110 protein-coding genes, 2 tRNA genes and 2 pseudogenes (1 of these 114 only partly in view) are annotated in these 110,370 nt (G+C 67.2%); 52 read left to right on the top strand and 62 right to left on the bottom strand.

The features are described from left to right. From ILP92_RS00565 to tldD, 5 genes are all read right to left on the bottom strand, one after another. A protein-coding gene (locus ILP92_RS00565) for a 3-oxoacid CoA-transferase subunit B (RefSeq protein WP_198914424.1) crosses the window boundary here: on the bottom strand, positions 1-191 show its 5' end (the start). 433 nt of this gene lie to the left of the window's left edge; the window shows 191 of its 624 coding nt (coding positions 1-191); its start codon is at positions 189-191; the stop codon falls past the left edge of the window. Continuing rightward, positions 191-889, bottom strand: a complete 699-nt coding sequence (locus ILP92_RS00560) for a CoA transferase subunit A (RefSeq protein ID WP_198914423.1) — start codon at positions 887-889, stop codon at positions 191-193. Before ILP92_RS00560 ends, ILP92_RS00565 begins: the two co-directional genes overlap by 1 nt. Positions 890-1,080: 191 nt before the next feature. After that, positions 1,081-3,801: a type I DNA topoisomerase gene (topA, locus tag ILP92_RS00555; RefSeq protein ID WP_198914422.1), complete on the bottom strand. Its 2,721-nt coding sequence runs from the start codon at positions 3,799-3,801 to the stop codon at positions 1,081-1,083. A gap of 201 nt (positions 3,802-4,002) precedes the next feature. Then, positions 4,003-5,157, bottom strand: coding sequence for a DNA-processing protein DprA (dprA, locus tag ILP92_RS00550; protein ID WP_198914421.1), 1,155 nt, complete (start codon positions 5,155-5,157; stop codon positions 4,003-4,005). Between the two features lie 163 nt (positions 5,158-5,320). Then, positions 5,321-6,742: a metalloprotease TldD gene (gene tldD, locus ILP92_RS00545; RefSeq protein WP_198914420.1), complete on the bottom strand. Its 1,422-nt coding sequence runs from the start codon at positions 6,740-6,742 to the stop codon at positions 5,321-5,323. Between the two features lie 190 nt (positions 6,743-6,932). On the opposite strand from tldD, the pseudogene coxB reads away from it, so the two are divergent. The 11 genes and pseudogenes from coxB to ILP92_RS00490 form a co-directional block, all read left to right on the top strand. Further along, a pseudogene (coxB, locus tag ILP92_RS00540) lies at positions 6,933-7,793 on the top strand (cytochrome c oxidase subunit II); the annotation flags it as partial. A 387-nt stretch (positions 7,794-8,180) separates the two neighbouring features. After that, entirely contained in the window at positions 8,181-9,107 is a 927-nt protein-coding gene (cyoE, locus tag ILP92_RS00535) for a heme o synthase (protein ID WP_198914418.1), read from the top strand. Beyond that, positions 9,107-9,301 (top strand): cytochrome c oxidase system small membrane protein, encoded by a 195-nt coding sequence (locus ILP92_RS00530; RefSeq protein ID WP_198914417.1) that lies wholly within the window; start codon positions 9,107-9,109, stop codon positions 9,299-9,301. The genes cyoE and ILP92_RS00530 overlap by 1 nt, the downstream gene beginning before the upstream one ends. After that, entirely contained in the window at positions 9,298-9,861 is a 564-nt protein-coding gene (locus ILP92_RS00525; protein WP_198914416.1) for a cytochrome c oxidase assembly protein, read from the top strand. The genes ILP92_RS00530 and ILP92_RS00525 overlap by 4 nt, the downstream gene beginning before the upstream one ends. A 22-nt stretch (positions 9,862-9,883) precedes the next feature. Next, the gene (locus ILP92_RS00520; protein WP_198914415.1) at positions 9,884-10,675 is read left to right on the top strand and encodes a cytochrome c oxidase subunit 3; all 792 of its coding nucleotides are present in this window, start codon (positions 9,884-9,886) and stop codon (positions 10,673-10,675) included. Between the two features lie 81 nt (positions 10,676-10,756). Continuing rightward, positions 10,757-11,422 (top strand): SURF1 family protein, encoded by a 666-nt coding sequence (locus tag ILP92_RS00515; protein ID WP_198914414.1) that lies wholly within the window; start codon positions 10,757-10,759, stop codon positions 11,420-11,422. Between the two features lie 8 nt (positions 11,423-11,430). Next, complete coding sequence (thrC, locus tag ILP92_RS00510) at positions 11,431-12,810, top strand: threonine synthase (protein WP_198914413.1); 1,380 nt, start codon at positions 11,431-11,433, stop codon at positions 12,808-12,810. Next, positions 12,807-14,069: a M16 family metallopeptidase gene (locus tag ILP92_RS00505; protein WP_198914412.1), complete on the top strand. Its 1,263-nt coding sequence runs from the start codon at positions 12,807-12,809 to the stop codon at positions 14,067-14,069. The genes thrC and ILP92_RS00505 overlap by 4 nt, the downstream gene beginning before the upstream one ends. Then, positions 14,069-14,653, top strand: coding sequence for a GNAT family N-acetyltransferase (locus ILP92_RS00500; RefSeq protein WP_198914411.1), 585 nt, complete (start codon positions 14,069-14,071; stop codon positions 14,651-14,653). The genes ILP92_RS00505 and ILP92_RS00500 overlap by 1 nt, the downstream gene beginning before the upstream one ends. 75 nt (positions 14,654-14,728) lie before the next feature. Then, a complete protein-coding gene (locus ILP92_RS00495) occupies positions 14,729-15,547 on the top strand; it encodes an MBL fold metallo-hydrolase (protein ID WP_198914410.1) in 819 nt (272 codons plus the stop codon). Further along, entirely contained in the window at positions 15,544-16,947 is a 1,404-nt protein-coding gene (locus ILP92_RS00490) for an FAD-binding oxidoreductase (protein WP_198914409.1), read from the top strand. Before ILP92_RS00495 ends, ILP92_RS00490 begins: the two co-directional genes overlap by 4 nt. Before the next feature lie 64 nt (positions 16,948-17,011). Here ILP92_RS00490 and ILP92_RS00485 read toward each other — a convergent pair whose 3' ends face one another. From ILP92_RS00485 to ILP92_RS00465, 5 genes are all read right to left on the bottom strand, one after another. Beyond that, complete coding sequence (locus tag ILP92_RS00485; protein ID WP_198914408.1) at positions 17,012-17,818, bottom strand: ABC transporter permease; 807 nt, start codon at positions 17,816-17,818, stop codon at positions 17,012-17,014. After that, a complete protein-coding gene (locus tag ILP92_RS00480) occupies positions 17,815-18,678 on the bottom strand; it encodes an ABC transporter permease (protein WP_198914407.1) in 864 nt (287 codons plus the stop codon). The genes ILP92_RS00485 and ILP92_RS00480 overlap by 4 nt, the downstream gene beginning before the upstream one ends. Before the next feature lie 154 nt (positions 18,679-18,832). After that, positions 18,833-19,564: a transporter substrate-binding domain-containing protein gene (locus ILP92_RS00475; RefSeq protein WP_198914406.1), complete on the bottom strand. Its 732-nt coding sequence runs from the start codon at positions 19,562-19,564 to the stop codon at positions 18,833-18,835. A gap of 407 nt (positions 19,565-19,971) precedes the next feature. Continuing rightward, positions 19,972-20,742 carry an ABC transporter ATP-binding protein gene (locus ILP92_RS00470; RefSeq protein ID WP_198914405.1) on the bottom strand — a complete coding sequence of 257 codons (771 nt, stop codon included), beginning with the start codon at positions 20,740-20,742 and terminating at the stop codon, positions 19,972-19,974. A gap of 77 nt (positions 20,743-20,819) precedes the next feature. After that, entirely contained in the window at positions 20,820-21,260 is a 441-nt protein-coding gene (locus ILP92_RS00465; RefSeq protein WP_198914404.1) for a tellurite resistance TerB family protein, read from the bottom strand. A gap of 130 nt (positions 21,261-21,390) precedes the next feature. On the opposite strand from ILP92_RS00465, the gene ILP92_RS00460 reads away from it, so the two are divergent. Beyond that, positions 21,391-22,203, top strand: a complete 813-nt coding sequence (locus ILP92_RS00460) for a MipA/OmpV family protein (protein ID WP_198914403.1) — start codon at positions 21,391-21,393, stop codon at positions 22,201-22,203. 289 nt (positions 22,204-22,492) lie between these two features. Here the strand turns inward: ILP92_RS00460 and ILP92_RS00455 are convergent, their stop codons facing one another. The 3 genes from ILP92_RS00455 to secG form a co-directional block, all read right to left on the bottom strand. Next, positions 22,493-22,666, bottom strand: coding sequence for a CsbD family protein (locus ILP92_RS00455; RefSeq protein WP_198914402.1), 174 nt, complete (start codon positions 22,664-22,666; stop codon positions 22,493-22,495). Positions 22,667-22,741: 75 nt separating this feature from the next. Beyond that, entirely contained in the window at positions 22,742-24,385 is a 1,644-nt protein-coding gene (pyrG, locus tag ILP92_RS00450; RefSeq protein ID WP_198914401.1) for a CTP synthase, read from the bottom strand. A gap of 142 nt (positions 24,386-24,527) precedes the next feature. Continuing rightward, on the bottom strand, positions 24,528-24,893 hold the full coding sequence (gene secG / locus ILP92_RS00445) for a preprotein translocase subunit SecG (protein WP_198914400.1): 366 nt from the start codon (positions 24,891-24,893) through the stop codon (positions 24,528-24,530). Positions 24,894-25,051: 158 nt separating this feature from the next. Here secG and ILP92_RS00440 point away from each other — a divergent pair, with 158 nt between their 5' ends. Beyond that, entirely contained in the window at positions 25,052-26,344 is a 1,293-nt protein-coding gene (locus ILP92_RS00440) for an adenylosuccinate synthase (protein ID WP_198914399.1), read from the top strand. Then, positions 26,344-26,568 carry a DUF2842 domain-containing protein gene (locus tag ILP92_RS00435; RefSeq protein WP_198914398.1) on the top strand — a complete coding sequence of 75 codons (225 nt, stop codon included), beginning with the start codon at positions 26,344-26,346 and terminating at the stop codon, positions 26,566-26,568. Before ILP92_RS00440 ends, ILP92_RS00435 begins: the two co-directional genes overlap by 1 nt. Before the next feature lie 62 nt (positions 26,569-26,630). Here ILP92_RS00435 and ILP92_RS00430 read toward each other — a convergent pair whose 3' ends face one another. Continuing rightward, complete coding sequence (locus ILP92_RS00430) at positions 26,631-29,018, bottom strand: hypothetical protein (protein ID WP_198914397.1); 2,388 nt, start codon at positions 29,016-29,018, stop codon at positions 26,631-26,633. Between the two features lie 142 nt (positions 29,019-29,160). Here ILP92_RS00430 and ILP92_RS00425 point away from each other — a divergent pair, with 142 nt between their 5' ends. The 8 genes from ILP92_RS00425 to ILP92_RS00390 all read left to right on the top strand — a co-directional run bounded on the left by ILP92_RS00425 (position 29,161) and on the right by ILP92_RS00390 (position 36,952). Next, positions 29,161-29,811 (top strand): thiamine diphosphokinase, encoded by a 651-nt coding sequence (locus tag ILP92_RS00425; RefSeq protein ID WP_198914396.1) that lies wholly within the window; start codon positions 29,161-29,163, stop codon positions 29,809-29,811. A gap of 110 nt (positions 29,812-29,921) precedes the next feature. Further along, positions 29,922-30,710 (top strand): ribose-5-phosphate isomerase RpiA, encoded by a 789-nt coding sequence (rpiA, locus tag ILP92_RS00420; RefSeq protein ID WP_198914395.1) that lies wholly within the window; start codon positions 29,922-29,924, stop codon positions 30,708-30,710. A 12-nt stretch (positions 30,711-30,722) separates the two neighbouring features. Further along, a complete protein-coding gene (locus ILP92_RS00415) occupies positions 30,723-32,207 on the top strand; it encodes an FAD-dependent oxidoreductase (protein WP_198914394.1) in 1,485 nt (494 codons plus the stop codon). 76 nt (positions 32,208-32,283) lie between these two features. After that, the gene (gene hflK, locus ILP92_RS00410) at positions 32,284-33,447 is read left to right on the top strand and encodes an FtsH protease activity modulator HflK (RefSeq protein WP_198914393.1); all 1,164 of its coding nucleotides are present in this window, start codon (positions 32,284-32,286) and stop codon (positions 33,445-33,447) included. Beyond that, positions 33,447-34,484: a protease modulator HflC gene (gene hflC, locus ILP92_RS00405; RefSeq protein ID WP_198914392.1), complete on the top strand. Its 1,038-nt coding sequence runs from the start codon at positions 33,447-33,449 to the stop codon at positions 34,482-34,484. The genes hflK and hflC overlap by 1 nt, the downstream gene beginning before the upstream one ends. Next, on the top strand, positions 34,484-34,678 hold the full coding sequence (locus ILP92_RS00400; protein ID WP_198914391.1) for a DUF2065 family protein: 195 nt from the start codon (positions 34,484-34,486) through the stop codon (positions 34,676-34,678). Before hflC ends, ILP92_RS00400 begins: the two co-directional genes overlap by 1 nt. A gap of 187 nt (positions 34,679-34,865) precedes the next feature. Continuing rightward, the gene (locus ILP92_RS00395; RefSeq protein WP_198914390.1) at positions 34,866-36,338 is read left to right on the top strand and encodes a DegQ family serine endoprotease; all 1,473 of its coding nucleotides are present in this window, start codon (positions 34,866-34,868) and stop codon (positions 36,336-36,338) included. Between the two features lie 197 nt (positions 36,339-36,535). Further along, positions 36,536-36,952: a universal stress protein gene (locus ILP92_RS00390; protein WP_198914389.1), complete on the top strand. Its 417-nt coding sequence runs from the start codon at positions 36,536-36,538 to the stop codon at positions 36,950-36,952. 199 nt (positions 36,953-37,151) lie between these two features. Here ILP92_RS00390 and ILP92_RS00385 read toward each other — a convergent pair whose 3' ends face one another. Together ILP92_RS00385 and ILP92_RS00380 are read right to left on the bottom strand one after the other, a co-directional pair. Continuing rightward, complete coding sequence (locus tag ILP92_RS00385) at positions 37,152-37,685, bottom strand: peptidoglycan-binding domain-containing protein (protein WP_198914388.1); 534 nt, start codon at positions 37,683-37,685, stop codon at positions 37,152-37,154. A 92-nt stretch (positions 37,686-37,777) separates the two neighbouring features. Further along, complete coding sequence (locus ILP92_RS00380; protein WP_198914387.1) at positions 37,778-38,140, bottom strand: OB-fold nucleic acid binding domain-containing protein; 363 nt, start codon at positions 38,138-38,140, stop codon at positions 37,778-37,780. Between the two features lie 114 nt (positions 38,141-38,254). Between ILP92_RS00380 and ILP92_RS00375 the strand changes: the two genes are divergently transcribed. Together ILP92_RS00375 and ILP92_RS00370 are read left to right on the top strand one after the other, a co-directional pair. Then, on the top strand, positions 38,255-38,578 hold the full coding sequence (locus tag ILP92_RS00375; protein ID WP_198914386.1) for a 2Fe-2S iron-sulfur cluster-binding protein: 324 nt from the start codon (positions 38,255-38,257) through the stop codon (positions 38,576-38,578). Continuing rightward, on the top strand, positions 38,578-39,258 hold the full coding sequence (locus ILP92_RS00370; RefSeq protein ID WP_198914385.1) for a VCBS repeat-containing protein: 681 nt from the start codon (positions 38,578-38,580) through the stop codon (positions 39,256-39,258). The genes ILP92_RS00375 and ILP92_RS00370 overlap by 1 nt, the downstream gene beginning before the upstream one ends. Positions 39,259-39,343: 85 nt before the next feature. Here ILP92_RS00370 and ILP92_RS00365 read toward each other — a convergent pair whose 3' ends face one another. The 3 genes from ILP92_RS00365 to ILP92_RS00355 are packed head-to-tail and all read right to left on the bottom strand — an operon-like array spanning position 39,344 to position 41,084. Next, the gene (locus ILP92_RS00365) at positions 39,344-40,450 is read right to left on the bottom strand and encodes a class II histone deacetylase (RefSeq protein WP_198914384.1); all 1,107 of its coding nucleotides are present in this window, start codon (positions 40,448-40,450) and stop codon (positions 39,344-39,346) included. Further along, positions 40,447-40,686, bottom strand: a complete 240-nt coding sequence (locus ILP92_RS00360) for a DUF8831 family protein (protein WP_198914383.1) — start codon at positions 40,684-40,686, stop codon at positions 40,447-40,449. Before ILP92_RS00360 ends, ILP92_RS00365 begins: the two co-directional genes overlap by 4 nt. 32 nt (positions 40,687-40,718) lie before the next feature. Further along, positions 40,719-41,084: a thiol-disulfide oxidoreductase DCC family protein gene (locus tag ILP92_RS00355; RefSeq protein WP_198914382.1), complete on the bottom strand. Its 366-nt coding sequence runs from the start codon at positions 41,082-41,084 to the stop codon at positions 40,719-40,721. A 93-nt stretch (positions 41,085-41,177) separates the two neighbouring features. Between ILP92_RS00355 and ILP92_RS00350 the strand changes: the two genes are divergently transcribed. Together ILP92_RS00350 and ILP92_RS00345 are read left to right on the top strand one after the other, a co-directional pair. Next, positions 41,178-41,894 (top strand): M48 family metallopeptidase, encoded by a 717-nt coding sequence (locus tag ILP92_RS00350; RefSeq protein WP_198914381.1) that lies wholly within the window; start codon positions 41,178-41,180, stop codon positions 41,892-41,894. Positions 41,895-41,965: 71 nt separating this feature from the next. Then, entirely contained in the window at positions 41,966-42,250 is a 285-nt protein-coding gene (locus ILP92_RS00345; protein ID WP_198914380.1) for a hypothetical protein, read from the top strand. Here the strand turns inward: ILP92_RS00345 and ILP92_RS00340 are convergent. The 6 genes from ILP92_RS00340 to ILP92_RS00315 form a co-directional block, all read right to left on the bottom strand. Continuing rightward, entirely contained in the window at positions 42,229-43,875 is a 1,647-nt protein-coding gene (locus ILP92_RS00340; protein ID WP_198914379.1) for a thiamine pyrophosphate-binding protein, read from the bottom strand. The two genes, ILP92_RS00345 and ILP92_RS00340, sit on opposite strands and share 22 nt — an antisense overlap. Further along, the gene (ade, locus tag ILP92_RS00335) at positions 43,872-45,581 is read right to left on the bottom strand and encodes an adenine deaminase (protein WP_235970944.1); all 1,710 of its coding nucleotides are present in this window, start codon (positions 45,579-45,581) and stop codon (positions 43,872-43,874) included. Before ade ends, ILP92_RS00340 begins: the two co-directional genes overlap by 4 nt. Positions 45,582-45,687: 106 nt before the next feature. Further along, positions 45,688-46,929 (bottom strand): aminopeptidase, encoded by a 1,242-nt coding sequence (locus ILP92_RS00330; RefSeq protein WP_198914378.1) that lies wholly within the window; start codon positions 46,927-46,929, stop codon positions 45,688-45,690. A gap of 38 nt (positions 46,930-46,967) precedes the next feature. Next, the gene (locus tag ILP92_RS00325; RefSeq protein WP_198914377.1) at positions 46,968-47,804 is read right to left on the bottom strand and encodes an HpcH/HpaI aldolase/citrate lyase family protein; all 837 of its coding nucleotides are present in this window, start codon (positions 47,802-47,804) and stop codon (positions 46,968-46,970) included. A gap of 63 nt (positions 47,805-47,867) precedes the next feature. After that, a complete protein-coding gene (locus tag ILP92_RS00320) occupies positions 47,868-49,046 on the bottom strand; it encodes an acyl-CoA dehydrogenase family protein (protein ID WP_198914376.1) in 1,179 nt (392 codons plus the stop codon). Beyond that, entirely contained in the window at positions 49,033-49,506 is a 474-nt protein-coding gene (locus ILP92_RS00315; RefSeq protein WP_198914375.1) for a MaoC family dehydratase, read from the bottom strand. The genes ILP92_RS00320 and ILP92_RS00315 overlap by 14 nt, the downstream gene beginning before the upstream one ends. 69 nt (positions 49,507-49,575) lie before the next feature. On the opposite strand from ILP92_RS00315, the gene ILP92_RS00310 reads away from it, so the two are divergent. Beyond that, positions 49,576-50,751, top strand: a complete 1,176-nt coding sequence (locus ILP92_RS00310) for a CaiB/BaiF CoA transferase family protein (RefSeq protein ID WP_198914374.1) — start codon at positions 49,576-49,578, stop codon at positions 50,749-50,751. Here ILP92_RS00310 and ILP92_RS00305 read toward each other — a convergent pair. The 4 genes from ILP92_RS00305 to cobU are packed head-to-tail and all read right to left on the bottom strand — an operon-like array spanning position 50,748 to position 54,205. Then, a complete protein-coding gene (locus ILP92_RS00305) occupies positions 50,748-52,256 on the bottom strand; it encodes a YifB family Mg chelatase-like AAA ATPase (protein WP_198914373.1) in 1,509 nt (502 codons plus the stop codon). The two genes, ILP92_RS00310 and ILP92_RS00305, sit on opposite strands and share 4 nt — an antisense overlap. A gap of 58 nt (positions 52,257-52,314) precedes the next feature. Beyond that, the gene (locus tag ILP92_RS00300) at positions 52,315-53,007 is read right to left on the bottom strand and encodes a glutathione S-transferase (RefSeq protein WP_198914372.1); all 693 of its coding nucleotides are present in this window, start codon (positions 53,005-53,007) and stop codon (positions 52,315-52,317) included. A 59-nt stretch (positions 53,008-53,066) separates the two neighbouring features. Continuing rightward, the gene (locus ILP92_RS00295) at positions 53,067-53,687 is read right to left on the bottom strand and encodes a histidine phosphatase family protein (RefSeq protein ID WP_198914371.1); all 621 of its coding nucleotides are present in this window, start codon (positions 53,685-53,687) and stop codon (positions 53,067-53,069) included. Beyond that, on the bottom strand, positions 53,684-54,205 hold the full coding sequence (gene cobU, locus ILP92_RS00290) for a bifunctional adenosylcobinamide kinase/adenosylcobinamide-phosphate guanylyltransferase (protein WP_368667814.1): 522 nt from the start codon (positions 54,203-54,205) through the stop codon (positions 53,684-53,686). The genes ILP92_RS00295 and cobU overlap by 4 nt, the downstream gene beginning before the upstream one ends. A 105-nt stretch (positions 54,206-54,310) precedes the next feature. Between cobU and ILP92_RS00285 the strand changes: the two genes are divergently transcribed. The 7 genes from ILP92_RS00285 (at position 54,311) to ILP92_RS00255 (ending at position 61,574) form a co-directional block, all read left to right on the top strand. After that, entirely contained in the window at positions 54,311-55,189 is an 879-nt protein-coding gene (locus ILP92_RS00285; protein WP_198914369.1) for an RNA polymerase factor sigma-32, read from the top strand. 65 nt (positions 55,190-55,254) lie between these two features. Further along, the gene (locus ILP92_RS00280) at positions 55,255-55,995 is read left to right on the top strand and encodes a ChaN family lipoprotein (RefSeq protein WP_198914368.1); all 741 of its coding nucleotides are present in this window, start codon (positions 55,255-55,257) and stop codon (positions 55,993-55,995) included. Between the two features lie 44 nt (positions 55,996-56,039). Continuing rightward, complete coding sequence (gene coaBC, locus ILP92_RS00275) at positions 56,040-57,245, top strand: bifunctional phosphopantothenoylcysteine decarboxylase/phosphopantothenate--cysteine ligase CoaBC (RefSeq protein ID WP_198914367.1); 1,206 nt, start codon at positions 56,040-56,042, stop codon at positions 57,243-57,245. Beyond that, a complete protein-coding gene (dut, locus tag ILP92_RS00270) occupies positions 57,238-57,711 on the top strand; it encodes a dUTP diphosphatase (RefSeq protein WP_198914366.1) in 474 nt (157 codons plus the stop codon). Before coaBC ends, dut begins: the two co-directional genes overlap by 8 nt. Beyond that, complete coding sequence (locus ILP92_RS00265; protein ID WP_198914365.1) at positions 57,711-58,754, top strand: HesA/MoeB/ThiF family protein; 1,044 nt, start codon at positions 57,711-57,713, stop codon at positions 58,752-58,754. Before dut ends, ILP92_RS00265 begins: the two co-directional genes overlap by 1 nt. Before the next feature lie 108 nt (positions 58,755-58,862). Next, on the top strand, positions 58,863-60,890 hold the full coding sequence (locus ILP92_RS00260; protein ID WP_198914364.1) for a M3 family metallopeptidase: 2,028 nt from the start codon (positions 58,863-58,865) through the stop codon (positions 60,888-60,890). A gap of 126 nt (positions 60,891-61,016) precedes the next feature. Then, positions 61,017-61,574, top strand: a complete 558-nt coding sequence (locus ILP92_RS00255) for a cytochrome P460 family protein (RefSeq protein WP_198914363.1) — start codon at positions 61,017-61,019, stop codon at positions 61,572-61,574. Positions 61,575-61,719: 145 nt separating this feature from the next. Here ILP92_RS00255 and ILP92_RS00250 read toward each other — a convergent pair whose 3' ends face one another. Continuing rightward, entirely contained in the window at positions 61,720-63,774 is a 2,055-nt protein-coding gene (locus tag ILP92_RS00250) for a bifunctional sulfate adenylyltransferase/adenylylsulfate kinase (protein WP_198914362.1), read from the bottom strand. Between the two features lie 198 nt (positions 63,775-63,972). Beyond that, the gene (gene trxB / locus ILP92_RS00245) at positions 63,973-64,974 is read right to left on the bottom strand and encodes a thioredoxin-disulfide reductase (protein WP_198914361.1); all 1,002 of its coding nucleotides are present in this window, start codon (positions 64,972-64,974) and stop codon (positions 63,973-63,975) included. Positions 64,975-65,133: 159 nt separating this feature from the next. On the opposite strand from trxB, the gene ILP92_RS00240 reads away from it, so the two are divergent. Further along, positions 65,134-65,634, top strand: coding sequence for an Lrp/AsnC family transcriptional regulator (locus ILP92_RS00240; RefSeq protein WP_198914360.1), 501 nt, complete (start codon positions 65,134-65,136; stop codon positions 65,632-65,634). On the opposite strand, the gene ILP92_RS00235 is transcribed toward ILP92_RS00240, so the two are convergent. From ILP92_RS00235 to lgt, 5 genes are all read right to left on the bottom strand, one after another. Beyond that, positions 65,631-66,401 carry a Hint domain-containing protein gene (locus ILP92_RS00235; RefSeq protein WP_198914359.1) on the bottom strand — a complete coding sequence of 257 codons (771 nt, stop codon included), beginning with the start codon at positions 66,399-66,401 and terminating at the stop codon, positions 65,631-65,633. The two genes, ILP92_RS00240 and ILP92_RS00235, sit on opposite strands and share 4 nt — an antisense overlap. A 58-nt stretch (positions 66,402-66,459) precedes the next feature. Further along, complete coding sequence (locus ILP92_RS18665; protein WP_268968465.1) at positions 66,460-66,594, bottom strand: hypothetical protein; 135 nt, start codon at positions 66,592-66,594, stop codon at positions 66,460-66,462. A 109-nt stretch (positions 66,595-66,703) separates the two neighbouring features. After that, positions 66,704-67,459, bottom strand: coding sequence for a peptidoglycan editing factor PgeF (gene pgeF / locus ILP92_RS00230; RefSeq protein WP_198914358.1), 756 nt, complete (start codon positions 67,457-67,459; stop codon positions 66,704-66,706). Further along, positions 67,456-68,526 (bottom strand): class I SAM-dependent methyltransferase, encoded by a 1,071-nt coding sequence (locus tag ILP92_RS00225; protein WP_198914357.1) that lies wholly within the window; start codon positions 68,524-68,526, stop codon positions 67,456-67,458. Before ILP92_RS00225 ends, pgeF begins: the two co-directional genes overlap by 4 nt. After that, positions 68,523-69,407 (bottom strand): prolipoprotein diacylglyceryl transferase, encoded by an 885-nt coding sequence (gene lgt, locus ILP92_RS00220; RefSeq protein ID WP_198914356.1) that lies wholly within the window; start codon positions 69,405-69,407, stop codon positions 68,523-68,525. Before lgt ends, ILP92_RS00225 begins: the two co-directional genes overlap by 4 nt. Positions 69,408-69,503: 96 nt before the next feature. On the opposite strand from lgt, the gene ILP92_RS00215 reads away from it, so the two are divergent. Continuing rightward, positions 69,504-69,746, top strand: a complete 243-nt coding sequence (locus ILP92_RS00215; protein WP_198914355.1) for an accessory factor UbiK family protein — start codon at positions 69,504-69,506, stop codon at positions 69,744-69,746. 247 nt (positions 69,747-69,993) lie between these two features. Here ILP92_RS00215 and ILP92_RS00210 read toward each other — a convergent pair whose 3' ends face one another. Beyond that, positions 69,994-71,196, bottom strand: a complete 1,203-nt coding sequence (locus ILP92_RS00210) for a pyridoxal phosphate-dependent aminotransferase (protein ID WP_235970943.1) — start codon at positions 71,194-71,196, stop codon at positions 69,994-69,996. After that, positions 71,193-71,936 (bottom strand): SDR family NAD(P)-dependent oxidoreductase, encoded by a 744-nt coding sequence (locus tag ILP92_RS00205; RefSeq protein ID WP_198914354.1) that lies wholly within the window; start codon positions 71,934-71,936, stop codon positions 71,193-71,195. The genes ILP92_RS00210 and ILP92_RS00205 overlap by 4 nt, the downstream gene beginning before the upstream one ends. 152 nt (positions 71,937-72,088) lie before the next feature. Between ILP92_RS00205 and ILP92_RS00200 the strand changes: the two genes are divergently transcribed. Then, positions 72,089-72,325 carry an Lrp/AsnC ligand binding domain-containing protein gene (locus tag ILP92_RS00200; RefSeq protein WP_198914353.1) on the top strand — a complete coding sequence of 79 codons (237 nt, stop codon included), beginning with the start codon at positions 72,089-72,091 and terminating at the stop codon, positions 72,323-72,325. A 226-nt stretch (positions 72,326-72,551) separates the two neighbouring features. Here ILP92_RS00200 and ILP92_RS00195 read toward each other — a convergent pair whose 3' ends face one another. The 5 genes from ILP92_RS00195 to ILP92_RS00175 all read right to left on the bottom strand — a co-directional run bounded on the left by ILP92_RS00195 (position 72,552) and on the right by ILP92_RS00175 (position 78,635). After that, positions 72,552-73,892, bottom strand: a complete 1,341-nt coding sequence (locus ILP92_RS00195) for an aspartate aminotransferase family protein (RefSeq protein WP_198914352.1) — start codon at positions 73,890-73,892, stop codon at positions 72,552-72,554. Further along, positions 73,876-74,298: a universal stress protein gene (locus tag ILP92_RS00190; protein WP_198914351.1), complete on the bottom strand. Its 423-nt coding sequence runs from the start codon at positions 74,296-74,298 to the stop codon at positions 73,876-73,878. The genes ILP92_RS00195 and ILP92_RS00190 overlap by 17 nt, the downstream gene beginning before the upstream one ends. Positions 74,299-74,309: 11 nt before the next feature. Beyond that, complete coding sequence (locus ILP92_RS00185) at positions 74,310-76,952, bottom strand: TRAP transporter permease (RefSeq protein WP_198914350.1); 2,643 nt, start codon at positions 76,950-76,952, stop codon at positions 74,310-74,312. A gap of 194 nt (positions 76,953-77,146) precedes the next feature. Then, the gene (locus ILP92_RS00180) at positions 77,147-77,572 is read right to left on the bottom strand and encodes a lipocalin-like domain-containing protein (protein ID WP_198914349.1); all 426 of its coding nucleotides are present in this window, start codon (positions 77,570-77,572) and stop codon (positions 77,147-77,149) included. A 97-nt stretch (positions 77,573-77,669) separates the two neighbouring features. After that, positions 77,670-78,635, bottom strand: a complete 966-nt coding sequence (locus ILP92_RS00175) for a TAXI family TRAP transporter solute-binding subunit (protein ID WP_198914348.1) — start codon at positions 78,633-78,635, stop codon at positions 77,670-77,672. 380 nt (positions 78,636-79,015) lie between these two features. Here ILP92_RS00175 and ILP92_RS00170 point away from each other — a divergent pair, with 380 nt between their 5' ends. The 5 genes from ILP92_RS00170 to ILP92_RS00150 all read left to right on the top strand — a co-directional run bounded on the left by ILP92_RS00170 (position 79,016) and on the right by ILP92_RS00150 (position 84,795). Next, the gene (locus ILP92_RS00170; RefSeq protein ID WP_198914347.1) at positions 79,016-80,005 is read left to right on the top strand and encodes a calcium-binding protein; all 990 of its coding nucleotides are present in this window, start codon (positions 79,016-79,018) and stop codon (positions 80,003-80,005) included. A gap of 117 nt (positions 80,006-80,122) precedes the next feature. Continuing rightward, positions 80,123-80,785: a paraquat-inducible protein A gene (locus ILP92_RS00165; protein ID WP_198914346.1), complete on the top strand. Its 663-nt coding sequence runs from the start codon at positions 80,123-80,125 to the stop codon at positions 80,783-80,785. Then, a complete protein-coding gene (locus ILP92_RS00160) occupies positions 80,743-81,390 on the top strand; it encodes a paraquat-inducible protein A (protein ID WP_438361536.1) in 648 nt (215 codons plus the stop codon). Before ILP92_RS00165 ends, ILP92_RS00160 begins: the two co-directional genes overlap by 43 nt. Continuing rightward, complete coding sequence (locus ILP92_RS00155; RefSeq protein ID WP_198914345.1) at positions 81,387-84,239, top strand: MlaD family protein; 2,853 nt, start codon at positions 81,387-81,389, stop codon at positions 84,237-84,239. The genes ILP92_RS00160 and ILP92_RS00155 overlap by 4 nt, the downstream gene beginning before the upstream one ends. 1 nt (position 84,240) lies before the next feature. Continuing rightward, a complete protein-coding gene (locus ILP92_RS00150; RefSeq protein WP_198914344.1) occupies positions 84,241-84,795 on the top strand; it encodes a PqiC family protein in 555 nt (184 codons plus the stop codon). A 70-nt stretch (positions 84,796-84,865) separates the two neighbouring features. Here ILP92_RS00150 and ILP92_RS00145 read toward each other — a convergent pair whose 3' ends face one another. From ILP92_RS00145 to ILP92_RS00130, 4 genes are read right to left on the bottom strand one after another with little or no spacing between them, the layout of a single operon-like run. After that, the gene (locus ILP92_RS00145) at positions 84,866-85,789 is read right to left on the bottom strand and encodes a carbohydrate kinase family protein (protein WP_198914343.1); all 924 of its coding nucleotides are present in this window, start codon (positions 85,787-85,789) and stop codon (positions 84,866-84,868) included. Between the two features lie 16 nt (positions 85,790-85,805). Beyond that, positions 85,806-86,894, bottom strand: a complete 1,089-nt coding sequence (locus ILP92_RS00140; RefSeq protein ID WP_198914342.1) for a TFIIB-type zinc finger domain-containing protein — start codon at positions 86,892-86,894, stop codon at positions 85,806-85,808. Then, on the bottom strand, positions 86,894-87,424 hold the full coding sequence (locus ILP92_RS00135) for a cytochrome b/b6 domain-containing protein (RefSeq protein WP_198914341.1): 531 nt from the start codon (positions 87,422-87,424) through the stop codon (positions 86,894-86,896). The genes ILP92_RS00140 and ILP92_RS00135 overlap by 1 nt, the downstream gene beginning before the upstream one ends. Next, positions 87,425-88,525, bottom strand: coding sequence for an SPFH domain-containing protein (locus ILP92_RS00130; protein ID WP_198914340.1), 1,101 nt, complete (start codon positions 88,523-88,525; stop codon positions 87,425-87,427). It lies immediately after the preceding gene. 86 nt (positions 88,526-88,611) lie between these two features. Between ILP92_RS00130 and ILP92_RS00125 the strand changes: the two genes are divergently transcribed. After that, positions 88,612-88,983: a cupin domain-containing protein gene (locus tag ILP92_RS00125; protein ID WP_198914339.1), complete on the top strand. Its 372-nt coding sequence runs from the start codon at positions 88,612-88,614 to the stop codon at positions 88,981-88,983. A gap of 4 nt (positions 88,984-88,987) precedes the next feature. Here ILP92_RS00125 and ILP92_RS00120 read toward each other — a convergent pair whose 3' ends face one another. The 5 genes from ILP92_RS00120 to ILP92_RS00100 all read right to left on the bottom strand — a co-directional run bounded on the left by ILP92_RS00120 (position 88,988) and on the right by ILP92_RS00100 (position 93,096). Next, a complete protein-coding gene (locus ILP92_RS00120) occupies positions 88,988-89,941 on the bottom strand; it encodes a DUF2927 domain-containing protein (RefSeq protein ID WP_198914338.1) in 954 nt (317 codons plus the stop codon). A gap of 2 nt (positions 89,942-89,943) precedes the next feature. Then, the gene (locus ILP92_RS00115; protein WP_198914337.1) at positions 89,944-91,074 is read right to left on the bottom strand and encodes a toxic anion resistance protein; all 1,131 of its coding nucleotides are present in this window, start codon (positions 91,072-91,074) and stop codon (positions 89,944-89,946) included. Between the two features lie 26 nt (positions 91,075-91,100). After that, positions 91,101-91,955, bottom strand: coding sequence for a 5-bromo-4-chloroindolyl phosphate hydrolysis family protein (locus tag ILP92_RS00110; protein WP_198914336.1), 855 nt, complete (start codon positions 91,953-91,955; stop codon positions 91,101-91,103). Beyond that, complete coding sequence (locus ILP92_RS00105) at positions 91,955-92,104, bottom strand: hypothetical protein (protein WP_198914335.1); 150 nt, start codon at positions 92,102-92,104, stop codon at positions 91,955-91,957. The genes ILP92_RS00110 and ILP92_RS00105 overlap by 1 nt, the downstream gene beginning before the upstream one ends. 167 nt (positions 92,105-92,271) lie before the next feature. Continuing rightward, a complete protein-coding gene (locus tag ILP92_RS00100; RefSeq protein ID WP_198914334.1) occupies positions 92,272-93,096 on the bottom strand; it encodes a pseudouridine synthase in 825 nt (274 codons plus the stop codon). A gap of 28 nt (positions 93,097-93,124) precedes the next feature. Between ILP92_RS00100 and ILP92_RS00095 the strand changes: the two genes are divergently transcribed. Then, the gene (locus ILP92_RS00095; RefSeq protein WP_235970933.1) at positions 93,125-93,586 is read left to right on the top strand and encodes a nucleoside deaminase; all 462 of its coding nucleotides are present in this window, start codon (positions 93,125-93,127) and stop codon (positions 93,584-93,586) included. Positions 93,587-93,634: 48 nt separating this feature from the next. Here the strand turns inward: ILP92_RS00095 and lipB are convergent, their stop codons facing one another. Then, positions 93,635-94,303, bottom strand: a complete 669-nt coding sequence (lipB, locus tag ILP92_RS00090) for a lipoyl(octanoyl) transferase LipB (protein ID WP_198914333.1) — start codon at positions 94,301-94,303, stop codon at positions 93,635-93,637. Positions 94,304-94,422: 119 nt separating this feature from the next. Between lipB and ILP92_RS00085 the strand changes: the two genes are divergently transcribed. The 7 genes and pseudogenes from ILP92_RS00085 to ILP92_RS00055 form a co-directional block, all read left to right on the top strand. Further along, a complete protein-coding gene (locus tag ILP92_RS00085) occupies positions 94,423-95,808 on the top strand; it encodes a peptidoglycan-binding domain-containing protein (protein WP_198914332.1) in 1,386 nt (461 codons plus the stop codon). Between the two features lie 125 nt (positions 95,809-95,933). Continuing rightward, positions 95,934-96,019, top strand: a tRNA-Leu gene (locus ILP92_RS00080). A gap of 343 nt (positions 96,020-96,362) precedes the next feature. Then, entirely contained in the window at positions 96,363-97,463 is a 1,101-nt protein-coding gene (locus tag ILP92_RS00075; RefSeq protein WP_198914331.1) for an ABC transporter ATP-binding protein, read from the top strand. 87 nt (positions 97,464-97,550) lie between these two features. Beyond that, entirely contained in the window at positions 97,551-98,666 is a 1,116-nt protein-coding gene (locus ILP92_RS00070; protein ID WP_198914330.1) for an extracellular solute-binding protein, read from the top strand. Between the two features lie 140 nt (positions 98,667-98,806). Beyond that, positions 98,807-99,094 carry a DUF1330 domain-containing protein gene (locus ILP92_RS00065; protein WP_198914841.1) on the top strand — a complete coding sequence of 96 codons (288 nt, stop codon included), beginning with the start codon at positions 98,807-98,809 and terminating at the stop codon, positions 99,092-99,094. A 3-nt stretch (positions 99,095-99,097) separates the two neighbouring features. After that, a complete protein-coding gene (locus tag ILP92_RS00060) occupies positions 99,098-100,852 on the top strand; it encodes an ABC transporter permease (RefSeq protein ID WP_198914329.1) in 1,755 nt (584 codons plus the stop codon). A gap of 87 nt (positions 100,853-100,939) precedes the next feature. Next, a pseudogene (locus ILP92_RS00055) lies at positions 100,940-101,791 on the top strand (ABC transporter permease); the annotation flags it as partial. A 7-nt stretch (positions 101,792-101,798) separates the two neighbouring features. On the opposite strand, the gene ILP92_RS00050 reads toward ILP92_RS00055, so the two are convergent. The 8 genes from ILP92_RS00050 to ILP92_RS00015 form a co-directional block, all read right to left on the bottom strand. After that, positions 101,799-102,509 carry a DUF8692 domain-containing protein gene (locus ILP92_RS00050; RefSeq protein ID WP_198914327.1) on the bottom strand — a complete coding sequence of 237 codons (711 nt, stop codon included), beginning with the start codon at positions 102,507-102,509 and terminating at the stop codon, positions 101,799-101,801. A gap of 70 nt (positions 102,510-102,579) precedes the next feature. Next, positions 102,580-103,506: an AEC family transporter gene (locus tag ILP92_RS00045; RefSeq protein ID WP_198914326.1), complete on the bottom strand. Its 927-nt coding sequence runs from the start codon at positions 103,504-103,506 to the stop codon at positions 102,580-102,582. Next, the gene (locus ILP92_RS00040) at positions 103,503-104,300 is read right to left on the bottom strand and encodes an MBL fold metallo-hydrolase (protein ID WP_198914325.1); all 798 of its coding nucleotides are present in this window, start codon (positions 104,298-104,300) and stop codon (positions 103,503-103,505) included. The genes ILP92_RS00045 and ILP92_RS00040 overlap by 4 nt, the downstream gene beginning before the upstream one ends. Beyond that, positions 104,297-105,094: a TatD family hydrolase gene (locus tag ILP92_RS00035; RefSeq protein WP_198914324.1), complete on the bottom strand. Its 798-nt coding sequence runs from the start codon at positions 105,092-105,094 to the stop codon at positions 104,297-104,299. Before ILP92_RS00035 ends, ILP92_RS00040 begins: the two co-directional genes overlap by 4 nt. Positions 105,095-105,115: 21 nt before the next feature. Continuing rightward, entirely contained in the window at positions 105,116-106,243 is a 1,128-nt protein-coding gene (locus tag ILP92_RS00030; RefSeq protein ID WP_198914323.1) for a DNA polymerase III subunit delta', read from the bottom strand. Next, entirely contained in the window at positions 106,240-106,848 is a 609-nt protein-coding gene (gene tmk, locus ILP92_RS00025; protein WP_198914322.1) for a dTMP kinase, read from the bottom strand. The genes ILP92_RS00030 and tmk overlap by 4 nt, the downstream gene beginning before the upstream one ends. After that, entirely contained in the window at positions 106,845-108,023 is a 1,179-nt protein-coding gene (locus tag ILP92_RS00020; RefSeq protein WP_198914321.1) for a D-alanyl-D-alanine carboxypeptidase family protein, read from the bottom strand. Before ILP92_RS00020 ends, tmk begins: the two co-directional genes overlap by 4 nt. 51 nt (positions 108,024-108,074) lie before the next feature. Further along, positions 108,075-108,956, bottom strand: a complete 882-nt coding sequence (locus tag ILP92_RS00015; protein WP_198914320.1) for an SPOR domain-containing protein — start codon at positions 108,954-108,956, stop codon at positions 108,075-108,077. 207 nt (positions 108,957-109,163) lie between these two features. Here ILP92_RS00015 and ILP92_RS00010 point away from each other — a divergent pair. Beyond that, positions 109,164-109,253 (top strand) — tRNA-Ser (locus ILP92_RS00010). Between the two features lie 274 nt (positions 109,254-109,527). On the opposite strand, the gene ILP92_RS00005 is transcribed toward ILP92_RS00010, so the two are convergent. Continuing rightward, positions 109,528-110,370: GIY-YIG nuclease family protein (locus tag ILP92_RS00005; RefSeq protein ID WP_198914319.1), on the bottom strand; the 843-nt coding region annotated here is incomplete at its 5' end.

Below are 110,370 nucleotides of genomic sequence, written 5' to 3'. Positions count from 1 at the left end.
TCCGCGTCCTCTTCGCCCTCGAAGGGGAAGGGTCCCATGCCGAGCATCCCGTTTTCGGATTGCAGGGTGATTTCCTTGTCACCGATATAGTTCGCCACCAGCGTCGGGATCCCGATGCCGAGGTTCACGTACATGCCGTCCTTCAGTTCCTGCGCGGCCCGTTCGGCCATCTGATTGCGATCCCAGGGCATCAGGCTTTCTCCCTCACGGTGCGTTGCTCAATCCGCTTTTCGTGCTCGCCCTGCACGATGCGGTGTACATAGATGCCCGGCAGGTGGATCTGGTCGGGGTCCAGCGACCCGCGGGGCACGATTTCCTCGACCTCGGCCACGCAGACCTTGCCGCACATGGCGGCGGGCGGATTGAAGTTGCGGGCGGTCTTTCGGAAGATCAGGTTGCCCGTGTCGTCGGCCTTCCACGCCTTCACGATGGAAAGGTCGGCGATGATGCCGCGCTCCATGATGTAGGTTTCGCCGTCGAAATCCTTGTGTTCCTTGCCCTCGGCGATCTGGGTGCCGACGCCGGTCTTGGTATAGAAGCCGGGAATGCCGCTGCCGCCCGCGCGCATCCGTTCGGCCAGTGTGCCTTGCGGGTTGAACTCGAGCTCGAGCTCGCCCGACAAGTACTGGCGCATGAATTCCTTGTTCTCGCCCACGTAGGACGAGATCATCTTCTTCACCTGCTTGGTCTGCAGCAAGATCCCGATCCCGAAATCGTCCACGCCCGCGTTGTTGGACGCGAAGGTCAGGTTCTTCGTGCCCGCGTCCTTGATCGCCTGCAGCAACAGCTCGGGGATGCCGCACAGCCCGAAGCCGCCCGCCGCGATGAACATGCCGTCATGCAGCAGGCCGTCCAGCGCCTCGGACGCCGTTCCATACACTTTTTTCATGGGATACCTCACGCCTGGCGGGCACCATGGCCCTGTCGAGCGCAGGTATGCCGCGACGCAGAAGGCAAGTCAAACCGCCGACGGCGCCGCTCCGCCGGGCAAGGCCGCCAATTCGTAATCGGCCAGCCGCCACGGAGTAATCACCGCGCCGTTTACGGCATGATCGCGCGACGCCAGCTGCGCGCGCGCGCTCACTCGGCCTTCTTTTTCGCCGCCGGGCCCTTCTTGGCCGCCGCTTTCTTCGGCGCGGCCTTTTTCGGGGCGGCCTTCTTGCGTGCAGGCTTCTTGCCGGACTTCGCCGCGCGCTCGTCGATCAGCACGACCGCCTGGTCGATGGTGATGTTCTCGGGCTCCATCGTGTCGGGGATCGTCGCGTTGATCTTTTCCCACTTCACGTAAGGCCCATACTTGCCCTTCATGACGTTCACCGGCCCGCCCGCGGTCGGGTGTTCGCCCAGCTCGCGCAAGGGTGCGGCGGCCTGTCCGCGGCCGCCGCGGCTGGCCTTCTTCTCGGCCAGCAGCTGCACCGCGCGGTTCATGCCCACGGTCCATACCTCGTCGATGCCTTCCAGGTTGGCGTTGGTGCCGCCCCGGTCCGACGTAGTTTCGGCGTGCTTCAGATACGGGCCGTAGCGGCCGATATTGGCCCAGACGGTCACGCCGTCCTCGGGGTGCTTGCCCACTTCGCGTGGCAGCGACAGCAGCATCACGGCGCGCTCCAGGTCCAGGTCCTCGGGCGGCCAGTCCTTCGGCACCGACTGGCGCGGCGGCTTCTTGTTGTCCTCGGTCACGTCGCCGCGCTGCACATAGGGGCCGAAGCGGCCCTTGAAGACGCGGATCTCGTCGCCCTGATCCTCGCCCAGCAGCTTGCCCTCGGGGGGGATCGCGCTGGCCTCGGCTTCCGGGTCGGGCGGCCCGAAAGGCCGGGTATAGCGGCATTCGGGATAGTTCGAGCAACCGATGAACGCGCCGCCCGACCGCGCGGTGCGCATCGACAGCCGCCCGGCCCCGCAATTGGGGCAAAGCCGCGGATCGGTGCCGTCGGGGTTGGGCGGGAACAGGTGCGGCTCGAGCACCTCGTTGATCTTTTCGAGCACGTCCGTGATGCGCAGTTCGGAGGTTTCGGCAATGGCGGCCGAGAAGTCGCGCCAGAACCGCGCCAGCAGATCCTTCCAGTCCTGCTCGCCCGCGCTCACGTGATCCAGCTGGTCTTCCAGGTCGGCGGTGAAATCGTATTCCAGGTAGCGTCGGAAGTAGTTTTCGAGAAACGCGATCACCAGACGCCCCTTGTCCTCGGGGATCAGGCGGTTGCCGTCCTTGCGGACGTATTCGCGGTCCTGGATCGTGGTCACGATAGACGCGTAGGTCGACGGCCGCCCGATGCCGAGCTCTTCCATCCGCTTGACCAGCGTCGCCTCGGTATAGCGCGGCGGCGGCTGGGTGAAGCTTTGCGTGGCCAGCACCGCGCCGTTGTCGCCCAGCACGGCGCTGCCGTTCTTGCGCATGCCCGCGGCGCCGTCGTCGATCACGTCGTCACGCTTGTCGGCCTTGGCGAAATCGTCCCGAAGCCCGGATTTCGAGAACGCCGCCGCCTCGCCCTGCATGATCTGCGGCAGGCGGTTGTCGTCCTCGTCCTGGACGTCGTCGCGCCCTTCCTCGTAGACCTTCAGGAAGCCGTCGAAGGTGACGACCTGGCCGGTGGCGCGCAGGCCGACGGCGCGGTCGCGGTCGGCGATCTCGACCGTGGTGCGCTCCAGACGGGCGGCTTCCATCTGGCTGGCCAGCGTGCGCTTCCAGATCAGATCGTAAAGCTTGCGCTGGTCGGCGTCGCGGATGTCGAGCTCTTGGGCCGATTTCCCCATGTCGGTGGGGCGGATGCATTCATGCGCTTCTTGGGCGTTCTTGGCCTTGTTCTTGTAGATCCGCGGGCTGCCCGGCACGTAATCCCTGCCGTAGCGCGCGGTGATCGCATCGCGCGCGCCGGTCACGGCCTCGGGCGCCATGTCGATTCCGTCGGTCCGCATGTAGGTGATGTGGCCCGCTTCATACAGGCGCTGGGCCGTCGACATGCAGGCCCGCGCGCCCATGCCGAACTTTCGGCTGGCTTCCTGCTGCAGAGTCGAAGTCATGAAGGGCGGCGACGGGTTGCGCGTGGTGGGCTTCGCCTCGACGCTGGCGATTTCCAGCTTGCGCGACGTGACGGCTTGCACCGCCATTTCGGCCTGGGTCTCGTTTTCCAAGCTGAAACGGTCCAGCTTCTTGCCCGCCAGCGTGGTCAGGCGCGCCTCGAAATCCTGGCCGCGCGGCGTCGTCAGAAGCGCCTTGACCTGCCAGTATTCGCGGGGCTTGAACGCCTCGATCTCCATCTCGCGCTCGACGATCAGGCGTAGGCAGACCGATTGCACGCGGCCCGCAGACTTGGCGCCGGGCAGCTTGCGCCACAAAACCGGCGACAGGTTGAAGCCCACAAGGTAGTCCAGCGCGCGGCGGGCCAGGTAAGCCTCGACCAGCGGCGCGTCGACCTGGCGGGGGTTCTTCATGGCCTCGGTCACGGCGGACTTGGTGATGGCGTTGAAGACGACGCGGCTGACGGGCGTGTTCTTGTTGATGGCCTTGCGGTTGCGCAGGGCCTCTTCCAGGTGCCAGCTGATCGCCTCGCCCTCGCGGTCGGGGTCGGTGGCCAGGATCAGGTTGTTGTCGTCCTTCAGCGCGTCGGCGATGGCCTTGACGTGTTTCTTGCTGTCGGACGCGATTTCCCACTTCATGTCGAAACTGTTGTCCGGATCGACCGATCCATCCTTCGGCGGCAGGTCACGGACGTGTCCGTAGGACGCCAGGACGGTGTAGTCCGAGCCAAGATACTTGTTGATTGTCTTGGCTTTGGCAGGCGACTCGACGACGACGACCGGCATGAAGGATCCTTCGATCTGCGGAACTGGTAAGCGTGGTAGATGTGGGGGTGGCCCCGATCTTGTCAATCGCGCTTAGGCGGAAAGGGGCAGAACAGGCAAGTCGGACTGTCGGTCACCCATGGCCGGACGCGTCGCGCAGGTCCGGCGCGAACCGTGTCGCACGGGATGGCGGATCGGCCGCCTGTTCGGCGGGTGGACCCGTCAGATCAGGCTGAGTTTGCCCCCGGGCTGCCGAACCACCTTGCCCTCCAGCTCGAGCGTCACGATCTCGGCGGTGACACGCTGGACGGGCTGCTTCAGGTCGCGGATCAGCTGGTCTTCCGAGGTCGGTGACGGGCCGAGGCGATCCAGGATCTGCTGGTGCAAGGCGTTGGTTTCCCGCAGCGTGCGCTCGGGGCTGGCGGATCCGGCATCCTGAGGTGCCGCTTGCTGCACGGGGGCGGGTGCCGCCTGTTCGGGCTCGGCCAGTCCCAGGGCCTCGATCACGTCCTTCGGGCCGCGGACCAATGTCGCACCGTCGCGCAACAGCATGTTGCAGCCGGCCGCGCGCGCGTCGAAGGGGTGGCCGGGCACGGCCAGGACGTCCCGGCCCTGGTCCAGCGAATCGCGCGCGGTGATCAGGCTGCCCGATTTCGACGCCGCTTCGACCACGACGACGCCGCGCGCAAGGCCCGAGATGATCCGGTTGCGCCGCGGGAAATGCCGCGCCTGCGGGCGCAATCCGACGGGCTGCTCGGACACGATCAGGCCGCGCTCTTCGATTTCACGGGCCAGCACGGCGTTCTCGGACGGGTAGACGACGTCGATGCCGCCCGCCATCACGGCGATCGTGCCGGTCTCCAAGGTGGTCTCGTGGCAGGCGGTGTCGATGCCGCGCGCCAGTCCCGACACGGTGACCACGCCCGCGCGACCCAAGCCGCTCGCCAGCGAGCGCGCCATGCGCAGGCCCAGCGACGACGCGTTGCGCGCTCCGACCATCGCGACCGTCGGCCGCTTGAGCAGCGACAGGTCGCCCAGCGCCCAGAGCAGGGGGGGCGGATCGGAAATGTCCGACAGTTGCGCGGGGTAGTCGTCGGTGCCGTAGGCGATGAGCCGTGCGCCCGCCAGCCGACCGCGCCGCAGCTCGTCCCGGGCCACTTCGACGGGGCAGGCGGCGTAATCGCCGACCCCCGCGGCCTTCGCGATCTCGGGAAGTTTCTGAAGCGCGTCGCGGGCATTGCCCGCTTCTGTCATCAGCCGGAAGAAGGTGCTGACGCCGACGCGGCGAGAGCGCAAGAGACGAAGCCAGTCCAGCCAATCTTCCTCGGAGTGGGGTGGGGTGAGGGGGGGTGGGGAAGGGAAAAAATCCAGGACCATCCTGACCTCGTCTCGTTGCAAAGCCACATTGCGCCAGAGATGGTTAAAGAGGTCTTAAGACTTGCCCGCGATCTGCATCTTTCTGGTTAGGCTTTGATAAATCGTTCTTTTTTATCCATTCGCCTCGACGCCCCCAAGCGCGGCCAGCTGCCGATCCTTCGAATCAGGCCGCCGATCCGCCCACCGTCAGCCCGCCGATCATCAGTGTCGGCTGGCCCACGCCCACCGGCACCCATTGTCCCGCCTTGCCGCAATTGCCGATGCCCGGGTCCATGGCCATGTCGTTGCCCACCGCGCGGATCTTCTGCAATGCCGTCGCGCCGTCGCCGATCAGAGTGGCGCCCTTCACCGGGGCGCCGACCTTGCCGTCCTTCACGCGATACGCCTCGGTACAGGAGAAGACGAACTTGCCGTTGGTGATGTCCACCTGCCCGCCGCCGAAGCCCACGGCGTAGATCCCGTCCTTCAGGTCCGCCAGGATCGCCGCGGGATCGGCATCGCCGCCCAGCATGTAGGTGTTGGTCATCCGCGGCATGGGCGCGTGGGCGTAGCTTTCGCGCCGCCCGTTGCCGGTGGGCGCCACGCCCATCAGCCGCGCGTTCTGGCGATCCTGCATGAAGCCCACCAGCACGCCGTCGTCGATCAGCACGTTGCGCCCCGACTGGGTGCCTTCGTCGTCGATGCTGATCGATCCGCGCCGGTCGGGGATCGTGCCGTCGTCCAGCACCGTCACGCCCGGGGCCGCGATCCGCTGACCCATGAGCCCCGCGAAGGCCGAGGATTGCTTGCGGTTGAAATCGCCCTCGAGCCCGTGGCCGATGGCCTCGTGCAGCAGGATGCCGGGCCAGCCGGGTCCAAGCACCACGTCCATCACGCCCGCGGGCGCGGGCTCGGCCTCCAGGTTGACCAGCGCGATGCGCAAGGCTTCGCGGGTGACCCCTTCCCAGTGGCTGCGCACCATCAGGCCTCCCAGCCCGGTCCTGCCGCCGCCGCCCATCGAGCCGCTTTCGCGCCGCCCGTCCTGTTCCACGATCACCGACACGTTCAGCCGCGTCATGGGGCGCACGTCGCGCAGCACCTGGCCATCGGCGCGCAGGATCTCGACCTCCTGGATCGATGCGGCCAGCGTCGCCGTCACCTGCACCACACGGCTGTCCAGATCGCGCGCGAAGGCGTCGATCTCGCGCAGGGTCTCGATCTTCACGGGGAAGGTCGCATCGGCCATGGGGTCGGCATCGGTATAGAGCTTGCGATTGGTGGGCAGGGGCGCGTCGGCGGCCACGCCGCCGCCATCGCCCACCGCCAGCCGCGCGGTGTCGACGGCGCGCAGCAGCGCGTGCTCGCTCAGCTCGGTGGAATGGGCATAGCCCGACGTCTCGCCCCGCACCGCGCGCAGCCCGAACCCTTCCGAGGCGTCGTAGCTGGCGTTGCGCACCCGGCCGTCGTCGAACATGATCGCTTCGGAGCGCTTGCGTTCGAAGAACAGCTCGCCGTCGTCGGCCCCGGCAAGGGCGGTGCGCAGATGGCGCAGGGCGGCGGCGTCGTCGATTCGGGTGCCGAGCGGGCGGAACGGGGCTTCACTCACGTAAAATGTCCTCTTCGGATCGGAACTTCGGGTCGATTAGGCCGCTTTTGCTGGTCATTCGGGGCGCGGGCGGCTGAATGCCGCAAGGCGGTGACTTGCCCCCTACACCCCAATATGGTTTTAAGCGCCAACTTTCCAACGGGTCGTGCCGTTCGCGCGTCCCGCCGTCGTAGCCTGACAGGATATATAGATGCGCACAGCCTTTTCCCTTACCGCCGCCGCAGCGTTCCTCGTCTCCCATGCCGCCATGGCGCAGGACGTGGGCCAGGATCTCGAGATCGTGGGCAAGCCCGCGCCCGGCGGGATGGGGTTCCAGCCCGCCGTGACCTCGATCGCCGAGGACGTGCATTGGCTGGACGGAATGCTGCTGATCATCATCACCGCGATCACGCTGTTCGTGGTGGCGCTGCTGGGCATCGTGCTGGTCAAGTACAACCACAAGACCAACAAGGATCCCAAGAGCTTCACCCACAACACGCCCGTCGAAATCGCGTGGACCGTCGTGCCGATCGTGATCCTGATCTTCATCGGCGCGTTCTCGTTGCCGATCCTGTTCAACCAGCAGGAAATTCCCGAAGCGGACGTGACCATCAAGGCGACCGGCTACCAATGGTACTGGGGCTACACCTATCCCGACCACGAATTCAGCTTCGACAGCTACATGATCGGCTCGCCCGCGACCGGTGGTGACAACCGCCTGACCGCCGACGTGGTCGCCCAGCTGGAAGAGGCGGGCTACACCCAGGACGAATTCAAGCTGGCCACCGACACCGCCGTCGTCGTGCCCGTAGGCAAGACGGTCGTGGTGCAGGTCACCGGAGCGGACGTGATCCACTCGTGGACCATCCCCGCCTTCGGCGTGAAGCAGGATGGCATCCCGGGCCGCCTGGCCGAGCTGTGGTTCCAGGCCGACCGCGAAGGCGTCTATTTCGGCCAGTGCTCCGAGCTTTGCGGCATCGCCCACGCCTATATGCCGATCACCGTGAAAGTCGTCAGCGAAGAGGCCTACGAGGAATGGCTCGACAGCGCGATCGAAGAATATGGCGGCACCCCGCGCGAGGCGTCGATGGCCCAGCAGGGCGACGGAACCGAAGCGGGCCAGGTCAACGAGATGACCGTGTCGCCCGTGGACGGTGAAGGCGAAGCCACCCCCGGCGAGCCGTCCGAGGAAGAGCCCCTGGCCGACGAAGAGATCGAGCCGGTGGTCGAGACCGAAGGCGAAGGGTCAGCCGACGGCGCAGCGGAACCGCAAGCGGATGGCGGCACCGAAGCTGACGCCGAAGCCGGTGGCGAAGCGGAAGCTAATGCCGAAGCCGATGCCGAAGCGGACGCTGAAGCTGAAGCCGACGCTGAAGCCGAAGCCGAGACGAACAGCGCGAACTGATTTCTGGCCGGTGTCGTGGCGCGACCGCGACACCGGCGGTGAAAGGCGGCGACGATGACTGACATGACTGTCCAGGCCCCCGAGCACGAGGCCCAGTTCGGCGATTACTTCGCCCTGCTGAAGCCGCGCGTGATGACGCTGGTGGTCTTCACGGCCTTCGCCGGCATGCTGGTCGCGCCCGTTTCGCTGCATCCCTTCGTGGGCTTCTGCGCCATCCTGTTCATCGCCGTGGGCGGCGGCGCGTCGGGCGCGCTGAACATGTGGTGGGACGCCGATATCGACGCGGTGATGAAACGCACGCGCAAGCGCCCCGTGCCGTCGGGCCGCGTCACCGGATCCGAAGCGCTGGCCATCGGCCTGGCGCTGTCGGGCTTCTCGGTCGTGATGCTGGGGCTGGCCACCAACTGGTTGGCCGCGGGCCTGCTGGCCTTCACCATCTTCTTCTACGTCGTCGTCTATTCCATGTGGCTGAAGCGCACGACGCCCCAGAACATCGTGATCGGCGGCGCCGCCGGTGCCTTTCCCCCGATGATCGGCTGGGTGGCCGCCACCGGGTCGATCAGCCTGGAATCGGTGCTGATGTTCTCGCTCATCTTCCTGTGGACCCCGCCGCATTTCTGGGCGCTCGCCTTGTTCATGCGGTCCGACTACGACGATGCGGGCGTGCCGATGCTGACCGTGACCCACGGCCGCCCCGCCACCCGCCGTCACATCCTGGCCTACACGATCATCCTCGCGGCCTTCGCCGTCTGGCTGGGCTTCACCAGCGCGGGCGGGCCGGTCTATCTGGTGGCCGCCATCGCGCTGAACGCCTGGTTCCTGAAGGGCGCGTGGGACATCTTCCGCCGTGACGAGGTCATGGCCGAGGCCGACAATTACACCACCGAAAAGGCGTTCTTCAAATTCTCGCTGCTGTATCTCTTCATTCATTTCGGCGCGCTGCTGGCCGACGCGGCCCTGCGCGCAGGGGGGCTTATCTGATGGCCATCAACGCAGAGCACGAACTGCACGGACGTCGCCGATCGCGCAATGTCGGACTGGGACTGGTGCTGGTGGGCTTCATCGCCATCGTCTTCGGTCTGACGGTCGTGAAGGTGAAGCAGCTGGGCGCGGTGCAGGGCTTCGACCATGTCGTGCGCCCCGAAATGCTGCCCGGCGAAGAGGCCCCGAAATGAGCATGGATCCCAAGAAGAAGACCGTCCTGCAGGCCGTGTCGCTGGTCGTGTTCATGGGCGCGATGGCCTGGGCGTCCGTGCCGCTTTACGACTGGTTCTGCCGCGTCACGGGCTACGGTGGCGCGACCGGCGTGGCCGAGGCCGGATCGGACACCGTGCTGGACCAGACCATCACGATCCGCTTCGACGCGTCGCTGGAACGAGGCATGCCCTGGGAGTTCAAGCCGCTCGAGCGCGAGGTCGAACTCAAGATCGGCGAGACCGGGCTGGCCTTCTACGAGGCCTACAACCCCACCGACCGACCCATCGCGGGCAGCGCGTCCTATAACGTCGCGCCCTACGATGCGGGCAGCTTCTTCACCAAGATCGACTGCTTCTGTTTCGAAGAACAGGTCTTGCAACCCGGCGAACGTGTCGAAATGCCCGTGACCTTCTACGTCGACCCCGCCATCGTCGAAGATCGCGACGCGAAGTTTGTCAATCACATCACGCTGTCCTACACCTTCTATGAGATTGATCTGCCGGACAACGCGAGCCAAGCCGCGCTGAACACCAATTAAGCCCAAACGAGGGGTCCCGCCCATGGCGCACGAAAAGAACCACGATTATCACATCCTTCCCCCGTCGCTGTACCCGTTCCTGGGATCGGTCGGCGGCTTCGTCATGCTGTTCGGCGCCGTGCTGTGGATGAAGGGGATGACGCCGTTCATGTTCTTCATCGGCCTGGCCGTGGTGCTCTACGTGATGTTCGGCTGGTGGTCGGACGTTGTGGCCGAATCGAACGAAGGCGACCACACGCCCGTCGTGCGTATCGGCCTGCGTTACGGCTTCATCATGTTCATCATGTCCGAGGTCATGTTCTTCGCCGCCTGGTTCTGGTCGTTCTTCAAGCATGCAATGTACCCGATGGAGACGTTTTCCGAAGGGCAATGGCCGCCCCCCTCGATCGAGACCTTCGATCCCTGGCACCTGCCGCTCATCAACACGCTGATCCTGCTGTGCTCGGGCGCGGCGGCGACTTGGGCGCACCACGCGCTGGTGCACGAGGACAACCGCAAGGATCTGCGCAACGGCATCCTGATCGCGGTGATCCTGGGCGTGATCTTCACGTTCTTCCAGGCCTACGAATACAGCCACGCGGCCTTCGGCTTCTCGGGCAACATCTACGGCGCCAACTTCTTCATGGCGACGGGCTTTCACGGCGCGCACGTGATCATCGGCACGATCTTCCTGTTCGTGTGCTACCTGCGGGTCCGCGCGGGCCACTTCACGCCCGAAAAGCATATCGGGTTCGAAGCCGCCGCCTGGTACTGGCACTTCGTGGACGTGGTCTGGCTGTTCCTGTTCGCGTCGATCTATATCTGGGGATCGTGATCGGTCCGTTCCGACCCCACTGACACCAACGAAAAAGGGCGCGGCATCGGCGCCCTTTTTGCTGCGACGAAAGGCACGCGCTTGCGCATTATCGGTTTCGCGATCTTCGCCACGGGCGGGCTGGCCCTGCTGCTGGGCTTGGGCATCTGGCAGGTGCAGCGGCTGGCGTGGAAGACCGCCATCCTAGACCGGATCGAGACGCGCATCGCGGACACGCCCGTGGCCCTTCCCGACGCACCGACCGAAGAGCGCGACGAATACCTGCCCGTAACGGTCTCGGGGCGGACCACGGGCGACGAGATCCACGTCCTGACCACGTCCGAGGCGTTCGGCCCGTCCTATCGCGTCGTCTCGGCCTTCGAGACGGACGCCTCCCGCCGCATCCTCGTGGATCTGGGGGCCATACCCACCGCGCAGAAGGACGCGCCGCGCCCGCCCACTGACCTGGACGTCACCGGCAACCTGCTCTGGCCCGACGAGGTGGACGGCTTCACCCCCGCGCCGGACATGGCCGCGAATATCTGGTTCGCCCGCGACCTGCCCGCCATGGCCCAAGCCCTGGACTCAGAACCGCTGCTGGTCGTCGCCCGGGCGCAAGCGCTGCCGGGCGTCCTGCCGCTGCCGGTCGGCACCACCGCGATCCCCAACGATCACCTGCAATACGCCATCACCTGGTTTTCGCTGGCCGCGATCTGGGCGGGGATGACAGTGCTTCTGCTGTCGCGTATGGCAAGACGTCAAACGTAAGGACCGACATGCTCTATGTCTCGACTCGCGGGCAGGCGCCCGAGCTGGATTTCGAAGGCGCCATGCTGGCGGGGCTTGCGCGCGATGGCGGCCTTTACGTCCCGGCCGAGATCCCGACCCTGACGCAAGCCCAGATCGCCGCCATGGCGGGCCAGCCTTACGAAGACATCGCGCTGCGCGTCATGCAGCCCTTCACCGGCATGGAGCCCGCGCATCTGAAGGACCTGATCGATCGCGCCTATGCCGGCTTCGGCCACGACGCCCGCGCGCCGCTGGTCCAGCTGGGGCCCAATCATTTCCTGCTCGAGCTCTTCCACGGCCCCACGCTGGCGTTCAAGGATTTCGCCATGCAGCTGATCGGCCAGCTGTTCCAGGACGCCATGCGCCGCAAGGGCGACCGCATCACCATCGTCGGCGCCACGTCGGGCGACACCGGTTCGGCCGCGATGGAAGCGTTCCGGGGGCTCGAAAACGTGGAATGCTTCATCCTGTATCCGCATGGCCGGGTCAGCGAGGTGCAGCGCCGCCAGATGACCACCCCGACCGAGGCGAATGTCCACGCGATCGCCGTTGACGGCGATTTCGACGATTGCCAGGCGGCGGTGAAGGCCATGTTCAACGATCACGCCTTCCGCGACCGGGTGGGGTTGACGGCTGTCAACTCGATCAACTGGGCGCGGGTGCTGGCGCAGGTGGTCTATTTCTTCGCCTCGGCCGTGGCCTTGGGCGCGCCCCAGCGCCGCGTCAGCTTCACCGTGCCCACCGGCAATTTCGGCGACGTCTTCGCGGGCTGGATCGCCAAGCGGATGGGTCTGCCCATCGACCGGCTGGTGATCGCCACCAACCGCAACGACATCCTGCACCGCACGCTTGCCACGGGCGAGCATCGCAAGGACGGCGTGCAGCCCACGATCAGCCCGTCGATGGACATCCAGGTCAGCTCGAACTTCGAGCGCGCGCTCTTCATGGCCTACGGGCGCGACGGCAAGGCGGTCAGCCAGCTGATGGACGAGCTGCGCGACGCGGGCGGCTTCCCGGTCAGCCAGGGCGCATTGCAGGCGCTGCGCGAGGATTACGATTCGGGGCGCTGCAGCGAAGACGACACCGCCGCGACCATCCGCGCCATGCACGCCCGCACGGGCGAGGTGCTGTGCCCCCACACCGCCGTCGGCGTGAAGGTCGCCGAAGAGCACCTGGCCCAAACGCCCATGATAACGCTCGCCACCGCGCATCCCGCGAAATTCCCCGACGCGGTCGAAGCCGCCACCGGCGCGCGGCCCGCGCTGCCGCCCCGCATGGCGGACCTCTTCGAGCGCGACGAACGCCTGACCCGCATCGCCAACGACGTTGACGCGATGAAAACCCTCATTGAAAAGCGCCTTGCATGACGCCCGAGCTTCACACCCTGTCCAACGGTCTGCGCATCGTGACCGAGGCCATGCCCGGCCTGAAATCCGCCAGTGTCGGCATCTGGATCACCGCCGGTGGCCGCCACGAGCGGGCCGAACAGAACGGCATCGCGCATTTCCTGGAACACATGGCCTTCAAGGGCACCGAGCGGCGCAATGCCCTGCAGATCGCCGAGGCGATCGAGGACGTGGGCGGCTACATCAACGCCTATACCAGCCGCGAAATGACGGCCTTCTACGCCCGCGTGCTGGAAACCGATGTGCCGCTGGCGCTGGACGTGATCAGCGATATCGTGCTGAACCCCACCTTCGATCCGCGCGAGATCGAGATCGAGCGCGGCGTGATCCTGCAGGAAATCGGCCAGGTCTTCGACACGCCCGACGACATCGTCTTCGACTGGCTGCAGGAAGCCGCGTTCCCTGACCAGCCCATCGGCCGGTCGATCCTGGGGCCGAGCGAGCGTGTGTTGTCCTTCGGCCGCGACGACCTGGCGGGCTTCGTGCGCGAACGCTACGGGCCCGGCGACATGATCATTGCGGCGGCCGGTGCGGTGGATCACGACGCGGTCGTGCGCTTCGCCGAAGCGGCCTTCGGCCACCTGGAAGCCCGCCCAAGCGCCCCCGCCAAGCCCGCCCGCTTCATCGGCGGCGAGCGTCGCGAAGCGCGCGAGTTGGAGCAGGTGCATTTCACCCTGGGCTTCAACGCGCCCAGCTACCGCGACGACGACTTCTACACGGCCCAGATCCACGCCAACGCGCTGGGCGGCGGCATGTCATCGCGCCTGTTCCAGGAGCTGCGCGAAAAGCGGGGCCTGTGCTATTCGATCTTCGCGCAATCGGGCGCCTTCGACGATGCCGGGCTGATGACGATCTATGCGGGCACCTCGGCCGAGCAGGCGAGCGAACTGGCGTTGCTGACCATCGACGAGATCAAGCGCGCGGCCGATGACGTGAACCCCGCCGAAGTGGCGCGCGCACGGGCCCAGATGAAGGCCGGCCTGCTGATGGGGCTGGAAAGCCCGTCGTCGCGCGCCGAACGGCTGGCCCGGCTGATCGCCATCTGGGGCCGGGTGCTCGACCTGAACGAGACGATCGCCCGCATCGACGCTGTGACCACGGGCGATGTGCGCGATTTCGGCGGGCGGCTGGCGCTGGACACGAATGCGGCGATGGCGCTTTACGGGCCCGTCGATGGCGCGCCCGAGCTTGGCACTCTGATGGGTCGACTGGCGGCCTGATGGCGCTGGGGCGTCGCAAGTTGACGGTCGAAACCGACCGGCTGACCCTGCGCCCGCCCCAGCATGGCGATTACGGCGCCTGGAGCGACCTGCGCCGCCGCAGCGCCGACTTCCTGAAACGGTGGGAGCCGACCTGGGCCGACGACCACCTGACCCGCAAGAGCTTCACCAACCGTGTCTACTGGGCGAATCGCTCGATCCGTAACGAGACCGCGATCCCGCTGTTCATGATCCGGCGCAGCGACAAGTCCCTGGTGGGCGCGATCACGCTGGACAACGTGCGCCGCGGCCCGGCCCAATCGGGCACGCTGGGCTACTGGATCGGCGAAGCCCACGCGCGGCAGGGCTACATGACCGAAGCCATCGCTGGCATCGTGCATTACGCCTTCTTCAAGATGGATCTCAGCCGGGTCGAAGCCGCCTGCCTGCCCGAAAACGCCGCGTCGCGCGGGGTGCTGGAGCGCGCTGGCTTCAAGTACGAAGGCGTCGCGCAAAGCTATCTGCAGATCGCGGGTCGCTGGCGCAACCACGTGCTTTACGCCAATTTGCGCGCCGACCGCCGCGGCAAGACCGACGCCGCCTGACGCGCGACGAATTTCCGCGTTGGCGCGCTGGGACGTGGCGGCTAGGCTGCCATCACCCCCAGCCGGAGACCCGCCATGCGCCTGTGCCTCGCCGCTTTCCTGACCCTTCTTCCCACCTTGAGCCATGCCCAGGACCGGATGGGCAGCCATTGCATCGCCATCGCCGACGCGGCACCCGGCATCGAATACGTCCACAAGGCAAGCTGGCAAGCGCCGCTGGCCGACGATTTCACGGCGCGGATCAGTTACCTCGACCACTCGATGTTCCTGATCCAGGCGCCCGACGGCACCACGGCGGTCACCGATTACAACGGCTTTCTGGGCCCCACCGACCTGGTGCCCGACATCGCCACCATGAACCACGCCCATTCCAGCCACTGGACGCTGCGCCCCGATCCGCGCATCCCGAACCTGCTGGAAGGGTGGGGCGACAGCCTTGAGCCGAACCTGCACAACCGAATGGTGGGCGAGATGCGCGTGCGCAACGTGCCCACCGATATTCGCAGGGGCACGGGGGTCGAGAAATACGGCAACTCGATCTTCGTGTTCGAGGTGGCGGGCCTGTGCATCGGGCATCTGGGCCACCTGCACCACAAGCCCGACGACGCGCAATTCGCGGCCCTGGGGCGGCTGGACGTGGTGATGGCGGCGGTGGATGGCGGGATGACCGTCGATCTGCCGACCATGATCGAGACGTTGCAGCGGCTGAAAAGCTCGGTCGTGATCCCGATGCACTGGTTCGGGCTGGCCACGCTGTCGCGCTTCCTGGACGGGATCGGCGGCGATTTCGACATCGATGTGCGCGATGCCTCCAGCATGGAGGTCAGCCTGCGCAGCCTGCCGGACCGGCCCACCGTGGTCGTGCTGAAGCCGGAATTCCTGCGCGACGAATGACCCATCCGCTGACGCCTGATTTGCGGGACGCGCTGGCGCGCGAGCTGTCCGATGGCGCGCTGCGCGATCCGTCCGACAGCTACCTGAGCGAGCCGCGCGGTACCTGGGCAGGCGTCGCGGGTGCCGTGGTCGCCCCACGCGACACGGACGAGGTCGCGCGCGTGGTGCGCTTCGCGGGCGCGCATGGCATCGCCGTCGTGCCCTGGGGCGGGGGCACTGGGCTGGTCGGCGGGCAACTGATGGAGCAGGGCGATCCGATCCTGCTGAGCCTCGAGCGGATGCGCAAGGTCCGGGGTATCTGGCCCGACGAAAACGTGGCCGTGGTCGAAGCGGGCGCGATCCTGGCCGATGTGCAGGCCGCGGCCCGCGACGCGGACCGGCTGTTCCCGCTATCGCTGGCGTCCGAGGGCACGGCGCGGATCGGCGGGCTGCTGGCCACCAACGCGGGCGGCGTGAACGTGCTGCGCTACGGCAATGCGCGCGATCTGTGCCTTGGGATCGAGGCCGTGCTGCCCACGGGCGAGGTCTTTCACGGGCTGAAGCGGCTGCGGAAGGACAATACCGGCTACGATCTGCGCAACCTGCTGATCGGGGCCGAGGGCACGCTGGGCATCATCACCGCCGCGGCTCTGCGCCTGTTCCCGATCCCCGCGCGGCAGGGCACGGCGATGATGGTGGTCGAAAGCCCCCGCGCGGCGCTGTCGCTGTTGGGCCAAGCACAGGCCCTGGGCGGCGTTTCGGCGTTCGAGCTGATCTCGGGGCAGGGGCTGCGGTTCCTGGCCGAGACCGGCCTGCCGGTGAAGCAGCCCTTCGCGGACGTGCCGGACTGGTGCGTGCTGATCGACCTGGGACTCGGCGCGCGCGACGACCCGGCAGAGGTGTTGGAGACGCTGTTCACCCAAGCGTTCGAGGCTGGGCTGGTCAGCGACGGCGTCATCGCGTCCAGCGAGGCGCAGCGCCAGGAGTTGTGGGCGGTGCGCGAGACCATCCCCGAGGCGAACAAGCGCATCGGCGCCATCGTGTCCAACGACATCTCGCTGCCGCTGTCCGAGATCCCCGGTTTCCTGGACGCCTGCGCCCCGCGCCTGCGCGCCGTCACCGACCTGCGGATCAACGCCTTCGGCCACCTGGGCGACGGCAACCTGCATTACAACCTGTTCCCGCCCGAGGGTCACGCCAAGGCCGATTACAAGGCTATGGCTGGCGATCTGCGCCGTATCGTTGACGACGCGGTGGCCGAGCGGGGCGGGTCCTTCTCGGCCGAGCACGGGGTAGGGCGGCTGAAGGTGGCCGAGCTGGAGCGCTACGGCGATCCGGCCAAGCTGCAGGCGATGCGCGCGATCAAGGCGGCGCTGGACCCGAAAGGGATCCTGAACCCCGGCGCGGTGCTGAAGGCTTAGGGCGGAGCGGGGCGCTGCCCCGCACCCCGAGGTATTTCTGGAAAGATGAAGGGACGGGCGCGCCCTATCGCATGAAGCTGGGGCGCAGCGTCATGCGTTTGCGCGCCTCTTGCGGCAGGTGGCGGTTCAGCCGCCTCGACGCCCACGCGAACAGCGTCACGACGCAGAGCGTCAGCACGATGAAATAGCCCGCCAGGATCGGGTAGGGCACGAACGGGTTGAAGGTCTTGTCGGCGAAGTAGCTGGCGTAGTAGAGCGCGTCCCCGCGCTGCTGCCAGGCCGGGAATCCGGAGAAATAGACCAGCGTGGTGGCATGAAACAGGAAGATCGCCTCGTTCGTGTAGGCGGGCCAGGCCAGGCGCAGCATGGTCGGGAAGGTGATGCGGCGGAACTTGGTGAAGCCGGTCAGCCCGTAGGCCTCGGCCGCTTCCATGTCGCCCTTGGGGATCGAGCGCAGCGCGCCGTAGAAGATCTCGCCCGAATAGGCGGCGGTGTTCAGGAACAGCACGATCAGCGCGCCCGCCCAGGCGGCGGTCAGCGGATCGAAGATCGGGTGCGTGGATTTCAGCGACAGGAACAGGAAATAGGCGAAGAAGAACTGGATGAAGAGCGGCGAGCCGCGGAAGATGAAGATGGTCCATTCCGACGGGATCCGGGCCAGGGGAGTCCTGCACGCCTTGCCGACCGCCAGCGCCACGGCCAGGAAGAATCCCGTCGAGAGGGCCACGACGCCGAAATAGATGTTCCAGATCATGCCCGAGCCGATCAGCACGAATTGCTCGCACAGGGTGAAGTCGCTGCGCGGCAACAGCCGCTCGCCGATGCCGATCGAGCGCAGGGCGTAGTCCTGGATGGTTTCGGCGCAGCTCATGCGGTCATGCCCCCGGTCGTCGCCTGGCCGTAGGTGAGGCGCTTCATCAGCCGCTCGAGCACGCTTTCGCTGACCTTGGTCAGCAGCAGGTAGAAGACCAGAAGCGCCAGGAAGTACCACATCCGCCAGTCGCCATGGGGATAGTCGGTGAAGTTCGGCGTCTTGGTGCCGCCCAGTTCGCGCGCCCAGTAGACGATGTCCTCGACCCCCAGCAGGAACAGCAACGGCGTCGCCTTGATCAGCACCATCCACAGATTCGACAGCCCCGGCAGCGCGTAGACCCACATCTGCGGCATCAGGATGCGGCGGAAGGTCTGGGCACGGGTCAGCCCGTAGGCCTCGGCGGTCTCGAGCTGGGCGCGCGGCACCGCCATCATCGCGCCGAAGAGCACGTTGGCCGCGAAGGCGCCGAACACGATGGCGAAGGTGAACATGGCCAGCAGGAAGCCGTAAACCTCGTGCTGCCATTGCGGCGCGGTGCCCAGTGGCAGTTTCGCGGCCTGGCAGACGACGAAATCGCTGCCCTGGCGGATCGGCTGGTCCCAACCGGGGCAGAGCACCTGGTGGCGCAGGTATTCCAGCCCCTGGTCCAGCGCGATGACGAAGAACAGGAAGAAGGCGATGTCGGGCACGCCGCGCACGATGGCGATATAGGTCTTGCCGAAGGCGCGCAGCGGCAGGATGCGCGAGCGCGCGGCAATGGCGCCGCCCAGGCCGAACAACAGTGCCGTCGGCGCGGTGATCGCGAGCAGCAGCAGGACCGTTCCGAACGAGCCGTAGAACGCCATGTGCTTGCCGGTGGTCAGGTAGCAGGCGAGCCAGGCCAGACCGTCCAGCGTGGCGGGATCGGCGCAGTTCATCGCACGCGACCGGCCGGGCCTGGGGCGGGCGGCTGGCGTGGCGGGAGTATTTTCGGAAAGATCAACTGCATGGGCAGCGGCAGCGTCGGCGGATGCGGCCCCCCTGTCAAGCGGGGTCGGAACGGCGCGCGGGGGCGCCGTTCCGTGTGTTGCTTCAGAACGTGGCCGACTCTGGCAGCCACTTTTCGATCAGCGCGTTCAGCGAGCCGTCTTCCTTCATCGACTCGATGGCGGCGGTGAACTTTTCGCGCAGCTCGGCGTCGCTTTCGCGGAAGCCCATGCCGATGCCGCCGCCCAGCAGGACGTCTTCGCCGACCATCATCAGCTCGGGGTCGGCGTCGACCACGGGCACCAGGAACGCCTTGTCGGCCAGGACCGCGTCGGCTTCGCCATTCTTCACGGCGGCGACGGTTTCCTCGGGGGTGGCGAATTCGACCAGCACCGCGCCTTCCATCGAGGCGACTTCGCTGGCCTGGATCGTGCCCGCCTGCGCCGCGATCACGGCCGAGGACAGGTCGATATCTTCGGACGCGGCCACGTAGACCGACGGGTCGGGCTGGGTGTAGGGCGCCGAGAAATCGATGACCTCGTCGCGTTCCTCGGTGATCGACATGCCCGCGATGATGGCGTCGTAGTTGCCCGACACCAGGTTGGGGATGATCGAGTCCCATTCGTTGGTGACCCATTCGCAGGTCAGCTCGGCGCGCGCGCAGAGCTCGTCGCCCAGCTCGCGCTCGAAGCCGTCGACCTCGCCCGCGTCATTCAGGAAGTTGTAGGGGGCATAGGCGCCTTCGGTGCCCAGGCGTACGGTCTGCTCGTGCGCGGCGGCGAATACGGCGCCCGCCGACAGCGCGATGGCGGCGGTGGTAAGGATAAGTCTTCTCATCGGGGTCTCCCTTGGTTCCGTCCTGCGGTGCTCCGCAGTGATCTTGACGGACGCGACGTTGAGAAATCGCGCCGACCTTGGCAAGGGTTTCAGCCGGACGACGCTACGGAAAGCGACGCCCGGCGCATGTTTTCAGCACGTGTCGCCCGTTTTCAGGACGCCCTGGCAATTGGCGTATTCCGGCGGCGTGGTGCGGTTGAGGCTTGCGGATGCGTTCTGACTCTAGTCGTTGCCCCAGACGAGGAAGATCTTCTCATGGTGTCTGCAGCAGCAGCTTGGGGGCCCAGGCTCACCGATTGTCACAGGCAGAAGATGACGCCTGCGGCGCGCGCGATGGCGGCGCTTGTCAATCCGGACGCCCTGCCCGGCATGCAGGGGCGCATCCCGCAAGGCTTCGCGGGAGTCGATCAGGCGGTGACCGAGGACAGGAAGCCGCGCAGGCGTTCGCTTTCGGGGGATCCGAACAGCTTGTCGGGCGCGCCCTCTTCTTCGACCAGGCCCTTGTGCAGGAAGATCACGTGGTCCGAGCAATCGCGCGCCATGGCCATGTCGTGGGTCACGATGACCATGGTGCGGCCTTCTTCGGCCAGGCCCTGGATGACGCGCACGACTTCCTGTTCCAGCTCGGGGTCCAGCGCGGATGTGGGCTCGTCGAACAGGATGGCGCGGGGCTCCATGCAGAGCGCGCGCGCGATGGCGGCGCGTTGCTGCTGGCCGCCCGACAGTTGCGCCGGATAGGCGTCGCACTTGTCGCCGATGCCCACCTTCGCCAGGTAGCCGCGCGCGGCTTGCTCGACATCGCCGCGGTCGCGGCCCAGCACGGTCACGGGCGCTTCCATCACGTTCTGCAGGATCGTCATGTGCGACCACAGGTTGAACTGCTGGAAGACCATCGACAGGTTCGTCCGGATGCGTGTCACCTGCTTGGGGTCGGCGGGCTTGCGGTCGGGCCCGCTGCCCTTCCACTTCACGCTTTCGCCTTCGAAGGCGATATCGCCCTGCTGGCTGTCTTCCAGCAGGTTGGCGCAGCGCAGAAGGGTGGACTTGCCCGACCCGGACGATCCGATCAGCGACACGACGTGGCCCTTGGGGGCGGTCAGGTCGACGCCCTTGAGAACTTCGAGCGCGCCGAAGGACTTGTGCAGGTCACGGATGGACAGAACGGGCGTATCGGACACGGAAAAGCGGACCCCTCAGGCTTGGCTGCGCCGGAGTAGGGCGGAAAACCCGCGCGATTGCAACGCCGGTGACGCGGTCAGCCGCGCGCCTCGACCCGGCGCCGGGCCATGTTGCTGTCGCGGTCGTTCACGCCCAGCATCGGCGCGATCATCCGCATGAGAGAATTTTCCTCGTCGTCGCGCACGCCATCGGCGGCAACCACCGCCCAGAGCGCTTCGATGACGCCAAGACGGTCGTCATAGGCGACGCTGTCCTTGATGGCGCGGGTAAAGCGCACGGTATCGGGCGCTTCGGCTTCAAGCGCCTCGGCTTCGCGGCGCAGACCGGCGGCGTCTTGGGTGTCCAAGCCGTAGCGTTCGCACAGCATGCGGTCGATGCGGTCGATTTCGGCGGTGGCATAATCGCCGTCGGCTTTGGCGATGCGCACGAGCAGGGCCGCCAGGGACAGGCGGGCATCCGCCTCGGGCAGTTGTTCGGGCGCGGGCGCGATCAGTCGTTTCAGAAGATCATCAAACATGGACTGCATTTAGGTCGAGTGTGGCGCCGGGCCAAGGCCTGCCGGGAAAACAACGAATTGTGCACTTGCCCCTGTTCGGAAGCCGTTGCAGTGGCTATCTATTCTCCAAGTTGTCTGCAGTGGATATCCCATGGTCCGATTCGTCCCCGTTGCCCTGATCGCCTTTCTGCCCGGCATGGCCGTGGCGGGCGACCTGTCGCTGCCCGTGGAAGAGCCGCAGCCGCTTTACGTGGCGCCCGCATCCAGCCCGGACCTGATCTTCACCCTGCGCGGTGGCGTGGCGACCGCGCCCGACTATTTCGGATCGGATGACTACACGATCGGACCCGACTTCGGCTTCAGCCTGCAATACGCGCGCCTGTTCGGCCGCGAATTCGGCAGCGCGGACCCCAATGATCCGCGTTACGGCATCGGTCTGCGCGGATCGTTCCGCTTCGTCGACGAGCGGACCGCCGACGACAACGCGGAGCTGGCGGGGCTCGAGGACGTGGACACGTCGCTGGAGCTGGGCCTGGGCCTTGGCTACACATCCTATCGCGTCGATGCCTTTGCCGACATGCGCTACGGCGTTGTCGGACACGAGGCGCTGGTGGGCGAGCTTGGCGCCGACTTCAAGGTCTATCCCACCGATCGACTGACCCTGTCGCTGGGCCCGCGCGTCTTCGTGGGATCGGGCAAATATGCCGACACCTATTTCAGCGTGTCCCCGGGCGAAGCCGCGGCCAGCGCATTCGACGCCTATGACGCCGATGGCGGCGTCCTGAGCGCCGGTCTGGAACTGGGCGCGACCTATGAGCTGAACGAGAAATGGGGCGTCGAGGGGGCCGTGACCTGGGACCGCTTCACCGGCGACGCCGAAGACAGCCCCATCGTGCAGAACGGCGACCGCGATCAGTACGGGCTGCGGGTGGGCATCACCCGGCAGATCACGCTGGATTTCTGATCTATTTCATGCGGGCGTAATCAGGCGGATTGTGCCCTGTCATCGTTCGTGGAGATACGACGGCAGCGGAACTGCCGTTTTCGATACACAAGATGATTTCCGGGGATTGCGCCTAGGCGCGTGACATTTGGCTTGGCTGTCCGCGTGGGCCGAAAAGTAGTCGCGACTCGCTCCGCCATGCCGCAGCGCGCCATACCAAGCCCGGAAACCAACGCCATTCGGGTCGCTCCCCGACGCGTCGGCCCGGGTTCAGTGAAACAGGCGGCAGGTTTCCCTGCCGCCCATGTTCTTACTTGCCCTTCAGGGCGCTTTCGGCTTCGCCGACGGTTTTTTGGGCCTTGCCCTCGACCTGCTCGGCCTTGCCTTCAGCTTCCATTTCCTTGTTGCCGGTGGCTTTGCCCGCGGCTTCCTTGACGGTGCCCTTCAGGTCTTTTGCGGTGCCTTTGGCTTCGTTCTTGTTCATCTGGTCACTCCATGCGTGATGGTTACAACTGCCGGGCCAATGCGCCGACAGGCAGATCGTTCCATCACGAAGTAGCTACACCAGGCGGCTGATTTCCTTGGCCGCGCGCACGAAATCGGCGAAGAGCGGATGCGGTGCGAAGGGCTTGGACTTCAACTCTGGGTGGAACTGCACACCGATGAACCACGGGTGATCCGCGATCTCGACGATCTCGGGCAGGCGGCCGTCCGGCGACATGCCGGAAAAGCACACGCCGTGCTCTTCCAGCCTTTCGCGGTACTTCACGTCCACCTCGTAGCGGTGGCGGTGCCTCTCTTCGATCCGGTGCGTACCGTAGATCTCGGCCACTTTCGAATTTTCCTTCAGCGTCGCGGTGAACGCCCCGAGCCGCATGGTGCCGCCCTTGTCGTCGAGCACGTCGCGGGCGATGGTCTGGTTGTCCTTGATCCATTCCTTCAGGTGGAAGATCACCGGCTCGAACCGCGCGGCGCCGGATTCGTGGTCGAATTCCTGGCTACCGGCCGTCTTCAGACCGGCCAGGTTGCGCGCCGCTTCCACGACCGCCATCTGCATCCCCAGGCAGATACCGAGGTAAGGCACCTTGTGTTCGCGCGCGAATTGCGCGGCCTTGATCTTGCCCTCGGTGCCCCGCTCGCCAAAGCCGCCGGGCACCAGGATCGCATCGAAGCCTTCCAGGTGCGGCGCCGCGTCCTCGCGTTCGAACAGCTCGGCATCCACCCACTCGATCTTGACCTTCACCCGGTTGGCCATGCCGCCATGGGTCAGGGCCTCGGCGATGGATTTATAGGCGTCTTCCAGCTGCGTGTACTTGCCGACGATGGCAACGGTGACCTCGCCTTCGGGATTGAACACGCGGTCGGCCACGTCTTCCCAGCGGCTGAGATTGGGCTTGGGCGCGGGCGAGATGCCGAACGCGTCCAGCACCGCCTGGTCCATGCCTTCGCGGTGATAGGCCAGCGGTGCTTCGTAGATCGATTTCAGATCGTAGGCGGCGATCACGCTGTCGGGGCGCACGTTGCAGAACAGCGCCAGCTTCTCGCGCTCTTTCTCGGGGATGAAGCGCTCGGACCGGCAGACGAGCACGTCGGGCGCGATGCCGATCGAGCGCAGTTCCTTGACCGAGTGCTGCGTCGGCTTCGTCTTCAGCTCGCCCGATGCGGCGATCCAGGGCAGCAGCGTCAGGTGCATGAAGATGCATTGCCCGCGCGGGCGTTCCTGGCCGAACTGGCGGATCGCCTCGAAGAAGGGCAGGCCCTCGATGTCGCCCACGGTGCCGCCGATTTCGCACAGCATGAAATCGACCTCGTCGGCGCCGATGGTCAGGAAGTCCTTGATTTCATTGGTGACGTGCGGGATGACCTGGATCGTCTTGCCCAGGTAGTCGCCGCGGCGTTCCTTTTCCAATACGTTCGAATAGATCCGGCCCGACGACACGCTGTCGGTCTTGCGCGCGGCCACGCCGGTGAAACGCTCGTAATGGCCCAGGTCCAGGTCCGTCTCGGCCCCGTCATCGGTGACGAAGACCTCGCCGTGCTCGAACGGGCTCATCGTGCCGGGATCGACGTTCAGGTAGGGATCGAGCTTGCGCAGCCGCACCGAAAACCCGCGCGCCTGGAGAAGCGCACCCAGCGCGGCCGAGGCAAGCCCCTTGCCAAGGCTGGAAACCACACCGCCGGTGATGAAAACATATCGCGCCATATTGGTGACGTCCCCCGTGATTGGCGGCCTGCTCGGGGCCAAGATCCTGCACTCGGGGCGACGTCGACTCGCCCCATCACGGGATTTGAGAATTACAAGAAAAGGCGCGCTTGCGCAACCGCACCGCTAGATATTGCGGTGATTATTCGGCGCGGGGCGGGACCAAGGGGGCATCGCCGGGGCTCGGCGGCAGCAGGCCGTCGCCTTCGGGCAGGGTCGGCGTCGGCGCCGCGTCCTCGGTCGTGTCCGATCCGCCCAGCCGGTCGATGACCGATGTGCCCGCGGCATTCTGCGCCGCCAGCACGGTCAGCGTGATCGACGTGGCGATGAAGCAGATCGCCAGCGCCCAGGTGATCTTGCCCAAGGCCGTGGCCGCCGCGCGGCTGGACATGGCGCCGCCCCCGCCGCCGCCCATGCCAAGGCCGCCGCCCTCCGAGCGCTGCAGCAGCACCACGCCAATCAGGCACAAAGCCAGGATCAGGTGGACGACAAGGACGATATTTTCCATCGGGGGCTCACTTCGGACGCGCGGACAGGCGGTATCTAGAGGCCGCGCGCCCGCGCCGCAACCCCCTTGGCGCGGCGCCCGGCGCGCGCATTTGGTGGTTTCGCACGGGCCATCGCCCGGATAAGAGTGGCACGCATTTTGCGATGGAAGGACACGCGATGGCGAATGTGGTGGTCGTTGGCGCCCAGTGGGGCGACGAGGGCAAGGGCAAGATCGTCGATTGGCTGAGCGAACGGGCCGACGTGATCGCCCGGTTCCAGGGCGGCCACAACGCGGGCCATACCCTGGTCATCGACGGCGAGGTCTACAAGCTGCACGCGCTGCCCTCGGGCGTGGTGCGGCGCGGCAAGCTCAGCGTCATCGGCAACGGTGTCGTGCTGGACCCCTGGCACCTGGTGAAAGAGATCGCGGGCATCCGCGCGCAGGGGGTCGAGATCACGCCCGAGACGCTGATGATCGCCGAGAACACCCCGCTGATCCTGCCCTTCCACGGCGAGCTGGACCGCGCCCGCGAGAACCAGAACGCGGTCGCCAAGATCGGCACGACCGGGCGAGGAATCGGCCCCGCCTACGAGGACAAGGTGGGCCGCCGCGTGATCCGCGTCGCCGACCTGGCCGACGATGCCACGCTGGTCACTCGGGTCGAGCGCGCCCTGGTCCACCACAACGCCCTGCGCAACGGTCTGGGGCTGGAGCCCATCGACCGCGACGCCCTGCTGGACAGCCTGCGCGACATCGCTCCGCAGATCCTGCCCTACGCCGCGCCCGTCTGGAAGGTCCTGGCCGAGAAGCGGGCGCAGGGCAAACGCATCCTGTTCGAAGGGGCGCAGGGGGCGCTGCTGGACATCGATTTCGGTACCTATCCTTTCGTCACGTCGTCCAACGTCATCGCCGGGCAGGCGGCCACGGGCACCGGCATGGGTCCGAGCGCCGTGGGCTACACGCTGGGCATCGTGAAAGCCTATACCACCCGCGTGGGCGAAGGCCCGTTCCCGACCGAGCTGCACGACGAAGACGGCCAGCGCCTGGGCGAGCGCGGGCATGAATTCGGCACCACCACCGGGCGCAAGCGCCGTTGCGGCTGGTTCGATGCCTGCCTGGTGCGCCAGACCTGCGCCATTTCTGGGATCGCCGGCATCGCGCTGACCAAGCTGGACGTGCTGGACGGGTTCGAGACGCTGAAGATCTGCACGGGCTACGAGCTGGACGGCGCGCGGCTGGATTACCTTCCCACCGCGTCCGACAAGCAGGCGCGCTGCACGCCCGTCTACGAAGAATTGCCCGGCTGGTCTGAAACGACGGCGGGCGCGCGCAGTTGGGCCGAGTTGCCCGCCAACGCCATCAAGTACGTGCGCCGCGTCGAAGAGCTGATCGGCTGCCCGGTGGCGATGCTGTCCACTTCACCCGAGCGGGATGACACCATCCTGGTCCGCGACCCGTTTGCCGACTGATGGCGCTGTCGCACAAAGCAAAGCGGCGCTGGTCGCTGGTGATCCTGCTGATCGGGCTGCCGGTCTATATCGTCGTGGCGTCCAGCATCGTGACCTGGCTGGGCCGCCCGCCGATCCTGGTCGAGCTGCTGATCTACGTCGTGCTGGGGATCCTGTGGGCCCTGCCGTTCAAATCGGTGTTCATGGGCGTGGGCCAGGCCCCTCCGGACGATGAAGACCGGTAGGATCCCCTAGAAATGAAAAAAGGCGCCGCATCGGGCGCCTTTTCTGTCTGTCATGTCGCGGCTCAGTGCATCGCGGCGCGGGCCTTTTCGATCACCTCGGCGTTGTCGTCGATGGCGAACTGGCCCTGGCCCAGTTTGTGGATGCGGCCGGTGCGCAGCAGCTGTCCGAAGCTTTGCAGACCTTCCTCGCGGCTGATCTCGCCCTCGGCGGCGCTGGCGGCGCGGCGCAGCATGGCGGGACGGGTGACGCCTTCCTGGCCCTCGACGATCTTGGCATAGGCCGCGGCGGCTTCCAGGATGTCGGGAAGCTCTTGCGCGCCGACGCGCTGGGCGAAGTCGCTGAAGCTTTCGTCGCTGCGCGCCCGGGTCTCGGTCGGCTTCTCGGACGCGGTCGCCACGCGGCTGGGGCGGGCGGGCGTCACCTTGACCGTGACGTTGCCATTGGGCTGATCCACGCGCTGCTCGGACACCAGCACCAGCGGGGCGGGACGGTCGGCCAGCGGATCGCGCGGGCGCTCGGTGCCCCTGGCGCCGTCGCGGCCTGCCGCGGGGCGGCTGGGACGCACGACCTGGGCCAGATCGTCACGGAACTGGCTGATCGCCTCGTCGTCCTGCTCCTTGCGCTTGTCGCGCAGACCGTCATCGGCCTTGGTCGCGGCGACAGCGGCCTTCAGATGCGCGATGGCCGAGCGGCGGCGGTTGCCTTCGGCATCCCCCAGCTGCGCGTTGGTCTTGTCGAGCAGGCGCTCGAGCGCGGCCTCGCCTTCCACTTGCGATCCGGACGCGGCGGCATCATCGTCCGCATCGCGGTCGTCGTCCTCGTCTTCGTCACCGGACGCGTCGGTGTCCGTGCCCAGCTCCATCGCGAATTCGCTGTCGATCACTTCGTCCAGCGTGCGGGCGTGGGGCTTGCGCTCGGCGGCTTCGAGCATCCGTGCGTCGCGCTCGACCTCGGCCAATTCGGCGACAAGGTCTTCTTCCTCGTCCGCGTCGAGACCGGCGTCGCTGACCAGGTCGCGGATACCCGCGGTCAGTTCGTCTTCTTCCTCGGCATCGTCGCGGCCGAAGGCTTCGGCGGCGGGCAGGTCTTCTTCGTCCACGTCGATTTCGGCGATCACGTCGCTATCGGTCTCGGCGGCCTCGTCGTCTTCGACCTCTTCGATGTCACCGGCGGCCAGCGCGGCCTCGAAATCGCGGCGCTTGAGCTTGATGACCCGCGCGACCGGAGCCTGGGGGGCGACCGGCTGCGCCGTCGGCTGCTCGGCAGTCTCGGGGGTCTCGTCTTCTTCGGCAGCTTCCACGAGCTGCTGCGGCTCTTCCGTCTCGGCTTCCTCGGCGGCTTCGGCTTCTTCGGCAGCGCGGGCTTCCTCGGCAGCGCGCTCGGCAGCTTCGGCTTCCTGGGCGGCGCGGGCATCCTCGGCGGCACGCTCGGCGGCTTCGGCGTCTTCGGCAGCGCGGGCGTCCTCGGCAGCGCGCTCGGCAGCTTCGGCTTCCTGGGCGGCGCGGGCTTCCTCGGCGGCACGCTCGGCGGCTTCGGCCTCTTGGGCGGCGCGAGCTTCCTCGGCGGCACGCTCGGCAGCTTCGGCTTCTTGGGCGGCGCGAGCTTCCTCGGCGGCACGCTCGGCGGCTTCCGCTTCCTGGGCGGCGCGAGCTTCCTCTGCGGCGCGTTCTGCGGCTTCCGCTTCCTGAGCGGCACGGGCTTCCTCGGCAGCGCGCTCGGCAGCTTCGGCTTCCTGGGCGGCTCGGGCTTCCTCGGCAGCGCGCTCGGCAGCTTCGGCTTCCTGGGCGGCGCGGGCCTCCTCGGCAGCACGCTCTGCGGCTTCGGCCTCTTCGGCCTTCGGCGAATCAGGAACCGAAAGATCGGTCAGGATGGTCGACCCGACCAGGTCGACGGTTTCGTCCGCGTCGTCCTGGGCCGGGATGTCTTCGTCCGTCGCGCTGAATTCGACGTCGATCCCTTCGAACGCCTTCTCGAGCGAATCCGACAGGACCGCGTCTTCGACCGGCTCGTCCTCGGCATAGGTCGCCTTTTCGGCGCGCGCTTTCGCGACCACCGCGCGGATGCGGCTGAGCTTGTCGGCCACGCTGTCGCCATCGCCCGAGGCGAAGGGCGAGCGGTCCACGTCCTCGGCTTCGACCGATGCGGGCGCGGTGTCGACCAGCGGCTTCGGCGCGGGCTTCCTGGGGCTGCCCGATTCGACCTGGCGCAAGGCCACACCGTTGTCGAGCACGCGCGCTTCGACCCGCTTCTGCACTTCGCGCTCGGCGATCTGATGCAGCATCTGCGCGTCAGGCTGCGGCGGCTCGGCCCCGAAATACCTGTCTTCGGCAGCCAGGTCGCGGAAATATTCCGCGATCGACTGCATCGTGTTGAAGGGCTGGTCAAAGCCTTCCAACGTGCATGAGAACGTGCCGTAGGACACGGTCAATATCTTGTTCGATCCAGTCATCGCTACTCGCTTTCTCCCCCGATCCAGCAAGGCTATGTTTACCACGCATTGGTTCCGGAAAATGAACAGAACCAAGAAAAGTCGGGTATCTTTTCGAGGCCATAATGTGACTTTTCCAATAAATGCTGGGTCCGACGCGAGAATGGATAAAAAGATCTGCTCCGGTGGCGGCGTGACGCTCGTGGGCGGGGGCCCGTGCGAATCAGCGGATATCGACGCCGCGCTGGTCCGCGCGCCCTATCTGGTGGCCGCGGATGGCGGTGCGGATTGGGTGCGGGCGGCCGGGCGTCAGCCCGAGCTGGTGCTGGGCGACATGGACTCGATCTCGGACCTGGCGCGGGCCGAGCTGCCGCCCGAAGCACTGGTGCATATCCCCGACCAGGACACGACCGACTTCGAAAAATGCCTGCAGCGGATCAGCGCGCCGCTGATCCTGGCCGTCGGCTTCCTGGGCGGGCGGTTCGACCACTCCCTTGCCGCCTGCACCACGCTGTCCCGTTTCGACGGGCGGTGCATCCTTCTGGGCCGCGAAGATATCGTCTTCGCCGTCCCCGCCAGCCTGGAGCTGGACCTCGCGCCCGGCACCCGGGTGTCGCTCTATCCCATGGCGCGGGTGGGCGGGCGGTCCGAGGGGTTGGAGTGGCCCATCGACGGGCTGACGCTCGAGCCCGCGGGCCGGATCGGGACGTCCAACCGCGCGACGGGTCCGGTGCGGCTGGATTTCCATGCGCCGGGGATGCTGGTGATCGTGCCGCGCGGCGCGCTGGACCGGGTGATCGCCGCCACCGCCTAGCGCGAACGGGCCGCCGGGCGGGCGATGCCGCGACCGGGATGGCGGCTTTGGCATGGCCCCTCGCCGCCGACTTGCTTATAAGGCGGCAGCGCATCGCGAGGGAGCCGCCCATGTCCGCCGATCTATCGCCTATCGACACCGCCAAATTCGTCGCGGCCAAGCGCGCCTCGGCCTTCATCGAAAGCGGCATGAAGGTGGGCCTTGGCACCGGCAGCACGGCTGCGTGGCTGGTGCAATGCCTGGGCGAGCGGGTGCGCAACGAAGGTCTGAGCATCAAGGGCGTGCCCACGTCGTCGCGCACCGCCGAGCTGGCGCGCAACGTCGGCATCGACGTGATCTCGCTGGACGAGGCGCGCTGGCTCGACATCACCATCGACGGCGCGGACGAGTTCGACGGCGAGCTGAACCTGATCAAGGGCGGCGGCGGCGCGCTGCTGCAGGAAAAGATCGTGGCCACGGCATCCGACCGCATGGTGGTAATCGCCGATCCGTCGAAGCACGTCCAGACCCTGGGGGCCTTCCCGCTGCCGGTCGAAGTCATCCCGTTCGGCTGGCAAACGACCAAGGCCCTGCTGGAGGAAACCATCACCGCGCTGGACGTTCTGGGCGACCAGATCACCCTGCGGATGAACGGCGACCGGGCCTATGTCACGGATGAGGGCAATCACATCCTGGACCTGCATCTGAAGCATATCGGGAACGCAAGGCAGCTTGCATTGGTTCTGAACCAGATCCCCGGTGTCGTCGAGAATGGCCTGTTCATCGATATCTGCGACATCGTGGTGGTGGGCCATGGCGACGGACGTGTCGAAATCCAGGACATCAACGAGGGGACGACCGAGGAAGACCGGATCGAGTTCGCGGAGACGATCAACCTGTTCTCCGATCTGGGCGAATGACAAGGAAGACCCATGGCGGATTTTGACTATGACCTGTTCGTAATCGGTGGCGGCTCTGGCGGGGTGCGCGCCGCGCGCACCTCGGCTGCAACCGGCGCCCGCGTGGCGCTGGCCGAGGAAAGCCGCCTGGGCGGCACCTGCGTGATCCGCGGCTGCGTGCCCAAGAAGCTGATGGTGTTCGCATCGAGCTATCCCCAGCTGGTGGACGAGGCGTCCCATTACGGCTGGGACGCGCAGATCGGTGCCTTCGACTGGCCCAAATTCCGCAAGAAGCTGCATTCCGAACTGGACCGCCTGGAAGAGGTCTATCGCTCGATGCTGCAAAAGTCGGATGTCGAGATCTTCGATTGCCGCGCCCGGCTGAAGGACGCGCACACGATCGAACTGGCCGACGGTAAGACCGTGACCGCCAAGCACATCCTGATCGCCAGTGGCGGCCATCCGGTCCGACCCGACATGCCCAACGCGGATCTGGGCCTGGTGTCGAACGACATGTTCCTGCTGGAAAAGCTGCCCAAGTCGGTGCTGATCATCGGCGGCGGCTATATCGCCTGCGAATTCGCCTGCATCCTGAACGGGCTGGGCGTGGACGTGACCATCTACCTGCGCGGCGGCCAGATCCTGCGCGGCTTCGACAGCGAGGCGCGGGGCCTGGTGGCCGAAATGATCCGCGACAGCGGCGTCGAGATCCACACCGGCACCAACATCATCGAGATGGACCTGGAAGAAAACGTGGACGACCTGCCGCGCGGCACCAACTCGGACGCGGCCATGGGCGCCCCGGTGAGCGAGGTCAGCCATTCCTCGTCGCGGCTGGGCGACAATCCGAAATCGCAGACCCGCGACGCGGCGGGCAAGCGGATCTGGGTCAAGGCGTCGAACGGACGGACCGGCACCTTCGATCACGTCTTCTTCGCCACGGGGCGCAAGCCGTCGACCTCGGACATGGGGCTTGAGGATGTGGGCGTGAAACTCGGGCGCGGCGGGAATATCGAGGTGGACGAATATTCGCAGTCCTCGGTGCCGTCGATCTACGCCATCGGCGACGTGACCGGCCGGGTCGAGCTGACGCCGGTCGCGATCCGCGAGGGCATGGCCTTCACCGAAACCGTGTTCAAGGGCAACAAGACCCCCGTCGATCACGAGCTGATCCCGTCCGCCGTCTTCACCCAGCCGGAGCTCGGCACGATCGGCATGACCGAGGAAGAAGCGATGGAAGATCGCGAGATCGAGGTCTACTGCACCTCGTTCCGCCCCATGCAGAGCGCCTTCATCGACAAGCCCGCGCGCACGCTGCTGAAGCTGATCGTCGACAAGGAATCCCGCGTCATACTGGGATGTCATATCGTCGCGGATCACGCGGGCGAGATGATCCAGCTGGTCGGCATCGCGATCAAGGCGGGCTTGACGAAAGAGCAATTCGACAGCACCTGCGCCGTGCATCCCACGATCTCCGAAGAAATCGTGACCATGCGCGATCCGGTTCGCACTGGTTGAAACAGCACAGTTCCATCACAATCTGTGAGTAGACACGAAAACAGACGAAAACGCGTGAAGAGAGGCGACACCAAGCATGGCCAGCAATAATGGCGGACCCTGGGGCGGCGGCGGTGGAAACCGCGGCGATGACGACGATCGGCGCCCCGGCGACAGACGACCCGGCATGAATCGTCCGGGCGGTGACGGGCCGCAGGTGCCCGATATCGACCAGATCATGAAGAAGGGCCAGGAACAGCTGCGTGTCCTGATGGGCGGCCGCACCGGCGGCAATCGTCCCAACGGATCGGGTGGCGGCGACGGGCCCAGCATCGGGCGCAACGGCTATATCCTGGGCGGGTTGGTGCTTGTGGGCCTCTGGCTGTTCGCCAGCTTCTACACGGTCAGACCCGAAGAGCAGTCGGTCGAGCTGTTTCTGGGCGAATATTCCTCCACCGGCAATCCCGGCCTGAACTTCGCGCCATGGCCCGTGGTGACCGCCGAGGTCATCCCGGTGACGCGCGAACAGACCGAAGAATTGGGGATCGGGCGCGGATCGAACGCCGATGACGGCCTGATGCTGACCACCGACGAGAATATTGTCGACATCGACTTCGAAGTGGTCTGGAACATCCGCGATCCGGCCATGTTCCTGTTCAACCTGGCCGAGCCGCAGCAGACCATCCGCGCCGTGTCCGAATCGGCCATGCGCGAAGTGGTGGCCCAGTCGGAACTGGCCCCGATCCTGAACCGCGACCGTGACCTGATCGCCGACACGGTGCAGCAGCTGATCCAGACGACCCTCGACACCTACGATTCGGGCGTCAACATCGTGCGTCTGAACCTCGACAAGGCCGACCCCCCGAACGAAGTGATCGACGCCTTCCGCGACGTGCAGGCCGCCGAGCAGGAACGCGACCGGCTTGAACGCCAGGCCGACGCCTACGCCAACCAGGTGCTCGCCGACGCGCGCGGTGCCTCGGCGCAGATCCTCGAGGAAGCCGAAGCTTACCGCGCGCAGGTGGTGAACGAGGCCCAAGGTGAAGCCAGCCGCTTCACCGCCGTGCTGGGCGAGTACGAAAAGGCCCCCGAAGTGACCCGCAAGCGGCTTTACCTGGAAACGATGGAACAGGTGCTGGGCCGCGTCGACAAGGTGATCCTTGACGAGCAGGGCCAGGGGCAGGGCGTCGTGCCCTATCTGCCGATCAATGAACTCAACCGTCGGTCGCGCACCAGCGACCAGACGACCGGAGGCAACTGATGCGAAAATCCTATATCTTCGGCGGCGTCGCAGCCGTCGCACTGGTCGCCCTGCTCAGCTCGGTCTTCATCGTGGACGAGCGTGAAAAGGCGCTGGTCCTGCAATTCGGCCAGATCAAGGCCGTGAAGGAAACCCCGGGCCTGGCGTTCAAACTCCCCTTCATCCAGGACGTCGTGCGCTACGACGACCGGATCCTGTCGCTGGACACGGACCCGATCGAAGTAACGCCCAGCGATGACCGCCGCTTGGTGGTCGACGCCTTCGCGCGCTATCGCATCGCCGAGGTCGAGCAGTTCCGACGCGCCGTCGGCGTGGGCGGTGTCCGGTCGGCCGAAAGCCGTCTGGCGTCGATCCTGACCACCCAGACCCGGGCGGTCCTGGGTTCGGACGGCGTGACGTCGAACACGATCCTGTCGTCGGATCGTGCGGCCCTGATGACGCGGATCCGCGACCAGGCCCGCCTGCGCGCCGCGGCGCTGGGGCTGGAAGTGATCGACGTGCGGCTGAAGCAGACCGCGCTGCCCGACCAGAACCTGGCCGCCACTTTCGACCGGATGCGCGCCGAGCGGGAACGCGAAGCCACCGACGAGCGCGCCCGCGGTGAAGAGGCCGCGCAGCGCGTCCGCGCCCAGGCCGACCGGACACGGGTCGAGCTGGTATCGGAAGCCGAGCGCGAGGCCGAGATCGCCCGCGGTGAGGCCGACGCCGAGCGGAACGCGATCTTCGCGGCCTCCTTCGGGGCGGACCCGGAATTCTTCGAATTCTACCGCTCGCTCACCGCCTACGAGCGGTCGCTGCAGGGCGACAACTCGACCATGATCCTGTCGCCGGATAGCGAGTTCTTCGACTACCTGAAGTCCGACCAGCCGCGCGGCCGCACTGCACGCGAAGGTCAGCGCGCGGCCGAAGAACTGCGCAGCACCGCCGAGCCGCGCGACGACGCGCCGCGGATCTCGGGCAACGCCGTGAACGAAGCCGAAGGTCTGACGGTGACGGACGAGAACGCGCCGACCGAAGAAGGCGCGGCCACCAACTGATGGCCACAATCGTCCTGGCCCTGGGCCTTGTTCTGATCCTCGAGGGGCTGGTGTTCGCACTGGCCCCTTCGCGTCTGGAGGATCTGCTCGACGCCATGCGCCAGATGCCGCTGGAAGCGCGCCGCCTGATCGGGCTACTGGCCCTGGTGGCGGGCGCGCTGCTGATCGCACTCGCCCGCTTCATGGGAGCATGATCGCGCCCGTGCCTTGCCCGCCCGTGTTACGCCCTTTCACGTCGGTTTGAGCCCGCGTCATTGCCCGTTGTGTTGCGCGCGCCGCACCCTATCTAATAACTCAATCATCACGCCGCGATCCGTCTTGCCATTTCCGTTGGTCCGCTGATCGCGCATCCACATTCTGTAGCCTTCGAAGGAGAGACGCGTGACGTCCCAAGCTCTTACCCTCAGCCCCGCGCGGACGAGCCCGCGCCAATGGCTGACCGCCCTGTTCCTGGGCGCGGCACTGGTCCTGACCCAGGCGGCCGCGGCCCGTGCAACACCTGAAACATTCGCGCCGCTGGCCGAGCAGATCAGCGACTCGGTGGTCAACATCACGACCTCGACCACCGTTGCCGCCCGGTCCGGCCCGGCGCCCCAGATCCCCGACGGATCGCCGTTCGAGGATTTCTTCCGCGACTTCATGGACCGCGCACCCGGCAGCGAGGAAGGTCCGCGCCAACGCTCACGCCGCAGCCAGGCGCTGGGCTCGGGCTTCGTGATCTCGGAGGACGGCTTCATCGTCACGAACAACCACGTCATCGAAGGCGCGGACGAGATCAACATCGAGTTCTTCAACGGTGAAGAGCTTCCCGCCGAAGTTATCGGCACGGACCCCAAGACCGACATCGCCCTGCTGAAGGTCGACAGCGACGCGCCGCTCAAGCCGGTGCCGTTCGGCGACAGCGACAGCGCGCAGGTGGGTGACTGGGTCATGGCCATGGGCAACCCGCTGGGCCAGGGCTTCTCGGTCTCGGCCGGGATCGTGTCGGCGCGCAACCGCGCGCTGTCGGGCACCTATGACGACTACATCCAGACCGACGCCGCCATCAACCGCGGCAACTCGGGCGGCCCGCTGTTCAACATGGACGGCGAAGTCGTCGGCGTGAACACCGCCATCCTGTCGCCCAACGGCGGCTCGATCGGCATCGGCTTCGCCATGTCGTCCAACGTGGTGACCAAGGTCATCGACCAGCTGAAGGAATTCGGCGAAACGCGCCGCGGCTGGCTGGGCGTGCGCATCCAGGATGTCACCGACGACATCGCCGAAAGCATCGGGCTGGAAGACGCCGTCGGTGCGCTGGTGACGGACGTCCCGGACGGACCCGCCAAGGACGCGGGCATGGAAGCGGGCGATGTCATCGTGTCGTTCGCCGGCTCCGACGTGGCCGACACCCGCGAACTGGTGCGCCGCGTGGGCAACGCCCAAGTGGGCGCCACGGTGCCGGTGACGGTCTATCGTGACGGCGAAGAGGTCGAGCTGTCCATCGAGCTGGGCCGCCGCGAGGAAGCCGAAGCCGTGCCCGCATCGATCAGTGGCAACGACGTGCCCGAAACCGCCGAAAGCGATCTTCTGGGGATCACCGTTTCGCCGCTGAACGACGAGATGCGCGAGCAGCTTGGCCTGTCGGCGGGCATCGATGGCCTGGCGGTCACGGATGTGAACGAAGACAGCGAAGCCTTCGAAAAAGGCATCCGCGCCGGTGACGTCATCACCGAAGCGGGCCAGGAAAAGATCGCCACGGCGGCTGACCTGGAAGCCCGCATCGAGGAAGCGAAGGAAGCCGGGCGCAAGTCCATCCTTCTGCTGATCCGCCGCGACGGCGATCCGCGTTTCGTGGCCCTGCCCGTCAGCTGACCGAAGCGACATCGCGGAATGAGACAAGGGCGGCCCGCCGGGGCCGCCTTTTTTCGTTTGCCCGTTCGCGCGCTCCGGCCGCACCCCGCATGGGCTTGATGCAGGTCAAGGCGCGTCATCCCCATGCCCGGTCTACTGCCAGGCACGTCGATGGGTCTGCAGGATCCGGAAAATCACGCGGGCGAAGGAGACCCTTCATGTATTCCAAGATCATGTTTCCCGTCGATCTGGCCCATGTCGAGCAGCTTCAGAAGGCGCTCGGCACGGCGGCCGATCTGGCGAAGCTCTACGGTGCCAAGATTTACTTCGTCGGCGTCACGTCCTACGTGCCGACGAAACTTGGCCGCAATCCCGACGAATACGCGGCGAAGCTTTCCAAGTTTTCCGACGAGCAGGCCCGCGCGCACGACATCACCACCGAGGCCCACACGGTGGTCAGTCATGACCCCACCACGGATGTGGATGACGCGCTTCTCAAGACCGTGGGCGATATCGGCGCCGACCTGGTGGTCATGGCGTCGCACGTGCCCGGCGTGATCGACTATGTCTGGCCGTCGAACGGCGGCAAGATGGCGGTCCACTCGAAGGCGTCGGTGATGATCGTGCGGAACTAGGCGCGGCGCGCGAATCTCGTTGAAGGCGACAATGGCGATCTGCCATCGGGTGGCGAATTCGTCCGGGCCGGTTGATGGCCTGAGAGAACCATCTCGACCCGCTCCGTGACACGCAGGGCTGCAGGGATCGCTCCCAAACGAGTCCTGAGGAAGACGGCGTCAGGCTCCGGATCGCACGTTGCGCCAAGCGTCGGGTAGTCTACCGCGCCAGCGCCTCGGCCCGGTCATAGACGATCAGCCCCAGCCGTTTGCCCGCCGCCACGCTGAGCACGTCACTGTTGATCCCCAGGTCGGACTGGAAGGCGCGGATCGCGGCGCGTGTGGCGGTGTCGATCTCGCCCGAAGGCGGTCCCTGTAGCAGCCCGCGCGCGATCAGGGCGCGCTGCACCGATCCGATGAACTCGGGCGTCCACTCGTCGCGGCAGGGCGTCTCGAACCAGATTTCCTGCCGGTCCGACACGATCCTTTGCCGTGTTTCGGTCTGGTAGCGCGCAGCGGCGATCACGCGGCCCTCGGCATCGCGTTCTTCGGGCACCGCCACCTGCTCGGTCACGGTCTCGATCACGGCGGGCGTGTCGTCGCGACCGTGACAGGCGGTGGGACGGTCCAGGTCGACCTGCTGGTTGCGCGTCGCCTCGAGTTGCGGCTCGACAAAGCGGGACAGGTTGTCCCCGCAGGACGCGACGTAAAGGCCCATGGCAAGGACCGGGATGATCTTGAACAAACTGCTCACGGACAACCTCTGACGGGTTTGTTGCCGCGAAACCTAGGGCAATGCGTCGCCGTTCCAAAGGCTCATGCGCCCGTCCGGGCGAAATCCCCCGGTCATGTGGCTTCCATGCGCAGCAGGTCGTCCAGCATCCAGCTGATGTCTTCGATCCGTTCGGCGATGACGTGGGTCACGCCGCCCTCGCGCTGCAGCCGCCCCGTCACCCGCAGGCACCGCCCCGAGATGATGGCGCGGCGAAACGTCTCGTAGAGCGACTTCCACACGATCACGTTGCAGGTGCCCGTCTCGTCTTCCAGCGTGATGAAGATCACCCCATGCGCGGTGCCGGGTCGCTGGCGCACCAGCACCAGCCCCGCAACGCAGATCCGGGCGCCGTTGGGCGGCAGGTCCAGCTGCCCATGGGGCAGACAGGCGGGCGGGCGTAACCAGTCGGTGCAGGCGGGGGCGAATTCAGGCATGAGAACGAAAATAGAACATTTGCCCGGCCTTGCCAAGCTTCGTCAAATCGCGTCTGGAAAGCCTTGCGCGGGCGCATTAGGTCTCGGGCAACCCGGATTTCACAAGGACGTTCCATGGCCAAGATCACCTATATCGAACACGGCGGCACCGAACACGTGGTGGATGTGCCCAACGGCCTGACGGTCATGGAAGGCGCCCGCGACAACGGCATTCCGGGCATCGAGGCCGATTGCGGCGGCGCCTGCGCCTGTTCGACCTGCCATGTCTACGTGGCCGAGGATTGGGTGGAAAAGCTGCCCCCGCGCGAGGACATGGAAGAAGACATGCTGGATTTCGCCTACGAGCCCGATGCCAAGCGCTCGCGCCTGACCTGCCAGATCAAGGTGACGGACGCGCTGGACGGGCTCGTGGTGCAGATGCCCGAAAAACAGATCTGATGCTGCGCGCGGCGCTGGTCTTCCTTCTGACGGCCACCGCCGCCCAATCCGAAGGCATAGCGCGCGCCACCTATGCCGAGCCGACGACCCGCTACGCCCACGGCGTGCTGGGCGATGCGGTGGAATGGGGCGCGCTGCAGCTGACCACCGATGCCGGACGCCGCCTGACGATCCGGCTGCCTGCCACCCGCGTCTTCGAAGACCTCGCACCGCGTCTGGTCGACCTGGATCGGGACGGCGCGAACGAGGTCCTGACCATCGAAACCGACGTGAACCTGGGCGCACGGCTCTCGGTTTACGGCGCCGATGGCCTGGTTGCCTCCAACGGTTTCATCGGCCGCGCCAATCGCTGGCTGGCCCCGCTCGGCGCCGCCGACCTGGACGGCGACGGCCGCATCGAAATCGCCTCGGTCGACCGGCCGCATCTGGCAAAGACCCTGATGATCTGGCGACAGGACGGCCCGCGGCTGGTCCGGGTGGCGCAGCTGGAAGGCGTCACCAATCACCGCATCGGCGACGACTATATCTCGGGCGGCATCGCGGCCTGCGGCGCCATGGTGGTGGCGGACGCGGTCTGGTCCCGCGCGCTTGCAGTCACCTGGGACGGCACGGACTTCGCGACGCGCGATCTCGGCCCGATCCGAAACCGCGCCAGCCTGGATCCGGCCCGCGCCTGCTGATCCGGGCCGCCCATCTTTGTTCTTAGGAAATATCCCACGGGGGGCTGCGCATTCGCGCAGTGGGGGCGTGAAGCCCCCTCGGGCCTCAGATCTCCAGCGCGACCACCAGATCGTCGATCCACGCCTCCACGAAGCGATCGAACGCCGCCCCCGGCTGCTGGCCCGCGATGCGCGGGCCCAGCGGATCGTCGGCCGCGATCCCGCTGCGCGCCAGCGTCGCGATCGCCGCATGCCCGCAGAAGGGCACGTGCAGTTCCGAATACCCGCCCTCGTGCACCAGCACCAGGCGACCGCCGCAATGGCGCGCGGCCAGCGCCATCGCCCGGTCCGTCAGCTTGGCGAAGCTCTGCGCCGACAGCAGCATCCGGCTGAGCGGATCGACGCCCGAGGCATCGAAGCCGCAGGCCACGACGATCACGTCGGGTGAAAACGCGTCCACCACCGGCTCCACGATCCGGTCCCAAGCCGAGAGGTAGCCGACCTCGCCGGTGCCCGGCGGCAGCGGCACGTTCACGTTGACGCCCAGCCCGTCACCCCGCCCGCGATCGGCGACGCCGCCCGTATCCAGCGGGTAGTTGCGGTCCTGGTGCAGCGACACCGTCAGCACGTCGGCCCGGTCATAGAAGATCGCTTCGGTTCCGTTACCGTGATGCACGTCCCAGTCGATGACCGCGACCCGCCGCGCCAATCCTTCGGCCAGCACCGCTTCGACGGCGATGGCGATATTGTTGAGCAGGCAGAAGCCGTTGGGCCAGTCCGGCAGGCAGTGATGGCCGGGCGGGCGCGACAGCGCATAGGCATTGTCCAGCTCGCCCCGAAGCACCGCCCGCAGCGCGCCTGTCGCCAGACCGGCCGACAGTGCCGCCGTCTCGAAGCCGCCCTTCCCGAATGGGGTGCGCAAGCCGAGCTCGCCGCCGCCCTCATCCGAAAGCGCCTTGAATTTGCGCAGGAAATCTTCGGGATGGACGCGGGCCAGTTCCGCCCATGACGCGGGCGCGGCGCCTTGGCAGGCCAAAGCGCGCGACAGGCCCGTCACGTCCATCAGGGCCTTCAGGCGCCGTTTGGTTTCCGGGCTTTCCGGCAAGCCACCCGCCGCCAGGGGCTGCACCAGCCCGCCGACCGGGGCGAGGAACGCGTAATTCCCGCCGCTATGCCAGAAGCAGCGTTCGTCCCAGAAGAACCCGGTGCTCATCGCGGCGCCGAGTTGATTTGATACGCTCCTTCGGGCAGATCCAGCGCGGCGGCAAGGTCGCGCACCTGTGTCAGGGACAGCGTGATCGTGCGCACGATGTCGGTGCGCGGATCGACCTGCTCCAGCGTGACGCAATCCTCGAAGGTATTGATCACCACGTCTTCCTGGCGATGCTCTGCGGGGCCATCCACCAGGGTGATGACGGTGGCGTCGAAATCGTGCTCGATGGTAAACATGGCCCCACGCTAGGCCATCGCGGCGCGCGGTGCTAGCGGGACTGTCGCCGCTTGTGCATGGCGAACAGGATCGGTGCCAGAACGGTGTTGTAGATCCACCCGGCCACGGGACGGATCACCGGGCGGTCGATCAGCCGCGCCAGCCAGCGTGTCTTCGGCAATTCGCGCCAGATCACCAGGAAGGCATCGACGCCCGAGATCAGGGTGTCGTCCCGCACCACGTGAAGCCGCTTGGCCGCCTGATCCTCGGTCAAATCGAACCGCGACAGGTCCATGTCGTTCAGGTCGGCGAAGTCCAGGTCTGCGTCGGCCGCGCGCGCCTGGCGCTGGTACGACCGCACCTCGGGCGCGCAGATCGGGCATTGGCCGTTATAGATGACAAGGGGTGTGCTGCTCATGCTTGACAAGTTAGGCCCATGGGATGGACGAAAAAGTGACTGGTCGTCGCAGGCCACACCTCTAGGTGTCTTACCGCAACCGGAGACCGTTTCATGAGATACCTCGCCCTTGCCCTTCTCTTCGCCCTTGGCGCCTGCGTCGATGTCGCGGTTGTGCGCCCTGCGCCGGGCACCGCACCCAGTCCCGTCCCGCAGGCGCCCAGCGTGTCGCGCCCGCAGACAAGCGTGTCCACGCGGGCCTTCACGCAGGTGGTCAACGACGTCATGCCCGTGGCGATCCGCGAATGCCGGGCGCGCACCCGCGGCGTGCGCTGCGACTATGCCGTGATCGTCGATGACCGGCCCGGCCAGCCCCCCAATGCGTTCCAGACCCTCGGACCCGGCGATCAGCCCGTGGTGGGCTTCACGGTGGGACTGATCCGCGAGGCCGCCAACGTGGACGAGCTGGCCTTCGTCCTGGGCCACGAAGCCGCGCACCACATCGAAGGCCACATCGCGCGGGGCCGGGCAAGCGCCAGCACCGGCGCGATCATCGCGGGTGCCGCGGTCGCCCTGAGCGGCGGCGACCAATCGGCGATCCAGCGCGCCCAGAACGCGGGCGCCTTCGTGGGCGCGCGGCGATTTTCGAAGGATTTCGAGATCGAGGCTGACAGGCTGGGCGCGATCATCACCGAGCGCGCGGGCTACGACGCGATCCGCGGTGTCGCGTTCTTCGAAGGCGCGCCGGATCCCGGCAACCAGTTCCTGGGCACCCATCCGCCGAATGCCGATCGCATCCGCGCCGTGCGCGCCGTCGTCGCCGGTCTCTAGGGCCGGGCGGCTGCCGGTCCCCCGGATCCGGTCAGCCGCCCCGGTGCGTCTCAGCCTGTGAAGGAATAGCCATGCGCCACGCTCTTCTGATCCCGCTGGCCGTCGCCGCCTGCGATCAGGCGCCCGCACCGCCCACGCATGTGGATCTGCCGTTGCTGGGCGGCTATCGCTCGGATGCGGACCCGTGCCAGCGCGTGGGCGAGAATGCCTATACCGTCGACTTCCTGGACGATGCCTCCGATCTTGTGGCTTGTCCCGCGACGGTCGAGGACCTGGGCGTATTCATCACCGAGACAGGCGCGCGCGAGGTGTCGCGCGTGGGCGGCTTCATCCTTTACTCGGTGCCGACCCGCTGATCCAGCGTCAGGGTCGTCGATAGAGCCCTGGGCGACACCTTCAGGTCCAGGATCGCGGGAACCCCCGCGTTGCGAGCGGCCGCAAAGGCATCCGCGAAATCCGCGTCCCGTGCGACGGTCGCGCCGAACCCACCATAGGCGCGCGCCAGGGCGGCGAAGTCCGGGTTCTTCAGGGCGGTGCCCGATTGCCGCTGCGGAAAGTGCTTCTGCTGGTGCATGCGGATCGTGCCGTAATGGCCGTTATTGACCACCAGCACCACGATGTTCGCACCTTGCTCGCAGGCAGTGCCGAATTCCTGGCTGACCATCTGGAAACACCCGTCGCCCGCCAGGCAGATCACGTCGCGGCCGGGCAGTTCCAGCTTGGCGGCGATGGCGGCGGGCAGGCCGTATCCCATCGAGCCCGAGGTGGGCGCCAGCTGCGTGCGCCAGCCGCGGAAGCGATAGTAGCGGTGCAGCCAGCCCGCGTAATTGCCTGCCCCGTTGGTCAGGATCGCGTCGTCGGGAAGCGCGTCGTTCAGGTGGGCGATGACGCGCTCCATCTTCACGTCGCCGGGTGTTTCGATCGGTTGCTGCCAGGCATCATAGCTGGCGCGCGCCGCCGCGACCTGGTCCGCGCGGTCGATGTCCGGCGACCGCGCGGCGGCGGCCAGCTGCGCGGTGATCGCGGCGATGGGTCCCGTCACGGCGATTTCGGGGCGATAGACGCGGCCGATCTCGGACGCGTCGGGGTAGATATGGACCAGCCGCTGGCGGGGCGTCGGCGGCACCACGCGGGTGTAGCCGCCCGACGTGATCTCGCCCAACCGGGTGCCTAAAGCCACCAGCAAGTCGGCATCCTTCACGCGGGCCTCCAGCTCCGGGTTGATCCCGAGCCCCACGTCGCCCGCGTAGTTCGGATGGCGGTTGTCCAGGTAGTCCTGGCACCGGAACGACGCACCGACGGGCACCTGCGCCTTGTCCGCGAAGTCGCCCAGCGCACGCGCGGCGTCCGCCGTCCAGCCGCCGCCGCCCACGATCAGGAACGGCGCGCGGGCCTGCGCCACGGCGTCGATCACCCGCGCGATCTGGTCCGCGGGCGCACCGCCCTGCGGCAGCGTCGCGGCGGGCGCGGGCGCGGCGTCGGTGGGGGCCGACAGCATGTCTTCGGGCAGCGCCAGAACCACCGGACCCGGGCGCCCCGACTGCGCGACGTGGAAGGCGCGGCTGACATATTCGGGGATGCGGTCCGTGCGGTCGATCTCGGCCACCCACTTGGCCTGCGGCGCGAACATGGCGCGGTAATCGACCTCCTGGAACGCCTCGCGGTCACGCTGGTCCGACGCGACCTGGCCGATGAACAGGATCATGGGCGTGCTGTCCTGCATCGCCACGTGCACGCCCGACGCGCCGTTGGTGGCACCGGGGCCGCGGGTGACGAAGGCGATGCCGGGCGCGCCGGTCAGCTTGCCATGGGCTTCGGCCATCATCGTGGCGCCACCCTCGTGGCGGGTGACGACCGTATGGATGCCGCTGTCGTAGAGCCCGTCCAGCGCGGCCAGGTACGACTCGCCCGGCACGCAGAAGACGCGCGTCGTGCCTTGCGCCTTCAGGCAGTCCACCAGCAGCTGTCCGCCGTGTTTCATGGGATGATCTCGAATTTCAGCACGTCGACAAGCCCGCGATCGGTGATCTTCAGCGCCGGGATCACCGGCAGGGCCAGGAACGCGAGTTGCAGGAAGGGCTCGTCCAGCGTGACGCCCAGCGACTTCGCCGCCGCGTGCAGGTCGAGCAGGCGGTCGCGCACGTCCTCGAACGGATCGGGCGACATGAGCCCGGCGATGGGCAGCGGCAGCTCGGCGAGCACCTTGCCCCCTTCCGCCACAACGAAGCCGCCCTCGATCTCGCCCAGCCGGTTGGCCGCCAACGCCATGTCATCGTAATCGACGCCGACGCAGGCGATATTGTGGTGGTCGTGGCAGACGGTTGACGCGATGGCCCCGCGCTGCAACCCGAAGCCGCGCACGAAACCGGTGGCGATGTTGCCGTTCCTGCCGTGCCGTTCGATCACCGCGATGCGGATCAGGTCGCGCGCCGGGTCGGGGCGCTTGTCGCCGTCCTCGATCGGGATCGTTTCGGTCAGGTGGTCGGTCAGGATCTGGCCCTCGCGGATGCCGATCACCGGCGTCTCGGCCCGGTTGGCGCGCGACGCGAAGCTGCTCGAAAGCAGCTTGGGCGCCCGGACCGATCGTCGCCCGATGGGCGCCAGATCCCCGCGCGCCGCGAAGGCCGCGTCGTCCACCACGCGGCCCCCAGCGATCACCAGCCGCGCGTCGCAATCGGCCAGCGACCCCAGCGCCACGATGTCGGCCCGCTTGCCCGGCGCGACCTGGCCGCGATCCTTCAGCCCGAACGCCTCCGCCCCCGACAACGACGCCGCGCGGTAGACGGCCAGCGGCGGCGTGCCCAGCGCGATCAGCCGCCGGATCATGTGGTCCAGATGCCCCTCGCGGTCGATATCCAGCGGGTTGCGGTCGTCGGTACACAGGCACATGTAGGGCGCCGTGATGTCGCTCAGCAGCGGCTGCAGCGCCTCCAGGTCCTTGCTGACCGAGCCCTCGCGGATCAGCACGCGCAGTCCCTTCTGCAGCTTCTCGCGCGCTTCGGGCACGCTCGTCGCCTCGTGCTCGGTGCGGATACCCGCGGCGATATAAGCGTTCAGGTCGCGCCCGGTCAGAAGCGGGCAATGCCCGTCCATGTGCCCGTCCGCGAAGAGCCGCAGCTTGGCCATCACGTCCGGGTCGCGATGGATCACGCCGGGATAGTTCATCACCTCGGCCAGCCCGATCCCGCTGGGATCGCCCATGAGCCCCACCAGGTCGTCGGCGGACAGCTCGGCCCCGGCGGTCTCCATGTGGGTCGAGGGTACGCAGGACGACAGCTGCACCCGCAAATCCATTAGTGTCAGCCGGGCGGCCCGCTGGAACCACCGGATGCCGTCGGCGCCCAGGACATTGGCAATTTCGTGCGGGTCGCAGATCGCCGTGGTCACGCCGCGCGGCGTCACACAGCGATCAAATTCCAGCGGCGTGACCAGGCTGCTTTCCACGTGCAGATGCGTGTCGATAAAGCCCGGCACCAGGGTCAAGCCCGCCACGTCGATCACCCGCGCGCAGTCGTAGCTGGCGCAGATACCCACGATGGTGTCGTCGCAGATCGCCACGTCGCCGTCGAGCAGATCGCCGGTCACCAGGTCGAGGGTTCGCCCCCCGCGCAGGACAAGATCCGCCGGGATCTCGCCACGGGCGGCGGCAATCCGGCGTTCGAGCTGCGGCAGGGGGGCGTCGGTCATGGCGCCAGTTGACGCGCGCGCCGCAGCGTTGTCCAGAGCATGCCGCCGCCGCCGGACCCGCTTTCCTCGAGGAAAGCGTCACGGAATTCTCGAGAATTCCGATCCCTCAAACGGCCCATTCCCCCTTGCGGAACACCGGCGTCACGTTGCCATCCGGCGACACTCCGTCGATATCCGTCTCCGGCCCGCCGATCATCCAGTCCACGTGGATCATACTGGAATTGCCCCCCCGTGCCGTCACCTCGGCTTCGCTCAGGCGGTCGCCGTCCACGAAGCACTTGGAATAGCACTGTCCCAGCGCGATATGACTGGCCGCGTTCTCGTCGAAGAGCGTGTTGTAGAACAGCAGCCCCGATTGCGAGATCGGCGAGCCATGGGGCACCAGCGCCACCTCGCCCAGCCGCCGCGCCCCGTCGTCGGTGTCGATCAGCTTGCGCAGCACCTCCTGCCCCTTGGTCGCCCGCGCCTCGACGATCCGGCCCTCGCGGAATTCCACCTCGATCCCGTCGATCAGCGTGCCCTGGTGCGACAACGGCTTGGTGGCGCGCACCCGGCCTTCGGTCTTCGCGGCGTGGGGCGTGGTGAAGACCTCTTCGGTGGGAATGTTGGGGTTGCAGATCACGCCGTTTCCGGCCTGCGACGCGCCGCCCATCCATTCGTGGCCGTCCGCAAGGCCCACGGTCAGATCCAGGCCCGGCCCGCTGTATTTCAGCGCCGCGAAGCGATGGTCGTTCAGCCACGCGGTCCGTTCGCGCAGGCTGGCGTTGTGCTCGGCCCAGCGCGCCACGGCGTCGCCCTGGTCCACGCGGGACGCGGCGAAGATCGCGTCGGCCAGCCGCGCTTGCGCGGCGTCGGGCGACAGGTCCGGAAACATCCGCATGGCCCAGGCCTGCCCGGGATAGGCGCAGATCGACCAGTTGATGCGGAAGTTCGAGATATGCTCGAGCGCAGGCTTGTAGGCGATGGAATTGGCCTTGCCCGCCCGCGCGACTTTCCCGGGATCCTCATCGGCCAGCAGCATCGGATCCTCGGCCACGATCGCCATCCGCGCGGCCCCGCCCGCGAAAGCCTGCGCCATCCCGCCGTAAAGCCATCCGGGCGCGACGTCGAAACTGTGATCGCCCGCATGGGCATAGCGCGCCAGCGCCACGTCGGGGTCCGACAGGATCGGCGTGACCAGGCCCGCCCCCGCGCGATAGGCTGCGGCCGCGACGCGGCGCACCAGCGGCAGCGCCTCGACCGGGGCGGTCAGCACCAGGTCCTGGCCTTCCTGCAGGTTGACACCGGTTCGGACCGCCACTTCGGCCAGCCGGTCCAGGGCGTCGGGATCGACGACGGGGTCATTCATGGTCCGCATCCTTTCTGTTTCGCCCGGGTCCTGCCATATCACTCGGCGCGTGCCAGTATGGCCCGGGCCGTCTTCAGATGTGGCTGATCCAGCATTTTTCCATCAAGTTGTGCCACTCCGTCGCCCGCTTCCGCCATGGCCGCAATGACGCGCTGGGCCCATGCAAGCTGCGCGTCGCTGGGACTGAAGGCCGCGTTGATCGCCGCGACCTGCGCGGGATGAATGGCCAGCTTGCCGTCGAACCCCATCTCGGCGGCGGCATCCGCCTCGGCCCGCAGACCGTCCGGGTCGCTGAAATCGGTGAACACCCCGTCGATTGACCACGCACCCGCGGCTTTCGCGGCAAACAGCATCGTGTCGCGGGCCCCGAGAAAGGGCCGCAAATAGGCGCCATCGGCCCCCCGGTTCGCCATCGCCCCCAAGTCCGCCGCCAGGTCCTCGGCGCCCCAGGCCATGCCGAAAAGCGCCGGGTGCGCCCAGTCCGAAACCGCCAGCGAGCGCACCGCGCGCACCGTCTCGGTCGCGATCACCAGGATCGGCTGGCGGCCGCCTGCGCCCGCGATGATCCCCGCCAGCGCGTCGATATCCGCGCGCCCTTCGCATTTCGGCAACACGTAGCCATCCGGAGCGGCGCCGATGGTCCGGACCACGTCTTCCTCGGCCCGGCCGGTCCCCAGCGCGTTCACCCGCACCCAGCGCGCGGCGTTTGCCCCCGCGCGCAACGCCTCGAAAGTCACGGCGCGCGCGTCATCCTTCGCGCCCGGCGCCACCGAATCCTCCAGGTCGTAGATCAGCGCATCGGCGCCGCTTTCCGCCGCCCGCGCCATCTTGCGCGCCGAATCTCCCGGAACGAACAGCCACGACCGATGTCGCATGGCGCATCTTCCCCATCTTTGTTCTCAATAAATATCCCGGCCCGACGCCCGTCGACAGGCGCATCACATCCGCTTCGCGACTTCTTCCAGCATGACTTCCGTCGCACCGCCGCCGATGGATTGCACCCGCGCGTCGCGGGCCATCCGCTCAATCGTGCTCTCGCTCATGAACCCCATGCCGCCGTGGAACTGGACGCAATCGTACATAACCTCGTTGACCAACTCGCCCGCCAGCGCCTTGATCATCGACACCTCGCGCACGACGTCCTCGCCCAGCGCGGCCCGGCGCGCGGTGGCATAGACCATCTGGCGGCACGCCTCGACCTTTGCGGCCAGCATCGCCAGGCGCTGCCGGATCGCCTGCTTGTCCCAGAGCGGCGCGCCGAACGCGCGGCGGGTCTTCACCCAGTCCAGTGTCAGCTCCAGGGCCGCCTGCGCCTCGCCCATGGCCATGGCGCCGATCACGAGCCGCTCGTTCTGGAAGTTTTTCATGATCTCGTATAAGCCGCGCCCCTCGGTGCCCAGCACCGCCGATCCGGGGAGCCTGACCTTGTCGAAACGCAGCTCGGCCGTGTCCGAGGACCGCCAGCCGTGCTTGTCCAACACCTTTTCCACCGTGAAGCCCGGAGTGCCCTTTTCGACCAGGAACATCGTGATCGACTGGCTGGGCCGCGCGTCGGGATCGGTCTTGGCGGCGACGCAATAGACATCGGCATGCACACCGTTGGTGATGTAGAGCTTCGCGCCGTCCAGCACCCATCCATCGCCGTCGCGCCGGGCGCGCGTGGCGATGCCCTTCACGTCCGACCCCGCCCCGGGTTCGGTCACCGCCACGGCGCTGATCGCCTGACCCGAGATCAGTCGGGGCATCCACGTCGCGCGTTGCGCGTCCGAGCCCGCGTTCCAGACATGCACAGACGCCATGTCGGTATGCACCAGCGCGGTGATCGCCACCCCCGAATAGGTCGACCGGCCCAGTTCCTCGGCCCAGACGACCGTGGCCCGCTCGTCCAGCCCCGAGCCGCCAAAGGCTTCGGGATAACGGATGCCGAAGAACCCCAGATCCCCCATTTTGCGCAGCACCGCGCGCGGCACCATGCCGTCCGCTTCCCACCGGTCGGCATGGGGCTTCACTTCCGTCTCGACGAAGCGGCGCACCTGGTCGCGCAGCATGTGGTGTTCGTCATCGAAGAACACGGGGCTGGCGGCGGTCGCGGCAAAGGCGCTGTCATGGGCGGTCATCGGCGTCTCCTTCGGGGCGTTTCCTCATCAGCGCGGCGCGGTCGCAGGTGCCGCACAGCGCGCCGTCCTGGTTGAAGCACTCGTGCCGCAGCGTGACGATCCCCTGGCCGGGCCGCGACGCGCTTTCCCGTTTGCCCAGCACCGTCGTGCGGATGTGGATCGTGTCGCCTTCGTACAGCGGGTGCGGGAACTTCACCGCCTCCATGCCCAGGTTGGCAACGGTGGTGTTCAGGGTGGTGTCGTTGACGCTCATCCCGACCATGCAGCCCAGCGTGAACAGCGAATTGACCAGCGGGCGGCCGAACTCGGTGGCCCTCGCGGCGGTGTTGTCGATATGCAGGGGCTGCGGGTTCATGGTCAGCAGCGAAAACCACTTGTTGTCGGCCTCGGTGATCGTGCGCCGCCATTCGTGCTCGAAGACGTGGCCTTCCTCGAACTCCTCGAACCACAGACCCGGCATCTTGCATTCCTCCGTTCGCTCGCCCGACACTACGCCCGCAGCCGCGATTTGCCAGAGGACTTTCCGACGATGCCGCACCGCCAAGGCCCCCTGACCGGCGTGAAGATCGTCGAGCTGACGGGCATCGGCCCGGTGCCCTATGCCGCGATGGTGCTGTCCGACCTGGGCGCGCAGGTGATCCGCATCGACCGGCCCGGCGGCTACCCCAGCCTGGGCGAGGGCCTGGATTTCGCGTCCATGCGCGCGGCGTCGATCCTCTATCGCTCGCGCCCGATGGTCGAGGTCGATCTGAAATCCCGACCCGGCCGGGAACTGGTGCGGCACCTGGTCGGACAGGCCGACGCGCTGATCGAAGGCTACCGCCCCGGCACGATGGAGCGTCTGGGTCTCGGCCCCGCCGATTGCCACGCGGACAATCCGACGCTGGCCTTCGTGCGGGTCACCGGATGGGGGCAGGACGGCCCGATGGCGGCCATGGCCGGGCACGACCTGAACTACCTGGGCCTGTCGGGCACGCTGTCGCTTTTCGGCCGCGACGGCGCGCCGCCCGTGGGAATGCCGCCGCTGGTGGGCGACATGGCGGGCGGCGCGCTTTTTGCCGTGGTCGGTCTGCTCGGCGCCGTGCTGCAAGCCCGCGCGACCGGACGGGGGCAGGTGGTGGACGCCAATATCGTCGACGGATCGGCCAGTCTTGCCACGCTTTTGCACGCCCTTGCAGCGATGGGGCTGCACGGCCAGGCTGGCACGAACCCGCTGGATGGCGGGCGGCATTTCTACCGCACCTACATTTGCGGCGACGGCAAATGGATCGTCGTCGGCGCGATCGAGCCCGCCTTTCGCCGCGTCCTGCTGGATCGGCTGGGTCTTCTGGACGACCCGCGCATGACGGCTGGCAGGGTCTCGGACGACGCATACTGCGCCCAGAGACTTGCCACGATTTTCGCGGCCCGGCCACGCGATCACTGGGTCGCGCTGTTCGACGGCAGCGATGGCTGCGTGACGCCGGTGCTGGACGCGGCCGAGGCGGCGGACCATCCCGCCAACCGGGCGCGCGGCGTCTTTGCCACGATCGACGGCGTGTCCCAGGCCCGATCCGTGCCGCGCTTTGCCCCCGATGACGGGGCCGTGTCCCTGACCCCCGGTGACGGCAGCGTTCCGCGGCCCGACGCGCTGGCCGATTGGGGTCTGTCGCGCTCCGAGATCGCGGAGCTGATCGCTGCGAAGGTGCTGTCGCCCGCGCCCTAGACCCGCGCGGTCAGCCGGAACGACAGGGCCTCGGCCAGGTGGGGCTTGCGGATATCCTGCGCGCCCGCCAGATCGGCGATGGTCCGCGCCACCCGCAACACCCGGTGATAGCCCCGCGCGCTCAGACCCAGCCGGTCGGCGGCCCCGCTCAGCAGGGCGCGGCTTTCGGCGTCCAGCACCGCGATCTCGTCCAGCAGCGCGCCCGACGCATCCGCGTTCACCCGCACGTCCGCGTGGTCCTTGAACCGCGCCGACTGCACCGCGCGCGCGGCGGCCACCCGGGCCGCCACGGTGGCGGTGCTTTCGCCGTCGGATGGGCCCTCCAGGTCACCCAACTCCACCGGCGGCACTTCGACCCGCAGATCGAAGCGGTCCATCAGCGGCCCGGAGATGCGCCCCAGGTAGTCCGTCCCGCAATCGGGCACCCGCGCGCAGGCGCGGGCCGGGTCCGGCAGGTAGCCGCACTTGCAGGGGTTGGCCGCGGCCACCAGCAGGAACCGGCAGGGATAGCGCACATGGGCGTTGGCGCGCGCGATCACCACGTCGCCCGTCTCGATCGGCTGGCGCAGGGTTTCCAGTACCGGCCGCGCGAATTCGGGGAACTCGTCCATGAAGAGCACGCCGTTATGGGCCAGGCTGATCTGGCCCGGTTTCGCCCCCTTGCCGCCGCCGACGATGGCCGCCATCGATGCGGTGTGATGCGGCTCCTGGAAGGGGCGCACGCGGCTGATCCCGCCCTCGTCCAGCAGGCCTGCAAGCGAGTGGATCATCGACGTCTCGAGCGCCTCGGCGGGGGTCAGGTGCGGCAGGATGCCGGGCAGGCGCTGGGCCAACATGGATTTGCCCGAGCCGGGCGTGCCCACCATCATCAGGTGGTGCCGCCCGGCGGCCGCGATTTCCAGCGCGCGCTTGGCGCGCTCCTGGCCCTTCACCTCGGAAAGGTCACGCGCCGGCGGGCCGTCCGTCACCTCGCCCGCCTGCGCGGGGCTCAGCGGTTTCTGGCCGGTGAAATGCTGGATCACCGCGGCCAGGTCCGGCGGCGCGATGACCTGAGCGGCGTCGACCCAGGCCGCTTCCGCGCCGCAGGCTTGCGGGCAGACCAGCATCCGGTCGCTGTCGGCGGCCGCCATGGCGGCGGGCAGGGCGCCGATCACAGGCATCAGCTTGCCGTCCAGCGACAGCTCGCCCAGCGCCAGAGCGCCTTCCACGGCGTCATGTGGCAGGATGTCCAGCGCCGCCAGCACCGCCAGAGCGATGGGCAGGTCGAAATGGCTGCCTTCCTTCGGCAGATCGGCGGGCGACAGGTTGATGACCACACGCTTGGTGGGCAGGGCGATCGCCAGCGAATCCAGCGCCGCGCGCACCCGGTCGCGGGCTTCCGACACGGCCTTGTCCGGCAGGCCGACGATGGCGAAGCTCGGCAGGCCCGGCGCGATGGCGCATTGCACTTCGACCAGGCGCGCCTCGATCCCTTCGAAAGCGACGGTATAGGCGCGCGCAACCATTCAGGGATCCCCGTTAACCATGGTTAACAGCCCTACCGCGGCGAAGGTTTAGGAATGGTTAACGCGGCAGGCTATCCGGGAAAGGGCGGCGCGGATAGGGCATCTTGTACTGCACCTCGTGCAGGTCGGGGCCGCGGTCCTTCGCCAGGGCCCGCCATTCGGCGAAGGCCGGGTCGCCCAGGTGCCGGTCCACGTAGTCCCGCGCCACGTCCGACGCCGCCAGCCCGTAGCCTGCGATCCGCGCCGCGACCGGCGCGTAGAACGCGTCGGCGATGGAGTAGTCGCCCGCCAGCCACGGCCCGCCCGAGCGCGCCAGCGCGTCGGTCCAGATCACGTCCAGACGGTCCAGATCCACCTGTACCTCGGCGCTGACGGGCACGTCGGCATAGGCGGTGCGCAGGCACATGGGGCAAGCGTTGCGCAGCGCGGCGAAGCCCGCGTGCATCTCGGCCGCCAGGTTGCGGGCCATGGCGCGCGGCAGCGGCTCGGTCGGCCAGAAGCCGCGATCCGGGTAGCGCGTCGCCAGCTCTTCGGCGATGCTGATCGTGTCGGACGCCACCGCGCCGCCGTCGAACAGCAGGGTCGGCACCGTGCGCGCGGGCGGCGCGGCGATCTGGGCGGCCAGCGGAGTGTCGGCATAAAGCTCGACCCAGCGCAGGCGATGCGGGATGTCGAAACGCGTGACCAGAAGCCAGGCCCGCAGGGACCAGCTGGAATAGGCGGGATCGCCGAGGATCAGTTCATGGGTCATCCCGCGACGCTACCGGGTCACCCCGCGTCCTGCCTAATTCAATTCCATGCGATCCGCGATCACGCCAGGTGATTGATGCGCAGGACGGTCCAGTCGGCGCTGCTGGCCGCGGCAAGGTCGGCATCCGCGTCCCGCGGCGACGACCCCGAGCCTGCCCAGCGAAAGGCCGAGACTGACAGGTTGTCGATCTTCTGCCCGAACGCATCGCGCGTCGTCAGCCCGGCGGCGCGCTGGTACTGGGTCAGGATCGCGCCGAAATGGGCCACCACGATCACGTCCGTGCCGCGGGCCAGCAGCCGGTCGGCCGCGCGACCGACACGGGCCTGTAGGTCAGCCCAGCTTTCGCCGCCGGGCGCGCTGATCTCGCCGGGCTGGTCCCAGAAGGCGCGGATGTGGGCGGGGTCTTCTTCCTCGATCTCGTCGTGGCGCCGCATCTCCCACTCGCCGAAATGCAGCTCGCGCAGGTCGGGGTCGTGGGGCAGGCGGGGGCGACCATCCTGGATCGCGTCGGCGGTCTCGACGGCGCGGCTGAGCGTGGACGAGATGACCGGCGCATCGGGCAACAGCGCCGACAGCCGCCGCAACTGCCCGGTATCGGACAGGTCGGCGGGCAGGTCGGTCCAGCCCACCATGCCCTTGGCGTGGGTCGGTCCGTGCCGCACCCACCAGAGCGTGCTCATGGCAATTGCCCTTTCAGCGCCAGCGGCAGCCCCGCCATGACGCTCACCACCAGGTGGGCCCGTGCCGCGACCGCCTGGTTCAGCCCGCCCTGCGCGGTCCGGAACCGGCGGCCGAGCGGCGTTTCGGGCACGATCCCCGCGCCGACCTCGTTCGACACCACGATGAGCGGCGCGTCGCGGCCGACCAGCGCGGGCATCAGCGCGTCGATTTCGGCCGCGATATCGCGCTCGGCCAGCAGGATGTTGGACAGCCACAGCGTCAGGCAATCGAGCAGGACCAGCGCGCCGCCCGGAGCCCGACCCAGGGCGTCGGCCAGGGCCAAGGGTTCCTCGATTGTGACCCATCCGTCCGCCGCGCGCGACCGCCTGTGGGCCGCGATCTTCTGTGTCATTTCTCTATCGAAAGCCTGTGCCGTGGCCAGGTATATGCGCGGAATGTCGCACCTTTTCGCCAACGATTCCGAATAGTTGGACTTGCCCGAGGCAGCGCCACCTAAGATGAATGTCAGATTTGGCAACAAACTTCAGGAACTTTCTTTTGGGTCGTGCGTCTGGTGGCTGTAGGGCTGTGTAAAAAAACAATCACCGCACCGTCCGATGTTTCAATCTGGGGAGATACGACGATGGCATTCGATGGATTTTCCGACCAGACACTGTCCCGCCGGGCGATGCAAGCCGAGTTGCTTGACGCCGAGACGGAGTTGCGTCTGGCCTATGCCTGGCGGGACGAGCGTTGTGAAAAGTCGCTGCACCGCCTGATTACTGCGTATATGCGTCTTGCCATTTCGATGGCCGCGAAGTTCCGCCGGTACGGCGCTCCGATGAACGACTTGATCCAGGAAGCGGGCCTTGGCCTGATGAAAGCCGCCGACAAGTTCGACCCCGATCGCGGCGTGCGCTTCTCCACCTACGCCGTCTGGTGGATCAAGGCGTCGATCCAGGATTACGTCATGCGCAACTGGTCCATGGTCCGCACCGGATCGACCAGCAGCCAGAAGTCGCTGTTCTTCAACATGCGCCGCGTGCAGGCCCGGCTCGAGCGTGAAGCCGCGGCGCGGGGCGAGCCGCTGGATCGCCACCAGATGCGCCACATGATCTCGGTCGAAGTGGGCGTGCCGCTGCACGACGTCGAGATGATGGAAGGCCGTCTTGCCGGCTCGGATTTCTCGCTGAACGCGACGCAATCCACCGAAGACGAGGGGCGTCAATGGATCGACGCGCTCGAGGACGACAGCGCCCAGGCGGACGAAACCGTCAGCCACCGCAAGGACATCGACACGCTGCGCGTCTGGCTGGTCGATGCCATGTCGCAACTCAACGAGCGCGAGCAGTTCATCGTCCGCGAGCGCAAGATGCGCGACCAGGCCCGCACGCTGGAAAGCCTTGGCACCGAACTGGGCCTGTCCAAGGAACGCGTCCGCCAGCTCGAGGCCGCGGCCTTCCAGAAGATGCGCAAGATGCTGGAAACCCAGTCTGCGGAAGTGCACAACTTCCTGGCGTGATCCGCCGTATCCTCCTGACCTCCGCCGCCCCGATTTTCTGGGCGGCGGCTTTGTCTGGCGCCCCCATGTCGCCCGACGGGGTGCCGCTTGACGCGCAGATCGTCGCCATGGGCGAACTGCACGACATCGCCGAACACCACGCCAACCAGGCCGATTGGGTCGCCCGCATGGCCCCGGCTGCGATCGTGTTCGAAATGCTCGAACCCACCCAGGGCGCCCTTGCGACGCGGATGCAGGATGCCGCGCCCGAAACCCTGGCGGACGCTCTGAACTGGGAAGAGCGCGGCTGGCCCGATTTCACGGACTACGCGCCGATCTTCGCCGCCGCCGATGGCGCACGGCTCTACGGCGGCGGCGTTCCCCGCGACACGCTGGGGGATGCGGTCTCGCAAGGCGCGGCCCAGGCGATGGGCGAGGACGCGATCCTGTTCGGCCTGGACCTGGCTCTGCCTCTGGAAGAGCAGGACGCCCGCGAAAACCTGCAGCACGAGGCCCATTGCGGCGCCCTTCCGTCCGAAATGCTGCCCGGCATGGTCGAAGCCCAGCGCCTGCGCGACGCGACCCTGGCGCGCGCTGCTTTGCAGGCGCTCGACGAGACCGGCGGTCCCGTGGCGATCATCACCGGCAACGGCCACGCGCGGCGGGACTGGGGCGTGCCGCTCTACCTGGGCTTCGCGCGGCCCGAGGTCAGCGTCATCTCGATCGGCCAATACATCGCCCCCGAGACCGGCGCGCCGTTCGACGCGTGGGTGGTCAGCGACGTGGACATCTCGGACCGCGCGGACCCCTGCGATGCCTTCAACTGACGCGCTGGACGGGGCGGGGTGGCTCGCCTAGGGTCGCGGCCAACATGCTCGACACCAAGCACATCCTTCTGATCGTCGGCGGCGGCATCGCGGCGTTCAAGTCGCTCGACCTGATCCGCCGCCTGCGCGAACGGGGTGCCACGGTGACGCCCGTTCTGACCCGCGCGGGATCGGAATTCGTGACACCCCTGTCGCTGTCGTCGCTGGCGGGCAGCAAGGTCTATTCCGACCTGTGGAACCTGACGGACGAGGCCGAGATGGGGCATATCCAGCTGAGCCGCGTGGCCGATCTGGTGGTCGTGGCCCCGGCGACGGCCGACCTGATGGCGAAAATGGCGAACGGGCATGGCGACGACCTGGCCTCGACGCTGCTTCTGGCCACCGACACGCCCGTGCTGATCGCGCCCTCCATGAACGTGCGGATGTGGCAGCACCCCGCGACCCGGCGCAACCTGGCCACGCTGCAAGCCGACGGGATCGCCACCGTCGGTCCCGGCGAAGGGGACATGGCCTGCGGCGAATACGGCCCCGGTCGCATGGCCGAGCCGTTGGAGATCGTCGATGCCATCGCCGTCAGGCTTGCGGACGGGTCGCTCAGGGGGCGTCACGCCCTGGTCACGTCGGGCCCCACCCATGAGCCCATCGACCCGGTGCGCTACATCGCCAACCGCTCGTCCGGGACGCAAGGCACGGCCATTGCCGAAGCGCTGCGCGATCTGGGCGCAGATGTGAGCTTCGTCACTGGCCCGGCCGCCACCCCGCCGCCCGCGGGTGTGCGGGTGATCCGCGTTGAAACCGCGCGCCAGATGCAGGACGCGGTCACGGGCGCGCTGCCCGCCGATGCCGCCATCTTCGCCGCGGCCGTAGCCGATTGGCGCGTCTCGCAAGCCGCGGATCGGAAGATGAAAAAGGGCGCGGACGGGCTACCGCAGCTTGACCTGGCCGAGAACCCGGACATCCTGGCCGGTGTCGCGCAGATGCGACAGGGCCGCCCCCCGCTGGTCATCGGCTTCGCGGCCGAAACCGACAACGTGATCGAGAACGCCACCGCCAAGCGGATGCGCAAGGGCTGCGACTGGATCGTCGCCAACGATGTTTCGCCCGAAACCGGGATCATGGGGGGCACGGAAAACGCCGTGACGCTGATCGCCGAAAACAGCGTCGAGACCTGGCCTCGCGCCACGAAATCCCAGGTTGCGCGCAAGCTCGCCCGGCGCATCGCCGACCACCTGGGCCGCGGCGATGACTGAGCGGGTCCGTGTCCTCTGCCAGCGCGCACCTTGGGCGGATGACGCGGTGGATCTGCCCGATTACGCCAGCGCGGGCGCCGCGGGGGCCGATCTGCGGGCGAATTTCCCCCCCGAGCGGCGCGACACCGGCGACACGCTTGGCCCGATGCAGCGCGCCCTCGTGCCGACGGGTCTGCGGATGGCCGTGCCCGACGGGTACGAGTTGCAGATCCGCCCCCGCTCGGGCCTGGCCATGAAGCACGGGCTGACCCTGGTGAACGCGCCCGGCACCGTGGACGCCGATTATCGCGGCGACGTCGGCGTGCTGATGGTCAACCTGGGCGATACGCCGGTCACGATCATCCACGGGATGCGCATAGCACAGGCGGTCGTCGCACCGGTGACGCGGGCCGCCTTCCTGCACGCCGATGCCTTGGACGACACCGCGCGCGGCGCGGGCGGCTTCGGCTCGACAGGGACCGTCTGATGATCCTGTTCCTGATTGCCGCCATCCTGATCTGGTGGCTGGGCGGACGCGCCGGATACCCGGCGCAGGCCCGGCTGATCCTTCTGGGCCTGCTTTACGTGACCGTGCTGGCGCTGACGCTGTTTCCGAACCCGCTGCGCCCCGCGCTGGGCGGCAGCACCGGCGAATGGCTGGTGCTGGGCGCCATCGTGGCGCTGTTCTTCGTCTATCGGCTGGGCCTGCAGAAGCTGCGCAAGCGGGTGCGCCCCGAGAACCGCCCGAAGGAAGTGCCCGAGGGCGCGTTCGCGCCGGGCGAGCTCGACCGCTACGCCCGCCACGTCGTCCTGCGCGAGATCGGCGGCACCGGCCAGAAGCGCCTGAAGGAAGCGCGCGTGCTGGTGGTCGGCGCCGGGGGTCTGGGCTCGCCCGTCCTGCTCTACCTTGCGGCGGCGGGGGTCGGCACCATTGGCGTGATCGACGACGATCACGTGGACGCGTCGAACCTGCAGCGCCAGGTGATTCATACCGACAAGCGCATCGGGATGCCGAAGGTCTTTTCGGCCGAGGCCGCGATGACGGCGATCAACCCCTATCTGAACGTCCGTCCCTATCACCGTCGGCTGACAAGCGATATTTCCGAAGAACTGGCCGCCGAATATGACCTGGTGATCGACGGCTGCGACGATTTCGAAACGCGACAGGTCGTCAACGCCGCGTGCGTGGCGCAGGGTATCCCGCTGATCTCGGGCGCGCTGTCGCCCTGGGAAGGGCAGATCACCACTTTCGCGCCCCATGACGGCACGCCCTGCTACGCCTGCATTTTCCCCGAAGCCCCCGCGCCGGGCCAGTCGTCCACCTGCGCCGAGGCCGGCGTCCTTGGCCCCCTGCCGGGCATCGTCGGCGCGATGATGGCGGCCGAGGCGATGAAGGAGCTGACCGGCGCCGGGCAGGGGCTGCGCGGGGGCATGGCGATCCACGATGCGCTGCACGGCGAGCACCGCACCATCGCGCTGAAGCGGCGTCCCGACTGCCCCGTCTGCGGAGGAGGCCAGCCCCCGCGCTGACGCGCCCCCCGAGGTATTTTCGGAAAGGTGAAGCTGGGGCAGGGGCGCGGGGTGGCAATGAAGAGCGTCGCGTCATAGGTCTGGGGTCAGATCAACAGGAGCGCCCCCTTGACCAATCCCCTTCTTGCCGACTGGACCACGCCATTTCAAATGCCGCCCTTCGGCGACATCACGGACGACCATTTCGAAGAAGCGGTGGACGCGGCGCTGGTCGCGGCGCGCGAAAATATCGGGGCCATCGCCGACAGCGACGATGCGCCGACCTTCGCCAACACGATCGAGGCGCTGGAACGCGCGGATGAGGTGCTGAGCCGGGTGCTGGGGGTCTTCTACAACCTGGCCGGGGCCGACAGCAACGACCGGCGCGAGGCGCTGAGCCGCAGCTTCTCGCCCAAGCTCTCGGCCTATTCTTCGGAAGTGTCGCAAAACACGGCGCTGTTCGAGCGGATCGAAACGCTATGGCAGGCGCGCGATACGCTTGAGTTGACGGATGAGCAGGCGCGCCTGCTCTATCTTGCGCGACGTTCGTTCGTGCGCAGCGGCGCGCAGCTCGATGGGATCGCCAAGGATCGCCTGGCCCAGGTCACCGAGCGGCTGGCCTCCCTGGGCGTGCAGTACGGCCAGAACCTGCTGGCCGACGAGCGGGAATGGGTGATGGACTTGTCCGAATCCGATCTGGAGGGTCTGCCGGACTTCCTGGTTCAGGCCGCCCGCGCGGCAGGCGAGGAAAAGGGACGGAAAGGTCCCGTCATCACCCTGTCGCGGTCGCTGATTGTTCCATTCCTGCAATTCTCGCCCCGCCGGGATCTGCGCGAGATCGCCCATAACGCCTGGACCGCGCGTGGCGCCAATGGCGGTGACACGGACAATCGCGACATCGCGGCCGAGATCCTGGCCCTGCGCGAGGAACGCGCGGGCCTGCTGGGCTACGACAGTTTCGCCGAGTTCAAGCTGGAAACGGAGATGGCGGGAACGCCCGCCGCCGTGCGCGATCTTCTGATGAAGGTCTGGGAGCCCGCGCGCACCAGCGCCGTCGAAGACCAGCAACGCCTGTCGGCCATGATGCACAACGACGGCGTCAACGGCGAGCTCGAGCCCTGGGACTGGCGCTATTATTCGCAAAAGCGCCGCGCCGAAGAGCACGACCTGGATGAAGCCGCGCTGAAGCCCTATCTGCAGCTGGACCGCATGATCGAGGCCGCTTTCGACTGCGCCACCCGCCTGTTCGGGCTGGAGTTCACGCCCGCCGACGTGCCGGTTTATCACGCGGACGTGCGCGCCTGGGAAGTCACGCGCGACGGCAAGCACATGGCGATCTTCCTGGGCGACTATTTCGCGCGCGGCTCGAAGCGGTCGGGGGCCTGGTGTTCGGCCATGCGCAGCCAGCAGAAGCTGGCGGGCGACATCCGCCCCGTGGTCGTCAATGTCTGCAACTTCGCCAAGCCGCCCAAGGGCAAGCCCGCGCTGCTGAGCTACGACGACGCGCGCACGCTGTTCCACGAATTCGGCCACGCGCTGCACCAGATGCTGTCGGACGTGACATACGAGTCCATCAGCGGCACCAGCGTGGCGCGCGATTTCGTGGAACTGCCCAGCCAGCTTTACGAGCACTGGCTCGAGGTGCCCGAAGTGCTTGCGAAATACGCCACCCACGCCGAGACGGGCGAGCCCATGCCGCAGGACATGCTGGAGCGTCTGCTGGCGGCCAACACCTATGACATGGGGTTCCAGACGGTCGAATACGTGGGCTCGGCGCTGGTTGATCTGGAATTCCATGCGGGCGAAGCGCCCGAAGATCCCATGGCCTTCCAGCAAGAGGTGCTGGACGGCATCGAGATGCCCCACGCCATCGGGATGCGCCACGCCACGCCGCATTTCGCGCACGTCTTCTCGGGCGACGGCTATTCGTCGGGCTATTACAGCTACATGTGGTCCGAGGTCATGGACGCGGACGCCTTCGCGGCGTTCCAGGAGGCGGGCGGACCGTTCGATGCCGACACCGCGTCGCGCCTGGAAAAGCACATCCTTAGCGCGGGCGGCAGCCAAGAGGCCAAGGACGCCTATATCGCGTTCCGCGGACAGATGCCCGGCGTCGACGCGCTTCTGAAGGGCCGCGGGCTGGACGACGCCGCCTGAAACACGGCTCACGGGCTGATCCGGTCCGGTCACGATCCTGCGACACACGGTTGCAGGGGGCGCGTCTTTGCTATGCTGGGGCGGGCGGCGATCGATTGGCCGCCGCCCAAGCATAGGGAGGTTTTCATGATGAAGAGGATACTTTTGGGAAGCGGGGCGGCCCTGCTGGCTACCGCCGCGCTGGCGCAGGACATGGCGCCGTTCGGCGGCGACGAGGATCAGGCCTACGCGGCCGAGATCTGGTCGGCGATGGTCGAGATGAACCTGGCGGGCGACAGCACGATCATGGCGTTCCCCTACGAAGGGGTCGATCCCCACGGTGCGATGCTCGAGACGTTCTATACCGGCGCCACGGTCGGCGACCACACCGGCGTCCTGGTCGTCAAGCGCAACTACGCGCCGTCGGCGGGCGGGGTCGACGGTGTGCTGGGCTCGCCCGACGCGCATCTGGCAGCCGTCACCGTGATGTTCCAGCGCGAAGACGGCTACGATCCCGACACCCAGAACTGGTTCTACGCGAAATACCTGCCGGACGGCATGCTGGACCAGAACCCGGCGGGCGCGATGCTGGCCGGGCTGGTCGGCAAGGGCGCGGATGCGGGCTGCATCGCCTGCCACCAGGGCGCGGGCGGGGACGATTACCTGTTCACCACCGACGCGGATTTGTCGGCGCTGGCGAACTGAGCCGGACATCAGGCAACCGGGCCGGAAATCCCGGACCCGGTCGGGCTTGATCGGCCCGCCACCCGGGAACAGCTTTCGCGCCCCGCGTGACCCTTGGCTTGCGGCCACCGCCCCCGGGGGGCGCGCATAGTGACGTCGGTGCAGGTCAGGCGGCGATCAGGCCCATGCTTTCCAGCTTCAGCAGAACCTGGTGGGCGCAATTGTCCACGTCCACGCTTTCGGTATCCAGCCGCAATTCGGGATTTTTCGGCACGTCGTAGGGGTCCGAAATGCCGGTGAATTCCTTGATCTTGCCCTCGCGCGCCAGCTTGTACAGGCCCTTGCGATCGCGCCGCTCGCATTCTTCCAGCGAAGTGGCCACGTGGATTTCCACGAAGGCGCCGAACGCCTCGATATCCTCGCGCACGGCGCGGCGGGTGGTCCCGTAGGGCGCGATGGGCGCGCAGATGGCGATGCCGCCGTTCTTGGTGATCTCGGACGCGACATAGCCGATGCGGCGGATGTTCAGGTCCCGGTGTTCCTTGCTGAAGCCCAGCTCGGAAGACAGGTTCTTGCGCACGATGTCGCCGTCCAGCAGCGTCACCGGGCGGCCGCCCATCTCCATCAGCTTGACCATCAACGCGTTGGCAATGGTGGATTTGCCCGATCCCGAGAAGCCCGTGAAGAACACCGTGAAGCCCTGGTCCGAGCGCGGCGGCGACGTGCGGCGCAGTTCCTTCACCACTTCGGGGAAGCTGAACCACTCGGGGATCTCCAGCCCTTCGCGCAGGCGACGGCGCAGCTCGGTGCCCGAGATGTTCAGGATCGTGACGTTGTCCTTGTCCGCGATCTCGTCATTGGGCTCGTACTGGGCGCGCTCTTGCACATAGACCATGTGTTTGAAGTCCACCATCTCGATGCCCATCTCGTCCTGGTGCTCGCGGAACAGGTCCTGGGCGTCGTAGGGGCCGTAGAAATCCTCACCGGCCGAGTTCTTGCCGGGGCCCGCGTGGTCGCGGCCGACGATGAAATGGGTGCAGCCGTAGTTCTTGCGGATCAGCCCGTGCCACACCGCCTCGCGCGGGCCGGCCATGCGCATGGCCAGCGGCAGGAGCGACATGGTCGTGGTGGCCGAAGGATACTTGTCCAGCACCGCCTCGTAGCAGCGCACGCGGGTGAAGTGGTCCACGTCGCCCGGCTTGGTCATGCCGACGACGGGGTGGATCAGCAGGTTGGCCTGCGCTTCGCGCGCGGCGCGGAAGGTCAGTTCCTGGTGCGCGCGGTGCAGCGGGTTGCGGGTCTGGAACGCGACCACGCGGCGCCAGCCCATCTTGCGGAAATAGGCGCGCAGCTCGTTCGGGGTGTCGCGGCGGGCCTTGAAGTCGTAATGCACCGGCTGCTGGATGCCGGTGACGGGGCCGCCGAGGTAAACCGCGCCCGCCTGGTTGTGCAGGTAGTTCACCGCCGGGTGCGCGTCGTCATCGGCGCCGAACACCATCGCGGCCTCGCGCGCCTTGTCGGGCACCCATTTGTCGGTGACGGTCATGGTCGCCAGGATCACGCCTTCCTGGTCACGCAGGGCGATGTCTTGGCCGATCTCGACCGCTTCCGCGAACTTTTCCGACACGTCCAGCGTGATCGGGATGGGCCAGAGCGTGCCGTCGGCGGTGCGCATGTTTTCCACGACGCCGTTGTAATCGTCTTCGCCCTGGAAGCCTTTCAGCGGCGCGAAGCCGCCGTTCATCAGCAGCTCCAGGTCGCAGATCTGGCGCGGGCTCAGATCGTGGCTGTTCAGCGTCCCGGCCTCGGCCTTCAGCTTCTGGGCGCTGTCGTAGGACACGAACAGCTCGGGGATGGGGGTGAGATTGGCGTTTTGCATGGTGTGAATCCTTGTATTCGCGGAACGGGAAACGCTGGACGAGCCGGTCAGCTCGGCGTGAAGCGCGTGGTATTCGGAAAGCTTCCTGGCCAGGAACAGGTCGATCAGCCGGGCCTTCTCGGCCGCGCCCTTCGATGTCAGCCCATAGGCGACGCGCTGGCGCCGATCGGTGCTGTCGCGCGCGTCGATGCGGATCAGGCCGTCGGCGATGGCCGCGCGGAGCTGCGCGTTCAGCCGGCCCAGCGACACGCCCACCGCCGCCGCCGTCGCGCGTTGCGACGCCGCGGGGGCCATGTCGATCTGGCGCAGAAGCCGGAACAGGACTTCCTGCGCGTCGGTCATGGTGGGTTTGCTGGGTGCGGGCACGGGCGACTCGGGGTGTTCTGGACGCCGGACGCATGGCACGAAAAGTTTGTTCAGAAAAGAACAAACATCGGATCAGACGGATTTTCGGCAAGACGCCTGCCAGACATGGGCGCGACGCGTCGGATCACGCGCCGCTTGCGGAACGATCCGCGCCGTCCTGCCGGATTGTTGCGCTTACTGGGCGGGCACTTCCGCGCCGTAGCCCAGCGGCTCGGTCTGGACCTTGCCGCTATCCTCGCCCACCGATGCCAGGAACCGCTCGGCCTCGAGAGCGGCCATGCAGCCCATCCCGGCGCTGGTCACGGCCTGCCGATAGACGTGGTCGGTCAGGTCGCCCGCGGCGAAGACGCCGGGGATCGACGTTTCGGTGCTGTCCGGCTTGGTCACGACATAGCCGCCGTGATGCGTGTCGAGCTGGTCTTTCACCAGTTCCGACGCGGGCGCGTGGCCGATGGCGATGAACACGCCCTTCACCGGGATCTCGGTGATCGCGCCCGTTTTCACGTGCTTGACGCGCACGGCCTCGACCCCCTTGGGGGCGTCGGTGCCCGTCACCTCGTCCAGCTGGTGGTCCCATAGGATTTCGACCTTGGGGTGGTTCATCAGCCGGTGTTGCAGGATCTTTTCGGCCCGCAATTCGTCGCGGCGATGGACCAGCGTCACCTTGCTGGCGAAATTCGTCAGGAACAGCGCCTCTTCCACGGCGGTGTTGCCGCCGCCGATCACCGCCACGTCCTGGCCGCGATAGAAGAACCCGTCGCAGGTCGCGCAGGCCGACACGCCGAAGCCCTTGAATGCGTCCTCGCTGGGCAGGCCCAGCCACTTGGCCTGCGCACCGGTCGCAAGGATCAGCGCGTCGGCGGTATAGGTGTCGCCGCTGTCACACCGGGCGGTGAAGGGGCGCTTCGACAGATCGACCGAGGACACGTAATCCGACACCACTTCGGCACCGGTGTCGCGGGCGTGGGCTTCCATCTTGACCATCAGGTCCGGGCCCATGATCGACGACTCGCCGGGCCAGTTTTCCACGTCCGTCGTGATGGTCAGCTGCCCGCCGGGCTGCAGGCCCTGGATCAGCACCGGCTCGAGCATGGCGCGCGTGGCATAGACGGCAGCGGTATAGCCCGCAGGCCCCGAGCCGATGATCAGAACCTTGACGTGACGCGCATTACCCATGATGCGATTCCCCCATGCTGCAGACGTGGTCGCTTGGATATAAGGCGATCCGGGCCGTGCCGAAAGGGGGGCAGGCGCCGAAAGAATGTTGCGCGCCCTTGTAACATTATTGCGTCATCTGTAATGCTGACGAAAGACACGCAAACGTCGGGGGCAAAGATGGCCGGGCACAAGTTGGACGCGATCGACAGGCTGATCCTTGCCGAGCTTCAGGCCGACGGGCGCATGACCAATGTCGAGCTGGCCCGCCGCGTCGGCATCTCGGCGCCGCCCTGCCTGCGCCGGGTCCGCACGCTCGAAGAGCAGGGGTTCATCCAGGGATACCACGCCCGGGTCGATGCCCGTGGCCTCGGGTTCGAGGTGCAGGTCTTCGCCATGGTCGGACTGCAAAGCCAGGCCGAAACGGACCTGTCGGCCTTCGAGGCGCGGTGCCGCAGCTGGCCGCTGGTGCGCGAATGCCACATGCTGAACGGCGAAGTCGATTTCGTGCTGAAATGCGTGTCGCCCGACCTGAGCACCTTCCAATCCTTCCTGACGTCCGAGCTGACCAGCGCGCCGAACGTGGCGTCGGTCAAGACGTCGCTGGTGATCCGCTGCGCCAAGGACGAGCCCGGCGTGCCCTTCGACGTGCTTGAAGATCGGCTGGCGCGCTCGGCCTAGGCGGCGATCAGGGTGCTGGTCTGCTCGTCCGACAGGCGCGGCATCGCCAGCTCGCCGAAATCCTCGGGCCGCGAGATATGCGGAAACATCGAGATATAAAGACGCTGCATCTCGTCGCCCAGGGCCGGGTCCAGGTGCCCGGGATGGACGCTTTCCACGTCGATCCCGTTCACGCGGAAGGTCTGGTGCCGCTCGAAGCCCAGGTGAAAGCACTGCACGGCCGAAATCGGCGTGATCTGCACGACCGACTGGCCATCGGCCAACGCGCCCACGGGCAGCAGGGCCTCTTCCGCGCCGATCAGGCTGCGCAGGGACGACCGGCGGGACACGATCCGCGCGGCGCTGCCCAGGATCAGGTCGGGCGCGGGCCGCCCGAGACCCATGGAATCGGTCGGCAGCCGGAACAGCGGTTTGCCCTTGGCGCCGGGCAGAACCGTATGCGCGCCTTTCCACAGCAGGGTCGCGGGGCCGCTCGCGGTTTCGATCTCCATGCCGGGCAGCACGTCTTCGACGGCGACCGGGCCTTCGGACGTATTCAGGATCCCGCCGCGCACCAGCGCGGTGAAGGCTTGCGTGAAAAGCGGCACGGCCGGTCCCATGCGCACGAAATCGTCCACCATGCCGTTATCGTCCAGCCAGGACACGTCGTAGCGCTGCGACAGGGGCGGCATGATCGACGTGGGCGCGGTCTTGCGACGCACGGTCCAGGGCTTGTTGGACGGCGGGAAGGCCGACCCGGACGGGGTCGGACGCGTATGAGCAGTCATGGGCGACCTCCGGGATCTGGGGCGGGAACGGGGGCGGTCCGGGTCGGGACCGCGGGGCTCAGGCGGCGCGGATCGGCTTGTCGGCCGGCACGGCCTGGGCGCGGGCAAGACGGGCCTGACGCGAGAAGGCGCTGACGGGCTGCGGCTTGGCGGCTTCGTTGATGGCGGCGTTCAACCAGCGGCGTTTGGTCATGGCTTGGTCCTCCGAAGGGTCTGCTGTTCCACTCAGTCGAAGATGCAGGTGGAATCGGGCGCGAGTGGGGCGCGCGGCGGACCATTCGGGGTCAATGGGGTGGCGCGGCTCAGGCGCGGATCGCGGCGATCAGGCGTCCGTAATCGGCTTCCTGGCGGTGGACCGAACGGCGGTAGGAATAGAAGCGATCCGCATCCGAATAGGTGCAGTGGCGCGTCCATTCCGCTTCGCCCACGCCCGACTGCCTGAGCCGGTGCAGGCCATAGCCCGGCAGGTCGAACTGCAAGCGATCGCCGTCGCCCTGGGCGAAGAACCGGGCCGCTTGCGGGTCGTCGATCGTGACCTCGTCCATCAGCTCGGGCCCCACCTCGTAGGAGCCTTGCGAGATGCACGGCCCGATCACGGCGCGGATGTCGCGGCGGGCGGCGCCCAGCGATTCCATCGCGTCCAGCGTGGCTTCCAGCACGCCCGACAGCGCGCCGCGCCAGCCCGCATGGGCCGCGCCGACGATGCCCGATTTCGGATCTGCGAAGAGGACCGGCATGCAATCGGCCGTCAGCACGCTCAACGCCTGGCCGCGCTGCCCGGTCACCAGGGCGTCCGCCCGGTGCCCGTCGTCATGGTGGCCATCCACCACCACCACGTCGGCCGAGTGGACCTGGTGCACCCCGTTCAGATCGTCCTCGGTCACGTCCAGCGCACCGGCGGCCCGCGCGCGGTTGATCCGCACGATGTCGTGCTGGTCCGACGACCCGTAGCCGCAGTTCAAACCCGAAAAGACCCCCGACGACGCCCCGCCACGCCGGGTGAAGAACCCGTGACGGAAGGGCGACAGCGTGTCGGTGGTCAGGATTTCAAGCGTCATGCGGCAGGGCTGCCTTCCAATCCGGGGGGTGATCCGTGTGCGTCGTGAAGCGACATCACCTTGAACAACTCACCCATTTCGTCGGGGTGGGTCAACCGCCGATGCGACGTGATCAGCGTCTCAAGCGCGTCGCCGCCCAGCCCCTTGGACAGCGCCTGCGCGCGGGCGGTGATGCCCAACCGTTCCAGCCACACGCCCTGCGGTGTGAGCTGCGACGACGCGCATCCCGCCGCCCGGGCGAGCGCGCCGAAATCCACATGCGCCGTCAGATCCGCCTGGCCCGGATGCTCCAACGGCGCGACCTTGCGATGCGCCCGCAGGGCCTGGAAAGTGTCGCCCTTCGACGTGGCGCTGCCGTAGTCGATCACCAGCGCGGCGCCGCCATGGGCCTGGATCCGTTCGCCGATTTGCGCGGCCAGCGCGGTGGCCGGGCCGCAGGTCTCGACCAGGTCGCCCGGTTCGGTGTCGGCCAAGCGGTGCGACAGATCGGCCAGCGGCGCGGGATCGGACAACGCGAAGACCAGCGCGTCGTCGCGGACCGCGACAAGCCGCTCGCGCCACAGATCGCCGTCGCGCAGGAACTGGCGGATCGGCAGCGCGTCGAACAGCTCGTTGGCGATCAGGAACAGGGGCAGGGCGGGCAGCGCGTCGATCCCATCCACCCAGCGCGGCGCGTAGTGTTCTAGCGCCTCGGCCTGGGCGGACCGCAGGTCGGGCGACGCCTCGACCAGCACCAGCTGCATCGCATCGTGAAAGCCGGGCACGCCCCGCGTCGCGCGCAGCGCGTCGGCCATCAGCGTGCCGCGCCCCGGGCCCAGCTCGACCAGCGCGAAGGGCGCGGGCGATCCGCGGTCCAGCCACGCCTGCGCCATCGCCAGGCCCACCAGCTCGCCGAACATCTGGCTGATCTCGGGCGCGGTGATGAAATCCCCCGCGGCCCCCAGCGGCTGGCGGGTGGTGTAGTAGCCGTGAACGGGGTGCAGCAGGCAGGTCGTCATGTACTCGGCGACGGTGATCGGACCCGTCGCGCGGATCTGGCGCACCAGCATGTCGCCCAGCGGCGTCATGCGCGCATCCGCGCCCGCAGGATGAAGGCCACGCCCAGCGCCACCATGGGCAACGACAGAAGCTGGCCCATACTCAGCCCCGCGCCGCCGATCTGTACGACGTATCCCATCGGGTTCGCGGCGGTGATGAACTGCGCGTCGGCCTGCCGAAAGAGCTCGACGAAGATCCGCGCGCAGCCATAGCCCACCAGGAAAACGCCGGTGACCTGGCCGGGCTTGCGGGTCCATTCGCGCGCGAAGACCAGGACCGCGATCAGCCCGCCCAGCAGCAGACCTTCGAGCCCCGCTTCGTAAAGCTGCGACGGATGCCGCGCGCAGGGCCCCGCGACGCCCACGCAATCCTGCGCCGCGGCGCCGGGAAAGATCACGCCCCAGGGCAGGTCGGTGGGACGGCCCCACAGCTCGGCGTTGATGAAATTGGCGATCCGGCCCAGGAACAGCCCGATCGGCGTGCCAAGCGCCATGAGGTCCAGCACCGTCATCACCTGGACCCCCTGCTTGCGCGCGAACCACAAGGCCCCCGCCGCCATGCCCAGCATCCCGCCGTGGAACGACATGCCGCCCTGCCAGATCATCGGGATCTCGGCCGGGTGCGACAGGTAATAGCCCGGCTGGTAGAACAGCACGAAGCCCAGTCGCCCGCCGATCAGGATGCCCAGGATGATGGCGGTCACCAGGTCTTCCAGCCGCTCGGGCGCGAAGGGCTTCACGCCGACCGGCCACAAGCGGTCCCGCCGCACGGCCGTCACCCCCAGCCGCCAGCCCCCGATGATGCCCACCACGTAGGCCAGCGCGTACCAGCGCAGGGCGAAGGAAAAACCGCCGACCTCGATCGAAAAGATCTCGGGCGAGATATCGGGAAAGGGGATGGCCAGGATCATGCCCGCGACAAGCCCCGCCCGCGCAGCAGTGTCAACCTTGAGAATCGCGCGGTTCACCGCCATATGAGGGGAAAGCCCCCGAAAGGACCGCCGAAGATGCAGACCCGCAACAAGATGTTCGATGACCTCAGCCAGTTGATGACCAACGCGATGGGCGTGGCCCAGGGCGCGCGGGACGAGGCCGAAACCGCCTTCAAGGGCATGGTTGACCGCTGGCTGGCCGACCGCGATTTCGTCACCCGCGAGGAATTCGACGCCGTCCGCGCCATGGCCCAGAAGGCCCGCGAGGAAAACGAGGCGCTGAAGGCCCGGCTCGACGCGATGGACAAGGGCGCCTAGGCCTCCCACCGGCACAAAGACACTCTCGCCGGGCGCGCGGCCTCCATTTCCCGGAACGTCAGGCTGGACTTGCCTGAGCGGGGGGGCGCGCGTCTGCTGCGCCACTGGCGCCAAAGCGGCGAACGCGTCTCTACGTGAAATCCGTGCGGCCCGGCGCGCGAAGTCCCAACCCCATGAATGACCCGACGACCGCGGAGACCCGGTAGCGGCCACTACGCGCCTCTCATCGCCAAATCTGTCCGCGCCGCTAGCCCGCGCGACGCTCCAGCGTCGTGCGGATGCGCTCCATGGCCGTTTCGATGTTCTCCAGCGAATTGGCGTAGCTGAATCGCAAATATCCCTCGCCATGGGCACCGAAGGACGTGCCCGCCACGCTCGCCACATGGGCGTCACTCAGCAGCAGGTCCTGCGCCGCGCGCGCGCCCAGGCCCGTGCCTTCGATGTTGGGAAAGACGTAGAACGCGCCGCCCGGATCGGCGCAACGCAGGCCGGGAATGTCATTCAGCGCCGCGACGATGGCCACGCGCCGCCGGTCGAATTGCGCCACCATGTCCCGCACCGCGTCCTGCGGACCGGTCAGCGCCGCCAATCCCGCATGCTGCGTCGCCGCGTTCACGCAGGAATGGTCGTTGATGCAGAGCCGCGTGACATGCTCGACCATGCTGTCGGGCCAGACCGCGAAGCCCAGCCGCCAGCCGGTCATGGCATAGGTCTTGGACCAGCCGTCCAGCACGATCAGCCGGTCGCGGATCTCGGGATAGCTCAGCAACGACACGTGGTCCCGCCCGCCATAGAGCATCTGGCTGTAGATCTCGTCCGACAGAAGCGCGACATGGGGCCAGTCGGCCAGACCCGCCACCAGCTTGTCGATCTCGGCCTTGGGCGTGACCCCGCCGGTGGGGTTCGCGGGCGAGTTGATGATGATCAGCCGCGTGGCGTCGGTGATCTGGCCCAGCACCGTGTCGGCGTCGAAGGCAAAGCCGTTCTCCTCGCGCAGGGCGATCGGCACCGGGGTCGCGCCGGTGTAATTGATGACCGATTCGTAGATCGGGAAGCCCGGGTTGGGATACAGGATCTCGACCCCCGGTCGGCCGAACATGAGGCACGCGAAGAACATGGTGGGCTTGCCGCCGGGCACGATCACCACGCGGTCGGGATGCACCGCGGTGTCGCCCGACAGCCCGTGCCGAGCCGCCAGATCGTCGGCCACGCCCTCGCGCAGCGCGGGCAATCCGTTGGCGGGCGTGTAGCCATGGGCGCCGTCGGCCAGCGCCTTGCGCCCGGCCTCGACGATATGCTCGGGCGTGCGGAAGTCGGGCTGACCGATGCCAAGGTTGATGACGTCGTGGCCCTGCGCCTGCATGGCGGCGGCGCGGGCCAAGACCTCGAACGCGGATTCGGTACCAAGGCGCGACAGGGACGGGGCGAAATCGGGCGTGAAGCGGGTCAATACGTCGCCCTCCCGCCCGAGAGGTCAATCGCCGCGGCCGTGGTGAAACTGTTTTCGCGGCTGCACAGGAACGCGATCATGTTGGCCGCTTCGGGCAGCTCCAGGAACCGTCCGCGCGGGATCTTCGACAGCATGTAGTCGATATGCTGCTGGCTCATCTGGTCGAAGATCCGCGTGCGCGCGGCGGCCGGTGTCACGCAGTTCACCGCGATGTCCATGTCGGCCAGTTCCTTTCCCAGCGACTTGGTCAGCCCGATCACCCCCGCCTTCGACGCGGAATAGGCACTGGCATTGGGGTTGCCTTCCTTGCCCGCCACCGACGCGATATTGACGATCCGCCCGTAGCCCGCGTCCCGCATCCCCGGCACCACCGCGCGGTTCACGTGGAAGGTGCCCACCAGGTTCACGTCCACGATGCGCTGGAATTCGGCCACGTCGTACTCGGCCAGCGGCGCGTTGCTGCCCGCGATCCCGGCCGAGTTGACGCAGATCGCGACCGGGCCCAGCGCGTCGATCGTGGCCTGCATCGCCCGCTCGACAGAGGGCCAGTCGGCCACGTCGACCTGCTGGGCGATGGCGCCGTCCGTGGACCGGGCGATCTCGGTGACAAGTGCGTCGTCGCTGTCCCAAAGGGCGACGCGCGCCCCGCCCCGTATCAGCACCTGCGCCACCGCAAGGCCGATCCCCTGCGCGCCACCCGTCACGATGGCGGCCTGTCCGTCGAAGTCGAATGTGGTCATGGTATCCCCCGCTTTGCGACACGATATCCGAACCGTGCGCGTTGGAAAGGGCCGGGGCTCAGATCGTCCGGGGCGGTCGTGCAACACCGATCGACACTGGCGCTTCGGCGCGCAAGCTGGTCAAACTGTGCCCGACAACAGGAGGTCCCGCCATGAACTGCGTCTTCGTCCAGATCCGCTGCCGCCCCGCCACCGCCTACCGGGTCGCCGACGAGATCGTGCTCCGCGAAATCCATTCCGAGCTCTATTCCACCTCGGGCGAATACGACCTGCTGCTGAAGATGTATATTCCCGAGGGCGAGGATGTCGGCAAGTACATCAACGACCATCTGCTGGACGTGGACGGCATCGAGCGGACGCTGACCACGCTGACCTTCAAGGCGTTCTGAACCTGCGGCCGTCGCGCCCGCTGCAGACCGGACCGAGGAGGTATTTTAAGACCAGTGATGCCAGACGCCCGTGCCCGGCTGGACAGGACGGTGTGAAAATCGCCAGCGCCTTTCGGGGTCGGACAGCACGCGGCCGGACACGCGCGAAAAATGCCGCATCACTGGTCTTCAAATACCTCTGCCCGAACCTTTGCCGTCCCGGACCTTCACCCGCATCGAAGCGCCGTCAGGCCGTGGCGATCGCCGTGTCGATGGCGCGGGTCAGCTTGTCGGCCAGCTCGTCGATCTCGCTGTCGGAGATGATGAAGGGCGGGGCCAGCAGGACGTGGTCGCCTGATTTGCCGTCCACCGTGCCGCCAGCCGGGTAGCAGATCAGCCCCTCGTTCATCGCCGCCTTCTTGACGTGCACGTTGATCTTGCGGGCCGGATCGAAGGGTTGCTTGGTCTCGCGATCCTCGACCAGCTCGACCCCGCGGAAAAGGCCCCGCCCGCGAATGTCGCCCACATGGGGGTGCTGGCCCAGTCGGGCGTTTAGCGCCGCCATCAGCCTGTCGCCCCGGCCGTGGACGCCCGCCACCAGCCCGTCGTCCAGCAGCCGTTCGAGCACCGCGTGGGCGCCCGCGGCCGACAGGGGATGCGCGTGGTAGGTGTGGCCGTGCTGGAAGCTGCCCGACCCGTCGGCGATGGCGCGGTAGATCGTCTCGGACGCCAGCATGGCGCCGATGGGCGCATAGCCCGCCCCGAGACCCTTGGCGATGCACACGATATCGGGGGCGATGCCGTCCTGTTCGGAGGCGAAGAAGCTGCCGGTCCGGCCCATGCCGCACATGACCTCGTCCAGGATCAGCAGCACGCCGTGGGCGTCGCAGATCTCGCGGATGCGCTTGAAATAGCCCGGCGCGGGATCCAGCGCGCCCGCCGTGGCGCCCACCACGGGCTCGGCGATGAAGGCCATGACCGTCTCGGAGCCGAGGCGCTGGATCTGGGTTTCCAGCTCGTTGGCGACGCGCTGGCCGTAGGCTTCCAGGCTCTCGTCGTCGCGCCGGTCGCGGTACTGGTAGCAGGGCGCGATATGGCTGACCTCGATCAGCAGGGGGGCGTATTTCTCGCGCCGCCAGGCGTTGCCGCCCGCCGCCAGTGCGCCCAGCGTGTTGCCGTGATAGCTTTGGCGCCGGGCGATGACGCGGTGGCGCGACGGCTGGCCCGTCTCAAGAAAGTATTGCCGCGCCAGTTTCAGCGATGCCTCGACCGCTTCCGAGCCACCCGACAGCAGGTAGGCGCGGCTGATCCCGTCTGGCGCGTTGTCCACCAGCTTGCGCGCCAGGTTCTCGGCGGCGTCCGACGTGAAGAAGCCCGTATGCGCGAAGGCCAGCTTGTCCAGCTGGTCCTTCATCGCCTGCTTCACGTGGGCGTCGGAATGGCCCAGGCACGACACCGCAGCACCACCCGAGCCGTCCAGGTAACGCTTGCCGTCGCTGTCGATGATATAGCAGCCATCGCCCGCCACGGCCTTGCGCAGCGGGGCGGAGGACCGCCCGAAGACGGCGCTTTCAGCCTCGGACGACATAGACCGACCGGGTCGAATGGCGCACGACCCGCGCGGCGTTGGGGCCGAGCAGGTACTGGGTCAGATCCGCGGGCGACGCGCCCATGATGATCGTGTCCACGTCCAGCCGATCGGCGGCCTGGATGATCTCGTCGTAGATCCGTCCGTGGACGACGTGGGGGTGAACCTCCTGATCCTTGGGGATGTTGTCGTTCACCCATTTGGTCAGGTCTTCGCCGATCTCGTGCAGCGCCCGATCGATGAAGCCTTCCTCGAAGAAGCCACCCACCATGGACGAGCTGAAATTGGGGATGACGGTCATCACGTGCAGGGTGCCGCCCTTGGCAAGCTCCAGGGCGCGGGGCAGGGCCTTTTCCCACGAGGCGGGCGCGGACAGGTCGACCGGCAGCAAAATTGAGTGCAGCATGTCGGTCCTCCTCAGAACGCGGGTTTGGTTTGGCGGCGGCGTTGCAGCACGATCACCAGCCCCAGCACCACCAGCGCCGGGATATAGAAGATCTGCGCGGGCATCCGGTCACGCGGCGCCAGCACCTGGCTGATGCGCACCGGATCGTCCGAGTAGAAGTCGAAGTTGCCCAGCTTCTCTTGCACCGGGCTGCCGAACATCGGTTCTTCCAGCGCGCCTTCGGGACCGTCGGGCCGCAGCATCAGGCCGGTTTCCTGCACGCGCGTCTGGGCGTCGCCCTCGGCCACGTCGATGGGCAACGTGGTTTCGGTCGTCTGGCCCGTGCTGAAATCGGGCCCCGAGACCTTCACCCGGATCCGCGATCCCGGTTCCGCATCCGCCAGCGCCTGTTCGAACTGCGCGGGCGGGATGTCGGCGAAGCGGGGGCTCACCTGGTTCAGCCAGAAGTTCGGCACGAAGAAGGTGAAGGCCACCAGCAGCAACAGCGCCGATTCGTGGATCCGCGATTTGGCCAGGAAGTAGCCTTGCGTCGCGGCGGCGAAGAGCAGCATGGCAAAGGTGGCGATGATGAAGACGAAGATCGCCTGCAAGATGCCCGCCGTCGTGCCCAGGTCCACGCCGTACAGGATCAGCGTTGGGTTATAGATGAACAGGAACGGCAGCGCGACGGTCCGCAGGCTGTAGAAGAACGCGGTGAAGCCCGTCTTGATCGGATCGCCCCCCGACACGGCGGCGGCGGCGAAACTGGCCAGACCCACCGGCGGCGTCACGTCGGCCATGATGCCGAAGTAGAACACGAAGAGGTGCGCGGCGATCAGCGGCACGATCAGCCCCTCCTGCGCGCCGAGGCTGACGACCACGCCTGCCATCAGCGACGACACCACGATATAGTTGGCCGTCGTCGGCAGGCCCATGCCCAGCACCAGGCTGAACAGGCCCACCAGAACCAGCATCACGATCAGGATGCCGCCCGACAGCTGCTCGACTAGCGCGGCCAGCTCGGTGCCGATGGGCGTCTTGGTGACGGTGGCCACGATGATACCGGCGGCGGCCGTGGCCACACCGATCCCGATCATGTTGCGCGCGCCCGCGATCAGGCCATCGATCAGGTCATAGAAGCCTTCGCGCGTCTGCTCGGCGATGGATTCGCCCTTGCGGAACAGCGCCTTCAGCGGCTTTTGAGTGACGATGATGAACAGCATCAGCGCCGTGGCGTAGAACGCCGACTTGGCCGGGCTTTGCTGTTCGACCATCAGGAACCACACCAGCACCAGGATCGGCAGCACGTAGTGCAGGCCGGTCTTCCAGACATCGGCCACTTTTGGCAGCTTGATGTCGCCCTGCTTTTCCTCGAGCGTTTCGGGGTCGAGATCGGTCTGCCGCGCGGCCACCCAGACGAGGTAGACATAGACCGCCGCCAGCCCGATCATCGAGATCGGCGTGACCAGCGTCGGCGCCACGGCCGTCAGGCCCCTCAGCAGGTAGATCAGCGCCGTGAAGCCCGCGCCGAAAACCGCGAAGCCGATGGCGAAGTTCAGCAGCATGCGCAGCAGCGACGCGCCTTCGCCCAGGGATTTCATGTCCTTCTTCAGGGCTTCGAGGTGCACGATATAGACCAGCGCGATGTAGGAAATCACCGCCGGGATGAAGGCGTGCTTGATCACCTGCACGTAGGAAATGCCGATGAATTCTACCATCAGGAAGGCCGCGGCGCCCATGACGGGCGGCATGATCTGGCCGTTCACCGACGACGCCACCTCGACCGAGCCTGCCTGCTCGGCCGTGAAGCCCACCCGCTTCATCAGCGGGATGGTGAAGGTGCCGGTGGTCACCACGTTGGCAATGGACGAGCCCGAGATCAGGCCGGTCATGGCCGAGCCGACGACCGCCGCCTTGGCGGGACCGCCGCGCAGGTGGCCGAGGCCCGCGAACGCGAGCTGGATGAAGTAGTTGCCCGCACCCGCCTTGTCCAAGAGCGAGCCGAACAGCACAAACAGGAACACGAAGGCCGTCGACACGCCCAGCGGGATGCCGAAGACACCCGCGGTATCGAGCCATTGCGCGTTGATGAGCGACGTGAACGAAAGGCCCTCATGCGCGATCAGGTCGGGGATCAGCCAGCCCTCGCCGAAATAGGCATAGGCCAGGAAGATCGCGCCCACGACCGTCAGCGCGGGGCCGAGCGCGCGGCGCGACGCTTCGAGCAGCAGCACGATGCCGACCGAGCCGATGATCACCTGCGTCTGCGTGGGCAGGCCCGACCGGGCCGTGTCGGCCAGGTGGTCCGAGAACCAGAAGATGTAAAGCGCGGTCAGCGTCGCCACGATGCCCAGCACCCAGTCAACCAGGGGAACGCGGTCGCGCGGGCTGGACTTGAAGGCGGGATAGCAGAGATAGGCCAGCGCCAGAGCGAACGCCAAGTGGATGGGCCGGGTCTGGGACGAGTTCAGCACCGTCACCCAGCTGAAGCCGCCGAACCACAATTGCGGCTGAGCGATCCAGAGCTGGAACAGCGACCAGGCCAGCGACAGCCCGCCGATCAGAAGGGCTACGCCTTTCGCGTTCGGCGTCCGCGCCCCCGCGTCGGAAGATGCGACGAGATCCTGGAGTTCTTCGTCTGAAAACTGGCGATCTTCGCCCTTCTGGTCGGCCATGTGCGGTCCCTCTTTCCCTGATCGGCACCTTCGTTGCGGGTGCGATTCCTAGACCTTAACGTGAAAAAACATATCCAACAGGGGAAAATCGCAGGGCTTCCGCAAAGGGGCCGGGCGGCGGGCGCGGGCTTTTCGGGTGCTCGTTTGTTGACCGCAACGCCATAAAAGGCAGCCGCAACGGTCGCGACAGCGGCTCAGACCTTGGTGAATTCCATGCGGTAGACGACCCGTTCGCCGGTCGCAGGGTCGATGCCGGGCGCGCCGCTGATCACCAACCGGTCGCCGTCAAGCGTGAAGGGGCGCGACAGGTCGCCGTGCCAGTTCGGGTTCCACGACCCGTCGACGTGGTGGATCACGCGGTCATCCTCGAGCGTGTAGGACGCGACATAGGCCAGCATGTCGTCGAACAGGCGCGCCTTCTCGGCGTCGGTCCAGCCCGCAACGCTGGGGGCGGGGCGGTCGCGTCGGAACACGGTGGCCATCATCCGGCCGTCGGGGTGATAGGCGATATAGCCGATTGGCGCCGGACCCAGCGCATCGGTGGTCTCGCCCGTGTCCACGGATGTGCGGGTCCAGGCATCCATCCGCCACGATCCGATCAGGTCGCTCATATCGGCCATGGTGGACCTTATCCGGTTGCGGGACACCGCTCGGGACGACGGCCCGGAATGCAACGGGGGCGGCCGCATGACCGCCCCCGAGCAATAGGTATGGGCCTTACTCTGCCAGCAGACCGGCTTCTTCGTAGTAGCGCTGCGCGCCGGGATGCAGCGGGGCGGCCAGGCCGTCATTGGCCATCTCTTCCGCCGTCAGGTTCGCGAAGGCGGGGTGCAGGCCGCGGAACTGGTCGAGGTTCTCGAACACCGCTTTCACCACTTCGTAAACCACGTCGTCGCTGACCGCGGTCGACGTCACGAAGGTCGCGCCGACACCGAAGGTCTGGGTGTCTTCGTCGTTGCCACGGTACATGCCGCCGGGGATGGTGGCGACGCGGTAGTAGCCGTTTTCTTCCACCAGCTTCTCGACTTCGGGACCGGCGACTTCGACCAGGACCGAATCACAGGCGGTCGTGGCTTCCTGGATCGACCCGGACGGGTGACCCACCGAATAGACCATGGCGTCGATGTTGTTGTCGCACAGCGCCTGGCTTTGCTCGGCGGCCTGCAGCTCGGACGCCAGCGCGAAATCACCGGTGGTCCAGCCCTTTTCTTCCATCAGGCGCTCCATCAGGGCGCGCTGTCCGGAACCGGGGTTGCCGATGTTGACGCGCTTGCCCTGCAGGTCGTCGAAGGTCTCGATCCCGGCGCCCGCGCGGGCCACGACGGTGAAGGGTTCGGGGTGGACCGAGAACACGGCGCGCAGGTCTTCGAACGCTTCGGTGAACTCGCCTTCGCCGTTATAGGCTTGGCTTTGTACGTCGGACTGGGCGACGCCGAATTCCAGCTGGCCCTGCTTGATGGCGTTCACGTTGAACACCGAGCCGCCGGTGGATTCGACCGAGCAGCGGATGCCGTGCTCCGAGCGGCCACGGTTCACCAGGCGGCAGATCGCGCCGCCGGTGGGATAGTAAACGCCAGTCACGCCGCCGGTGCCGATGGTGATGAAGGTTTCTTCTTGGGCGGCCACGGGGCCTGCCATGCCGATCGCCAGCGCGGCGATGGAAAGGCTTTTCAGATAGGACATTCGTTTCTCCCTTTTGAACGAAACGGAGCCCTTGCCGGGCTCTCGCTGCGCCATGATGTAGGCTAGAGGTCCGGTGGACAAGGGCGCAGGGGCCGCGCCGCGCCCGCTTGCGCCCCCGGAAGCCACTTTTCCGGGCATCGAAAACGGTCTGTTTCCAAAATTGAGCCCAAACTTCATTGACAGGGTTAAGCAGTTGATGAACCTCTCATTCGTCATGTGCCAAATCGTGCGGCCGCAATCCGTGTTCTGGATCGATTGCCTGTGGCGGGCATGATGGCGGCCGAAATTCGGGGCGATGCCTTCTGTTTCGAGCCGCTTGGTGAAGGGGGCAGGACGCGTCAGCCTTGCGGGCCGGCATCCTGTGTTTTGGGGATGGACACATGTTCGGATTTGTATTGCTCGGCTTGCTCGGGCTTGGGCTGCTGGTCAGCATCGTGGACGACAGCGGCTCGGGGTCAAGCGACGAGGGCGAAGAGATCGACGGCACCGAAGGCGCAGACAGCCTGCAGGGGACGGGCGGCGACGACCTGATCCGCGGTCTGGCGGGTAACGACAGCATCAGCGGCCGGGGCGGTGACGACACGATCGAAGGCGGCGCGGGCGACGACACGCTGTTCGGCCAGGCGGGCGATGACGTGATCGACGGCGGCCCGGGCTTTGACAGCATCTCGGGCGGGAGCGGCGACGACACGCTGACCCCCGGCGCATCCGCCGCCGACACGTTCGGGACGGATGAGGATGACGAATCCGACGGGTCCGACCTGGATGTCGACGTGATCGACGCGGGCGCGGGCGACGATCTGATCATCGGAACCGACGGCGAAGCCTTCATCGCGCTCGGCGACGACGGCGATGACCGGATCATCGGCTCGGCCGACGGGGATATCCTGCTGGGCGGGAACGGCGCGGACATCGTGCGCGGCGGCCAGGGCGACGATTTCATCATGGGCAGCGATTTCGGCGTCGATCCGCAATTCATCGACGCGTTCACACCCGCGGAGGACAACGCCCCGGACACCCTGTTCGGCGGGCGCGGCGACGACGTGCTGGTGGTCCAGGGTGGCGACGTGGCCACCGGCGGCAACGGGTTCGACCTGTTCGCGGCGGCCGAAGCCGACGAAGACGTGGAGCCGGGCGAACGCATCACCATCACCGATTTCGTGCCGGGCGAGGACGCCATTGGCCTGTTCGTCACCGAGGGCGCCGAGCCGACCGCGTCGGCCGAGGATTACCTGGCCGCCCAGACCGTCACCGCCGAAGGTGTCGAGATCACGCTGGGATCGGGCGCGGTGCTGGTGCTCGCGGGCCTGGACGCGCCCATCGGCGACGGCGATCTCTTCATCCTCGAGCCGGAAGAGCTGGCCGTCTGACTGTGCTACGGCCCGGCAGGGCCGGGTGGGACGGCGTCTCTGGATTACCGGCGCGCGTACCGATAGGGTGGCCCCGATGCCGCCCCTGAGGGCGCGCGCCCCGAGACGTCGAGCCGAATGCCAACCTCCGATCCTTCCCCCGTCGCGCAAACGTCCGACCCGCCCGCGGGCGAGCTGATCGCCTGCCCGCAATGCGACGCGCTTTACCACGCGTTCGAGCCGGGCCCGGGCGAGCGTCTGCTGTGCCGCCGCTGCCACCACGTCCTGATCGCGCCGCGCACCGGCGCGTTCATCCGCACGATCGCGCTGGCCATCACGATCATGGTGCTGATGCTGGGCGCCACGTTCTTTCCGTTCCTGCGGATCAACACGTCGGGCCTGTCGAACGCGGCGTCGGTGTTCGACGCGGCGCTGGCGTTCCTGGATGGCGGCTGGATGATCGCGCTGTCCTTCGCCGTGGCGTCGCTGATCGTGCTGATCCCGGTGCTGCGCGCGATGTTGGTCGTCTATACGCTGGCGCCGCTGGCCATGGGCCGCGCGCCGCTGCCGGGTGCGCGGACCGCGTTCCGCTGGTCCGAGGACCTGCGCCCCTGGTCCATGGCCGAGATCTTCGTGATCGGGGTGGCCGTGGCCCTGGTGAAGGTGAGTGACCTTGCCAAGGTCGAATACGGGCCCGCGTTCTGGATGTTCGCCGCCCTCGTGATCGTGATCGTCCTGCAAGAAGGACTGATGTGCAGATGGACCATATGGAAAGCGCTGGAAACAAACCGCCCCTCGTGACCGCGCGCGACGAAGGACTGGTCGCCTGCACCCGCTGCACCCGCGTCTGGCCCATCGGCACGCAGACCTGCGCGCGCTGCGGCACCGACCTCGTGTCGCGCGACACCCGCTCGCTGCAGCGGGTCTGGGCGTACCTGGCCGTGGGGATCATCTGCTACATCCCCGCCAACCTCTACCCGATGCTGCGCACGCGGGTGCTGTTTTCCACCTCCGAAGACACGATCATCGAAGGCGCGATCGAGCTTGCCACCCACGGCGCGCTGGGCATCGCCATCGTGATCCTGGTGGCGTCGGTGCTGATCCCGGTGGGCAAGTTCGTGGCCATCGGATGGCTGGCGGTGTCGGTGTCGCGGCCCGGATCGATGGAGCCGCATAAACGTCACAAACTCTATGAACTTGTTGAATTCATCGGCCGCTGGTCGATGATCGACGTGTTTGTCGTTGCCATCCTGTCGGCGCTGGTGCAGCTAAACTTCGCGGCGTCGATCAATCCCGGCCCGGCGGCCTTCACCTTCGCGCTGTCGGTGATCTTCACAATGCTCGCCGCGCAAAGTTTCGATCCCCGGATGATCTGGGACCAGGACAGGGATTACACGCCCGCATGAACGACACGCCTACCCCCACATCCAGCGGCGCGGCCGAGCCCGAACTGCGCAGCGCCCGCCGCTCGTTCCTGAGCAGCATCTCGGTCGTGTGGGTCGTGCCCATCGGCGCGCTGCTGATCTCGCTCGGGATCGTGTGGCAGACCTACGCCGACAAGGGCCCGCTGATCGAGGTCACGTTCCCCAACGCCGCCGGTGTGCGCGCTGATGAGACGCAGCTGCGCTACCGCGACGTGGTCGTGGGCCTGGTCGAGGCGGTGCGCTTCACCGACAACCTTGGCGAAGTGCTGGTCGAAATCCGCGTCGACAAGGAAGTCGGACCCTATATCGACGCCGATGCCGAGTTCTGGGTGGTCAAGCCCGAGGTCACCGCCCAGGGCGTGTCGGGGCTGGATACCGTCCTGGGCGGCGTTTACCTGGAAGGCAGCTGGGACGGCGAGATCGGCGAGCCCGAAGATCGCTTCGCGGGCGCCGCCAATGCGCCGCTGGTGCGCTACGGCGCCGAAGGCGTGGCGTTCCGCTTCCGCTCGCAGAACGTGGAAGGGCTGTCGGAGGGCACCAAGATCTACTACCGCGGGATCGAGGTCGGCCAGATCGCGAACCTGCGTCTCGACACCGATGGCGCGTCCGTGGTCGCCGACGCCTTCGTGCGCGCGCCCGAAAGCCGCCTGATCACCACCGCCACGCGGTTCTGGGACACGTCGGGCTTCAGCTTCAGCTTCGGCGCCCAGGGCGCCCAGCTCGACGTGGCGTCCATCGCGTCGCTGGTCGCGGGCGGCATCAGCTTCGACACCCCCGTCTCGGGCGGGCAGGCCATCGACGAGAACTCGGTCTTCCGCTTGTTCCCGGACGAAGAAAGCGCCCGCGCGTCGGTGTTTTCCGACGCGGAAGGCGATCCGGTCTACCTGACCGTCCTTTTCGACGAATCCGTCGAAGGGCTGGAAGTGGGCGCAGACGTGGATTTCAACGGGATCCGCATCGGCCGCGTCTCGGCGTTGACCGGCCTGCTGGACCAGGCGCGCTTCGGCGACCGCGACATCCGTCTGCTGACGACGCTGGAAATCCAGCCGTCGAAACTGGGGCTCGAAGGCGACGTGGACGACCAGGAGGTCTATGATTTCTTCGACTTCGCCGTGCGGTCGGGCCTGCGCGCTCAGTTGCAGACCGCGTCGCTCCTGGGCGGCCTGCAGATCGGCCTGATCCAACTCGACGACGTGCCGGCCGACACGCTGGACCTGGACGCCGAGCCCTATCCCAGCCTGCCCTCGGTCGCCGCCGACCTGTCGGATTTCTCGGATACCGCGCAGGGCGTGTTCAACCGGGTCAACAACCTGCCCATCGAAGAACTTCTCGACAACGCCATCCAGCTCATGTCCAGCGCCAACCGGCTGCTGTCCAGCGACGGCGTGCAGGAGACCCCGGAAGAGGTCCTGGGCATCCTGTCGGCGGTGCGCGGCCTTGTCAGCTCGGACGGCGTGCAGGGCATCCCCGACCAGGCCGGCGCGCTGATGGCCACGCTGAACGACACCGCGCTCGAGCTTCAGGGCGTCGTGGCCCAGCTGCAAGAGGCAGGCGCCGTCACCCAGCTGGTCGCCGCGCTCGACGCCGCCGAAGATGCCGCCAACGCGGTCTTCGTGGCCGTGGACGACGTGCCCGCCACCCTGTCCGAGATCGAGACCGCGGTGCAATCGCTCGACGAGCTCATCACCTCGGTGAACGCGCTGCCGCTGCAATCGGTGGTGCAGGAAACCGAAGGCGCCATCGCCGGGCTGCGCGAATTGCTGGCCCGCCCCGAAACTCAAGGTCTGACCACCGACGTGTCGAACCTGCTGACCACGGTCGAAGGATTGGTGGCCGAGATCCGCCAGGCCGGGCTTGTCGAGACCGCCGAAGCCGCGCTGGTCGATCTGCGCGGCGTGGCCACGGACCTGTCGGCCGAACTGGGCCCGCTCATGGCCGAGGCCCGCCAGGCCGTCGCCAACGCGCAAGGCAGCATCGACGCGGTGCCCGAGGTGCTGGAAGGCATCGACGATTTCGTCGCCAGCCTCGATACCCTCGTGACCGGCCTGAACGAATTGCCGCTGGACCAGTCCGTCGCGCGGGTCAACGATCTGCTGGAAAGCCTGGACCTGCTGGTGGCCCGTCCCGAGTTGCAGGAACTGCCCTCCGAGGTCACCGACACGCTGGCCGCCGCCCGCCAGCTCATGGGCGAGCTGACCAATGGCGGCGTTCTCGACCAGGCCGAGCGGACGCTGGCGACCACCGAAGGGGCCATCACCAGCCTGACCGAACAGCTTCAATCCGTCCTGACCGAAGCCGAGCGCGCCGCCGCGTCCGTCGCCACCGCCGCCGATGGTGCGCCGCAGGTGGTAGACCGCGCCAACCGCATCGCCGAGGATATCGAGGCGCTGACCGCGCAGGCCGCCGAGATCCCGCTCGAAGAACTGTCGCAGCGCGTCTCCAGCCTGGTCGAGTCCACCGACGCGCTGGTCTCGTCCGACGACACCCAGCGCCTTCCGGGCGCCCTGGCCGACGCGCTGAACGAAGTGCAGCGCCTGCTGATCCAGGTCCAGGACGGCGGGCTGGTGAGCAACGCCAACCAGACGCTGGCCTCGGCCGAGCGGGCCGCCGACGCGATCCGCCGTGCCTCGGATCAGCTGCCCGCGCTGCTGACCACGACCGGGCGCGTGCTGGCCCAGACGCAAACCGTCATCGCGGGCTACGACGCGGACGGCAAACTGGGCTCGCAGACGCGCCAGACCCTGCGCGAGGTGGAAGAAGCCGCCGCGTCCATCGACGCCCTGGCCCGCCAGCTCGAGCGCAATCCCAATTCCCTACTGTTCGGACGCTGACATGACCCGCACCTGCCTTGCCCTCGCCCTGGTTCTGCTTGCCGCCTGCGGTGCCGATCCGCTGCGCTACGATCTTCCGGCGATCCCCGAGACCGGCCAGATCCCCGTCAGCTTCGCCTCGGTCGAGGTGCGCGACGTGTCGCTGCCCACCTATGCCGGACAAGAGGTCATCTTCTTCCAGGACGAGACCGGCGCGCTGGTCAGCGACGACGCGCTGCTCTGGGCCGACGACCCCGAGCGTGCCTTCACCGAAGGGCTGGCGCTGTCGCTGGCCACGCTGACCCGCGCCCGCGTCGCCGCCGAACCGTGGCCGTTCTACGACAATGCCGACGCCCGCGTCGAAGTGCGCTTCTCGCGCGCTTTGCCCGAAAACACCGGCCAGTATCGCATCGCGGGCCAGTATTTCGTGGCCTCGACCGACGGCACCCGGCGCGAGACGGCGCGCCGCTTCGACCTGAGCGCGCCCTACACCGTCGCCAGCGCGGCGGGCATCGCGGCGGCCAAGGCGCAGGTCATCAACGAGCTTGCACGACTGATCGCGCGCAACGGCCTCTAGGCGCGTCCCCCTGCTTCATCTTTCCATAAATACCTGAACGCGACCGCGCCGACCGCGCAGCGCCCGGTCGCTACAGGCCCAGCTCGGCCGCCGTCGGTGGGTTGGCGCCCGCGCGGCTGACCGTCACGGCGGCGGCCTTCGCGCCCAGCGTCAGCGCCTCGCGAATGGCCCCGTCCGACAGGTCGGCGACGGCCGCCTTGCTCAGCAGGCCGGCGCGGGCCAATGCGGCCAGGCAGCCCGCGTTGAACGTGTCGCCCGCGCCGACGGTGTCCACGACCTCGACGGTTTCGGCGGGCACCGACACCGCGCCGCGGGCGCTGTAGCCGGTGACGCCCTTCGCGCCCTCGGTGATGCAGACCAGCTTGGCGCCCTGCTTCAGGATCCCCTGCGCCAGCGCGGCGATGTCACCATCGCCGCGCAGCCAGTGCAGGTCGTCGTCGCTGAGCTTCACGATATCCGCGATCCCCAGCATCCGGTCCAGCCGCGCGCGATAAGCGGGCTCGTCGGTGATGAAGCTGGGCCGGATGTTGGGGTCGATCATCACGACGCGCTGCGCCGCCTCGCGCTGGGCCAGCGCCTCGTAGGTATTGGCACAGGGCTCGACCACCAGCGAGATGCCCCCGAAGAACAGCGCCTCGGCCTGGATCGTGCCCGGCAGGTCGTCCTCCGACAGCATCCGCCCGGCGGTGTTCTCGTCGTAGAAGGCATAGGTGGCGTGGCCGTCCACCAGCGTGACGAAGGCCAGCGTGGTGGGACGATGCGACCGCGCGGCCGCCGACACGTCCACGCCGTCGGCCTGCAGCACGTCCACCAGCTTCTTGCCGAACAGATCCCACGACAGCCCCGAGAAGAAGCCGGTCTCGACCCCCAGCCGGGCCGACGCGATGGCGGTGTTGAAAACCGCGCCGCCCGCGTAGGGGGCGAAGGCAGGCTCGCCCGCGCGGGTTTCGCGCGGCAGCATGTCGATCAGGGCTTCGCCGCAACATAGGATCATCGGGGTCCTCCTCCGGTCACGCGTTCATCGCATAGAGATAGCCCACGATGCCAGCCACGATCAGTCCCGCCACCACGGCCAGCGCGATTTTCACCTTCGACCACGGCCGCTCGCCCTGCACGCGGCCCGTCTGGCCGTTCACCACGAAGCGGAACGACCGCCCGCGATACTTGTAGGCCGCCAGCCAGACCGGCAGCAGCACGTGCTTGAAAGTTACGTCGCGCACATCGGTGTCGATGCTGCCGATGCGCTGCCGGTCGCCGCCGATATTGAAGCGCACGTCGCGCACGATCTGCGCGTCCATCCGGTCGCGCGCTTCGAGATACCCGGTTTCCAGCGGCACCTGGTAGCCCTCGGCGCGGAACCCGGCCAGGTAGTCCGGCGCATAGGGAATGAGCGCGCTCAGATCCCAAGGCTCCAAAGCGTCGGTGTGCGATCGCGGCAGCGATTTCGACGCCAGCACGAGCACGTCGTCGAACCACCGTGCCACCTGGCCCGACACCGGATGCCAGCGCACCTTCTGCACCTGCCGTGTCTGCCGCTTGCCGTCGCGCATGACGGTCTGCGTCTCGTAATAGACCGTGCCGCGCTGGCCGGTATAACGCGACTTGGTATCGGCATCGAAGGTCCAGTAGGGCACGTAGATGCCCTGCATCCGGCGCCCCTTGCGCGCATAGGCCTGCAGCCTCGAGGGCGCGAACCACAGCCCGCCCAGCCAATCCGTCATCGCCTTGCGCGCGGCGGCCTCGTCCACCGCGAAGGGCAGCAAACCCTGCGGCTTGATCTGGCGATGCGCGCCGGTATCGGTGACCACCGGCGTGGCGCAGAAGGGGCATTCGGTGGCGTGCAGATCCGGGTCGAACTCGACCTCGGCGCCGCAATTGGGACAGCGCGAGACGCGCGTCTCTTCCATCTGCGCCCCGGGCAGAGCGTCGCGAAGCCCGGCCTGGAAATCCTGTTCGGCGATGGCGGGCGGCGCGGCATCGGTCAGCGGCTCGACATGGCCGCAATGGTCGCAGACCAGGTTCCCCGATCCGGGATCGAACCGCAGGTCCGATCCGCATTGCTCGCAGGGAAAGCGGTGATGCGGTGCGGCCCCGTCCATCAAAGGAACCTGTGCAGCCGCTTCGGCACCATGATCCGAAGCGCGTTGTCGCGCAGTTTCAGATGGCGCCAGACGTGAAAGCCCGCGTGCAGCGCGATGAAGGCCGACAGCGCGTAGAACTGCACCGTGTGGAAGATGCCGATCCAGTCGTTCGCGGTGCGAAGTCCCAGGGGCGGCGCGATGGGCAGGAAGCCCCCGGCCTTCAGCAACCGCTCGGAGGTCAGGCCCAGCAGGAAGCCGGTAAACGCTACGCAGAACAGCCCCCAGATGATCGTCTTGTGCATCACCTGGTGCCAGCGCCGCAAAGGCGGCGACAGCTTGGGTCCCGCGCGCCCCGCCAACCCGCGCCGCAGGTAGTCGGCTGTCCAGACCAGCGCGAGCACGACGAAGATCAGGCCCAGAACGCTATGGAACTGGAACGCCGCCGCGCCGAACGGTGTGACGTCTTTGGGCTGGACCAGCGTGAACCAGATCAAGAGCGGCAGCATCGTCCAGTGCAACCATTTCAGAACGGTGCGTCGGTGTGGCATTCACGCCCCCGGCGGCGGTGGCGGCATGACGGTGAAAAGCTGCGCCAGCTCCGCCACGTCCTCGGCCCGCATCCAGCCGTCCTGTCCCTGCGTCCAGACCATGGTATCGCGGCTCAGCGCGCCCTCGGTCACCATGCGGCCCAGTCGCGCCTTGGAAAACGGGCCTTGCGTCGCGCCGTTCTCGGCGATGTGCCAGACATGCTCGACCGGCGGCGGCGGGGGCGGGGGTGCTGCGGGCCGCGTGCCCCAGGGCCCCGTCTGCATGGCGACGCCGCCCATCTGCATCCCCAGCCCCGCGCCGAAGCCCGTGCCCATGGCCGCCCCCGCCGCCGAGCCTTCGGCGCCCAACGCCTCGGCCGCCTTCCAGCGCATGTGCTCGTCCAGGTTGCCCGCCACGCCGCGCGACGTGCGCTCGTCCAGCGCCTTTTCCACCGCCGCGGGCAGCGAGATATTCTCGATGTAAAGCTCGGGGATCGTCAGCCCGTAGGCCGCCACCGTGGCGCTGATCTCCTGCGCGACGATGCGGCCCAGATCGGCGGTGTTGGCGGCCATGTCCAGAACCGGGATGCCCGATTGCGCGATCGCGCGGGAAAATTCCTGCACGATGATGTTGCGGATCTGGAACGTGATCTCGTCGGCGGTGAATTCGCCGTCGGTGCCGACGATTTCGCGCAGGAACAGCGCCGGGTCGGCCACTTTCACCGTGTAGGTGCCGAACGCGCGTACCCGGGTGGGGCCGAAATCGGAGTCGCGCAGGATCACCGGGTTCTTGGTGCCCCATTTCAGGTCGGTGAACCGCGCGGTCGAGACGAAGTAGATCTCGGACTTGAAGGGCGATTTGAAGCCGTGGTCCCAGTGCTGCAAAGACGTCAGGATCGGCATGTTGTTGGTTTCGAGCAGATACAGCCCCGGCGTGAACACGTCGGCCAGCTGGCCTTCATGCACGAACACCGCCGCCTGGCCTTCGCGCACCGTCAGCTTGGCGCCGTACTTGATCTCGTGGCCGTGACGCTCGAACCGCCAGACCATGGTGTCGCGGGTGTCGTCGGTCCAGTGGATGACGTCGATGAACTGGCCGGACAGGAAATCGAAGATGGACATGGGCGCGCGCTCCGGGCTCTGATCCTTGGCACGCAATAGACCGCGAATGGGCGGTCCTGCGCAAGGGCAAGGGCAAGGGGATGGACATGGACCGCTACGCGCCGGGCTGCGACGTGGGGCCGCTGGAGCCCTGGGGCTTCGACACCCCCGACAGTGCCTATGTCATCGTCGCGGGCGATCCGCGCGTGTCGGGTCGGCTGGACATGGGCGGGCCGGGCCAGCCCACGCGCGCGGGCATCTGGCGCTGCACCGTGGGCACGTTCGACTGCACCGAGCTGGGTGACGAGCTGATGACCGTGCTGTCGGGCCGCTGCGTCCTGCACGACCTGGACACCGGCACGCGCCAGGCGCTGGGGCCGGGCGACAGCCTGCTGATCGACGCGGGCAAGCGCGTGCGCTGGGAGGTGACCGAAGAGATCACCAAGGTCTTCTTCGGCTACCGCGCGGCCGGGTTCTGACGGCCTAGCTCGGCCCGCCGACCAGTTCGGCGGCGATCCGTTCGACCACTGGCATCGCGGTCGCGGCGGTCATGCCGGGCGACAGGCGCGGGTCGTAGAGGATCCGCAGAAGCAACTCGTCCATGGTGGTCAGCAGCGCGAATTCCTCGTCGTCGTTGAAGATCGACGGCCGCGCGCCGGGCCAGTCGTTGCTCAGGCCAAGACCTTGGGCGATTTCCTCGTGCAGGCAGGACAGGCGCAGCAGGTCGGGATGCTCGGCCCGCACAAGGGCCACCGCGCGCGTGTAGCGGCCGGTATCGGTGGGGTCGAGCGCGAAGACCACGCAATAGCTCGAGCGCGGCAGGTCCAGCACCGATTGCAGGGTGCTGGCCGACAGGCCCGGCACCAGGCGGCGCAGCTCGGGGCCGAGCGCGCGGCGCTCGTCCTCGGTCACCGTGAACACCGTGAAGTTGCCGCCCGAGCTGACCGCGCTGATCGGGTGGCCCGTCGCCCGCGCCAACCGCCCCGACAGCGCGACGATCGCGTTGCGATCCCGGGCCGCCTTGGCCGGGTCCACACCGGCGCCGAACCGCGCTTCAAGCCGGACCGGGCCCGCCCAGCGATGCAGCCTGCTGGACGTTTCGCGCTGGATCAGCCGTCCCGAAACGGTGTCGTATTCCTGGAACAGCGCCACCCGGGCGAAGGTGCGGGCCAGCCGGTCGGCGTCGAAAGGCGTGTCCGGCCCGCCGCCATCCTGGCGCAGCAGCCCCTGGGTCAGCAGGCTTTCCTGCACCCGCGCGTAATAGGCCCGCAAGGCCAGGCTGTCCGCCGACGGCGCGGGCGCGGGGGCCGGGGCCACGGGCAGCGCGCGGTTGGGCCGCTCGGGCGGGCGCGGCACCGGATCGACCGGGACGACGGCGTCGCATCCCGCCAGCGCAAGGGCGACAAGGGCCGCCAGCAGGGGGTGCCGTGCCCGCACCGTCAGCCCCGCGGCTTCGCGGACGCGGATGCCAGCGTCTGACGCAGCTCGGCTTCCATGGTCTTCAGCTCGGCTTCCGCCTCGGCCCGCGCGGCGCGGCCTTCGTCGGCGATGCGCAAGCTGTCCTCGATCGTGGCGATCAGTGTCTCGTTGGCCTTGCGCACGGACGCGATGTCGAAGACGCCGCGCTCCATCTCGGCGCGCACCTTGGCGTTGCTCGTGCGCAGGTTCTCGGCATTCGCCGTCAGCAGCTCGTTGGTCAGATCCGTCGCCTGCCGCACCGCGTCGGCGGCCTCTTCCGAGCGCTGGATGGTGACCGCCTGCGCCAGCTGCGTCTCCCACAGCGGCACGGTGTTCACCAAGGTCGAGTTGATCTTCGTGACCAGCGACTTGTCGTTTTCCTGCACCAGCCGGATCGACGGCAGCGACTGCATGGTGACCTGGCGCGTCAGCTTCAGGTCGTGGACGCGCCGCTCCAGGTCATCGCGGGCCGCGCGCAGGTCGCGCAGCTTCTGGCTGTCGATCACGTCGTCGCCCTTCCCGTCGCTGGCCTCGGTTTCCAGCTGGGGGATCTGCTCGTCGTCCAGGCGCCGCAGCTTTTCGTCGCCCGCCGCGATGTAAAGTCCGAGCTCGTCGTAGAAGGCCAGCGTCTTCTCGTAGAGCTTGTCGAGCGCCTTGATATCCTTCAGCAGCTGGTGCTCGTGCTGGTCCAGGTCGCGGGTGATCGCGTCGATCTGGCCGCGCACGTCTTCGAAGCGGGCGCGGAACTTGGCGATGGGGGCGGCGCGGCCCAGCATCCGCTCCCAGAAGGTGCGTTCGCGGCGCATGTCGAGCTCGGTCACGGAAAACCCGCGCAACGCGGCAACCATCGAGCGCAGCCCGTCGCCCGCCGGTCCGATTTCCTTGTTCTTCACTCCGGCCAGCATCGACTGGCTGATCTGCTGCAACTCGGCCTGCGCGGCGCTGCCGAAGCTGATGATCGAGCCGGTATCGTCCATGTCCAGCATCGCCAGGCGCTGTTCGATCGCCTTGCTCGTTTCGGGATCGGCGTCGTCGAAGACGACGGGCTCGGCCTTGGGCTCGGGCAGGCTCAGCGCGGTCAGATCCTCGATTTCCTTGGTCATGTCGTCCATGGCGGTCTTCCCCCCCCTATGATCCTTCAGTCCAGCGTTTCGCGCGCCAGCCGGTCGCGCAGCACTTCGATCTCGATATCGAGATCCGAGCGGTCGTCCAGCAGCATCTTCTCGGTGCGCGTCGCAAATCCCGTTTCCAGGTCGTCGAGCAGCGCGATGTAGTCGTCGCGCACGGTCTTATCACGCCTGCGGGTGTAAAGCGCCACGAACTTGTCGGTCGCGTCCCGCGCGCCCAGAAGATAGACGCCCAGCCAGCGCCGCGCGCCGGTCAGGTCGCGCGGATCGGACTCGACCGTGCGGAACATGCGCCGCGCGGTGGCGGCAAAGGCCTCGACGCGGGCCTGCAGCGGGCGATCGCCCAGAGGCGCGACCAGCGCCTGCATCTCGGTCAGGTAGCTTTCGGCCTCGTCCACCGCGCGGGCGATGCGGTCCGCGTCGAAGCGGTCCAGCCCCGGTGTGCCCTTGTCCGACAGCGGGTCGGCACCGAAGGCCAGCACGTGCAGCGCCGTGCCGAGGATGGTGAAGATCACCGGCGCGACCACGTCGCCACCGCTCAGCCCCGCGACCCCCAGCCCGATCCCGGTCAGCGCCGCGCCAAGCAGCTTGCGGGGCAGGGCGGGTCGGCGGGCGACGGCGCGCGCCTCATAGGCGTCCTGCGCGCGCAGCCCCTCGCGGGTCAGCCACGCGGCGAGCATCAGCAGCCCGAAGGCCGCAAGGTTGAAGAACAGGCCCAGCGGGTCCGAGCCGAAGGCACGGAAGACCAGCGGGATGGGCGCGATGAACAGCGCGTTGGCGCGGGCGCCCGCCCGACTGCGGCGGCGTCCCTGCCAGGGGTCATCGGCCGCGTCGGGGCTGTATTTTCCGCCGTAGTGCTCGGCCATCAGGCGCCGCCCCACAGCGCGACATAGACGATCAGCGCCACCAGCAGCAGGAAAGACGTCTTTTGCATCAAGGCACCCCCGGGTTGAGCCAGCGCGATTTCCGAACGCGCGGACCGCGCGGCGCGTTGCACAAGGCCGATCGCCGCCATCAGGACGGCGCCCGCCGCCAGAAGGATCCCAGCCAGTAAAAACAATCGCCCCATGCCGTCCGTCCCGTTCCCGCGATCGCGTCCATCCTAGCCCGCCGCGTCACGCCGCGCGAGCCATCGGAATGATATCTATGCAATTCGGCGCCCGTTCACAGAGGTCCCGGCGCTTATTTGCGGGCGTCCGGCCGCTTGGCCGGGCGGCGGCGCGTGGGTTTCGGCTTGGCTTTCGCTTCGCCCGGGGACGTCATGCCCAACTGCTCGCGCAGCACGCGCGGCTTCACTTCCTCGACCGCGCCGGGCTTCAGGTCGTTCAGCCGGAAGGGGCCGTAAGACACGCGGATCAGCCGGTTCACGGGGAAGCCCAGGAACTCCATCGCGCGCCGGATCTCGCGGTTCTTGCCCTCGCGGATCGCCACCGTCACCCAGGCATTGGCACCCTGCTGGCGGTCCAGCGTCACGGTCATGGGCTGGAAGCGCTCGCCCTCCAGCGTGATGCCGCGGCGCAGCGGGGCGAAATCCTCGTCCCGCGGCTGGCCCTTCAGGCGCGCGCGATACTTGCGCAGCCATCCCGTGGCGGGCAGTTCGAGCTTGCGCTTGATCGCGCCGTCATTGGTCAGCAGCAGCAATCCTTCCGACGTCAGGTCCAGCCGTCCCACAGACACGACGCGCGGCATGTCATCGGGCAGCGCGTCGAAAACGGTGTTGCGCCCCTTCTCGTCGCGCTCGGTCGTCACCAGGCCCGCGGGCTTGTGATACAGCCACATGCGCGGCGCTTCGGGTTTGGCCAGCGGCGCGCCGTCCACCTCGATCCGGTCCGAGGCCGTGACGTTCAGCGCCGGGCTGTCGATGACCTTGCCGTTCACGCTGACGCGGCCCTCGGCGATCAGCGTCTCGGCGCCGCGCCGCGACGCGCGGCCCGCGCGGGCGATGACCTTGGCGATGCGGTCTCCGGGAACCGGTGTCGCATCTGCGGGGGTGTCGGGGCTTGCCATGCCCCCCGCTTAAGCGGATCAGGGGGCCATGCAAAGTCCCTTTCGCACTCATATGGACCTGGCGCTCGAGCAGGCGCGCGCCGCCGCCGCGCGTGGCGAAGTGCCGGTGGGCGCCGTGGTCGTCGGGCCGGACGGCGCGGTGCTGGCGGCGCGCGGAAACGAGACCCGCGCGCTGAACGATCCCTCGGCCCATGCCGAGGTTCAGGCGATCCGGGCCGCCTGTGCCCTGCTGCGCGCCGAACGGCTGACCGGCTGCGACCTATACGTGACGCTCGAGCCATGCGCGGCCTGCGCGGGCGTGATCGCGGCGGCCCGGATCGCGCGGCTCTATTTCGGGGCGGCCGACCCGAAATCCGGCGGGGTCGTCCATGGCGCCCGCGTCTTCACGCACCCGCAGGCGCACCACCGGCCCGAGATCTACGACGGGATGGGCGCGGCCGCCTCCGAGGCTTTGTTGCGGGACTTCTTCAACGGCTTGCGCGGGGTCTAACACGCCGGGATGCCGCCACCGGCTATCTTTGGAAACCTGAGGGCGCAGTCAGGCCGCGGGCGCGTCGCCGAAAACCGACGCGAAGGTGCGCCGAAGGGCGACGTCGAGATCCGCCATCGTCACCGGCAGGCCCAGATCGACCAGCGACGTGACACCGTGCTCGGTGATGCCACAGGGCACGATGCCGTCGAAATGACTCAGGTCCGGCTCGACGTTGATCGAGATGCCGTGGAAGCTGACCCATTTGCGCAGCTTCACACCGATCGCCGCGATCTTGTCCTCGGCAACCGCGCCCGTGGCACCCCGCGCCCTGTCGGGACGCGCGACCCACACCCCCACGCGCCCGTCGCGCAATTCGCCGGCGACGCCGAACTCGGCCAGCGTGGCGATCACCCAGTGTTCGAGCTGTTTCACGAAGGCCCGCACGTCATGGCCGCGCGCCGCCACGTCCAGCATCACGTAGATCACCCGCTGCCCCGGCCCGTGATAGGTATATTGTCCGCCGCGACCGACCGCGTGGACGGGAAAGCGGTCGGGATCGACCAGGTCGCGCGGCTTGGCCGACGTGCCGGCGGTGTAAAGCGGCGGGTGTTCCAGCAGCCAGATCAACTCGGGCGCGGTGCCCGCACGGATCGCCGCGGCGCGGCTTTCCATCGCCTGAAGCGCCTCGGCATAGGGCACCAAATCGGGGCTGATCTTCCATTCGACGTCGTCCATGGCCTCAGGAAGCGTCGATTTTCACTGAAGACAAGCCGAAAATGAGTGATCGAATCGAATCCGGTGATAGGATCGACAAATCACATTAAGTGTCGCTGCCATTTTTCAGGGAGATTTCCATGCGTAAACATCATTTCATCACTGCCGCCATCGCCGCCGCAATTCTGGCGACACCGGCCGAACGCGCCGAAGCCGATGCCGGTGATTTCGTCGCCGGCGCGATCATCGGCGGTGTGCTGGGCCACGCCGTGCGGAACCAGCCGCGCAAGCAGGTCTATCGGTCGACCAAGTCGGCCCCGAAAAAAGTCTATCGCTCCAAGATCCCGGCCACGCAGGAAGGCCGCCAGATCCAGTCGTCGCTGAACTATTTCGGCTTCAACGCGGGCAGCGTCGACGGCCAGCTCGGCCGGAAGTCGCGCGATGCGATCTCGGCCTACCAGGCCTATCTGGGCTATCCCGTGACGGGCCAACTGAATACCTTCGAGCGCGACCTGCTGGTCAATTCCTACAACCGGGCCCAGGCAGGCGGCTACGCCACGCAGCAGCAGATCGCCGCAACCGCCGAGGGCACACGCGGGCTATTGAAGCAGTACCGTGCCGAAATGGCGGGCGGACCCTTCGCCCAGCCCGGCACCACCATGGTTATGGCGCCCCAGCCGGTGGCGCCCCAGCCCATGCCCGCCCAGCCCATGGTCGTGCAGCCGCAAGTTCCGCAGGCGCCGACCGTCATGGCCGCCGCCGCGCCTGTGGTGCAGCCCTTGCCCGCCTTGCCGGTGCCGGTCGCGGCAGCGCCGCAGGTCGCCAAGGCCACCGCCGCGCCCTTGCCAAGCCTGTTTGCCGCTGCGCCCGCCGTGCCCCTGTCACAGACCTGTGACGGGCTGGGCATCCAGGCCGCCAGCCGCTTCGAGTTCGCATCGGCCGATGCGCTGGCCGACACCGATGCCGCGCTGACCGAGCAGTTCTGCGTCGCGCGGGGCTACGCGATCGAAACGGCGCGCGAATTGGGGCAGAGCATCGGCGCCTCGGGGGACAAGGTCGCCCAGCTGTGCTCGGTCTATGGCGAACGCCTGCAGCCCTATGTCACCGCGCTCGGTGCGCAATCCAGCGACCAGGTGCTCGACCAGGTCAGCGCCTTCGTGGCCGATGCGGGCATCCCCGAAGCCCAGCTTTCGGGCACCGCGCAAGTGTGCCTTGGCGAAGGCTACGCGTCGGACGACATGGGTCTGGCGCTGGGCTCGGGCCTGTTGCTGGTGGCGTTGGGCCAATCCGCCTATGGCGAGTTGATGGGCCATCACCTGCATCGCGGCGCGGGTGTCGCCGCCAATCCGGGCCGGGCGAAGGACTGGTTCGACATGGGCCTTTCGGCCGCCGAGGCGGGCGATCCGGTCTTCGCCCCGTCCCAGCCCGAGCGCCTGACAGTGCTGCGCCGCGTGCTCTTTCCCAGCAGCTCGGCGTCCATCCCGGCCTCCAGCCAGGTGCTGCCTACCTTCGCGATCAGCCAGTAGGTCGCGGCAGGGCCGATCAGCGCGTGGGCGCGCCCCCGATCCGGGCGCGCCTTTCGCAAGCCGAATGCCCCTTCACAAAGCCTGCCCAAATCGCTAAACCGCCGCCACCCGACCCGGAGGGTCACGCGGTAGTGGCGGAATGGTAGACGCGCAGCGTTGAGGTCGCTGTGGGGTAACACCCGTGGAAGTTCGAGTCTTCTCTACCGCACCACCCCCGGGTCGGGTCGTTTGCCCCGCAGAAAGAGCCGCCGTCTGGGCCGTCGTTCGGGCGCGCCCAAGCGTCCCTGTCCCGACGCCACGTCGCTGGACGAATCCGCCGCGCGTTATCCGTACTCGCGCCAGGGTTGCGCGAAATCCGTTCACATGCACCCCCATGATGGCGTCGCGATCCGCATTATGCGGTCGAAAAGCCTGATTTGGGCCGTGTCGCGGGCAAAATTCCTGCCGCCGCCCCTGAAACCGCAAATTCTGGATGATCTGCTTGCAAACACCAAAGCGCTTTAGTTTAGTCTGCGCCAAGATCGCGACAATGACGATCATAAAGGGAGAAGCGTGTGCCCGACGGCAGCAACAGCCAAGCGTTCGTTGAATTCGATCGCGTCCAGAAAAGCTATGACGGCGAGGTCCTTGTCGTCAAAGATCTGAACCTTGCCGTCGGCAGGGGCGAATTCCTGACGATGCTGGGGCCCTCGGGCTCGGGCAAGACCACCGTTCTGATGATGCTCGCCGGGTTCGAGACCGCCACCAACGGCGAGATCCGGCTGGGCGGCAAGGAAATCAACAACATCCCGCCGCACAAGCGCGGCATCGGCATGGTGTTTCAGAACTACGCCCTGTTCCCGCATATGTCGGTGGCCGAAAACCTGTCCTTCCCGCTGGAAGTCCGCAACATCGGCAAGTCCGAGCGCGAGGGCAAGATCAAGCGCGCGCTCGACATGGTGCAGATGGGCGATTTCGGCGGACGCCGTCCGGCGCAATTGTCCGGCGGCCAGCAACAGCGCATCGCGCTGGCCCGCGCACTGGTGTTCGAGCCCGAGCTGGTCCTGATGGACGAGCCGTTGGGCGCCCTGGACAAGCAGCTGCGCGAGACGCTGCAATTCGAGATCACGAACTTGGCGCACGAGCTGGGCATCACCACCGTCTACGTGACCCACGACCAGACCGAGGCGCTGACCATGTCGGACCGCGTCGCGGTGTTCGACGATGGCCGCATCCAGCAGCTGGCCCCGCCCGACGACCTGTACGAGAAGCCGCAAAACAGCTTCGTCGCGCAGTTCATCGGCGAAAACAACGCCCTGCGCGGCACCGTGACATCGCTGTCCAAGGACCGTTGCGTCGTCAAGCTCGACGGCACGGGCGAGCAGATCGACGCGCTGCCGGTCAACGTCGCCAAGGAAGGCGACAAGACGCTGGTGTCGATCCGCCCCGAGCGGGTCGAGTTCAACCCCGACCTTGGCGAGAACGCGCATACGCTGGACGCCGAGGTCATGGAATTCGTTTACATGGGCGACGTGTTCCGCACGCGCCTGAAAGTCGCCGGCCGCGACGATTTCATCGTCAAGACCCGCAACCGCGCGGACCAGGTGCGCCTGAGCCCGGGCGAGAAGGTCAAGATCGGCTGGCTTCCACAAGATTGCCGCGCGCTCGATCCCTGACGGAGCGACGCGTGGCCAACCTGCAATCCACGCCCGAAGATGCAGGCGAAACACACCCAAACGGGCATCACTAGGAGAGAATTCACCATGAAGACCAAGACAATTCTGATGAGTACCGGCATCGCTTGCGCCGCGGGCGTCGTGTTCGCCGCCGGACACGAGCAGATGGCCGACGAGATGACTGTCGTATCGTGGGGCGGTGCCTACCAGGCCAGCCAGGACAACGCGTATGTGAAACCCTATGTCGAGAACAATCCCGACGTCAGCGTGACCTGGGACGAATCCTCGGCCGAGGCCGTGGCCAAGCTGCGCGCCATGAACGAAGCCGGGAACATCACCTGGGATCTGGTCGACGTCGTGGCGTCGGACGCCATCCGCCTGTGCGACGAAGGCCTGGCAATGGAAGTCGACCATGACGAACTGCTGGCCGCTGCCCCCGACGGCACGCCCGCTTCCGAAGATTTCGGCGACCTGATCGTGTCGGACTGCTTCATCCCGCAGATCGTGTACTCGACCACCGTGGGCTATCGCACCGACGCCGAGGGCTGGAACGGCACGCCCGAAACCATCTGCGCGCTGTGGGACCAGGAAAACTTCCCCGGTCAGCGGTCGCTGGAAAAGCGCCCGATCGGCAACCTGGAATGGGCACTGCTCTGTGACGGCGTCGCCAAGGAAGACATCTACGACGTGCTCGAGACCGAAGAAGGTCAGGACCAGGCCTTCGCCAAGCTCGACGAGCTGAAGGACAACACGGTCTGGTGGACCGCCGGTGCCGACACGCCGCAGCTGCTGGCCGATGGCGAAGTGGTGATGGGCTCGACCTATAACGGTCGTCTGTTCAGCCTGATCGCCGAGCAGGACCAGCCGGTCGAAATGCTCTGGGACGCGCAGGTCTTCGACCTGGATGGCTGGATCATCCCCGCCGGTCTGTCAGACGAGAAGCTGGCCCGCGTGAAGGACTTCCTGACCTTCGCCACCGACACCCAGCGTCTGGCCGACCAGTCCAAGTACATCAGCTATGGACCGGCGCGCGCGTCCTCGGCCCCGCTGGTCGACAAGCACGCCGAACTGGGCATCGACATGGCGCCGCACATGCCGACCGACCCGGCCAACGCGACCAACACCTTCCTCTACAACTACGAATGGTGGGCTGACTACCGCGACGATCTGGACGCCAAGTTCCAGTCCTGGCTTGCCCAGTAAGCGATCACGACAAGGGGGGCGGGCTTCGGTCCGCCCCTTCCCGACCCCGAGATCACGCAACGTGATCTCCCGCAGATCATCCCGGATGATCTGACCAGGATCATCCCCGCATGATCTTGCGCCGCTGCGAAAGGACCGACATGCCCAAGGGCTACATCATCGGACATATCAAGGTGACGGACCCCGAAGGGTATCCCGAATACGTGCGCCGCGACACACCCATCCTGGAAAGCCACGGCGCGCGCTTCATCGTGCGCGGCGGCACCTCCGAGACGCCCGAAGGCGAAGACATGGGACGCCACGTGGTCATCGAGTTCGACAGCTACGACGCCGCCCGCGCCGCCTATAACGACCCCGACTACCAAGAGGTCGCCGATATCCGCCGCCGTTGCGCCGACAGCACCATCATCCTGGTCGAAGGGACCTGAGCCATGGCCAATGCCACCGATCCCGACAGCTACACTGGTGCCACCCCCGACAACGCCATCCGCGATGCCGACCGGGCCGAAAAGACCGGCCAGATGCTCGCCGCCGACGGCACCCCGCTGAAGACCTCGCTCGCGCGCTCCTTGCGCGCGCAAAAACTGCGGGCGCTCATGCTGATCGCGCCCTTGCTCATCTTCATCCTCGTGACCTTCATCGCGCCCATCGCCGACATGCTGTTCCGCTCGGTCGAGAACCAGATCGTCAGCGAAACGCTGCCCCGCACCGTGCAGGCTCTGGACAGCTGGGACGGCGAAGGCGCGCCCGACGAAGAAACCTTCCGCGCCCTGGCCGCCGACCTGACCATCGCCACCGAGCTGAAGAACCACACGCGCCTCGGCTCGCGTCTGAATTACGAGACCACGGGCATCAGCTCGCTCTTCCGCCAGACCGGGCGCGACGTGGACGAGATCGGCGAAGGCTACATGGAGCAGTTCATCGAGCTGGACGAGGCCTGGGAAGATCCCGCCACGTGGATGACCCTCATGGCGGCCGACAGCTGGATCGAAAACCGCGCCCAATGGGCCAGCGACAAGGCCGAAGCCGAAGCAGCCCAGGATGCCGCCACCACCGCCGCCGAGGCGATCGCGCTGGAATTCACCGACCCCGAGCCGCCTTTCCGCCTGAACGACATCGCGTCGGACGCATTGCCGCGCACGGCGTCGATCTTCCGCCAATTCGCCCGCATCACGCAGACCGAAAACGAAGACAGCCCCGCCGAGGAAGAGCCGTGGGCCATCATCTACCAGGCGCTCTACGAAGACCTGAGCGCGGGTCGCGGTGACGGCTACGAAGGCCAGGCCGCCACGCTGATCGACGAGGCCAGGTCGGCCGTCGTCGGTTTCGAGGACCAGTCGATCAAGGACTATTTCATCAACGAGATCGACGAAGACTGGGGCAGCACCGAGGTCTGGGGCACCATCAAGGCGTTCTCGAGCCCCTACACCGCAGGCTATTTCCTGGCCTCCGCCGATCTGCAGCTGACAGCCCAGGGGATCGAGAAGCAGCCGGAAGACCAGCAGATCTATGCCCTGCTCTTCAAGCGGACGATGTTCATGTCGCTGACGATCATGTTCAGCTGCATCCTGCTCGGCTATCCGATCGCGTTCCTGCTGTCGAACCTGCCCATGCGCACGTCCAACATGCTGCTGATCCTGGTGCTGCTGCCGTTCTGGACATCGCTCCTGGTGCGCACGTCGGCCTGGAAGGTGCTGCTGCAACAGCAGGGGGTGATCAACGACATCCTGGTCTGGATCGGGCTGGTGGCCGACAACGACCGGTTGCAGCTGATCAACAACCAGACCGGCACGATCATCGCCATGACGCATATCCTGCTGCCGTTCATGATCCTGCCGCTCTATTCGGTGATGAAGACGATCCCGCCCTACTACGTGCGCGCCGCCAAATCGCTGGGCGCCACGAACTGGACCGCGTTCTGGCGGGTCTATTTCCCGCAATCGGTGCCGGGCATCGGCGCGGGCTCGATCCTCGTGTTCATCCTGTCCATCGGCTACTACATCACGCCCGAACTGGTCGGCGGCACGACCGGCACGTTCATCTCGAACCGGATCGCGTACCACATTTCGAGCTCGCTGAACTGGGGGCTGGCCGCGGCGCTGGGATCCATCCTGCTCGCGCTCGTGCTGGTGCTTTACTACCTTTACGACCGGATCGTGGGCATCGACAACGTCAGTCTCGGCTGACGCCGACCGAGGCGATTTCCTCGAGGAAATCGTCACGAAATTCTCAAGAATTTCGCGCCCCGGGCGCGAAGCGGAAGGACGAAGATCATGGAACTTCCCCCCTATGCCACGACGGGCCAGAAGGTCTGGTTCTACACGTTTCGCGTCCTCTGCGGGCTGATCTTCTTCTTCCTGATCGCGCCGATCCTGACCATCATCCCGCTCAGCTTCAACGCCGAGAACTTCTTCACCTTTACCCCCGGGATGCTGGCCTTCGAGGCGGACGCCTATTCGCTGAAGCATTATGAGGACTTCTTCACCAACAGCCAGTGGCAGACGGCGTTGAAGAACTCGGTCCAGATCGCGCCCGCCGCCACGCTTCTGTCGGTGGGCCTGGGTACGTTGGCCGCCGTGGGCCTGTCGCAATCCCACGTTCCCGCGCGCCGCGCGATCATGGCGATCCTGATTTCACCGATGATCGTGCCCCTCATCATCTCGGCCGCCGGCATGTACTTCTTCTACAGCCGCATCGGCCTGCAGGGCACCTACCTGGGCGTCGTCCTGGCCCACGCGGCCCTGGGCATCCCCTTCGTCATCATCACCGTCACCGCGACGCTGGTGGGCTTCGACAATTCCCTGACCCGCGCATCCGCCAACTTGGGCGCTGGACCCGTCCGCACCTTCTTCAAGGTGCAGATGCCGCTCATTCTGCCCGGCGTCATCTCGGGCGGGCTCTTCGCCTTCATCACGTCCTTCGACGAAGTGGTGGTGGTGCTGTTCGTGGGCTCGGCCGGCCAGAAGACGCTGCCCTGGCAGATGTTCATCGGCCTGCGCGAACAGATCTCGCCCACGATCCTGGCCGTGGCGACGATCCTCGTCATCATCTCGATCGCGTTGCTGACCACGGTCGAGCTGTTGCGCCGCCGGTCCGAGCGGCTGCGGGGCCTGTCACCGACCTGAGCGCCCGCTAAAGGTCCCGTGCGTCCCTCATCAGCGTGACCGCCAAGGCCGCGGTGACGCTGATCGCCAGCAATTCGCCGCCATCCTCGATCACGCCGAGCGCGAAGTAGATGTCCGCTGGCGCGACAACGTGGAACATGTCGACCACCACCCCGAAGAAGACCAGGATGAAAAACGGCACGGCCAGCAGCCAGCCGATGGCCGCGTCGCCCTCGCGCCTGCTCAGCCACGCCCAGATGAAGGCAAGCGACAGCACCATCGCCGCCAGGATCCAGGCCAGAAGTTCGCCCGTATCCTGTGGCCGCAGATCGCCGAAAGCCCCCAGCGAAAATCGCTCGACCAGGATCTTGCCGATGAATTCGTGATAGGTGATCGTGTCGTCGAACCAGACGAAGGCGAAGAGCAGCGCGAAGGCCAGGAAAACCTTGCGCGTGTTCACGAAGTAAAGCGTCAGGAAAGTCAGCGCGCAGGTCAATTCCAGCCCCTGCTGATAGGCCTCGCCCAGGCTTTCTTCGCTTTGAAGGTCAATGATCTGGAAGACGAAGAGCCCAAGCTCCGAGTCCTGCCCGTAGATGCCCAACACGACGTTGGCCCCGATCAGAAGGGCGGCAAGGACGAAAAGTACCGCGACGACTTTCAGAAATGTCAGATCATGAAGAATCTTGCGGTAAAGCGGGTCGTGCGAATGGGTGTCGGTAAATGCCTCGAATCGGGTCATGGTGTTCGCTCCGAAATAAAAGTGAGCGTATGGACTGCAATAATGCGAATAGTTTTATATAAAAGGGGCCTCAGGGCAAGATAATTAGCCAGATCCAGACCGACAGAAGCGAAATTGCCGTTCCGATAAGCACCCCAGAGGCCGCCGAGCGCCGCGCCGCGCCGTAAATGTTGGCGAAGATATAGGTGTTCACGCCGGGCGCCATGGCCGCCGTGATGACCGCCGCGCGCAGGGCGTCCAGCCCCAAGCCAAGCGCCTTTCCCAGGCCGAAGGTCAGGGCCGGATGCAGGACCAGCGAGCTGAAGCAGACCAGCCCGATCAGCCGAAGATCGCCCTCGGGCTTGTAGCGGAACAGGATCCCGCCCAGGCCGAACAGGGCCGCGGGCAATGCCGCGCGGATCATCATCTGCAGCGCGTCGTCCAGCACCTTCGGCAGCGTGATGCCGGTCAGGTTGGCGGCAAAGCCCAGCAGGATCGCGATCACCAGCGCGTTGTGGAACATGGCGTTCGCCACCTTCTGCGGCAGGTACGCCAGGCTTTCGCCGCGGGCGCGCACCAGCTCCATCAGGGTGACGCCCAGCATGTAGCAAAACGGCGCGTGGATCGCGATGATCGCGTAGTTGAAGCGCAGGCTGTCGGCCCCGAAAGCCCGCTCGGCGATGGGCAGTCCCAGCAGGACGGTGTTCGAGAACAGGCAACAAAAGCCGATGGACACCGCGTCCTCCCAGCTGCGTCCCAGCGCCCGCGCGCCGAAGATTCCCACGGCGAAGCCGACCGTCGCACCGACGTAGAAGGACGCCAGGATCGGCCATGAAAACTCCGCGCCCAGATCCAGCGTCGCGATGGCGCGGAACAGCAGGCACGGGATCGCGAAGCCTTGCGTGAAGCGCATCAGCCCGTCGACGGCGCTGTAGGGAAAGACGCCGCGCCAGGTCGCCAGGTAGCCCGCCCCCATGACCAGGAAGACGGGCAGGACGACGTCCAGAAGGGCGCTCATCCCTGCAGGCTCAGAACCATCCCGTCATGGGCCGGTGTGATATGCTCGGCGGTCTCGGCCGCAACGGTCGCGTGATCCAGGTCCACGTGCATGTTCGTCAGGATCGCGCGCTTGGGCGCGGCGCGCGCGATCCAGTCCAGCGTATTGTCCAGATGCGAATGGCTGGGATGCGGCGTCCGCCGCAGCGCGTCCACGATCCAGATGTCCAGATCCCGAAGAGCCGCCCAGGCATCGTCGGGAATGGCCGAGACATCGGGAAGATACGCCAGTCCGCCGATCCGGAAGCCCAGTGCCGTGATCGAGCCGTGCTGGACCCGGAAGGGCCGGAAGGTGATGTCGCCGCCGGGCCCCATGATCGTGATCGGCCCGTCGATCGGGTTCAGGTCCAGGATCGCGGGATAGTTCGAGCCCTCGGGCGTTTCGAACGCATAGCCGAAGCGGGCGCGCAGGTCTTCGGACGTGGGCGCGTCGGCCCAGACCGGCAGGCGCGCGCGCATGTTGAAGACGATCATCCGCAGATCGTCCAGCCCGTGGCAGTGATCGGCATGGGAATGGGTGAAGAGCACGCCGTCCAGCCGCCCGACGCCCGCATCCAGCAGCTGCGCGCGCATGTCGGGCGACGCGTCGATCAGCACCTGGGTCGCGCCCTCGGCCGTCACCCGTTCCACCAGCAGCGAGCATCTGCGCCGACGGTTCTTCGGGTTCTCGGGGTCGCAATCGCCCCACAGCCCGCCCAGGCGCGGAACGCCGCCGGACGAGCCGCAGCCAAGGATGGTGACGCGGAGTTCGCTCATGCGGGCGACCACGCGGCGGCCTTGGCGAACAGGCGGTCGAAATTGGCCTGCGTCGCGGCGGCGAAGTCGGCGTAGTCGACGCCGAAGACGTCTGCGCCGATGCGCGCTGTGTGCGCGGTATATGCAGGCTCGTTGCGCTTGCCGCGATGGGGCGGGGGGGCCAGGTACGGGCTGTCGGTTTCCACCAGGATCCGGTCCAGCGGTGCCGCCGCGAAGATGTCGCGCAGGTCCCGGCTTTTGGGAAACGCGGCAATGCCAGACATGGACAGGTAAAACCCCAGCCCCAGCGCCGTTTCCGCCAGCGCGCGGCCCGACGAAAAGCAGTGCATGACGCAGTCGAACGCGCCCGCTGCGTGCGCGTCCGACAGGATCCGCGCCATGTCGTCATCGGCGGCGCGGGCGTGGATGATCAGCGGAAGGCCAGTCCGGCGCGCCGCTTCGATATGCAGGCCAAGGCTGCGGCGCTGCACGTCTGCGGTGTCCGAGGTGTAGTGGTAGTCGAGCCCCGTTTCGCCGATGCCGACCATCTTGGGGTGTTCCGCCAGCGCCACCAGGTCGTCGACCGTGGCCATGGGCTCGGACGCGGCGCTCATCGGGTGGGTGCCCGCTGCCCAGAACACCGGGTCGTGCGCCTCGGCGATGGCGCGCACGGCATCGGCCTGCCGCAACTTGGTGCAGATGGTGACCATCCGCGTCACGCCCGCGTCTCGCGCACGGGCCACCACGTCACCGCGTTCGTCGTCGAAATCGGGGAAATCCAGGTGGCAATGGCTGTCGGTGATGGTGGGTGTCATGCGCGCCTGTGCCGGATGGGCCTAGCGCGCCAGGATCGCCGCGCCCGTGTCGTTGATGCTGGCCCCGGTATCAAGGATGAGCGACGAGGGGTCAAGGTTCACCGCCCGTCCATGGGCCAGCCGCGCGCCCGCGCTTTGGTGCAGGTCCGCCCAGCGGCGCGCGGCGTCGGCATCGGGCGACAGCCGGGCCAGAAGGGCGGCCTCGCCCTTGGCGGCCTCGGCGTCGGGGACGGCCCCCGCGCCGTGCCGGGCGAGCCGGGCCAACAGCAGGTCGATCAGGCGCACCACGATGTCCAGTCGCGCCAGCCCGGCGTTCCCCGAAAGGCCCGCCCCCAGCGCCAGAAGCGCCTGGCGGTCGTAGTTCGGGCAGTCCCGGAAGATCGCCAGCAGGCGCGCGTAGATCGCGGGGCCGTCCTGCTGCAACAGGCGCGCGGCCTCGCCAACCGAGCCTTCGGCCAGCTGCGCCATGACCATGGGCGACACGTCGGTCTGCAGTCCCGCCTGCGCCAGGGCGGCGCCCAAGTCGTCGGCCGATAGCGGCTGGCAGGGCAGGGTGCGGCAGCGCGAGCGGATCGTGGGCAGCAGCCCGGCGGGCGCGTGGCTGACCAGCAGGAACGTCGTCAGGGCCGGGGGCTCTTCCACCAGCTTCAGGATCGCGTTGGACGTGGCCACGTTCATCTGGTCGGCGCTGTCGATCAGCACCACCCGGCGGCCGCCATCGGCGGCGCTGAGCTGCAGGAAGTCCTTCAGTCTGCGCGCCCGGTCCACCGTGATGTCGCGCCGGGGCGTGCCGGTCTGCGGGTTCGGCGTCGGGCGCATCAGGAACAGGCGCGGCTCGCTCATCGCCGCGACGCGACGGCTCACCGGATGGTCTTCGGGCGTGTCCAGGCTGTCCGGCGGCGTTGGCGCGCCGAACATGCCGCCATCGTCACCGGGCTGCGACAGCAGGAACCGCGCAATCCGCCAAGCCAGCGTCGCCTTGCCGATCCCGCGCGGACCGGTCAGCAGCCACGCGTGGTGCAGCGCACCGGACGCAAAGGCATCAAGGAAGATCCGCTCGGCCTGATTCTGCCCGAACAGCTGCAGAGTGTGCCGGGGATGCGGCGCGCCCTCGACCCGGTCGGGCTCGTATTCGGTGTCGTCGCTCACAGGCGCGCCCGGATGTCGGCGGCCACCTGGTCGGGGGCGTGCGCGCCGTCGATCACCGTGATGCGGTCGGGAAACTCGCGGGCCAGTGCAAGAAAGCCCGCGCGCATCTTTTCCTGCAGATCGGCGCCGAAGCTTTCGAACCGCTCTTCGGTGCCCTGCCGCGACAGGGCGCGGGCGAGCCCCTCGGCCGGATCCATGTCGATCAGGAAGGTGCGGTCGGGCTCGATCCCGATCATCAGGTCGTGCAGCGTGTCCACGCTGGCCCTGAGGTCGGCGCGCGACAGGCCCTGGTACATCCGCGTGCTGTCGGCGAAGCGGTCGCAGATCACGGTGGCACCGCGCGCCAGCGCCGGGCCGATGACGCGCTCCAGGTGATCGCGACGGGCGGCGGTGAACAGCAGCAGCTCGGTCTCGGCGGACCAGCGATCGGGATCGCCTTCCAGCACCAGTCGGCGAATTTCCTCGGCGCCGGGCGAGCCGCCGGGCTCGCGCGTCAGCACCACTTCGCGGCCCGCGCCGCGCAAGTGCTCGGCCAGAAGCCGCGCCTGGGTCGACTTGCCCGAGCCGTCGATGCCCTCGAAGCTCAGGAAAAGGCCGTCGCTCATCCCTCGGGCAAGGCCCTGTCGGCTGCGCCAAGCGCCTTGCTGATCAGGATGCCCGCGGCGGTCTGCAGACGCGGCACGAAGCCTGCCGCCGCCACGTTCCGGTCGGCCAGCAGCGGCAGGACGGTGTCGGGCAGGCCGTTGATGCGCACGACCAGCTTGCCGATCTCCTGCCCCTCGGCGATGGGCGCCTGGATCGGACCGGTGAACTGGGCCTCGGCCTCGATGGAGTTCAGCGACAGGGCCGGGATCAGCATCTCGGCATCGCTGCCGGCGATCATGCCCACCTCGGCGCTGTCGCCCAGCCACACATCGGCCATGGCGATGGACTGCCCCTTCGACACCACCTTGCGCTCGACGAACTGGCGGAACGCCCAGCTGACGATGCGCTCGGATTCCTCTGCGCGGGCCTTGTCCGATTCCATTCCCGACAGCACGAAGACGATCCGCCGGTCGCCCTGCGCGGCCGATCCGACCAGGCCGTAGCCCGCTTCGGACGTGTGGCCGGTCTTCAGCCCGTCGGCGCCGATCCCCAGACCCAGAAGCGGGTTGCGGTTGTTGTGATTGGCCGGCACCCGCCCGTCGTAGGGAAAGGTCTTCTGGGCGAAATAGCCATAATATTCGGGGAACTCGGTCACCAGGCGCTCGGCCAGGATACCCAGGTCCTTCATCGACATGCGATGATCGGGATGCGGCCACCCGGACGAATTGGCGAAGGTCGAGTTCATCATCCCCAGCTCGCGGGCCCGCGCCGTCATCTGGCGCGCGAACGTGTCTTCGCTGCCCGCCAGGCCTTCGGCCACCACCACGCAGGCGTCGTTGCCCGATTGGACGATGATGCCCTGGATCAGCTCTTCGACGGTGGGGCGGTCGTTTTCCGTCAGGTACATGGACGACCCCTTCAGCGCGGTCGCCCGGCTCGACACGCCGAAGCGCGTGTCCATGCTGACGCGATTGGAGCGCAACGCCTCGAACAGCATGTTCAGGGTCATGAGCTTCGACATGGACGCAGGCGGCAGCGGCACCTCCGCGTTCTTTTCCATCAGGACGGTATTCGTGCCCACGTCGTATACGTAGGCCGAACTGGCGCGCGTATCGAATTGCGCAAGGGCCGCGCCGGTCGTGACCAGCGTGATCAGGGTGGCCAGAACGGCCAGAAGGAATCGCATTACGATCATGGCGGTGCCCCTTTGTCGGTTGGGAACGGGTCTATGGGTGCCTGCAGGCTATCACCCCGAAACGGCATACGCATCGGCAAACCCCAGCGTCTTCACTTTCCTGAGAACGGCAGCGCGATCGCCGGACGTGGCCGCGGGGCCGACGATCACCCGGTAGAACGTCTTGCCCTTGGTGGTCTGGCTCTTGACCGTCGGCACGACGCCGACGCCGCGCAGGGATTGGGCGGTGTTCTCGGCGTTTTGCTCGACGCTGAAGATGCCGATCTGGATATAGGGCTCCGACAGGCTTGAGACCGGCGGCGCGGCCGCCGCCTCGGCCCGTTCGATGGCGGCCGGGGCCGCCGACACGGGCGCGTCGATCGAACTGGCGGCGATGGTTTCCGGCGCGCTCAGCGTCTCTGCCTCGATCGGCACCTCGCCGGACGGCTCGACGCCCGCGTCATTGGTGGGCATCTCATCCGATATGGTCAGCGCGGGGACGGGATCGTCGGCGACTTCCTCGCGGCGCAGGGCCGTGACGTTCAGCGTCTCGGGGGCGCCTGCCAGAAGGCCCAGCGCTTCGGCCGCGTCACTGCTGACCTGCAGGCGCGGGCCGGGGTTCTCGCGCTCGCGCCGGAACAGCGCGCCGATGACGAACTTGCCGTTGGCTTCGTTGCGGATGATGACCCGCTCCGGATCCTTGGTGTCGGGATGCGCGACCCAGACGCCGCCCAGCGACGGGCGCCCGTCCCACAATCCCGGCTCGGTCACCTGGAACACCTCGGGCGCCTCGACGTCGCGCTCGACCAGGCGGGTGGTGTTCGACGACGATGCCCGCGACGCATCCCCCGACGAACGGGCGCCATCGTCGCCCACGCAGGCGGACAGGCCCAGCAGGGCGGCGGCTGCCACGGTCATACGGGGCCAACGCGGTCGGGGCGTGCTCGGTGCCATGGGCGCTCCTGTCGTGGCACGGCCTTTGCCGTGCGAATGGGCCGGTTCGACCGGCCATTTGCTCAAGCCAAGTGATCCGCTGCGGGATCTTGCCGCCGACCTTAACCCCTGTGGCCTTTGGGGGAAAGATCCTTGCGCGCCTTCGGCAAAATTACTCCCGGCGCGGCTTTTCAAAGGCGGCCCGGGACGCTAGCAACGCCCCACGCCGGAGGAGTGGCAGAGTGGTCGAATGCACCGGTCTTGAAAACCGGCGTGCGTGAAAGCGTACCGTGGGTTCGAATCCCACCTCCTCCGCCACTTGCCCTCGCGAAAGCGCTCTCCCGATCCGGCTCCGGCCGGATTTTTCCGTTGTTTTCGAGGGTTATGCGGGAAGTGCTGTGAACTGGCTTCGGCGCCGGGAGGCAAAGAGACGGTCTCTCGTGGTGAGTATTCTCCGGACCTGTCAACCAGCCCCACTTCGGTTCAATGGTGCAAGCGATTGTTTTTGCGGGATCTCTCCTTTGCGTTCGTGGATTCAGAGTTCGTGTTCCGTCCGCCCTACAGAAAGCGACTGACGTCGAACCCTGCATCGCTACTCCACGTGCACATCCCCCAGTGATAAAGCGCCTTCAGCTTCCCAATCCGCATAGCATCGTCCATCTGCAAGCTTCCAAAGGATGCGTCCGTTCGCGCTGGCTCCGATCACCGTTGCCGCCGCCGCAGATGCCGAAGTAAAGCTATAGTCACTAGCAAAAATCAGAGACCCAGTATCTTCCCGGAGAACGCCTGATTCCAGAAGGGTATCTCTCAGAGCAAGGGTGCCTTTCGGAATGGTCGGCGTAGTACGCGAGCGGGCCTTCGAACCCGCCTTGACCACAAAGTCGCCTGACTGCGCGATTGTCATTTCCGCATTGAAGCCCTCCCCCCTAAAGAAAAAGACTGGGCTAGCGTCCACTCCGGCCGCGTTCATCTGCTCTATCGGCTCAGCCGGTCTACCGCGCATCTCACGGAACAAATCCCAGCCGAGCGCGCCGACGAGCGTCTTCGTCTGGTCGACGAACTCCTCCATCGCCGCCCTGTCTGGCAGCGGAAGTTTACCGGCATCTTCGGAAGGACGCTTGCTGTTGGAAACGAGCCATCGCGGATTGCCTCCCACCGCTCGGATGAGGCAGGCTTCAACGTAGCGCGCGTGGCTCTTTGTCAGGTTCTCATCCTTGCTGATGAGCACCACGGTGTCGGTCCAAAAGCCCTTCGGATCTCGTCCTGAATCACTCGAGTTGTGAGTGTATAGCCGTGCACCTATACCTTCTGATTCACCGATATAGGCAATCAGCCGGTCGGGTTCATTCTCGTCTGTTCCGATAAGAAGGTACACTCCTGGGCGCTCAATCTCTGGTGACCTTCCCCCGCGGTTAGGGCCGGTTTGATCTGGAAT

The organism is Palleronia pontilimi (assembly GCF_016412875.1).
GTDB classification, from domain to species: Bacteria; Pseudomonadota; Alphaproteobacteria; order Rhodobacterales; family Rhodobacteraceae; genus Palleronia; species Palleronia pontilimi.
Note: the sequence above shows the minus strand (reverse complement) of the source record. Positions and strands in the feature narration are given on the sequence as shown.

What these genes read in the sequence shown, in the direction of transcription:
- ILP92_RS00035 (WP_198914324.1), bottom strand. Translation starts at nt 105,094, where the DNA reads ATGACACCCACCATCACCGACAGCCATTGCCACCTGGATTTCCCCGAT.
- ILP92_RS00345 (WP_198914380.1), top strand. Translation starts at nt 41,966, where the DNA reads ATGCGCCACGCTCTTCTGATCCCGCTGGCCGTCGCCGCCTGCGATCAG.
- ILP92_RS00505 (WP_198914412.1), top strand. Translation starts at nt 12,807, where the DNA reads ATGACGCCCGAGCTTCACACCCTGTCCAACGGTCTGCGCATCGTGACC.
- ILP92_RS00045 (WP_198914326.1), bottom strand. Translation starts at nt 103,506, where the DNA reads ATGAGCGCCCTTCTGGACGTCGTCCTGCCCGTCTTCCTGGTCATGGGG.
- ILP92_RS00380 (WP_198914387.1), bottom strand. Translation starts at nt 38,140, where the DNA reads ATGCCTGAATTCGCCCCCGCCTGCACCGACTGGTTACGCCCGCCCGCC.
- ILP92_RS00060 (WP_198914329.1), top strand. Translation starts at nt 99,098, where the DNA reads ATGGCCAATGCCACCGATCCCGACAGCTACACTGGTGCCACCCCCGAC.
- ILP92_RS00265 (WP_198914365.1), top strand. Translation starts at nt 57,711, where the DNA reads ATGATCCTGTTCCTGATTGCCGCCATCCTGATCTGGTGGCTGGGCGGA.
- ILP92_RS00375 (WP_198914386.1), top strand. Translation starts at nt 38,255, where the DNA reads ATGGCCAAGATCACCTATATCGAACACGGCGGCACCGAACACGTGGTG.
- pyrG (WP_198914401.1), bottom strand. Translation starts at nt 24,385, where the DNA reads ATGGCGCGATATGTTTTCATCACCGGCGGTGTGGTTTCCAGCCTTGGC.
- ILP92_RS00430 (WP_198914397.1), bottom strand. Translation starts at nt 29,018, where the DNA reads ATGACTGGATCGAACAAGATATTGACCGTGTCCTACGGCACGTTCTCA.
- ILP92_RS00280 (WP_198914368.1), top strand. Translation starts at nt 55,255, where the DNA reads ATGTCGCCCGACGGGGTGCCGCTTGACGCGCAGATCGTCGCCATGGGC.
- hflK (WP_198914393.1), top strand. Translation starts at nt 32,284, where the DNA reads ATGGCCAGCAATAATGGCGGACCCTGGGGCGGCGGCGGTGGAAACCGC.
- ILP92_RS00465 (WP_198914404.1), bottom strand. Translation starts at nt 21,260, where the DNA reads ATGTTTGATGATCTTCTGAAACGACTGATCGCGCCCGCGCCCGAACAA.
- ILP92_RS00105 (WP_198914335.1), bottom strand. Translation starts at nt 92,104, where the DNA reads ATGGCGGCGATCGGCCTTGTGCAACGCGCCGCGCGGTCCGCGCGTTCG.
- ILP92_RS00195 (WP_198914352.1), bottom strand. Translation starts at nt 73,892, where the DNA reads ATGTCGTCCGAGGCTGAAAGCGCCGTCTTCGGGCGGTCCTCCGCCCCG.
- ILP92_RS00340 (WP_198914379.1), bottom strand. Translation starts at nt 43,875, where the DNA reads ATGAAACACGGCGGACAGCTGCTGGTGGACTGCCTGAAGGCGCAAGGC.
- ILP92_RS00240 (WP_198914360.1), top strand. Translation starts at nt 65,134, where the DNA reads ATGGCCGGGCACAAGTTGGACGCGATCGACAGGCTGATCCTTGCCGAG.
- ILP92_RS00480 (WP_198914407.1), bottom strand. Translation starts at nt 18,678, where the DNA reads ATGAACTGCGCCGATCCCGCCACGCTGGACGGTCTGGCCTGGCTCGCC.
- ILP92_RS00200 (WP_198914353.1), top strand. Translation starts at nt 72,089, where the DNA reads ATGAACTGCGTCTTCGTCCAGATCCGCTGCCGCCCCGCCACCGCCTAC.
- ILP92_RS00475 (WP_198914406.1), bottom strand. Translation starts at nt 19,564, where the DNA reads ATGAGAAGACTTATCCTTACCACCGCCGCCATCGCGCTGTCGGCGGGC.
- ILP92_RS00525 (WP_198914416.1), top strand. Translation starts at nt 9,298, where the DNA reads ATGAGCATGGATCCCAAGAAGAAGACCGTCCTGCAGGCCGTGTCGCTG.
- ILP92_RS00225 (WP_198914357.1), bottom strand. Translation starts at nt 68,526, where the DNA reads ATGACGCCGCTGGGCGACATGCTGGTGCGCCAGATCCGCGCGACGGGT.
- trxB (WP_198914361.1), bottom strand. Translation starts at nt 64,974, where the DNA reads ATGGGTAATGCGCGTCACGTCAAGGTTCTGATCATCGGCTCGGGGCCT.
- ILP92_RS00015 (WP_198914320.1), bottom strand. Translation starts at nt 108,956, where the DNA reads ATGGCACCGAGCACGCCCCGACCGCGTTGGCCCCGTATGACCGTGGCA.
- ILP92_RS00130 (WP_198914340.1), bottom strand. Translation starts at nt 88,525, where the DNA reads ATGTCCATCTTCGATTTCCTGTCCGGCCAGTTCATCGACGTCATCCAC.
- dut (WP_198914366.1), top strand. Translation starts at nt 57,238, where the DNA reads ATGACTGAGCGGGTCCGTGTCCTCTGCCAGCGCGCACCTTGGGCGGAT.
- thrC (WP_198914413.1), top strand. Translation starts at nt 11,431, where the DNA reads ATGCTCTATGTCTCGACTCGCGGGCAGGCGCCCGAGCTGGATTTCGAA.
- secG (WP_198914400.1), bottom strand. Translation starts at nt 24,893, where the DNA reads ATGGAAAATATCGTCCTTGTCGTCCACCTGATCCTGGCTTTGTGCCTG.
- ILP92_RS00355 (WP_198914382.1), bottom strand. Translation starts at nt 41,084, where the DNA reads ATGAGCAGCACACCCCTTGTCATCTATAACGGCCAATGCCCGATCTGC.
- ILP92_RS00285 (WP_198914369.1), top strand. Translation starts at nt 54,311, where the DNA reads ATGGCATTCGATGGATTTTCCGACCAGACACTGTCCCGCCGGGCGATG.
- ILP92_RS00235 (WP_198914359.1), bottom strand. Translation starts at nt 66,401, where the DNA reads ATGACTGCTCATACGCGTCCGACCCCGTCCGGGTCGGCCTTCCCGCCG.
- ILP92_RS18665 (WP_268968465.1), bottom strand. Translation starts at nt 66,594, where the DNA reads ATGACCAAACGCCGCTGGTTGAACGCCGCCATCAACGAAGCCGCCAAG.
- ILP92_RS00300 (WP_198914372.1), bottom strand. Translation starts at nt 53,007, where the DNA reads ATGACCCATGAACTGATCCTCGGCGATCCCGCCTATTCCAGCTGGTCC.
- ILP92_RS00370 (WP_198914385.1), top strand. Translation starts at nt 38,578, where the DNA reads ATGCTGCGCGCGGCGCTGGTCTTCCTTCTGACGGCCACCGCCGCCCAA.
- ILP92_RS00190 (WP_198914351.1), bottom strand. Translation starts at nt 74,298, where the DNA reads ATGCTGCACTCAATTTTGCTGCCGGTCGACCTGTCCGCGCCCGCCTCG.
- ILP92_RS00155 (WP_198914345.1), top strand. Translation starts at nt 81,387, where the DNA reads ATGAACGACACGCCTACCCCCACATCCAGCGGCGCGGCCGAGCCCGAA.
- ILP92_RS00070 (WP_198914330.1), top strand. Translation starts at nt 97,551, where the DNA reads ATGAAGACCAAGACAATTCTGATGAGTACCGGCATCGCTTGCGCCGCG.
- ILP92_RS00050 (WP_198914327.1), bottom strand. Translation starts at nt 102,509, where the DNA reads ATGACCCGATTCGAGGCATTTACCGACACCCATTCGCACGACCCGCTT.
- coaBC (WP_198914367.1), top strand. Translation starts at nt 56,040, where the DNA reads ATGCTCGACACCAAGCACATCCTTCTGATCGTCGGCGGCGGCATCGCG.
- ILP92_RS00065 (WP_198914841.1), top strand. Translation starts at nt 98,807, where the DNA reads ATGCCCAAGGGCTACATCATCGGACATATCAAGGTGACGGACCCCGAA.
- ILP92_RS00530 (WP_198914417.1), top strand. Translation starts at nt 9,107, where the DNA reads ATGGCCATCAACGCAGAGCACGAACTGCACGGACGTCGCCGATCGCGC.
- pgeF (WP_198914358.1), bottom strand. Translation starts at nt 67,459, where the DNA reads ATGACGCTTGAAATCCTGACCACCGACACGCTGTCGCCCTTCCGTCAC.
- ILP92_RS00390 (WP_198914389.1), top strand. Translation starts at nt 36,536, where the DNA reads ATGTATTCCAAGATCATGTTTCCCGTCGATCTGGCCCATGTCGAGCAG.
- ILP92_RS00320 (WP_198914376.1), bottom strand. Translation starts at nt 49,046, where the DNA reads ATGACCGCCCATGACAGCGCCTTTGCCGCGACCGCCGCCAGCCCCGTG.
- ILP92_RS00325 (WP_198914377.1), bottom strand. Translation starts at nt 47,804, where the DNA reads ATGCGACATCGGTCGTGGCTGTTCGTTCCGGGAGATTCGGCGCGCAAG.
- ILP92_RS00180 (WP_198914349.1), bottom strand. Translation starts at nt 77,572, where the DNA reads ATGGCCGATATGAGCGACCTGATCGGATCGTGGCGGATGGATGCCTGG.
- ILP92_RS00100 (WP_198914334.1), bottom strand. Translation starts at nt 93,096, where the DNA reads ATGGCAAGCCCCGACACCCCCGCAGATGCGACACCGGTTCCCGGAGAC.
- ILP92_RS00085 (WP_198914332.1), top strand. Translation starts at nt 94,423, where the DNA reads ATGCGTAAACATCATTTCATCACTGCCGCCATCGCCGCCGCAATTCTG.
- cyoE (WP_198914418.1), top strand. Translation starts at nt 8,181, where the DNA reads ATGACTGACATGACTGTCCAGGCCCCCGAGCACGAGGCCCAGTTCGGC.
- ILP92_RS00455 (WP_198914402.1), bottom strand. Translation starts at nt 22,666, where the DNA reads ATGAACAAGAACGAAGCCAAAGGCACCGCAAAAGACCTGAAGGGCACC.
- ILP92_RS00500 (WP_198914411.1), top strand. Translation starts at nt 14,069, where the DNA reads ATGGCGCTGGGGCGTCGCAAGTTGACGGTCGAAACCGACCGGCTGACC.
- ILP92_RS00460 (WP_198914403.1), top strand. Translation starts at nt 21,391, where the DNA reads ATGGTCCGATTCGTCCCCGTTGCCCTGATCGCCTTTCTGCCCGGCATG.
- ILP92_RS00315 (WP_198914375.1), bottom strand. Translation starts at nt 49,506, where the DNA reads ATGCCGGGTCTGTGGTTCGAGGAGTTCGAGGAAGGCCACGTCTTCGAG.
- ILP92_RS00330 (WP_198914378.1), bottom strand. Translation starts at nt 46,929, where the DNA reads ATGAATGACCCCGTCGTCGATCCCGACGCCCTGGACCGGCTGGCCGAA.
- ILP92_RS00250 (WP_198914362.1), bottom strand. Translation starts at nt 63,774, where the DNA reads ATGACCGACGCGCAGGAAGTCCTGTTCCGGCTTCTGCGCCAGATCGAC.
- ILP92_RS00095 (WP_235970933.1), top strand. Translation starts at nt 93,125, where the DNA reads ATGCAAAGTCCCTTTCGCACTCATATGGACCTGGCGCTCGAGCAGGCG.
- ILP92_RS00205 (WP_198914354.1), bottom strand. Translation starts at nt 71,936, where the DNA reads ATGACCACATTCGACTTCGACGGACAGGCCGCCATCGTGACGGGTGGC.
- ILP92_RS00110 (WP_198914336.1), bottom strand. Translation starts at nt 91,955, where the DNA reads ATGGCCGAGCACTACGGCGGAAAATACAGCCCCGACGCGGCCGATGAC.
- ILP92_RS00255 (WP_198914363.1), top strand. Translation starts at nt 61,017, where the DNA reads ATGATGAAGAGGATACTTTTGGGAAGCGGGGCGGCCCTGCTGGCTACC.
- ILP92_RS00485 (WP_198914408.1), bottom strand. Translation starts at nt 17,818, where the DNA reads ATGAGCTGCGCCGAAACCATCCAGGACTACGCCCTGCGCTCGATCGGC.
- ILP92_RS00490 (WP_198914409.1), top strand. Translation starts at nt 15,544, where the DNA reads ATGACCCATCCGCTGACGCCTGATTTGCGGGACGCGCTGGCGCGCGAG.
- ILP92_RS00560 (WP_198914423.1), bottom strand. Translation starts at nt 889, where the DNA reads ATGAAAAAAGTGTATGGAACGGCGTCCGAGGCGCTGGACGGCCTGCTG.
- ILP92_RS00415 (WP_198914394.1), top strand. Translation starts at nt 30,723, where the DNA reads ATGGCGGATTTTGACTATGACCTGTTCGTAATCGGTGGCGGCTCTGGC.
- ILP92_RS00020 (WP_198914321.1), bottom strand. Translation starts at nt 108,023, where the DNA reads ATGATCGTAATGCGATTCCTTCTGGCCGTTCTGGCCACCCTGATCACG.
- ILP92_RS00425 (WP_198914396.1), top strand. Translation starts at nt 29,161, where the DNA reads ATGGATAAAAAGATCTGCTCCGGTGGCGGCGTGACGCTCGTGGGCGGG.
- ILP92_RS00350 (WP_198914381.1), top strand. Translation starts at nt 41,178, where the DNA reads ATGAGATACCTCGCCCTTGCCCTTCTCTTCGCCCTTGGCGCCTGCGTC.
- ILP92_RS00440 (WP_198914399.1), top strand. Translation starts at nt 25,052, where the DNA reads ATGGCGAATGTGGTGGTCGTTGGCGCCCAGTGGGGCGACGAGGGCAAG.
- ILP92_RS00115 (WP_198914337.1), bottom strand. Translation starts at nt 91,074, where the DNA reads ATGGACGACATGACCAAGGAAATCGAGGATCTGACCGCGCTGAGCCTG.
- ILP92_RS00170 (WP_198914347.1), top strand. Translation starts at nt 79,016, where the DNA reads ATGTTCGGATTTGTATTGCTCGGCTTGCTCGGGCTTGGGCTGCTGGTC.
- ILP92_RS00160 (WP_438361536.1), top strand. Translation starts at nt 80,743, where the DNA reads ATGGACCATATGGAAAGCGCTGGAAACAAACCGCCCCTCGTGACCGCG.
- topA (WP_198914422.1), bottom strand. Translation starts at nt 3,801, where the DNA reads ATGCCGGTCGTCGTCGTCGAGTCGCCTGCCAAAGCCAAGACAATCAAC.
- ILP92_RS00435 (WP_198914398.1), top strand. Translation starts at nt 26,344, where the DNA reads ATGGCGCTGTCGCACAAAGCAAAGCGGCGCTGGTCGCTGGTGATCCTG.
- ILP92_RS00185 (WP_198914350.1), bottom strand. Translation starts at nt 76,952, where the DNA reads ATGGCCGACCAGAAGGGCGAAGATCGCCAGTTTTCAGACGAAGAACTC.
- ILP92_RS00495 (WP_198914410.1), top strand. Translation starts at nt 14,729, where the DNA reads ATGCGCCTGTGCCTCGCCGCTTTCCTGACCCTTCTTCCCACCTTGAGC.
- ILP92_RS00040 (WP_198914325.1), bottom strand. Translation starts at nt 104,300, where the DNA reads ATGAGCGAACTCCGCGTCACCATCCTTGGCTGCGGCTCGTCCGGCGGC.
- lgt (WP_198914356.1), bottom strand. Translation starts at nt 69,407, where the DNA reads ATGATCCTGGCCATCCCCTTTCCCGATATCTCGCCCGAGATCTTTTCG.
- ILP92_RS00165 (WP_198914346.1), top strand. Translation starts at nt 80,123, where the DNA reads ATGCCAACCTCCGATCCTTCCCCCGTCGCGCAAACGTCCGACCCGCCC.
- ILP92_RS00400 (WP_198914391.1), top strand. Translation starts at nt 34,484, where the DNA reads ATGGCCACAATCGTCCTGGCCCTGGGCCTTGTTCTGATCCTCGAGGGG.
- ILP92_RS00140 (WP_198914342.1), bottom strand. Translation starts at nt 86,894, where the DNA reads ATGGACGGGGCCGCACCGCATCACCGCTTTCCCTGCGAGCAATGCGGA.
- ILP92_RS00145 (WP_198914343.1), bottom strand. Translation starts at nt 85,789, where the DNA reads ATGATCCTATGTTGCGGCGAAGCCCTGATCGACATGCTGCCGCGCGAA.
- lipB (WP_198914333.1), bottom strand. Translation starts at nt 94,303, where the DNA reads ATGGACGACGTCGAATGGAAGATCAGCCCCGATTTGGTGCCCTATGCC.
- hflC (WP_198914392.1), top strand. Translation starts at nt 33,447, where the DNA reads ATGCGAAAATCCTATATCTTCGGCGGCGTCGCAGCCGTCGCACTGGTC.
- ILP92_RS00150 (WP_198914344.1), top strand. Translation starts at nt 84,241, where the DNA reads ATGACCCGCACCTGCCTTGCCCTCGCCCTGGTTCTGCTTGCCGCCTGC.
- ILP92_RS00365 (WP_198914384.1), bottom strand. Translation starts at nt 40,450, where the DNA reads ATGAGCACCGGGTTCTTCTGGGACGAACGCTGCTTCTGGCATAGCGGC.
- ILP92_RS00175 (WP_198914348.1), bottom strand. Translation starts at nt 78,635, where the DNA reads ATGTCCTATCTGAAAAGCCTTTCCATCGCCGCGCTGGCGATCGGCATG.
- tmk (WP_198914322.1), bottom strand. Translation starts at nt 106,848, where the DNA reads ATGAGCGACGGCCTTTTCCTGAGCTTCGAGGGCATCGACGGCTCGGGC.
- ILP92_RS00125 (WP_198914339.1), top strand. Translation starts at nt 88,612, where the DNA reads ATGGACCGCTACGCGCCGGGCTGCGACGTGGGGCCGCTGGAGCCCTGG.
- ILP92_RS00310 (WP_198914374.1), top strand. Translation starts at nt 49,576, where the DNA reads ATGCCGCACCGCCAAGGCCCCCTGACCGGCGTGAAGATCGTCGAGCTG.
- ILP92_RS00520 (WP_198914415.1), top strand. Translation starts at nt 9,884, where the DNA reads ATGGCGCACGAAAAGAACCACGATTATCACATCCTTCCCCCGTCGCTG.
- ade (WP_235970944.1), bottom strand. Translation starts at nt 45,581, where the DNA reads ATGACCGACGCCCCCCTGCCGCAGCTCGAACGCCGGATTGCCGCCGCC.
- ILP92_RS00295 (WP_198914371.1), bottom strand. Translation starts at nt 53,687, where the DNA reads ATGAGCACGCTCTGGTGGGTGCGGCACGGACCGACCCACGCCAAGGGC.
- rpiA (WP_198914395.1), top strand. Translation starts at nt 29,922, where the DNA reads ATGTCCGCCGATCTATCGCCTATCGACACCGCCAAATTCGTCGCGGCC.
- ILP92_RS00215 (WP_198914355.1), top strand. Translation starts at nt 69,504, where the DNA reads ATGCAGACCCGCAACAAGATGTTCGATGACCTCAGCCAGTTGATGACC.
- ILP92_RS00305 (WP_198914373.1), bottom strand. Translation starts at nt 52,256, where the DNA reads ATGGTTGCGCGCGCCTATACCGTCGCTTTCGAAGGGATCGAGGCGCGC.
- ILP92_RS00135 (WP_198914341.1), bottom strand. Translation starts at nt 87,424, where the DNA reads ATGCCACACCGACGCACCGTTCTGAAATGGTTGCACTGGACGATGCTG.
- dprA (WP_198914421.1), bottom strand. Translation starts at nt 5,157, where the DNA reads ATGGTCCTGGATTTTTTCCCTTCCCCACCCCCCCTCACCCCACCCCAC.
- ILP92_RS00360 (WP_198914383.1), bottom strand. Translation starts at nt 40,686, where the DNA reads ATGTTTACCATCGAGCACGATTTCGACGCCACCGTCATCACCCTGGTG.